The sequence below is a fragment of the Terribium retamae genome, assembly GCF_022347545.1.
Classification (GTDB): domain Bacteria; phylum Pseudomonadota; class Alphaproteobacteria; order Rhizobiales; family Rhizobiaceae; genus Mesorhizobium; species Mesorhizobium retamae.
The window spans coordinates 112,880-224,662 of sequence record NZ_JAKREW010000002.1 but is presented as its reverse complement, the minus strand read 5'-3'; the positions used below and the strand labels follow the sequence as shown (position 1 = coordinate 224,662).

110 protein-coding genes and 1 tRNA gene (2 of these 111 only partly in view) are annotated in these 111,783 nt (G+C 61.5%); 60 read left to right on the top strand and 51 right to left on the bottom strand.

What is annotated here, in order from left to right; translation table 11 throughout:
* On the top strand, positions 1-435 hold the 3' portion of the coding sequence (locus L4923_RS04540) for a glutamine amidotransferase (protein ID WP_239362368.1). The gene continues 279 nt to the left of window position 1, outside the view; 435 of the gene's 714 nt are visible here — the last part of the coding sequence; the start codon falls outside the window, past its left edge; the stop codon is at positions 433-435.
* 12 nt (positions 436-447) lie between these two features.
* Here the strand turns inward: L4923_RS04540 and L4923_RS04535 are convergent, their stop codons facing one another.
* Positions 448-1,689, bottom strand: coding sequence for an MFS transporter (locus L4923_RS04535; protein WP_239362367.1), 1,242 nt, complete (start codon positions 1,687-1,689; stop codon positions 448-450).
* Between the two features lie 194 nt (positions 1,690-1,883).
* Positions 1,884-2,522: a TetR/AcrR family transcriptional regulator gene (locus L4923_RS04530; protein ID WP_239362366.1), complete on the bottom strand. Its 639-nt coding sequence runs from the start codon at positions 2,520-2,522 to the stop codon at positions 1,884-1,886.
* Positions 2,523-2,599: 77 nt separating this feature from the next.
* On the opposite strand from L4923_RS04530, the gene L4923_RS04525 reads away from it, so the two are divergent.
* Complete coding sequence (locus tag L4923_RS04525) at positions 2,600-4,669, top strand: 3-hydroxyacyl-CoA dehydrogenase NAD-binding domain-containing protein (RefSeq protein WP_239362364.1); 2,070 nt, start codon at positions 2,600-2,602, stop codon at positions 4,667-4,669.
* A 12-nt stretch (positions 4,670-4,681) separates the two neighbouring features.
* On the opposite strand, the gene L4923_RS04520 is transcribed toward L4923_RS04525, so the two are convergent.
* A tRNA-Ala gene (locus tag L4923_RS04520) sits at positions 4,682-4,757 on the bottom strand.
* A 243-nt stretch (positions 4,758-5,000) separates the two neighbouring features.
* On the opposite strand from L4923_RS04520, the gene L4923_RS04515 reads away from it, so the two are divergent.
* The 3 genes from L4923_RS04515 to L4923_RS04505 are packed head-to-tail and all read left to right on the top strand — an operon-like array spanning position 5,001 to position 6,251.
* Complete coding sequence (locus L4923_RS04515) at positions 5,001-5,291, top strand: YggT family protein (protein WP_239362362.1); 291 nt, start codon at positions 5,001-5,003, stop codon at positions 5,289-5,291.
* A gap of 8 nt (positions 5,292-5,299) precedes the next feature.
* Complete coding sequence (locus L4923_RS04510) at positions 5,300-5,611, top strand: DUF167 family protein (RefSeq protein WP_239362361.1); 312 nt, start codon at positions 5,300-5,302, stop codon at positions 5,609-5,611.
* Between the two features lie 52 nt (positions 5,612-5,663).
* Entirely contained in the window at positions 5,664-6,251 is a 588-nt protein-coding gene (locus L4923_RS04505) for a hypothetical protein (protein ID WP_239362360.1), read from the top strand.
* Positions 6,252-6,302: 51 nt separating this feature from the next.
* Here the strand turns inward: L4923_RS04505 and ppa are convergent, their stop codons facing one another.
* The 5 genes from ppa to L4923_RS04480 form a co-directional block, all read right to left on the bottom strand.
* Positions 6,303-6,839, bottom strand: coding sequence for an inorganic diphosphatase (gene ppa / locus L4923_RS04500; protein WP_054310325.1), 537 nt, complete (start codon positions 6,837-6,839; stop codon positions 6,303-6,305).
* Between the two features lie 194 nt (positions 6,840-7,033).
* Positions 7,034-7,540 (bottom strand): GNAT family N-acetyltransferase, encoded by a 507-nt coding sequence (locus L4923_RS04495; RefSeq protein WP_239362359.1) that lies wholly within the window; start codon positions 7,538-7,540, stop codon positions 7,034-7,036.
* A gap of 295 nt (positions 7,541-7,835) precedes the next feature.
* Entirely contained in the window at positions 7,836-8,474 is a 639-nt protein-coding gene (locus L4923_RS04490) for a TPM domain-containing protein (protein WP_239362358.1), read from the bottom strand.
* Positions 8,475-8,476: 2 nt separating this feature from the next.
* Positions 8,477-9,289, bottom strand: coding sequence for a TPM domain-containing protein (locus tag L4923_RS04485; protein WP_239362481.1), 813 nt, complete (start codon positions 9,287-9,289; stop codon positions 8,477-8,479).
* 111 nt (positions 9,290-9,400) lie between these two features.
* Positions 9,401-10,048 carry a LemA family protein gene (locus tag L4923_RS04480; RefSeq protein ID WP_239362357.1) on the bottom strand — a complete coding sequence of 216 codons (648 nt, stop codon included), beginning with the start codon at positions 10,046-10,048 and terminating at the stop codon, positions 9,401-9,403.
* Positions 10,049-10,216: 168 nt separating this feature from the next.
* Here L4923_RS04480 and L4923_RS04475 point away from each other — a divergent pair, with 168 nt between their 5' ends.
* From L4923_RS04475 to L4923_RS04445, 7 genes are all read left to right on the top strand, one after another.
* Positions 10,217-10,444: a hypothetical protein gene (locus tag L4923_RS04475; RefSeq protein WP_239362356.1), complete on the top strand. Its 228-nt coding sequence runs from the start codon at positions 10,217-10,219 to the stop codon at positions 10,442-10,444.
* A gap of 7 nt (positions 10,445-10,451) precedes the next feature.
* Complete coding sequence (gene pdxY / locus L4923_RS04470; protein WP_239362355.1) at positions 10,452-11,336, top strand: pyridoxal kinase PdxY; 885 nt, start codon at positions 10,452-10,454, stop codon at positions 11,334-11,336.
* A complete protein-coding gene (locus L4923_RS04465; protein ID WP_239362353.1) occupies positions 11,333-12,112 on the top strand; it encodes a DUF429 domain-containing protein in 780 nt (259 codons plus the stop codon). The genes pdxY and L4923_RS04465 overlap by 4 nt, the downstream gene beginning before the upstream one ends.
* 142 nt (positions 12,113-12,254) lie before the next feature.
* On the top strand, positions 12,255-13,016 hold the full coding sequence (locus L4923_RS04460) for a Stf0 family sulfotransferase (protein ID WP_275448247.1): 762 nt from the start codon (positions 12,255-12,257) through the stop codon (positions 13,014-13,016).
* Between the two features lie 133 nt (positions 13,017-13,149).
* Entirely contained in the window at positions 13,150-13,794 is a 645-nt protein-coding gene (locus L4923_RS04455) for a carbonic anhydrase (protein ID WP_239362348.1), read from the top strand.
* A gap of 61 nt (positions 13,795-13,855) precedes the next feature.
* The gene (locus tag L4923_RS04450) at positions 13,856-14,272 is read left to right on the top strand and encodes a nuclear transport factor 2 family protein (RefSeq protein ID WP_239362346.1); all 417 of its coding nucleotides are present in this window, start codon (positions 13,856-13,858) and stop codon (positions 14,270-14,272) included.
* Between the two features lie 131 nt (positions 14,273-14,403).
* Complete coding sequence (locus L4923_RS04445) at positions 14,404-16,449, top strand: M3 family metallopeptidase (protein WP_239362344.1); 2,046 nt, start codon at positions 14,404-14,406, stop codon at positions 16,447-16,449.
* A 39-nt stretch (positions 16,450-16,488) separates the two neighbouring features.
* Here the strand turns inward: L4923_RS04445 and L4923_RS04440 are convergent, their stop codons facing one another.
* On the bottom strand, positions 16,489-17,100 hold the full coding sequence (locus L4923_RS04440) for a TetR/AcrR family transcriptional regulator (RefSeq protein WP_239362341.1): 612 nt from the start codon (positions 17,098-17,100) through the stop codon (positions 16,489-16,491).
* A gap of 71 nt (positions 17,101-17,171) precedes the next feature.
* Here L4923_RS04440 and L4923_RS04435 point away from each other — a divergent pair, with 71 nt between their 5' ends.
* Positions 17,172-18,455, top strand: a complete 1,284-nt coding sequence (locus L4923_RS04435) for an MFS transporter (protein ID WP_239362340.1) — start codon at positions 17,172-17,174, stop codon at positions 18,453-18,455.
* A 162-nt stretch (positions 18,456-18,617) separates the two neighbouring features.
* On the top strand, positions 18,618-20,195 hold the full coding sequence (locus L4923_RS04430; protein WP_239362339.1) for an alkaline phosphatase D family protein: 1,578 nt from the start codon (positions 18,618-18,620) through the stop codon (positions 20,193-20,195).
* A gap of 9 nt (positions 20,196-20,204) precedes the next feature.
* Here L4923_RS04430 and L4923_RS04425 read toward each other — a convergent pair whose 3' ends face one another.
* Positions 20,205-20,480, bottom strand: a complete 276-nt coding sequence (locus L4923_RS04425) for a hypothetical protein (protein ID WP_239362338.1) — start codon at positions 20,478-20,480, stop codon at positions 20,205-20,207.
* 212 nt (positions 20,481-20,692) lie between these two features.
* On the opposite strand from L4923_RS04425, the gene typA reads away from it, so the two are divergent.
* A complete protein-coding gene (gene typA / locus L4923_RS04420) occupies positions 20,693-22,516 on the top strand; it encodes a translational GTPase TypA (protein WP_239362337.1) in 1,824 nt (607 codons plus the stop codon).
* A gap of 48 nt (positions 22,517-22,564) precedes the next feature.
* On the opposite strand, the gene L4923_RS04415 is transcribed toward typA, so the two are convergent.
* The gene (locus L4923_RS04415; protein WP_239362336.1) at positions 22,565-23,176 is read right to left on the bottom strand and encodes a DUF1062 domain-containing protein; all 612 of its coding nucleotides are present in this window, start codon (positions 23,174-23,176) and stop codon (positions 22,565-22,567) included.
* A 472-nt stretch (positions 23,177-23,648) separates the two neighbouring features.
* Between L4923_RS04415 and L4923_RS04410 the strand changes: the two genes are divergently transcribed.
* Complete coding sequence (locus L4923_RS04410) at positions 23,649-24,263, top strand: LysE family translocator (protein WP_239362335.1); 615 nt, start codon at positions 23,649-23,651, stop codon at positions 24,261-24,263.
* 26 nt (positions 24,264-24,289) lie between these two features.
* Here the strand turns inward: L4923_RS04410 and L4923_RS04405 are convergent, their stop codons facing one another.
* Entirely contained in the window at positions 24,290-24,853 is a 564-nt protein-coding gene (locus tag L4923_RS04405) for a peroxidase-related enzyme (RefSeq protein WP_239362334.1), read from the bottom strand.
* A gap of 140 nt (positions 24,854-24,993) precedes the next feature.
* On the opposite strand from L4923_RS04405, the gene L4923_RS04400 reads away from it, so the two are divergent.
* Complete coding sequence (locus L4923_RS04400) at positions 24,994-29,790, top strand: NAD-glutamate dehydrogenase (RefSeq protein ID WP_239362333.1); 4,797 nt, start codon at positions 24,994-24,996, stop codon at positions 29,788-29,790.
* A gap of 120 nt (positions 29,791-29,910) precedes the next feature.
* Here the strand turns inward: L4923_RS04400 and L4923_RS04395 are convergent, their stop codons facing one another.
* Positions 29,911-30,780, bottom strand: a complete 870-nt coding sequence (locus L4923_RS04395) for a LysR family transcriptional regulator (protein WP_239362480.1) — start codon at positions 30,778-30,780, stop codon at positions 29,911-29,913.
* Between the two features lie 106 nt (positions 30,781-30,886).
* Between L4923_RS04395 and L4923_RS04390 the strand changes: the two genes are divergently transcribed.
* Both L4923_RS04390 and L4923_RS04385 read left to right on the top strand, forming a co-directional pair.
* The gene (locus L4923_RS04390; protein WP_239362332.1) at positions 30,887-31,483 is read left to right on the top strand and encodes a LysE family translocator; all 597 of its coding nucleotides are present in this window, start codon (positions 30,887-30,889) and stop codon (positions 31,481-31,483) included.
* Positions 31,483-32,394, top strand: coding sequence for an NAD(P)-dependent oxidoreductase (locus L4923_RS04385; protein WP_239362330.1), 912 nt, complete (start codon positions 31,483-31,485; stop codon positions 32,392-32,394). The genes L4923_RS04390 and L4923_RS04385 overlap by 1 nt, the downstream gene beginning before the upstream one ends.
* On the opposite strand, the gene L4923_RS04380 is transcribed toward L4923_RS04385, so the two are convergent.
* Both L4923_RS04380 and L4923_RS04375 read right to left on the bottom strand, forming a co-directional pair.
* Positions 32,387-33,223, bottom strand: a complete 837-nt coding sequence (locus tag L4923_RS04380) for an AraC family transcriptional regulator (RefSeq protein WP_239362329.1) — start codon at positions 33,221-33,223, stop codon at positions 32,387-32,389. The genes L4923_RS04385 and L4923_RS04380 overlap by 8 nt on opposite strands.
* A 10-nt stretch (positions 33,224-33,233) precedes the next feature.
* A complete protein-coding gene (locus L4923_RS04375) occupies positions 33,234-34,166 on the bottom strand; it encodes a transglutaminase-like domain-containing protein (protein ID WP_239362328.1) in 933 nt (310 codons plus the stop codon).
* Positions 34,167-34,362: 196 nt separating this feature from the next.
* On the opposite strand from L4923_RS04375, the gene L4923_RS04370 reads away from it, so the two are divergent.
* The gene (locus L4923_RS04370; protein WP_239362327.1) at positions 34,363-35,766 is read left to right on the top strand and encodes an MFS transporter; all 1,404 of its coding nucleotides are present in this window, start codon (positions 34,363-34,365) and stop codon (positions 35,764-35,766) included.
* 36 nt (positions 35,767-35,802) lie between these two features.
* Here L4923_RS04370 and purH read toward each other — a convergent pair whose 3' ends face one another.
* Together purH and L4923_RS04360 are read right to left on the bottom strand one after the other, a co-directional pair.
* Positions 35,803-37,419 carry a bifunctional phosphoribosylaminoimidazolecarboxamide formyltransferase/IMP cyclohydrolase gene (purH, locus tag L4923_RS04365; protein ID WP_239362326.1) on the bottom strand — a complete coding sequence of 539 codons (1,617 nt, stop codon included), beginning with the start codon at positions 37,417-37,419 and terminating at the stop codon, positions 35,803-35,805.
* A gap of 103 nt (positions 37,420-37,522) precedes the next feature.
* Positions 37,523-37,852, bottom strand: coding sequence for a GIY-YIG nuclease family protein (locus tag L4923_RS04360; RefSeq protein WP_239362325.1), 330 nt, complete (start codon positions 37,850-37,852; stop codon positions 37,523-37,525).
* Positions 37,853-37,967: 115 nt separating this feature from the next.
* Between L4923_RS04360 and L4923_RS04355 the strand changes: the two genes are divergently transcribed.
* On the top strand, positions 37,968-38,579 hold the full coding sequence (locus tag L4923_RS04355) for a DUF2239 family protein (protein ID WP_239362324.1): 612 nt from the start codon (positions 37,968-37,970) through the stop codon (positions 38,577-38,579).
* A gap of 93 nt (positions 38,580-38,672) precedes the next feature.
* On the opposite strand, the gene L4923_RS04350 is transcribed toward L4923_RS04355, so the two are convergent.
* From L4923_RS04350 to htpX, 3 genes are all read right to left on the bottom strand, one after another.
* Complete coding sequence (locus L4923_RS04350; protein ID WP_239362323.1) at positions 38,673-40,397, bottom strand: heparinase II/III family protein; 1,725 nt, start codon at positions 40,395-40,397, stop codon at positions 38,673-38,675.
* Positions 40,398-40,555: 158 nt separating this feature from the next.
* On the bottom strand, positions 40,556-41,941 hold the full coding sequence (locus tag L4923_RS04345) for an RsmB/NOP family class I SAM-dependent RNA methyltransferase (RefSeq protein WP_275448260.1): 1,386 nt from the start codon (positions 41,939-41,941) through the stop codon (positions 40,556-40,558).
* The gene (gene htpX / locus L4923_RS04340) at positions 41,932-42,963 is read right to left on the bottom strand and encodes a zinc metalloprotease HtpX (RefSeq protein ID WP_239362321.1); all 1,032 of its coding nucleotides are present in this window, start codon (positions 42,961-42,963) and stop codon (positions 41,932-41,934) included. The genes L4923_RS04345 and htpX overlap by 10 nt, the downstream gene beginning before the upstream one ends.
* A gap of 97 nt (positions 42,964-43,060) precedes the next feature.
* Here htpX and L4923_RS04335 point away from each other — a divergent pair, with 97 nt between their 5' ends.
* The 3 genes from L4923_RS04335 to L4923_RS04325 all read left to right on the top strand — a co-directional run bounded on the left by L4923_RS04335 (position 43,061) and on the right by L4923_RS04325 (position 45,703).
* Complete coding sequence (locus L4923_RS04335) at positions 43,061-43,282, top strand: DUF1674 domain-containing protein (RefSeq protein WP_239362319.1); 222 nt, start codon at positions 43,061-43,063, stop codon at positions 43,280-43,282.
* Positions 43,283-43,390: 108 nt separating this feature from the next.
* Positions 43,391-44,017 carry a hypothetical protein gene (locus tag L4923_RS04330; protein WP_239362317.1) on the top strand — a complete coding sequence of 209 codons (627 nt, stop codon included), beginning with the start codon at positions 43,391-43,393 and terminating at the stop codon, positions 44,015-44,017.
* A 306-nt stretch (positions 44,018-44,323) separates the two neighbouring features.
* Positions 44,324-45,703, top strand: coding sequence for a pilus assembly protein (locus L4923_RS04325; protein ID WP_239362314.1), 1,380 nt, complete (start codon positions 44,324-44,326; stop codon positions 45,701-45,703).
* Positions 45,704-45,995: 292 nt separating this feature from the next.
* Here the strand turns inward: L4923_RS04325 and L4923_RS04320 are convergent, their stop codons facing one another.
* A complete protein-coding gene (locus tag L4923_RS04320; protein ID WP_239362311.1) occupies positions 45,996-46,571 on the bottom strand; it encodes a DUF4865 family protein in 576 nt (191 codons plus the stop codon).
* 88 nt (positions 46,572-46,659) lie between these two features.
* On the opposite strand from L4923_RS04320, the gene L4923_RS04315 reads away from it, so the two are divergent.
* A complete protein-coding gene (locus L4923_RS04315) occupies positions 46,660-47,526 on the top strand; it encodes a LysR family transcriptional regulator (protein ID WP_343302650.1) in 867 nt (288 codons plus the stop codon).
* An 88-nt stretch (positions 47,527-47,614) separates the two neighbouring features.
* A complete protein-coding gene (locus tag L4923_RS04310) occupies positions 47,615-47,869 on the top strand; it encodes an amphi-Trp domain-containing protein (RefSeq protein WP_239362309.1) in 255 nt (84 codons plus the stop codon).
* A gap of 24 nt (positions 47,870-47,893) precedes the next feature.
* Here the strand turns inward: L4923_RS04310 and acs are convergent, their stop codons facing one another.
* Positions 47,894-49,849: an acetate--CoA ligase gene (gene acs, locus L4923_RS04305; RefSeq protein ID WP_239362307.1), complete on the bottom strand. Its 1,956-nt coding sequence runs from the start codon at positions 49,847-49,849 to the stop codon at positions 47,894-47,896.
* Positions 49,850-50,138: 289 nt separating this feature from the next.
* Between acs and L4923_RS04300 the strand changes: the two genes are divergently transcribed.
* The 7 genes from L4923_RS04300 to L4923_RS04270 all read left to right on the top strand — a co-directional run bounded on the left by L4923_RS04300 (position 50,139) and on the right by L4923_RS04270 (position 56,823).
* Positions 50,139-50,411 (top strand): usg protein, encoded by a 273-nt coding sequence (locus L4923_RS04300; RefSeq protein WP_239362306.1) that lies wholly within the window; start codon positions 50,139-50,141, stop codon positions 50,409-50,411.
* 221 nt (positions 50,412-50,632) lie between these two features.
* The gene (locus L4923_RS04295) at positions 50,633-51,370 is read left to right on the top strand and encodes a FadR/GntR family transcriptional regulator (RefSeq protein ID WP_239362305.1); all 738 of its coding nucleotides are present in this window, start codon (positions 50,633-50,635) and stop codon (positions 51,368-51,370) included.
* Between the two features lie 41 nt (positions 51,371-51,411).
* The gene (locus L4923_RS04290; protein WP_239362304.1) at positions 51,412-52,386 is read left to right on the top strand and encodes a sialic acid TRAP transporter substrate-binding protein SiaP; all 975 of its coding nucleotides are present in this window, start codon (positions 51,412-51,414) and stop codon (positions 52,384-52,386) included.
* 170 nt (positions 52,387-52,556) lie between these two features.
* Complete coding sequence (locus L4923_RS04285; protein WP_239362303.1) at positions 52,557-53,129, top strand: TRAP transporter small permease; 573 nt, start codon at positions 52,557-52,559, stop codon at positions 53,127-53,129.
* 3 nt (positions 53,130-53,132) lie between these two features.
* Entirely contained in the window at positions 53,133-54,539 is a 1,407-nt protein-coding gene (locus L4923_RS04280) for a TRAP transporter large permease (RefSeq protein WP_239362302.1), read from the top strand.
* Positions 54,536-55,582, top strand: a complete 1,047-nt coding sequence (locus L4923_RS04275) for an L-idonate 5-dehydrogenase (RefSeq protein ID WP_239362301.1) — start codon at positions 54,536-54,538, stop codon at positions 55,580-55,582. Before L4923_RS04280 ends, L4923_RS04275 begins: the two co-directional genes overlap by 4 nt.
* 137 nt (positions 55,583-55,719) lie before the next feature.
* Positions 55,720-56,823 (top strand): branched-chain amino acid ABC transporter substrate-binding protein, encoded by a 1,104-nt coding sequence (locus L4923_RS04270; RefSeq protein WP_239362300.1) that lies wholly within the window; start codon positions 55,720-55,722, stop codon positions 56,821-56,823.
* 75 nt (positions 56,824-56,898) lie between these two features.
* On the opposite strand, the gene L4923_RS04265 is transcribed toward L4923_RS04270, so the two are convergent.
* Positions 56,899-57,561 (bottom strand): YggS family pyridoxal phosphate-dependent enzyme, encoded by a 663-nt coding sequence (locus L4923_RS04265; protein ID WP_239362299.1) that lies wholly within the window; start codon positions 57,559-57,561, stop codon positions 56,899-56,901.
* A 152-nt stretch (positions 57,562-57,713) separates the two neighbouring features.
* Between L4923_RS04265 and leuS the strand changes: the two genes are divergently transcribed.
* Genes leuS through L4923_RS04250 form a run of 3 tightly spaced genes read left to right on the top strand, consistent with a single transcriptional unit; the run spans position 57,714 to position 62,067 of the window.
* Positions 57,714-60,353 (top strand): leucine--tRNA ligase, encoded by a 2,640-nt coding sequence (leuS, locus tag L4923_RS04260; protein ID WP_239362296.1) that lies wholly within the window; start codon positions 57,714-57,716, stop codon positions 60,351-60,353.
* Positions 60,340-60,915, top strand: coding sequence for an LPS assembly lipoprotein LptE (locus L4923_RS04255; protein ID WP_239362294.1), 576 nt, complete (start codon positions 60,340-60,342; stop codon positions 60,913-60,915). The genes leuS and L4923_RS04255 overlap by 14 nt, the downstream gene beginning before the upstream one ends.
* Before the next feature lie 27 nt (positions 60,916-60,942).
* Positions 60,943-62,067, top strand: a complete 1,125-nt coding sequence (locus L4923_RS04250) for an AAA family ATPase (protein WP_239362292.1) — start codon at positions 60,943-60,945, stop codon at positions 62,065-62,067.
* Here the strand turns inward: L4923_RS04250 and L4923_RS04245 are convergent.
* A complete protein-coding gene (locus tag L4923_RS04245) occupies positions 62,036-62,956 on the bottom strand; it encodes a DMT family transporter (RefSeq protein ID WP_239362289.1) in 921 nt (306 codons plus the stop codon). The two genes, L4923_RS04250 and L4923_RS04245, sit on opposite strands and share 32 nt — an antisense overlap.
* Before the next feature lie 131 nt (positions 62,957-63,087).
* On the opposite strand from L4923_RS04245, the gene L4923_RS04240 reads away from it, so the two are divergent.
* Positions 63,088-63,525, top strand: coding sequence for an Lrp/AsnC family transcriptional regulator (locus L4923_RS04240; protein WP_239362478.1), 438 nt, complete (start codon positions 63,088-63,090; stop codon positions 63,523-63,525).
* Between the two features lie 64 nt (positions 63,526-63,589).
* Here L4923_RS04240 and fsa read toward each other — a convergent pair whose 3' ends face one another.
* Entirely contained in the window at positions 63,590-64,243 is a 654-nt protein-coding gene (gene fsa, locus L4923_RS04235; protein ID WP_239362286.1) for a fructose-6-phosphate aldolase, read from the bottom strand.
* A 90-nt stretch (positions 64,244-64,333) separates the two neighbouring features.
* Here fsa and L4923_RS04230 point away from each other — a divergent pair, with 90 nt between their 5' ends.
* The 3 genes from L4923_RS04230 (at position 64,334) to L4923_RS04220 (ending at position 67,708) form a co-directional block, all read left to right on the top strand.
* Positions 64,334-66,517: a primosomal protein N' gene (locus L4923_RS04230; RefSeq protein WP_239362284.1), complete on the top strand. Its 2,184-nt coding sequence runs from the start codon at positions 64,334-64,336 to the stop codon at positions 66,515-66,517.
* 167 nt (positions 66,518-66,684) lie between these two features.
* Positions 66,685-67,065: a GNAT family N-acetyltransferase gene (locus tag L4923_RS04225; protein WP_343302649.1), complete on the top strand. Its 381-nt coding sequence runs from the start codon at positions 66,685-66,687 to the stop codon at positions 67,063-67,065.
* A gap of 19 nt (positions 67,066-67,084) precedes the next feature.
* The gene (locus L4923_RS04220) at positions 67,085-67,708 is read left to right on the top strand and encodes a hypothetical protein (protein WP_239362280.1); all 624 of its coding nucleotides are present in this window, start codon (positions 67,085-67,087) and stop codon (positions 67,706-67,708) included.
* On the opposite strand, the gene L4923_RS04215 is transcribed toward L4923_RS04220, so the two are convergent.
* On the bottom strand, positions 67,681-68,229 hold the full coding sequence (locus L4923_RS04215; protein ID WP_239362278.1) for a class I SAM-dependent methyltransferase: 549 nt from the start codon (positions 68,227-68,229) through the stop codon (positions 67,681-67,683). The two genes, L4923_RS04220 and L4923_RS04215, sit on opposite strands and share 28 nt — an antisense overlap.
* Before the next feature lie 166 nt (positions 68,230-68,395).
* Here L4923_RS04215 and L4923_RS04210 point away from each other — a divergent pair, with 166 nt between their 5' ends.
* Genes L4923_RS04210 through L4923_RS04200 form a run of 3 tightly spaced genes read left to right on the top strand, consistent with a single transcriptional unit; the run spans position 68,396 to position 69,899 of the window.
* Positions 68,396-69,088 carry a glutathione S-transferase family protein gene (locus tag L4923_RS04210; protein ID WP_239362276.1) on the top strand — a complete coding sequence of 231 codons (693 nt, stop codon included), beginning with the start codon at positions 68,396-68,398 and terminating at the stop codon, positions 69,086-69,088.
* An 8-nt stretch (positions 69,089-69,096) separates the two neighbouring features.
* Entirely contained in the window at positions 69,097-69,435 is a 339-nt protein-coding gene (locus L4923_RS04205; protein ID WP_239362274.1) for an ArsR/SmtB family transcription factor, read from the top strand.
* Positions 69,432-69,899, top strand: a complete 468-nt coding sequence (locus tag L4923_RS04200; protein WP_239362272.1) for an SRPBCC family protein — start codon at positions 69,432-69,434, stop codon at positions 69,897-69,899. The genes L4923_RS04205 and L4923_RS04200 overlap by 4 nt, the downstream gene beginning before the upstream one ends.
* A 90-nt stretch (positions 69,900-69,989) precedes the next feature.
* Here the strand turns inward: L4923_RS04200 and L4923_RS04195 are convergent, their stop codons facing one another.
* The 4 genes from L4923_RS04195 to L4923_RS04180 form a co-directional block, all read right to left on the bottom strand.
* Positions 69,990-70,349 carry a DoxX family protein gene (locus L4923_RS04195; RefSeq protein ID WP_239362270.1) on the bottom strand — a complete coding sequence of 120 codons (360 nt, stop codon included), beginning with the start codon at positions 70,347-70,349 and terminating at the stop codon, positions 69,990-69,992.
* Positions 70,350-70,433: 84 nt separating this feature from the next.
* Positions 70,434-70,943, bottom strand: a complete 510-nt coding sequence (locus tag L4923_RS04190; protein WP_239362268.1) for a MarR family winged helix-turn-helix transcriptional regulator — start codon at positions 70,941-70,943, stop codon at positions 70,434-70,436.
* Positions 70,927-71,469, bottom strand: coding sequence for a cupin domain-containing protein (locus tag L4923_RS04185; protein WP_239362267.1), 543 nt, complete (start codon positions 71,467-71,469; stop codon positions 70,927-70,929). Before L4923_RS04185 ends, L4923_RS04190 begins: the two co-directional genes overlap by 17 nt.
* Positions 71,466-72,194, bottom strand: coding sequence for an NAD-dependent epimerase/dehydratase family protein (locus L4923_RS04180; protein WP_239362266.1), 729 nt, complete (start codon positions 72,192-72,194; stop codon positions 71,466-71,468). The genes L4923_RS04185 and L4923_RS04180 overlap by 4 nt, the downstream gene beginning before the upstream one ends.
* Before the next feature lie 149 nt (positions 72,195-72,343).
* On the opposite strand from L4923_RS04180, the gene L4923_RS04175 reads away from it, so the two are divergent.
* The 6 genes from L4923_RS04175 (at position 72,344) to L4923_RS04150 (ending at position 78,189) form a co-directional block, all read left to right on the top strand.
* Positions 72,344-72,739, top strand: a complete 396-nt coding sequence (locus L4923_RS04175) for an AGROH133_08824 family phage infection protein (protein WP_239362265.1) — start codon at positions 72,344-72,346, stop codon at positions 72,737-72,739.
* Between the two features lie 246 nt (positions 72,740-72,985).
* A complete protein-coding gene (locus L4923_RS04170; protein WP_239362264.1) occupies positions 72,986-73,546 on the top strand; it encodes a F0F1 ATP synthase subunit delta in 561 nt (186 codons plus the stop codon).
* On the top strand, positions 73,546-75,075 hold the full coding sequence (gene atpA / locus L4923_RS04165) for a F0F1 ATP synthase subunit alpha (protein WP_239362263.1): 1,530 nt from the start codon (positions 73,546-73,548) through the stop codon (positions 75,073-75,075). The genes L4923_RS04170 and atpA overlap by 1 nt, the downstream gene beginning before the upstream one ends.
* Positions 75,076-75,106: 31 nt before the next feature.
* Complete coding sequence (locus L4923_RS04160; RefSeq protein ID WP_239362262.1) at positions 75,107-75,988, top strand: F0F1 ATP synthase subunit gamma; 882 nt, start codon at positions 75,107-75,109, stop codon at positions 75,986-75,988.
* A gap of 72 nt (positions 75,989-76,060) precedes the next feature.
* On the top strand, positions 76,061-77,677 hold the full coding sequence (gene atpD, locus L4923_RS04155) for a F0F1 ATP synthase subunit beta (RefSeq protein ID WP_239362261.1): 1,617 nt from the start codon (positions 76,061-76,063) through the stop codon (positions 77,675-77,677).
* A gap of 104 nt (positions 77,678-77,781) precedes the next feature.
* The gene (locus L4923_RS04150; RefSeq protein WP_239362260.1) at positions 77,782-78,189 is read left to right on the top strand and encodes a F0F1 ATP synthase subunit epsilon; all 408 of its coding nucleotides are present in this window, start codon (positions 77,782-77,784) and stop codon (positions 78,187-78,189) included.
* 81 nt (positions 78,190-78,270) lie between these two features.
* On the opposite strand, the gene L4923_RS04145 is transcribed toward L4923_RS04150, so the two are convergent.
* Together L4923_RS04145 and L4923_RS04140 are read right to left on the bottom strand one after the other, a co-directional pair.
* Positions 78,271-79,068: an MBL fold metallo-hydrolase gene (locus L4923_RS04145; protein ID WP_239362259.1), complete on the bottom strand. Its 798-nt coding sequence runs from the start codon at positions 79,066-79,068 to the stop codon at positions 78,271-78,273.
* 123 nt (positions 79,069-79,191) lie between these two features.
* Positions 79,192-80,025, bottom strand: a complete 834-nt coding sequence (locus L4923_RS04140) for an amidohydrolase family protein (RefSeq protein ID WP_239362257.1) — start codon at positions 80,023-80,025, stop codon at positions 79,192-79,194.
* 338 nt (positions 80,026-80,363) lie between these two features.
* Between L4923_RS04140 and L4923_RS04135 the strand changes: the two genes are divergently transcribed.
* Together L4923_RS04135 and L4923_RS04130 are read left to right on the top strand one after the other, a co-directional pair.
* Positions 80,364-81,095 carry an SDR family oxidoreductase gene (locus tag L4923_RS04135; RefSeq protein WP_239362256.1) on the top strand — a complete coding sequence of 244 codons (732 nt, stop codon included), beginning with the start codon at positions 80,364-80,366 and terminating at the stop codon, positions 81,093-81,095.
* An 87-nt stretch (positions 81,096-81,182) separates the two neighbouring features.
* On the top strand, positions 81,183-82,028 hold the full coding sequence (locus tag L4923_RS04130; RefSeq protein WP_239362255.1) for a fumarylacetoacetate hydrolase family protein: 846 nt from the start codon (positions 81,183-81,185) through the stop codon (positions 82,026-82,028).
* A gap of 101 nt (positions 82,029-82,129) precedes the next feature.
* Here L4923_RS04130 and L4923_RS04125 read toward each other — a convergent pair whose 3' ends face one another.
* Positions 82,130-83,242 carry an acyltransferase family protein gene (locus L4923_RS04125; RefSeq protein ID WP_275448255.1) on the bottom strand — a complete coding sequence of 371 codons (1,113 nt, stop codon included), beginning with the start codon at positions 83,240-83,242 and terminating at the stop codon, positions 82,130-82,132.
* Positions 83,243-83,532: 290 nt separating this feature from the next.
* Between L4923_RS04125 and L4923_RS04120 the strand changes: the two genes are divergently transcribed.
* Positions 83,533-84,327: a metallophosphoesterase family protein gene (locus tag L4923_RS04120; RefSeq protein WP_239362253.1), complete on the top strand. Its 795-nt coding sequence runs from the start codon at positions 83,533-83,535 to the stop codon at positions 84,325-84,327.
* A gap of 43 nt (positions 84,328-84,370) precedes the next feature.
* Here the strand turns inward: L4923_RS04120 and L4923_RS04115 are convergent, their stop codons facing one another.
* From L4923_RS04115 to L4923_RS04070, 10 genes are all read right to left on the bottom strand, one after another.
* Complete coding sequence (locus L4923_RS04115) at positions 84,371-86,725, bottom strand: polysaccharide biosynthesis tyrosine autokinase (protein WP_239362252.1); 2,355 nt, start codon at positions 86,723-86,725, stop codon at positions 84,371-84,373.
* Positions 86,726-86,813: 88 nt separating this feature from the next.
* The gene (locus L4923_RS04110) at positions 86,814-87,710 is read right to left on the bottom strand and encodes a UTP--glucose-1-phosphate uridylyltransferase (RefSeq protein WP_054309831.1); all 897 of its coding nucleotides are present in this window, start codon (positions 87,708-87,710) and stop codon (positions 86,814-86,816) included.
* A 54-nt stretch (positions 87,711-87,764) separates the two neighbouring features.
* Complete coding sequence (locus L4923_RS04105) at positions 87,765-88,727, bottom strand: glycosyltransferase family 2 protein (protein ID WP_239362251.1); 963 nt, start codon at positions 88,725-88,727, stop codon at positions 87,765-87,767.
* Positions 88,717-89,673 carry a glycosyltransferase family 2 protein gene (locus L4923_RS04100; protein WP_239362250.1) on the bottom strand — a complete coding sequence of 319 codons (957 nt, stop codon included), beginning with the start codon at positions 89,671-89,673 and terminating at the stop codon, positions 88,717-88,719. Before L4923_RS04100 ends, L4923_RS04105 begins: the two co-directional genes overlap by 11 nt.
* Positions 89,670-90,638, bottom strand: a complete 969-nt coding sequence (locus tag L4923_RS04095; protein WP_239362477.1) for a glycosyltransferase family 2 protein — start codon at positions 90,636-90,638, stop codon at positions 89,670-89,672. Before L4923_RS04095 ends, L4923_RS04100 begins: the two co-directional genes overlap by 4 nt.
* Positions 90,639-90,715: 77 nt before the next feature.
* Positions 90,716-91,891 (bottom strand): glycosyltransferase family protein, encoded by a 1,176-nt coding sequence (locus tag L4923_RS04090; RefSeq protein WP_239362247.1) that lies wholly within the window; start codon positions 91,889-91,891, stop codon positions 90,716-90,718.
* A gap of 57 nt (positions 91,892-91,948) precedes the next feature.
* Entirely contained in the window at positions 91,949-92,791 is an 843-nt protein-coding gene (gene exoK / locus L4923_RS04085; protein WP_239362246.1) for an endo-1,3-1,4-beta-glycanase ExoK, read from the bottom strand.
* A gap of 156 nt (positions 92,792-92,947) precedes the next feature.
* Positions 92,948-93,346: a hypothetical protein gene (locus L4923_RS04080; RefSeq protein ID WP_239362245.1), complete on the bottom strand. Its 399-nt coding sequence runs from the start codon at positions 93,344-93,346 to the stop codon at positions 92,948-92,950.
* A gap of 49 nt (positions 93,347-93,395) precedes the next feature.
* A complete protein-coding gene (gene galE, locus L4923_RS04075) occupies positions 93,396-94,382 on the bottom strand; it encodes a UDP-glucose 4-epimerase GalE (protein ID WP_239362244.1) in 987 nt (328 codons plus the stop codon).
* Between the two features lie 4 nt (positions 94,383-94,386).
* Positions 94,387-94,611: a hypothetical protein gene (locus L4923_RS04070; protein WP_239362243.1), complete on the bottom strand. Its 225-nt coding sequence runs from the start codon at positions 94,609-94,611 to the stop codon at positions 94,387-94,389.
* 36 nt (positions 94,612-94,647) lie between these two features.
* On the opposite strand from L4923_RS04070, the gene L4923_RS04065 reads away from it, so the two are divergent.
* Both L4923_RS04065 and L4923_RS04060 read left to right on the top strand, forming a co-directional pair.
* Positions 94,648-95,607 carry a glycosyltransferase family 2 protein gene (locus L4923_RS04065; RefSeq protein ID WP_239362242.1) on the top strand — a complete coding sequence of 320 codons (960 nt, stop codon included), beginning with the start codon at positions 94,648-94,650 and terminating at the stop codon, positions 95,605-95,607.
* Between the two features lie 9 nt (positions 95,608-95,616).
* A complete protein-coding gene (locus L4923_RS04060) occupies positions 95,617-96,561 on the top strand; it encodes a polysaccharide pyruvyl transferase family protein (RefSeq protein ID WP_239362241.1) in 945 nt (314 codons plus the stop codon).
* Here L4923_RS04060 and L4923_RS04055 read toward each other — a convergent pair.
* Positions 96,552-97,556, bottom strand: a complete 1,005-nt coding sequence (locus L4923_RS04055; RefSeq protein ID WP_239362240.1) for a glycosyltransferase family 2 protein — start codon at positions 97,554-97,556, stop codon at positions 96,552-96,554. The genes L4923_RS04060 and L4923_RS04055 overlap by 10 nt on opposite strands.
* A gap of 134 nt (positions 97,557-97,690) precedes the next feature.
* Complete coding sequence (locus L4923_RS04050; RefSeq protein WP_239362237.1) at positions 97,691-97,987, bottom strand: exopolysaccharide production repressor protein; 297 nt, start codon at positions 97,985-97,987, stop codon at positions 97,691-97,693.
* Between the two features lie 618 nt (positions 97,988-98,605).
* Here L4923_RS04050 and L4923_RS04045 point away from each other — a divergent pair.
* The 4 genes from L4923_RS04045 (at position 98,606) to L4923_RS04030 (ending at position 102,968) form a co-directional block, all read left to right on the top strand.
* Complete coding sequence (locus L4923_RS04045; RefSeq protein ID WP_239362235.1) at positions 98,606-99,283, top strand: sugar transferase; 678 nt, start codon at positions 98,606-98,608, stop codon at positions 99,281-99,283.
* A gap of 55 nt (positions 99,284-99,338) precedes the next feature.
* Complete coding sequence (locus L4923_RS04040; protein WP_239362233.1) at positions 99,339-100,610, top strand: polysaccharide biosynthesis/export family protein; 1,272 nt, start codon at positions 99,339-99,341, stop codon at positions 100,608-100,610.
* A 103-nt stretch (positions 100,611-100,713) separates the two neighbouring features.
* Complete coding sequence (locus tag L4923_RS04035; RefSeq protein ID WP_239362231.1) at positions 100,714-101,970, top strand: O-antigen ligase family protein; 1,257 nt, start codon at positions 100,714-100,716, stop codon at positions 101,968-101,970.
* Positions 101,967-102,968, top strand: coding sequence for an acyltransferase family protein (locus tag L4923_RS04030; protein ID WP_239362229.1), 1,002 nt, complete (start codon positions 101,967-101,969; stop codon positions 102,966-102,968). The genes L4923_RS04035 and L4923_RS04030 overlap by 4 nt, the downstream gene beginning before the upstream one ends.
* Before the next feature lie 143 nt (positions 102,969-103,111).
* Here L4923_RS04030 and L4923_RS04025 read toward each other — a convergent pair whose 3' ends face one another.
* The 6 genes from L4923_RS04025 to L4923_RS04000 are packed head-to-tail and all read right to left on the bottom strand — an operon-like array spanning position 103,112 to position 108,974.
* Positions 103,112-104,428, bottom strand: coding sequence for a M20 family metallopeptidase (locus L4923_RS04025; RefSeq protein ID WP_239362227.1), 1,317 nt, complete (start codon positions 104,426-104,428; stop codon positions 103,112-103,114).
* A 3-nt stretch (positions 104,429-104,431) separates the two neighbouring features.
* Positions 104,432-105,388 carry an ABC transporter permease gene (locus L4923_RS04020; protein ID WP_239362225.1) on the bottom strand — a complete coding sequence of 319 codons (957 nt, stop codon included), beginning with the start codon at positions 105,386-105,388 and terminating at the stop codon, positions 104,432-104,434.
* A complete protein-coding gene (locus tag L4923_RS04015; protein ID WP_239362222.1) occupies positions 105,385-106,362 on the bottom strand; it encodes an ABC transporter permease in 978 nt (325 codons plus the stop codon). Before L4923_RS04015 ends, L4923_RS04020 begins: the two co-directional genes overlap by 4 nt.
* Before the next feature lie 13 nt (positions 106,363-106,375).
* Positions 106,376-107,359 (bottom strand): autoinducer 2 ABC transporter substrate-binding protein, encoded by a 984-nt coding sequence (locus L4923_RS04010; protein WP_239362220.1) that lies wholly within the window; start codon positions 107,357-107,359, stop codon positions 106,376-106,378.
* 28 nt (positions 107,360-107,387) lie between these two features.
* Positions 107,388-108,158 carry an ATP-binding cassette domain-containing protein gene (locus L4923_RS04005; protein ID WP_239362218.1) on the bottom strand — a complete coding sequence of 257 codons (771 nt, stop codon included), beginning with the start codon at positions 108,156-108,158 and terminating at the stop codon, positions 107,388-107,390.
* A gap of 36 nt (positions 108,159-108,194) precedes the next feature.
* Entirely contained in the window at positions 108,195-108,974 is a 780-nt protein-coding gene (locus tag L4923_RS04000) for a glutamine amidotransferase (RefSeq protein WP_239362217.1), read from the bottom strand.
* A 326-nt stretch (positions 108,975-109,300) separates the two neighbouring features.
* On the opposite strand from L4923_RS04000, the gene L4923_RS03995 reads away from it, so the two are divergent.
* Positions 109,301-110,338, top strand: coding sequence for a LacI family DNA-binding transcriptional regulator (locus L4923_RS03995; RefSeq protein ID WP_239362216.1), 1,038 nt, complete (start codon positions 109,301-109,303; stop codon positions 110,336-110,338).
* A gap of 468 nt (positions 110,339-110,806) precedes the next feature.
* Positions 110,807-111,783, top strand: partial view of a trimethylamine methyltransferase family protein gene (locus L4923_RS03990; protein ID WP_239362215.1) — the 5' portion only. The gene runs 571 nt beyond the window's last position; only the first 977 of its 1,548 coding nucleotides appear in the window; its start codon is at positions 110,807-110,809; its stop codon lies beyond the right edge, outside the window.

The window sequence follows — 111,783 nt, the reverse complement described above, 5'->3', positions numbered from 1 at the left end:
CTGGGTGCGCAGATGCTGGTCAATCATCTCGGCGGCAAGGTCAATGGGCATCATGAAGGGCTGGTTGAAATCGGCTGGTATCCGCTGCACGCCACTGAGGAAGGCAAGAAGCTGATGCACTGGCCGGAGATGGTCTATCATTTCCACCGCGAGGGTTTTTCACTGCCGAGGGACGCAACGCTGCTTGCGACCTCCGACACTTATCCCAACCAGGCCTTTCGCTATGGCGACAAGGCTTGGGGCATCCAGTTCCACGGCGAACTCACCCGCATGATGATGCATCGCTGGGTGGTGCATGGCGCGCACCGCTTCGAACTGCCCGGTGCCCAACCCGGCCGCGATCATCTTGGCGGCCGGCTGATCTGGGACATGCATCTCAAGCGTTGGCTTGGCGAGTTCCTAGAGACGATCTTCGGCCGTCCCATCGTCCGGTAAGTACCGCACAGACTATTCGCGCTTGTCGAGGCGCCGCACCTTGCGCAGATCCGGGAAAAGCCCAGCCCAGATGCCTGCGACCAAAATCGCACCCACGCCACCGATAACCACCGCCGGCACCGTGCCGATCAATGCCGCCATCGTGCCGGCGCGGAATTCACCGACTTCGTTCGACGCCCCGACGAAAACCTGGTTGACGGCGTTGACGCGACCGCGAACCTCATCCGGCGTCCACAGCTGGATCAGCGTCTCGCGAATGTAGACGCTAACCATGTCGGTTGCGCCGAGCAGCGCAAGCGCGAGAATGGAAAGCCAGGTGATGGTGGATGCGCCGAACAGGATCGTCGAAGCCCCGAACGCCGCAACGAAGAAAAGCATTACGGCACCGGCATGGTCACGGAGTGGATGGCCGGCCAGCCAGACCGCCACGCAAAGTGCACCGATGCCCGGCGCCGAACGCAGCAGTCCGAGCCCCCATGGGCCGAGGTCGAGGATGTCGCGCGCGTAGACGGGCAGCAGTGCCGTCGCGCCGGAAAGCAGCACCGCAACCAGATCGAGCGAAATCGCCCCCAGCACGACTTTCTCCCGCCAGATATAGTGGAAGCCAGCGAACAGGCTTTCCAGGCTGGGTTTGTCGGTCTCGCTGCGCTGGGCGGGTTTCGGAATGCCGAGAATCAGCAGAAGTGCGAAGAGCATCAACAGACCAGCTGTGCCATAGGCAGCTTCGGACGAAAGGCCGTAGAGCAGGCCACCAGCCACCGGACCGACGATGGTGGCAGTCTGCCAGGCCGACGAGTTCCAGGCGATGGCGTTGGCGAAATCCTGCTGCGGCACGAGGTTGGCAACCAAAGAGGCCGAAGCAGGACCGAAGAAGGCGCGAGCAATGCCGAACAGAACAAGCACGGCAAAGACCGGCAGCGGCGAATAAAGCCCGTGCCAGGTCAAAAGCAGCAGAACCACTGCGCAAATAGCTTCCATCAGCGTTGCCAGTGCCATGATCCTGCGGCGACCAAAGCGGTCGGCGACGACGCCGGTGACCAGGACCAAGAGCAGCGAGGGCAGGAACTGCACGATACCGACCAGGCCAAGGTCGAATGGGTCGCGGGTGAGGTCGTAGATCTGCCAGCCGACCGCCACGGAAACAACCTGCGTGGCGAAGGTCATGAGGAAACGTGCGGCCCAATAGTTACGGAAGGCCGCATGGCGGAAGGCAGCATAACGCTGATCCGGAGACGGTCGAGATTCGGTGGACATGGAATTCAGCCCTTGGCGATTGATACAGGCCGGCGGGGCTCTTCCACCATGGGCGCTGTTCCGGTGGGCGAGCTATAGCCCAATTTGCCGCCCTGCGCGCGCATAAATTTCGCGACGCATCCTGCAGCGATGAGCCTTCCGTAACCGCTCAGCGCCAGCGAGACGCCAACCGAGCCCGACCATATGTTATCGAGCTAGCTTCTCGGCCTCAGGCCCGAAACGATCAGCTTGTAATATTGCAGGGCGAAGTCGGCCGCACGGGTTTTGCCATCCGGCCGGAACCAGCGCACCATCCAGTTCATCAATGAAAGCACTGCGCGGGCAGCGGTTGCGACATCGTCCACGGCAAAGGCACCGCTGGCCTTGCCGTCGGCAAGCAGTGTGCGCAGCAGCTGCTCGTAGCGATCGCGCAGCGCCAGCTGCTGTTCCGTCCAGTGGTTCTTTTCGATGCCGCCGAAGCCGTGCAGCATGACGACGAAAGCGGCGTGATTGGCTTCCAGGAATTCGGCCTGAGCCCGCATGAATGCCTTCAGCTTTTCCGGCGGGCTCTCCGCCAGATTTACCTCCGTACCGACAGCGACATATTGTCGTTCCAGAAGGTCCACCATCATCTCGTCGAAGATGTCCTTCTTCGTTGGGAAGTAGTGATAGACCGCCGCTTTCGTGACACCCACGGCCTGCGCGACATCGTTCAGCGAGGCGCCTTCGAAACCGTGCGCGGCAAACAGCTTTGCCGCAGCATCCAGGATGGTTGCACGCGGCGCCGGCATCCTCGGCGGGCGACCGACCGGAGCTTTCGCTGTCTTGACCTGATCGGACCGTTGACGAGGCATGGCCCAAGTTTTATTACCGGCCAGCCGGTTTGTAAATATCAACTGTACCGCCTGCGCAATTGGGAAGAGGTGCGATCATGGCTGAAGCAGCGTCATCCGAGAACAAGGTGAGTGTTGAACATCGCGGCGGCGTCGCGATCGTCGCGATCGACAACCCGCCGGTGAACGCCCTGTCGTTCTCAGTGCGAAAGCCGCTGCATGACGCGCTTGTCCGCCTGCGCGACGACGCAGCAACGGCTGCCATCGTTGTCACCTGCGCCGGCCGCACCTTCATCGCCGGCGCTGACATCACCGAATTCGGCAAGCCGATGCAGGATCCGGATCTGCGCGCCTTGATCGCGCTTTTGGAGACGATCGAAAAGCCAACGGTCGCTGCAATTCACGGCACGGCTTTGGGCGGCGGACTGGAGCTGGCGCTCGGATGTCATTTCCGGGTCGCCGACAAGGCGGCAAAGCTCGGCTTGCCTGAAGTGAAGCTCGGCCTGCTGCCCGGCGCCGGTGGCACAGTGCGTCTGCCGGCTTTAATCGGCCCGCTGATGGCCTTGGATATGATCTCATCCGGCACGCCGATTGCGGCCTCCGAGGCACTGGAAGCAGGCCTCGTCGATGCGCTCGCTACCGATGGCCTGGTTGCCGATGCTGCGGCTTTCGCTGCGGTCAAAGCCGCGGAAGGCGGACCGTTCAGCTCCGTGCGTCTCCGGCGTGACAAGATTGAAGCTGTCGATGGCGAACAGCTGGAGGCAAGGATAAAGGCTATCGTCGGCAAAGCCAAAGGTTTGCGGGCGCCCGTCGCCTGCACGGAAGCGGTACGCAACGCAGTGCTGCTGCCGTTCGATGAAGCCCTGGCTGCGGAACGCACGCTGTTCGTCGAGCTGGTCGCCTCGGATCAATCGAAGGCGCAGCGGCACCTGTTCTTTGCCGAACGCGAAGCCGCCAAGGTGGAAGGCGTCGACAAGTCGGTGAAGCCGCGGCCGATCCACCGGGTCGGCATCATCGGTGCCGGCACCATGGGCGGCGGCATCGCCATGGCCTTCGCCAATGGCGGCATTCCAGTCACACTGGTCGAGGCGGCAGAAGATGCGTTGCAGCGCGGGCTTGAGCGCATCGAGAAGAACTATGCAATCTCGGTTTCACGCGGCTCGCTGAGCGAGGCTGCCAAGGCAGAGCGCATGGCGCGCCTCTCCGGCACCACCGACTACGCGTCGCTGGCAGAATGTGACCTCATCATCGAAGCGGTGTTCGAGGACATGGTGGTCAAGAAAGGGGTGCTAGCAGCCATCGACAAGGTGGCGAAGCCGGGCGCGATCATCGCCACCAACACGTCCTACCTCGATGTCAATGCGCTGGCTGCCTCGGTCAGCCGGCCGCAGGATTTCGCCGGCATGCATTTCTTTTCGCCGGCCAATATCATGAAGCTGCTGGAGATCGTGCGCGGCAGGGAAACGGCGCCGGATGTGCTGGTGACGCTGCTGTCCCTCGCCCGCACCGTCGGCAAAGTGCCGGTGGTGGTCGGCGTCTGCCATGGCTTCGTCGGCAACCGCATGCTGACGGCGCGTGGTGCCGATGTCGAAGCCCTGCTCCTGGAGGGCGCCAGCCCTGCGGATGTCGACAAGGCATTCACCGATTTCGGCTGGCCGATGGGTCCTTTCCAGATGTGGGACCTCGCCGGGCTGGACATCAGCTGGCGCAACCGCAAGGCGCTGGGCAAGACCGCGCTTATCGCCGACTGGCTGTGCGAGCAGGGGCGCTTCGGCCAGAAGACCGGCCGTGGTTTCTACCTCTATGCCGATGGACGAACGGCGCAGTCTGATCCGGAGCTGGCCAGCCATATTGCCGATGAAGCGAAGCGACTGGGCATTGCGCCGCGTGCGATTTCAGCCGAAGAGATCATCGATCGCACGCTCTACCCATTGATCAACGAAGGATCGCGCATCCTTGAAGAAGGCATTGCCGCGCGCGAATCCGACGTCGATCTTGTCTGGGTCAATGGCTATGGTTTCCCGATTGGCAAAGGCGGGCCGATGTTCTGGGCGCGTCAGAAAGGGCTCGCGACGATCGTCGAGCGTCTGGCATACTGGCACCAGAAGACCGGCAAAGACGTGTTCCACCCGTCGGAATGGCTGAAGGCAAAGGCTTCGGAAGGGTAATCGGAATTCCGTTGGTGGAGCTGAGGGGGATCGAACCCCTGACCTCGTCATTGCGAACGACGCGCTCTCCCAGCTGAGCTACAGCCCCGTCCAGCGGATGGGGCATTTATGGGGCGAGGCGCTGCACTGTCAAGCGAGGTTTTGGGGCGCTAACCCGCCGTTGCCGCGGCGATATGGCCCTCGATCTTCGAAGCCGTTGCCAAGGTTTGGCTAGATAAGGTTTTCGAGACGTGAGCCGGAGCTGGAAATTCCGGAAATCGGCCATAAGCTCGCCCGGCTCTTGCCGCATCAATGCGCAATGGCTAAATGTCGGCAACACTTGGAGACCTGCATGATCGCCCTCATTCAAACCGTCGTTCTGGCGCTTGACCTCTATTGGTGGATCATCATCGCATCGGCCGTCTTTTCCTGGCTCTACGCCTTCAATGTCGTCAACCCACGCAATCAGGTCGTTGGCACGATCGGCAATGCGCTCTTCCGGCTGACCGAACCGGCACTCCGGCCCATTCGTCGTATCCTGCCAGACCTCGGCGGTATCGACATCTCGCCGATCATCCTTTTGCTGATCCTGTTCTTCCTGCGCCAGTTCATCCTCACGACCGTTGCTCCAGCACTCGTGTGAGTGCAGCCATGGGCGCAATCTTTCGCCTGCGCCCGGGCGGCATCGATCTTTTCGTACGATTGACGCCGAAAGCGGCGTCGGATGCGCTGTATGGTGTCGAGACGGCTGCCGACGGCCGTTGTTATCTCAAAGCCCGTGTCCGTGCCGTTCCGGAAAAGGGCGCTGCCAACGCTGCCCTGGAAAAGCTTGTTGGCAAGGCGCTCGCCGTGCCGGCCTCATCCGTGGCGGTCGTGACCGGCGGCACGGCCCGGCTGAAGACGTTGCGTGTGACCGGCGATCCGGCCGAGCTTGCGCAGAAGGCGTCGAGCTTGGCGGCATAGGCGCTGCCGGTGTTTGACGATAAGGTGCGGCATCCGTCAGCCGGAGGTCGTCATGCGCAGCATTCTCATACCCCTTCTTCTCGCCTCTTTCTGCGGCGATGCATCGGCAGGCGAAATCTCCAGCGCTTACACCGACCTCGTCACAGACAAGGATTGCCTGACCTATGCGAAGGCCGGTGAAAACGATGGAGACTGGGCCGACCTCTCCTGCTCGGGCTATCGCGGTTATCCGGTACTGCTGACCTATGACGACGCGCGCGAGTCGGTATTCTATGGTTTTCCGCCTGTAGACATGACGACCAGCTGGGAGAGCTTCGTCGGCTTCAACAGCGCCGGGCCGAAGGTGGAATGGCGGGTGGAGACAAGCGGGGATGTCTCGGTTCCGTTTGCAGCCATCCATCGGCGCTCCGTCAGCAGCGGCGACGACGGCACGAAAAAGACCGATGTGCTGGTGGTGGCGAAGGTCGCCCAGATGGAGGGCCGCCAAGGTTGTACGGTAGCCCTCGTGGCCGCCGGCAGTCCCAACGCCAATGAGGAAGCCCGCAAGATAGCCGATGAAAAAGTGCGCGCCTTCACCTGCGGCAAGGACAAGCGCATCACTGTCGGAGACGTCCCGGCCTTTGGCCGAGTCGACAATTGAAAGTGCCGGCTGGCCCGCTGGCCGCCGGCACCTCAAACTCAAAAGCGCTGCTTACTTCTTGGCTGCCTTGGCGCGTTCGATCGCTTCGACGATCATCTTCTTGGCATAGGCGGCATCGTGCCAGCCGCCGATCTTCACCCATTTGCCGGGTTCGAGATCCTTGTAGTGCTCGAAGAAATGTTCGATCTGCTTGAGGGTGATCTCCGGCATGTCTGTGTAGTCGAACACCTTCTCGTAGCGCTTGGTGATGTGCGACGACGGCACCGCGATCACTTTTTCGTCCTGTCCGGCATTGTCTTCCATGATCAGAACGCCGATCGGGCGCACATTGATGACGCAGCCCGGCACCAGTTCGCGCGTGTTGCAAACCAGCACGTCGATCGGGTCGCCGTCGCCCGAAAGCGTGTGCGGCACGAAGCCGTAATTGCCGGGATAGCGCATCGGCGTGTAGAGGAAGCGGTCGACGAACAGCGTGCCGGCTTCCTTATCCATCTCGTATTTGATCGGCTCGCCGCCGACGGCGACTTCGATGATGACGTTGACGTCTTCCGGCGGATTCTTGCCGATGGATATCGCCTCGATACGCATGGATTACCCTCTCTTTGGCGCTGTCCTGAGCAGGTATTTATCGTCAAGACACGCTGGATGGACTGGCTTGCCGAAAACCACACGCGTTTCGGGCGCATGGTTTCTTCAATCGCGCCCCGAATAACCGGCGAAACGGCTTTGTGCAATGCGGCAATGCGTGCCTAGGGGGACGACCGAAGGCTGTGCCGACAGGATCAATCCCAGACGAAAGCGACTTTCTTCAGCGCTTTCTGCTCGAAGATCTCGACACCTTCGGCGACATCCCGGCCGCCCTCGCCAGCATAGAATGCGAGTGCGTTCTGGTTCTCTTCCAATGCCCATACCACGAGCCCGCTGAGGCCATGGTCGGCGAGTTTGCGGCGTGCGGCCGAAAACAGCCTGCGGCCGAGGCCGATGCCCTGGTATTCGGGACGCAGGTAAAGCTCGTAGATTTCGCCCTGCTGGCGCAACTCGCGGGCCCGGTTGCGGCCGACCGTCGCGTAGCCCGCGATTGTCCCGCCGATCTCCACCACCAGCACCGTGGCCGAGCGGCGAATGGCATTGGCCCACCAGTCGGAACCGCGACGGTTGATCATCGCGGTCAACGTTTTGTGCGGGATGATGCCGCTATAGGCGCCGCGCCAGGCCTCGAGATGGACATCAGCAATCGCAGCCCCGTCGCGCGGCTCTGCCCCTCGGATGTCGATGGTCAACGTGTTCATGGTTTGTTAACCATAGACCCGGTTGCAGGGCTTGCAAAGAGTCTGACTCGATTTCGCACAAGCGAAAAATGCCGAGCCATGGCAAAGGGCGAGAACGACCCAGAGCAGATCCAGTGGATGCGTAGCGGCTTCCGCCCGGATTTGTGTCATCACAAAGGGTTAGAGCGTTTCCGCGTTTCCGTGGAAAACAGAAATGTTCGAATGGGCATTGCGGGTTTTCAGCTTCGGTGCGCTCCGCACCAGGTTTTGATTTTGCGCCGGTCGTCACACAAAAACCGTTGCGCAGCACGACATGTCAGATCTCGACGAGATGGTCGTCTAGTTCGTTGACATCGCTTTCCTCGACCGGGAAATGTTCTGCCAGCACAGCACCGACGGTGCCGATGGCATTGACGAAACCGTCGGCCAGGCGATCGTCGCCGGCATGACGGGTAAGGTCGCGTACCACGCCGTCCCAGACATGCTGGCCAACCTTGGCATCGATACCGCTGTCGGCAACCACCTCGGCATAACGTTCGGCGATCGAGACGAAGATCAGCACGCCGGTCCGCGCAGCGGTGCGATGCACGTTACGGGCAAGGAATTGCTTCATCGCATTGGCGTGCGCGGCCTTGTAGCGCTGGCGGCGTGGCACGAAATGGATGCGCAGCCGCGGCGCCAGCCACAAAAGGATGAACAGGCTGATCGCAGCCACTGCCTGTACGATGAGGAAATGCGGCAGGCGCACGGTCAGCCACAGTGCCTCCAGCACATAGGCGAAGGCGATGCTGACGGCCAAAGAGGCAAGCGTTGCCGTAAAGGCGGCCTGGAAGAAGTAGCCGTCGCTCGAGCGTGCCACCACGCAGTAGATCTCGCCGCCGGTGCTTTGTTCCGCGTCGCGGATCGCCTCCGTAACGCGCTCATGGTCGGCCTGGGTGAGCGTGCGTGTCGTCATCGTCACCAACTCCCCGAGGAACCGCCGCCGCCTGACGAACCGCCGCCACCTGAAAAACCGCCACCGCCCGACGACCATCCGCCCCCACCGCCGGACCAGCCCCCGCCGCCTGACGACCATCCGCCGCCGTCGCCGGATGAGCGCCTGTTGGTGTCGAAGGTCATGCCCAGCCAGCGGTAGCGGCCCGGGCCGATCTTGGTGCCGAAGATCGGCGGCAGGATCGCCATGGCAAAGCCGCCGAAGAACAGGACTGCCCAGATGGTGATGAACAGCGCGAACATCAGCTGTTCGGCGTCGTATTCGCTGAAACTGTTCTGCTGGTGGCGCTTGCCGCGCGCTTCAAGTTCTTCCGGATTGCCTTCCAGCACCATGATCATGTCATCGACAGCCTTGGTGATGCCACCGGCGAAGTCGCCGCCGCGAAAGGCCGGCACCATGTCGTTCTCAATGATCAGCTTGGTGTGCAGATCGGTCAGCGTGCCCTCGAGCCCGTAGCCGACCTCGATGCGCATCTTGCGGTCGTTCTTGGCGACGAGCAGCAGCACGCCGTTGTTGTCGCTGGCCTGGCCAAGCCTCCAGGCCCGGAAAAGCCGGTTGGCATAGGGTTCGATCTCCTCGCCGCCAAGACTGTCGATGGTCGCAACGACGATCTGGTCCGATCCCTTCTTCTCGAAATCGGCGAGTTTCTGCTCGAGAGCCGCCTTCGTTGCCGGGTCGATCATGCCGGCATTGTCGACGACGCGACCGGTCAAGGCCGGCAGGTCTTGGGCCAATGCCATGCCGGCAAGCAGCACGGCGAAGAGGGCGGCCAGCAGCGACTTTGCCGCAACAACCCACGGCGCAGCCTGGATATCAAGCGCGGGCAAACGGCGAGATAGCGGGAGAAGACGCAAGGTTCGGCCCGTCCAGCTCAGGAAGGGTGGCGCTTAGCCACCCTGTCCCGTGGTGGTCTTGTTGGTGCCGAAATCGACCTTCGGCGTTTGCATCTTGTCCTCGGCGATGGTGAAGTTCTGGAACGGCTCGTTGGAACGGAACCAGAAGGTCGCCCAAAGCACTGATGGGAAGGTCCTGAGGGTCAGATTGTAGTCCTTGACCGCCTGGATGTAGTCACGGCGCGCCACGGCAATACGGTTTTCGGTACCTTCGAGTTGAGCCTGCAAGGCGATGAAGTTCTGATTGGCCTTGAGGTCGGGATAGTTTTCGGTGATGGCAAGAAGCCGTGACAATGCGCTGGTCAGGCCTGATTGGCTGTCCTGGAACTTCTTGAATGCTTCCGGGTCCTGGAGCGTCTCGGGCGTTACCGTCACCTGTGTGGCCTTAGCACGCGCTTCGACCACGGCATCCAGCGTGTCCTTCTCATGAGCGGCGTAACCCTTCACCGTCTCGACGAGGTTCGGAATGAGATCCGCGCGACGCTGATATTGGTTCAGCACCTCACTCCAGGCTGCCTTGGCGTTTTCTTCCGCCGTCGGAATGGTGTTGTAGCCGCAAGCAGACAACAGCGGCAGCAGAAGTGCCATCACAAGGAAAGCTGGCAGGTTGCGGGGAAGCGAAGACAGGCGCTGGGCGTACATGAGCGGTCCCTCGTTTGCTCGATAGCGAAGCAATACCATAAAGATCGCTGGAGAAAACGCCTTTGCGCGAACCCTCGCCGAAGGGCGGCGTGGTGCAGCTTCGTCATCAACGAGGCCCTGTAACCGCAATGAGGATCAGTTTAGGATCGGCGAAAAGAGGAAGAATTCATGGCAGGCCATGCCGACAGGGACAGCGAGCACGAATCGCGCCGCATCCTAGACCGGATCGCGCGCGAGACCGAGCCCGGTGGCTTGCCGTCCGATCGGCACGGGGATGACCAGGGTGACTTCGATCCGATTGAATATTGGGGTACGCGCATCGGCCGCGTGCTCGGCCTCGTCCTGGCGATCGCGATGATGATCGCCGTCGGTTATTACATCGCCCGCCATCTATAGGACCATCATGAGCACCAGCCAGTCCGAGGCGCCGCGCGCCGTCATCGTCGTGTCCAGCCATGTCGCCCGCGGTTCGGTGGGCAACCGCGCGGCCGTTTTCGCCTTGGAAACGCTCGGCTTCCCGGTCTGGGCGGTGCCGACCGTGATCCTGCCCTGGCATCCCGGGCACGGCCGCGCGACAAGGATCGTTCCGCCTGCGGAACAGTTTGCGGCGCTGATGGCCGATCTGGCACGCGCGCCCTGGCTCGGCGAGGTCGGTGCTGTCCTTTCCGGATATCTCGGAGAGGCGAGCCAGGCGGATGCGATTGCCGACCTGGTTGGCGCGGTGAAAGCCAGGAATCCCGGTGCGCTCTATGTTTGCGATCCGGTGATGGGCGATTCCGGCGGGCTCTATGTGCCGGAGGCGACCGCCAAGGCTTTACGCGACCGGCTGATGCCCTTGGCCGACATCGCAACGCCGAACCGCTATGAACTCGCCTGGATGGCAGGCGCCGACCTGCCGGATTTGAAATCGACCACCGCGGCCGCGCTGGACGCCGGTCCGGCAACCATGCTTGTGACGTCCGCGCCTGCGATGATGTCAGGCAGCACCGGCAATCTCCTGCTCGATTCCAGCCAGGTGCTGCTGGCTGAACACCGCCTGATCGATAGGCCGCCCAATGGTCTCGGCGACCTCACCGGGGCGGTCTTCCTGGCGCGCACGCTTTCCGGCCAGCCACCGGCCAAGGCGCTGCAGTCGACCACGGCGGCAGTCTATGAAATCCTTGCCCGCACGGCAAAACGCGGTGGTGACGAGCTGCAGCTTGAAACCGACGCGCAAAGCCTGTCGCAGCCGATGGCCATGGTGCAGATGCGCCATCTCACCCATCCAAGCCGAGGTCGCACGGCGTGACGGGCAACAACGCAGCCAGCGTTACCCTGGCTGGGGTCGATGGCTGCAAGGCTGGCTGGATCGCGGTGCGGCAGGACCCAGGCGGATATCCGAGCGTCGCTGTTTACGCCGCTTTCCAGGATATCGTCGCGGCCTTGCCATCGGATGCCATCGTGGCGGTCGACATGCCGATCGGCCTGCCGGCGGTTTCGGCCAGAGGCGGGCGCGGACCCGAGGCCTTGGTGCGCCCGCTGCTTGGAGAGCGACAATCCAGTGTTTTCGCGATCCCGTCCCGCGCGGCTGTCTATGCCGACACGGCGGCGTTCAGCACCGTGGAGGCCTGGTATGAAGCGCATCGGCATGCGAGCGCCGTCGCTGCAACCACATCCAACCCGCCGCGTGGCGTTTCCATCCAGGCCTTCGGCATCTTTGCCAAGATCCGCGAGATCGATGAATTGCTGACCGCACGGCCGGATCTGCGCGACCGCATCTTCGAATCGCATCCGGAAGTGGCATTCTGGCGCCTCAACGGCGGCCATGCGATGACCTTCCCAAAGAAGATCAAGGGTGTGGTCAACCCGGCCGGCATGGAAGAGCGGCGTGCTCTGCTCGCGCGCCAGGGTTACGAACGCGCCTTTCTCGACCAGACGCCGTCGAAGGGTGCGGCTGCGGATGATTTCCTCGATGCAGCCGCCATGCTCCTCATCGCCGGCCGGATCGCGCGGGGCGAAGCGGTTCCTTATCCAAATCCGCCGCTGATCGATGGACTGGGCATTCCGGTTGCGATCCACGTTTGATCCGGTGCGATCGGAAGGTGATGGCAAGCGGCGGTTCAAACCATTGCAGAGCGATCATCGGGACCTTTATCGCAGACCATGCGAAGAAGCTGGTTCCCTTCATGCTTGAGCGTCGCGGTGTTTCCGAGGACAGGTGTCTGCAATGTCGTATTCCTCCTACATAATTTGCGCAACACCCCGCTCCGGCAGCACGCTTTTGTGCAGCATGCTGACCGAGACGGGCGTGGCCGGCTGCCCCCATTCCTATTTCCGGCAGCAAGATATCGCGGAGTGGGCACAGGATTGGGGTGTGGCACCGCAACAAGCTTCCGATGATGTGCAATTCGACAGGGCTTATGTCGCCGCGATGCGGCGAGCCGGTGCGAATGAGACCGGCATCTTCGGCCTTCGCCTTATGTGGGTCAGCGTTTCTGAAGCTTCGCGGCGACTGGATAACATTGCCGGCGGCAAGGCAGATGTCGCCGCAAGACTGGAAGAGACCTTCGGAAAGACACTCTACATCTATCTCTCTCGCGTCGATAAGGTTGCCCAGGCCGTTTCGTTGATCCGTGCCCAGCAAAGTGGCCTCTGGCACATGGGCAGCGATGGCTCGGTTCTCGAAGGTGGCGAAGTCCTGCAGCCGATCGCCTATGATGCCGATCGTATCCGGCAGGTCTTGAAGGAGTTGGAAGAAGACGACGCTTCTTGGACTGACTTCTTCCAATCACGCGCCATCGAGCCGCTGCGCCTTACCTATGAGACAATGTCTGCCAACCCTCGGCTTGACCTGGCGAATGTTTTGTCAGCGCTTGGCAGAGACCCGCAGATCGCCAATGCCACCACGATCAGGACGGCAAAACTGGCCGACGGGACAAGCGGTGATTGGGTGGCACGCTACAGGGAAGAGTCGCTGCAATCCCTTTGAGCGGGGATCGACGGATAGCTTGTGCCATCCGGCCATGACGATTTCCAATTGATCGCAGCCCGGTTTTGCCGTTAGTGCATGCGCGGCTCAAGTGAGCCGCTGCCGTCCAGCCTGGAAAGGTCACTGCCGCCAGATGCCGCATCTCCCAGAACATCTCCTCACCGGCTATCGCAACTTCATCACCGGCCGCTATGTGGCCGAGGCTGACCACTATAGGTCACTGGCGCGAGAGGGCCAGGCTCCGGAGACGATGATCGTAGCCTGTTGCGATTCGAGAGCGGCGCCCGAAGTGATCTTCAATGCCGGCCCCGGCGAACTGTTCGTGCTGCGCAACGTCGCCAATCTGGTACCGCCCTACGCCCCGGATGGCGAGTATCATTCGACCTCGGCAGCTCTCGAATTCGCGGTGCAGAGCCTGAAGGTCAAGAATATCGTCGTCATGGGCCATGGGCGCTGCGGCGGCATTCGCGCCGCGCTCGACACAAACTCGGCTCCGCTTTCTCCGGGCGATTTCATCGGCAAGTGGATGAGCCTGATCGCGCCCGCTGCCGAAGCGGTCTCGGCTTCGACCATGATGACGACTGGCGAACGGCAGACGGCGCTGGAGCGCATCTCCATCCGGTACTCCATTGCCAATCTGCGCACTTTCCCCTGCGTCAAGATTCTCGAGGGGAAGGGAAAGCTCACCTTGCACGGCGCCTGGTTCGACATCTCCACCGGTGAATTGTGGGCGATGAACAACGAAACCGGCGACTTCGAGCGGCCGGACGTCAGCTGAAGATAACAACCTTCACTTCTTCTCCATACAGGCTTAGGTTGTATGGGGGAGGTATCGCGTTGTGCCTGTTGTCGGCTCGTCGAAACTCTATGCGGTGATCATTTTCGCCCTGACGCTGGATTCTGCGCGGGCTGAGGACCATGCTGTCATTGGTCGCTGGTATTCCGCACTGCTGGTGGCTGACCGCGGCAGTCTTTCCGACATGCTGGCCGATGATGCCCGCATCCGGCTGCAGGATGTCGATACCGAACAGAACAAGCAGCAGTTCCTTGCTTCGATGGACGAATGGAAGGGCGCGGTGGCTGGCGCCAACATCCGGCATCGCATCGAGAGTGCCGACAATGGCCTAGTCACCGTGGTGGTCTGTTACGACTTTCCCGGCAACGATCTTATGACAAGAGAGGTTTTCGCACTGACCGACGAACGCATCACTGCATCCTCGCAAGCGACCATCGCGGAAAATTGCGACGGCTTCTAGCAAATCTGCGCAGGGCTCTTCATCGCTGGCTATCCAGTGCCGGTCGGCAGGACTTATCGTTGCACCGACGGTCCCGTCGGCATACATCGGGAAGATATTGCCGTTCTGCCTTCCTCACTGAAAGTCCCGCCATGTCCGTATCCGATCTCGCCACCCATCCCTTGACCGACTGGCAGGGGCCGCTCGGTCTCCCCGATTTCACCAAGATCGGAGACGGCGACTTCGGGCCGGTGTTCGACGCGGCGCTGAAGGCGCATGAAGCGGAGATCGAGGTCATTACGGCGAACGCGGAACAGGCCACCGTCGAAAACACCCTGCAGGCGTTGGAGCTTGCCGGGGAAGCGCTGGACCGCGTCTCGTCGATTTTCTGGTGCCGGGCGGGTGCGCATACCAATGACACGATCCAGGCCATGGAACGCGAAGTCGCGCCGAAGATGTCGCGGCATTTCTCCGCGATCTCGATGAACGAGAAGCTCTTCGCCCGCATCGACGATCTCTACCGGCGGCGCGATAGCCTGAAGCTCGATGCCGAGACGTTGCGCGTGCTGGAGCGGACCTGGAAAGGTTTTGTCCGGTCCGGTGCCAAGCTAGACGCCGACGGCAAGAAGCGGCTTGCCGCGATCAACGAACAATTGTCCTCGCTCGGCACCAGCTTCGGCCAGAACGTCCTGGCCGATGAGCGCGAATGGGCGTTGTTTCTCGACGAGGGCGACCTCGCCGGCCTTCCCGATTTCCTGAAAAGCGCGATGGCGGAAGCCGCCGAGGCGCGCGGCCAGAAAGGCCGTTACGCTGTGACGCTGTCGCGCTCAATCTACGAGCCCTTCACCACCTTCTCCGAGCGACGCGACCTGCGCGAAGCCGCATGGCGCGCCTTCACCCAGCGCGGCCAGAACGGCGGAGCGAGTGACAACACTGCCGTGGTGCGCGACATGCTCCAGCTGCGCGCCGAGAAGGCAAAGCTCCTGGGCTATGACTCGTTTGCCGCGCTGAAGCTCGACGACACCATGGCCAAGACGCCGAAGGCCGTGCACGATCTGCTCGATCCGGTGTGGGAAAAGGCGCTGGAGAAGGCAGCAAGCGACCAGAAGGAGCTCGAGCGGCTGGCGACTGCAGCCGGCAGCAACGAAAAATTCGCCGCCTGGGACTGGCGCTTCTACCAGGAGAAGCTGCGCGCCGAGAAGTTCGCCTTCGATGAGGCGGAGCTGAAACCCTATCTGCAGCTCGACCACGTCATTGCGGCCTGTTTCGACGTGGCGACGAAGCTGTTCGGCCTCACCTTCGAAGAAAAGAAGGGCATCGCTGGCTGGCACCCGGATGCACGCGTTTTCCTGGTGAAGAATGCCGACGGGTCGGAGCGTGCCCTGTTCCTGGCCGACTATTTCGCGAGGTCGTCGAAGCGTTCCGGCGCCTGGATGAGCGCGCTGCAATCCGGCTATAAGCTGGGCAAGGGCGCGAAGCCGATCATCTACAACATCATGAATTTCGCCAAGCCGCCGGCCGGCGAAGCAGCCTTGCTGTCGGTGGACGAGGCCAAGACGCTGTTCCACGAATTCGGTCACGCGTTGCACGGCATGCTGACCGATGTCACATGGCCGTCGGTGTCGGGCACCTCGGTCAGCCGCGACTTCGTCGAGCTGCCCTCCCAGCTTTACGAGCATTGGCTGACGGTGCCGGCCGTGCTGGAGAAGCATGCGCTGCATGTGAAGACCGGCAAGCCGATGCCGAAAGAGCTGCTCGACAAGATGCTGGCGGCGCGCACCTTCGGCGCCGGCTTCGCGACCGTCGAATTCACCGCCTCGGCACTGGTCGACATGGCTTATCACGCGCGTCCGGACGCGCCTGCGGAGCCACTGACCTTCGAGGCGGAGACACTCGAGAAGCTTTCGATGCCGGACACGATCGCCATGCGCCATCGCACCCCACATTTCAGCCACGTCTTCGCAGGCGATGGCTATTCGGCCGGCTATTATTCCTACATGTGGTCGGAGGTGCTAGACGCCGATGCCTTCTCGGCTTTCGAGGAAACCGGCGATCCGTTCAATCCGGCGCTGGCAAAAAAGCTGCGTGAGAACATCTATGCCGCCGGCGGCTCGAAGGATCCGGAAGAGCTCTATACGGCTTTCCGCGGCAAGATGCCGACGGCGGACGCCATGATGGTGAAGCGCGGGCTGGTTTAAGCCTGGTCTTATCCTCTCCGCCGGCGAGAGGACAAACCGCTAACTTTTCAGACTTGCGCCGATCAACAGATCGGCTTGTTTGGCAACCGACTGCGACGGGCCGCCCGGGCCGAAGATCTGGCTCGAGATATAGGCGCCTTCGATAAGAAGCAGCAGGCCGTCGCCCAGCGTGCTGGGGTCGGCCGCGCCCATCGCCTTGGCCATGGCGCGCAGGCGGCGGCGCAGCTCGCGTTTGTTTTCCTCGCTCACCGCGCGTGCGGGATGGCCGGGCTCGGGATATTCGACCGCTGCGTTGGTCATGCCGCAGCCACGGTAGCCCGGCTTTTGCGAGCGCTTGCCGACGCGGGTCAGGAAAGCAATGATCTGCGCGCGCGCATCGCCAGGATGCGTCGCGACCGCTTCGTCGAAACGCGCCCAGAAGTCGATATCGTATTTGCGCAGGTAGGAAGCGGCCAGTTCGTCCTTTGACGAGAAGGAGCGGTAGAGGCTCGGCTTGGTAACGCCAGCCTTCTTCACGATCTCGTCGACGCCGATCGCCCGGATGCCTTCGCGGTAGAAAAGCTCATGTGCGACGCCAAGGATCTTCTCGGCAGCAGGAGGCAGAGCCGTGTCTCGCGAAACGCTGGGTTCAATATTTTTGTCAGCAGGCATGAGGTGTTCCAATTGACATGTTACTAACCGGTACGTACACATTCGGCAGCTGCAACGTACCGGTCAGTAACATGATAGTCCAGTCCCGTCCTTTTGGCCAGCGCTACGCCTTTGTCGTCGTTGCCGTCATCTTCCTCTCCTTGCTCATCGCCGCAGGCCTGCGTTCCGCGCCTTCGGTGATGATGCTGCCGTTGGAAAATGACTTCGGCTGGCGCCGCGACGTGGTGTCGCTGGCTGCTGCCATCGGTATTTTCCTCTATGGCATGACCGGTCCGTTCGCCGCCGCGCTCATGGAACGGATCGGCCTGCGCAAGACGGTGATCGGCTCATTGGTGGTGATGTCAGCTTCCACCGGCCTGTCTTTGTTCATGACGCAGTCCTGGCAGCTCATCGCCACCTGGGGCGTGTTTTCAGGTGTCGGTTCGGGCGCTGTGGCCACTGTGCTCGGCGCCACGATTGTCAACCGCTGGTTCAAGACCAATCGCGGTCTGATCATGGGCCTGATGTCGGCGTCGAGTGCCACCGGTCTCCTGATCTTCCTGCCATTCCTGGCATGGCTGGCGCAGTCGGGCGGCTGGAAGCCGGTGGCGCTGATCATTGCCGTCGCGACGGCAGCGTTGATACCGCTGGTCTGGTTGCTGGTGCCTGAGCGGCCAGCGTCGATCGGTCAGGTGCGTTTCGGTGCCGAACCGGGGGATGTGCCGCCGACGCCGCCCGCCGCGGCCGGCAATTTCATCTCGCATACGCTGAGCACGCTGCGCGATGCCGCCAAAACGCGGGTGTTCTGGTACCTTTTCGCTACCTTCTTCATCTGCGGCTTCACGACGAACGGCCTGGTCGGCACGCATCTGATTGCCTTCTGCGCTGATATGGGAATCAACGAGATCCAGGCAGCGGGCCTGCTTTCGCTGATGGGCATCTTCGACCTCATCGGCACGACCCTGTCGGGCTGGCTGACCGACCGCTTCGATCCGCGCAAGCTGCTCGGCGTCTACTACGCCATTCGTGGCCTGTCGCTGATCTACCTGCCTTATTCCGGTTTCTCTGCGACCGCATTGATCGTCTTCGCGATATTCTACGGCCTGGACTGGATTGCCACCGTGCCGCCGACATTGCGTCTGTCCAACGAGGCTTTTGGAGATGCCAAAGGGCCGCTGGTGTTTGGGTGGATCGTGGCCGGCCATCAGGTCGGTGCGGCTGCCGCTGCTTTCTTCGGTGGGGCGATGCGCGAATTCCAGGGCAGCTATGAGCTCGCCTTTGTCATCGCGGGCATGACCGGCATCATTGCCGCCTGCCTGTCGCTGCTGATCAACACCAACCGGCCGATGCTGGAGCCTAAGAGCCAGCCGGCCTGATCCCAGAGCGTTTCCGTTTTTCACGGAAACGCCCCTATCTTTCTAGGAATTACTCCCCGGCGGCGATCTGTGGACCGTCAAGAAAGTTTCACGTCTCCGAAACGTGGCTGAAACAATGGCCAAAGATCCTAGCGGCTCCTATTCGCCGCCAAGGAGCCAGCCATGAGCAAGCCGTCCAGCATGAGCCGCCGTGTCTTTCTTGCCTCGACAGGGGCGGCCAGTCTGATCGGCTTGTCCGGTCTGGCCATGCCTTTTTATTCGCGTGCGAACACGCGTCCGGCTTTCACGCATGGTGTCCAGTCAGGCGACATCGACGCGGTTTCCGGCATGATCTGGACGCGTGCCGACAGGCCGTCCCGCGTGCAGTTCGAGGTGGCGACCACGGAAAGCTTCGCCAATGCCGAACGCCTGGCACCACTTGATGCGCTGCCTGACAGCGACCATGCGGTGAAGCGCCTGCTCACCGAGCTGGCCTCCGACCAGGACATCTTTTACCGCATGACCCTCGCCGACCTGAATGATGTCAACGCTGTATCCGAGCCGATCGTCGGTCGCTTCCGCACGGCGCCGACCTCGCGTCGCTCGGTGCGCTTCGCCTGGTCGGGCGACACCGCCGGCCAGGGCTGGGGCATCGACGAGGTCGGCATGAAGACCTATGCGACGATCGCCAAGCACACGCCCGACTTCTTTCTGCATTCGGGCGATACGATCTATGCCGACGGCGCGATGAAGGACGAGGTCGACCTCAAGGACGGGAAGAAGTGGAAAAACGTCGTACTCATCGACGAGAAGCGCAAGGTTGCCGAGACGCTGGACGAATATCGCGGTCAGTGGAAATACAATCTGCTCGACAAGAACCTGCTCGCCATGAACGCGGCACTGCCCACCTTCTTCCAGTGGGACGACCACGAGGTGGTCAACAACTGGTCGAGCGCCAAGGATCTGACCGCGGATGACCGCTACAAGGAAAAATCGATCGCCGTGCTGGCGGCGCGTGCTGGTCGCGCCTTCCACGAGATGACGCCGATCCGTTTCACACCGGCCGAACCCGGCCGCGTCTACCGCAAGATCGCCTACGGGCCGCTGGTCGATGTCTTCTTCCTCGACATGCGCTCCTATCGCGGCGCCAACGGTCCGAACCTGCAGACAGAGCTCAATACAGACTCGCGCATGCTGGGCGAACAGCAGACCCGCTGGCTCAAGCGCGAACTCGCCAACTCCAAGGCGACCTGGAAGGTGATCGCTGCCGATATGCCGATCGGGCTCGTGGTGTGGGATGATGGCGCCAACAAGAAGGGTTCGGAAGCGGTCGCCAATGGCGACAACGGCCCGGCCAAGGGGCGCGAACTGGAGTTCGCCGACCTGCTACACTTCATCAAGAATGCCGGCATCACCAACACGGTCTGGCTGACGGCGGACGTGCATTACACCGCCGCCCACCACTACAGCCCGGATCGCGCCCGGTTCCAGGATTTCGAGCCGTTCTGGGAGTTCGTCTCCGGCCCGATCCATTCCGGTACCTTCGGCCCCAACGACCTCGATATGACCTTCGGACCTGAAGTGAGGTACATCAAGGCGCCAAGCGCCGAGCAGGGCCAGAACCTGCCGCCTTCGGCAGGCTTCCAGTTCTTCGGTCTCGTCGACATCGACGGCAATACCGAGCAGCTGACGGTCAGGCTGATGGACCGTGACGACAACGAACTCTACAAAACGACGCTCGACCCGGTGCGGGCGGCGTAGCCGGGGAGGTTAGTGCTCGAAGCAGGCGGCGGGCACGTTCGGCCAGGTTGCCTTCTCGCAACCGACATCGGCCTGGCGCTGCTTGAAGGCGGCACTTACCGGGCCGGTGACGATCGGGTCGACGCCGTCAGGAGCATCCGGAAACAGCTTCTCCGCCTGCGTCGTTACAACGGCCATGGGCTGGTCGGCAGGCGTTGCGGCCGACCAGGCGCCGCCCAGCGCAAGCAAGGCGGCGAGCGTGGCCGACAGCAAGATCATCACGAACCGGTTCAGACTGCGCATCATGGACGCCCGAATGCTCCACAGCGGAAAAGGTTCCGCGTTTGGTTAATGAAATTCTACGCTCCTGCCACTTAACAAAAGGTGACCAACCAACTGCCGCTACGCCGCCCCCTTTCGCAAATGCGAAAAACCCTGTATGAGCCGCGCAACTGAAAAAGGCGGCGTCTCGATTTGACTATCCGGGCGTGCTGCCCGAACAACCTCCGAGACCCAGCATGAACATCCGCAATATCGCGATCATCGCGCACGTCGACCATGGCAAGACCACGCTCGTCGACGCGCTCCTCAAACAATCCGGCTCGGTCCGCGAGAACCAGCGCGTCGCCGAACGCGTCATGGATTCCAACGATCTCGAAAAAGAGCGCGGCATCACCATCCTGGCCAAGGCCACCTCGGTGGAGTGGAAGGGCACGCGCATCAACATCGTCGACACGCCCGGCCACGCCGACTTCGGCGGCGAGGTCGAGCGCATCCTCAACATGGTCGATGGCGCCATCGTCCTGGTCGACGCCGCCGAGGGCCCGATGCCGCAGACTAAGTTCGTGGTCGGCAAAGCGCTGAAGGTCGGCCTGAAGCCGATCGTGGCGATCAACAAGATCGACCGTCCCGATGCCCGCCACCAGGAAGTCATCAACGAAGTGTTCGACTTGTTCGCGGCGCTCGACGCCACCGACGAACAGCTCGATTTCCCGATCCTCTATGGCTCGGGTCGCGACGGCTGGATGGCGGCCAATCCGGAAGGTCCGAAGGATCAGGAACTGGCGCCGCTGTTCGATCTCGTCCTGAAGCATGTCGAGGCGCCGAAGGTTGCCGAGGGTCCGTTCCGGATGATCGGCACGATCCTGGAAGCCAACCCGTTCCTCGGCCGTATCATCACCGGCCGTATCGAGGCCGGCTCGCTGAAGCCGAACCAGGCGGTCAAGGTGCTGCACCATGACGGGTCGCTGCTGGAAAACGGCCGCGTCACCAAGATCCTGGCATTCCGTGGCATCGAGCGCCAGCCGATCGAAGAGGCTCATGCCGGCGACATCGTCGCCATTGCCGGTCTTTCGAAAGGCACCGTCGCCGATACGTTCTGCGACCCGTCGATCAGCGCGCCGATGGCGGCGCAGCCGATCGATCCGCCGACCGTCACCATGTCCTTCATCGTCAACGATTCGCCGCTCGCCGGCACCGAGGGCGACAAGGTCACCAGCCGTGTCATCCGCGACCGCCTGCTGAAGGAAGCAGAGGGCAATGTCGCGCTGAAAATCGAGGAATCGGCCGACAAGGATTCGTTCTTCGTGTCGGGCCGTGGCGAATTGCAGCTCGCAGTGCTCATCGAGACGATGCGCCGCGAGGGCTTCGAGCTTGCCGTTTCGCGTCCGCGCGTCGTCATGCAGAAGGACGAAAACGGCCAGCTGCTCGAGCCGATCGAAGAAGTCGTCATCGACGTGGACGAGGAGCATGCCGGTGTCGTCGTTCAGAAGATGAGCGAGCGCAAGGCCGACATGGTCGAACTGAAGCCGTCGGGCGGCAACCGCCAGCGCCTGGTGTTCCATGCGCCGACGCGCGGCCTGATCGGCTATCAGTCCGAACTTTTGACCGATACGCGCGGTACGGCGGTGATGAACCGGCTGTTCCATTCCTACCAGCCCTACAAGGGCGAACTGCCCGGCCGCACCAACGGCGTGCTCATCTCCAACGAGCAGGGCGAAGCGGTCGCCTATGCGCTGTGGAATCTCGAGGACCGGGGCCCGATGGTCATCGATGCCGGCGTCAAGGTCTATCAGGGCATGATCATCGGCATCCACTCAAGGGACAACGACCTCGAAGTGAACGTGCTGAAGGGCAAGAAACTCACCAACATCCGCGCTGCCGGCAAGGACGAAGCGGTCAAGCTCACGCCGCCCATCCGCATGACGCTGGAGCGCGCGCTGGCCTGGATCCAGGACGACGAACTGGTCGAAGTGACGCCGAAGTCGATCCGCCTGCGCAAGCTCTACCTCGATCCGAACGAGCGCAAGCGCTTCGAAAAGGCGAAGGTCAGCGCGGCCTGATTTGTTTGAAAGGGCGGGATTTCCCGCCCTTTTTGCTTGATCGGCCCTTTATCGGCACGCGTTGCGCAGGATCATGTTTGCTTCGCCCACGGCAAGGTCGAATTCCACCCGGCAACCGTCCCGGACCGGTCGATTGAGGGCGGCGGCCGTGACGATGTGACCTGCATCCCTCATCGCGCCGATCCGGGCGCGAGGCAGGCCTAGTTCCGATGAGAGCAGGCGGTCGAGTCGGATCGCGATTGGAACCGGCGTGGCAATGAGGATTTCCAGCCGTTCAGGGGCGTCCGGCCTGTCGGCAAGCGCTTCCTTGTGTGCAACGTTTCCGGCGAACTCCTCGACTCTATGTGCGGCTCGGCGCAAGGCTGCGACATCGAATGCGAAGCGGCCGACGAGCGCTGGATCATTGGCCTCGAGAGCCGATAACAGGTTCGGATCGAGATCGCGCCCATGACGCCGCTCGAACAGCGTGTGGTTCCAGGTGTCGTCGCACGTGGTGCACTTGTAGACGAGCCAGGCATCGAGCCGCCTGCCATTGGCGTTGAGGCGAAACTTGTCGCTGCATTCGAAGGCGCGCTGCGTCCCACAGCGCGGACAGGTTCGCCAAGGGCGGGGAAAACGATTTGCAGTAAGAGTCCATCGGACGCTGAGCGTGCACGACATGCCGGTTGGTCCTTCCCGTCGGGAAGTCCGTCAAGCGGCGATAAACGAGGTGCCTCTTATGGAGGCGCGGAATGGCGTTCGTGTGGGGATCAGGCAACCTGCCTCAGCGCATGACCCGAAATCGGTTCCGATTTTTGGAGATCATACGCCAAATCAAGGCGTAGTCCGGCGCAAGGGCGCTGGCCAAACCGGTCTCGAACCACCACAAGAACGAACGCAATTATAGAAAGCGGCAACGCTTTCACGCTGCCATGCGAGTTCTGGGAGAGCTGACGAGACCGGCGGTTACGATGGCAAAGTCGGGAGCCTAGGGCTGATGAAGATGTGGCGTTCTAGCGAGCGGCATCGATGAGATCAAGCTGTGCCTCCCAATCCTTCCGGCGTGCCGAAGCGAAACAATGGAATCTGACGCTCATGATTGCATCGAACCTCATTCGGCCTATGCTTCGACGTCTGCCCGATGGAGTGCGCCATGACGTTTACGTCTCTTCTCATTTTCGCCGGTGCGCTGTTCGTTGCCGCCGGCTCCCCCGGTCCTTCGATCGCAGCGCTGGTGGCGCGAGTGATTTCAAAGGGATTCCGCGACGTGATGCCGTTTCTGCTCGCCATGTGGATTGGAGAAGCGATCTGGCTGTCCTTTGCCGTGTTCGGACTGGCGGTGGTGGCGCAGACCTTCCATCTCGCCTTCGTCGTTATCAAATGGCTGGGCGTTGCCTATCTCGCTTACCTCGCCTGGAAGATGTGGACGGCGCCGGTCGAGACAGCCGAGGGCTCGCTGCCGAAAGACGATTCGCCGGTGAAGCTTTTCCTTGCCGGCATGGCGGTGACGCTCGGCAACCCCAAGATCATGATGTTCTATCTGGCGCTGCTGCCGACCATCATCGATCTCGCCTCGGTCTCCGTGCTTGGCTGGGTGGAATTGACGGCGACAATGGCAATTGTGCTGATCACCATCGACTTCGCCTGGATCCTGGCGGCTGCACAGGCACGCAAGCTTCTGAGAAGCCCGCGGGCCATGCGTATCGCCAATCGCATCTCTGCCGGTACCATGGCGGGTGCGGCTGCTGCGATTGCGACGCGAAGCTGAGCTCCCGCTCGAGGGGAGGAGGCACGCTACCTTGCCATTGCGTGGTATTCGGCGTTGGGCCGCATGTCGACGGCGGCGGCGACGCGGTTCGACATGTTGAAGAAAGCGGCGGTCGAGGCGATATCCCAGATGTCGCGATCGGTGAAACCAACCTTGCGCAGTGCCTCCCGATCGCCGTCGACCATCTTTGCGGGCTGCTCGGTCAGCTTCACCGCGAATTCCAGCATGGCGCGCTGCTTTTCCGTAAGGTCGGCGGCACGGAAGTTCATCACCATCATCTCGCCGAATGCCGGATCGCCGGAAAGCTGGCGCACCGCTGCGCCATGCGCGGTCAGGCAGTAATAACAATGGTTGATGGAGGAGACGACGACGGCGATCATCTCGCGTTCGAGCTTGGAAAGCCCGGAATCGCCCAGCATCAGGTCGTTATACGTGTCGGTGAAGGCACGCAGCTTCTTCTCGTCGAAAGCGTAAGCCTGGAGCACATTGGGCACGAGGCCGAGTTTCTCCTCGCATTTGGCGAAGTAGACCTTGGTGGCGTCGCTCAATTCCGCCTGGGGCAAGTCCAGTGCGGTGATTTTCTCGCTCATCGCGGTCTCCTTTCGCCGGCGCCTGCAAATTTCTTATGCAGGCAGCATTTTTCTTAGGCAGCCGTCAAACCTTTGTCGCCAAAAGGCGATCATCTGCTACGATAGTCGTAATACAGCCTATGGCGGAGGAAAATCGCATCATGGCCAGCCTGAAGTCCGCAACCAAGCCAAAGAAACCAATGGTGAAGGGAGGCGGGGGAAAGGAAGGTCAAAAGCCCACACGGCTTGCGGATTACCTGCTTGCAAGGGCTCCGTCCGAAGATGTTGCGGCCTACGACGTGGCCGATCTCGCCCGCGCTGCCGAACTGGCGGAGAATGCGGTTACCCGACACAAAAAAGGCGAAAGCATCGTTTCCATAGAGACGGCATCGGGCGTGTCGCGCCAAGGGCGGCCGGTGACGGTAATCACCGTCGTCAACGACAACATGCCTTTCCTGTTCGATTCGATCCTTGGCGAGATCACGGAGGCGGCCGGAGAGCCGAGCCTGGTAACCCACCCCGTCATCGCCGTCAGGCATTCGAAGACCGGTGTGGCCGAAATCGTCGGCGATGGCGGCCTGGTCAAGGAAGATGCCGGGCTCGACAAGGTCAGCGTGGTGCATGTCCATATCGGCCGGCTTTCGGAGGAGGCCGCAGCAACGCTGACTGCGCGGCTGACCAAGACGCTGACGCAGGTGCGCGCTGCCGTCACAGACTGGAAGCCGATGCTGGCGCGGCTCGATCAGGCGATTTCAGAGTTCCGCTACGCGCCAGTGCCATTGGACAAGAAACATGTAGCGGAAGGCATCGCCTTCCTCGAGTGGTTGCGCGACGACAATTTTACCTTCCTCGGCATGCGCGAGTTCAAATATTCTGGCGGCGAGAAAAGCGGCAGCCTGGAGCGTGCCGACAAGCCGGGACTTGGCATCCTTGCCGATCCGGATGTGCTGGTGCTTCGGCGTGGCACGGAAGCGGTTACGACGACGCCTGAGATTCGCGCTTTCCTGCATGGGCCGGAGCCGTTGATCGTCACCAAGGCCAACGCCAAGTCGGTTGTGCACCGGCGCATCTATCTCGACTATATCGGCGTCAAGACCTACGACAAGAACGGCAAGCTGGCAGGCGAGCTGCGCATCGTCGGTCTGTTCACCTCGACTGCCTACACGCGGTCGGTGATGAAGATCCCCTATCTGCGGTCCAAGGCCGAAACGGTGATCGCCAAGTCCGGCTTCAATCCGGACGACCATTCCGGCAAGGCGCTGATCAACGTGCTGGAAAGCTATCCGCGCGATGAGCTTTTCCAGGTGCCGATACCCACCTTGCGCAAACATGCCGAGGCCATTCTAGGCCTGATCGAGCGTCCGCGTGTGCGTGCATTGGTGCGCGCCGACCAGTTCGACCGGTTTGTCTCGATCCTCGTCTTCGTGCCGCGCGATCGTTACGACAGCGTCGTGCGCGAGAAGATGGGCATCTATCTGAAAACTGTTTTCGACGGTCGTTTGTCGGCTTACTATCCGGCGTTTCCCGAGGGCGGCCTGGCCCGCGTACACTTCATCATTGGCCGGTCCGGCGGCAAGACGCCCAAGGTCGAGCAGGAGACGATCGAAGCCGCGATCCGCGATATCGTGCGCACCTGGGAAGATGCGCTAGCAGAGGCAGCCGAGGCCGGCGGCAACGATCCGGCACTGAAGGCGATTGCCGCGCGTTTCCCCGAAAGCTATCGCGACTCCTTCTCGTCGGCGGTCGCGCTGGTCGATGCAGAGCGTATCGCAAAGCTATCGGCGGAGAATCCGATCGATATCGACTACTATCGCGATGCCGGCCAGACGCCGGAGCAGGCTTCGTTGAAGATCTATCATCACGGCAGCCCGGTGGCATTGTCGCGGCGTGTGCCGCTTTTGGAGAACACCGGGTTCCGGGTGATCAGCGAACGCACCTTCGAGATCGACAAGGACGATGGCAGCAGCGTCTTCATCCATGACATGGAGCTGGAGAATGCCTACGGCCAGCCGATCGATCTCGCCGATGAGGGTACACTGTTCGAGGAGGTGTTCCTGGCGGTGTGGCGTGGCGATGTCGACAATGACGGCTATAACAGCCTTGCCCAGACCGCCGGCTTGAACGCCACCGAGATCCTGGTGCTGCGCGCTTATGGCCGCTACCTGCAGCAGGCCGGCATTCCGCAGAGCCAGGATTTCATAGCGGCGACGCTGAACCGTTATCCCGATATAGCGCGGGGCCTCTATGCGCTCTTCGTTGCCCGGAATGGGCCGGATCCGGCAGGCGAAGGTGTGACAACCGCCAAGCATCTCAAGGCGAAGATCAAGGATGCGCTGGAAGACGTCCCCAGTATCGACGACGACACCATTATCCGCCGTTATCTCAATCTGATCGAAGCGACGCTTCGAACCAACCATTTCGTCGATGGCAAGAAGGAGCGCGGTCAGTCGCTGGCGATCAAACTCGATTCACGTGCCGTCGACGGGCTGCCGGAACCGCGGCCATGGCGCGAGATCTTCGTGTATGGCTCAGAGGTGGAGGGCGTTCACCTGCGTTTCGGCGCGGTCGCACGCGGCGGTCTGCGCTGGTCGGATCGTGCCCAGGACTACCGCACCGAAGTGCTGGGATTGGTGAAGGCGCAGCAGGTGAAGAACGCTGTCATCGTTCCGGTGGGCGCCAAGGGCGGTTTCTATCCGAAGCGGCTGCCGCCGGCTAATCAGCGCGACCTGTGGTTCGAGGCGGGTCGCCAAGCCTACATCAATTTCGTTTCCAGCCTGCTGTCGATCACCGACAACATCGGTATCGATCATGTCGTGCCGCCGGCCGGTGTGGTGCGCCATGACGCCGACGATCCTTATTTCGTGGTCGCGGCCGACAAGGGCACGGCGACCTTTTCCGACACCGCCAATACGATTTCGGAGAAACACGGCTTCTGGCTGGACGACGCCTTCGCCTCGGGTGGTTCGGCAGGTTACGACCACAAGAAGATGGGCATTACCGCCAAGGGTGCCTGGGAAGCGGTGAAGCGGCATTTCCGCGAAATGAACCGCGACATCCAGACCTCATCCTTCACCGTAGTCGGTGTCGGCGACATGTCGGGCGACGTGTTCGGCAACGGAATGCTGTTGTCGGAACATACGAAGCTGATCGCCGCCTTCGACCATCGCGACATCTTCATCGATCCCGAACCGGACGTGGCGGCCTCCTTCGCCGAACGCAAGCGCATGTTCGACCTGCCGCGTTCGAGCTGGCAGGACTACGACAAGTCGAAGCTGTCGAAAGGTGGCGTCATCGTCTCGCGCAGCCAGAAGTCGATCACTTTGCCCGTGGAAGCTGCGGCCGCGATCGGTCTTGCAAAGACGACCGCGACACCGGCCGAGATCATGACCGCCATCCTCAGGGCTCCGGTCGATCTTCTGTGGTTCGGCGGCATCGGCACCTATGTGAAGGCGGTCTCGGAGACGAATCAGGACGTCGGTGACCGTGCCAATGATCCGATCCGCGTCAACGCGATGGATGTACGCGCCAAGGTGATCGGCGAGGGCGCCAATCTCGGCGTCACCCAGCGCGGCCGCATCGAGTTTGGCCTTGCCGGCGGGCGCAACAATTCTGATGCCATCGACAATTCCGGCGGCGTCAACTGCTCCGACGTCGAGGTCAACATCAAGATCGCGCTGGCATCGGCCATGCGGAAGGGCTCGCTGGCACGGCCGGCACGCAACAAGCTGTTGGCCGAGATGACCGATGAGGTCGGCAATCTCGTGCTCTCCAACAATTACGAGCAGACGCTGGCGCTGTCGCTCGCCCGCAAACGCGGGCTGGCCGACATCGCGCATCAGGGCCGCTTCATGGCTGCGCTCGAAGCGCGTGGCCTGCTCGACCGCGCTGTCGAGACGCTGCCTTCTCCGGCGGCTCTGGCGGACCGGGAGGCGCGCGGCGAGCCGTTAACCCGGGCGGAGCTCGGCGTGCTGCTCGCTTATGCGAAGATCGTGCTGTTCTCCGACATCGTTGCTTCGGATGTACCTGACGACGCGCATTTCAACACCGACCTGATCGGCTATTTCCCCGAACGGATGGTCAAGAAGTTCAATGAGGAGATCCACGGTCACCGGCTGCGGCGCGAGATCATCGCGCGTGTCGTTGCCAACGATATGGTCAATCGGGGCGGACCTTCCTTCACCAACCGGCTGATGGAAGCGACCGGTCGCAGTGCCGCCGACGTGGTGCGTACCTTTGCGGTGATCCGTGACGGTTTCGGCCTGCCGGCGCTTTACAAGGAAATCAACGCGCTGGATAACAAGATCGACGGTCAGGTGCAGATCGACCTCTACCAGATCGTAAGCCGGCTTATATTCGTGACGGCGGGCTGGTATCTGAAGAACGATACGGGCACAGCGCCGCTCGGCCAGCGTATTGCCGACCTGCAGGAGGCCCGTAAGGCCCTTGAGCCAAAACTGGTGTCGCTGCTGTCGGATTTCTCCCGCGAGCGGCTGGAGCAAAAGCGGCATAGCCTGTTCAAGGACGGTACGCCGGAAAAGTTGGCGGAACGTCTGGCACTGGCGGATGTTGCGGAACTGGTCCCGGATATCGCGCTGGCATCCCGCCTTGCCGGTGCGGACATCGTCGTGGCGGCCAAAGCCTTCTTCGCGGTGAGCGAGGCCTTCCGCATTCCACGCATCGAAGAAGCCGCGCGGTCGGTGACGCCGCCTGACTATTATGACCAGTTGGCCCTGTCCCGCGCCGCCGACACGATCGGCGCAGCGCGGCGCGGCATTGCGGTTGCGGCACTCACGCAGCACGGCAAGGCGGCCGATCCGGTTGCGGCCTGGCTGGAGGCCGGCGGCGAACGCATAGCCCGTGTGCGCGAACGACTGCAGGCCCTGACGGAAGGTGGCGACATCACCGTGTCGCGGTTGTCCGTCGCATCGGGGCTGATGAGCGATCTGATCGGGGCATAAGGCCTCCGATCCTTTCCTCTGGAGCGTTTCTCCATTTCATGGAAACTGGAGAAACGCTCTATCTCCTTGCTTTACGTAATTCCGGGCGGAAAACCGCAGCACACTTTTCCTGGAATTGCTCTAAGCTGCCAGTCGTGTCCGCGAGAGCCCGTCGCGGATGTGGCGGGCCAGTTCGATGGTCGCGGGCGCCGCATCGCGCTTCGGCAGGTGTAGGTTGATCGCGAAGGACGGCAAAGGCGGCAGGCCGGCTTCCGCGGGCAGAATGTCGAGATGTGGCGGCACGGTGAATGCAAGCCAGGCCGTCACGGCAAGATCCGTCGTTACGGTGGCTGTCGTGGCATCGATGCTACCGCTCTCGAATACGGTGCGCCATTCTCGGCCGTGATCGTTCAGGGCTGCGAGGACAGCGGGTCTGAACGCACAGGTTTCGGCCACCATCGAAACCGGCAAAGGCGTTTTCAGATGTGCGACACCACCCTTGGCGCCGACCCAGACAAGGCGGTCGACGGCGAGGCATTCACCTTCGGAGGCGCCGAGCTGCGTCTCGACCAAAGCCAGATCGATCTCGCCTCTTGCCAGCGCATGCATGAGATCAGGTGAGGCGGCACAAAGCAGGGAAATCTCAACCTGCGGAAAGGCGTCCGCGAAGCCCTTCAGGACCGGCGCGATGAGGGGACCTGCAAGGTCGAAGGGCACACCGAGCCGAACGGGCCCTTCGACACGATGTGTGGTCATGTCAGCCCAGATCTCGTCGTTGAGGCCGAGCAGTTGCCTCGCCTTCCCTTGCAGCCGCTCGCCAGCGCTCGTGAGCTTGAGGCCTCGTCGGTCGCGCAAGAAGAGATCATGACCGAAAGCCTGTTCAAGGCGTGCGATCTGCTGGCTGACGGCGCTTTGCGTGAGGTGCAGCGCATTGCCGGCAGCCGTCATATTGCCGCGCTCGGCGACAGCGAGAAAGGTTCGGATCAAAGCGAGGTCGAGATTGCGGGCCATGTTGGCATTATGAGTACTAATGCAGCTCATAATCAACATGCGTTTCTCTAATGGCCGGAGAGCGGATAGGTAAGGAGACCATCGCTTCCGTCCGGAGAAGAAACGCATGTCGCCCGAAACCGTCCTGCCGCTGGTCGTCTTTGCGCTGGCCTCGTCCGTCACGCCCGGCGGAGCGACCACGATGGCCACGGCTTCGGGTGCCCATTTCGGCTTTCGTCGCTCGATTCCGTTGATGGCCGGCATTGCCGCCGGGCTGGCCAGCATGGCCGCGGCCGCAGCAGCCGGATTGGCCGGAGTGCTGGAAGCGATGCCTTCGCTGCAGCTTGTCCTGAAAACGGTCGGCTCAGCCTATTTGTTGTGGCTTGCCTGGAAGGTCGGTCGTTCAGGACAGCCCCGTCTCGATGCCGATCTGGTGCGGCCGACCAGTTTCACAGCCGGAGTCTGGCTGCTGTGGCTCAATCCCAAAGCCTGGGCAATGACGCTGGGAGCGTCTGCCTCCTTCGCCACCTTGGCCAGCGGCCCGGCGCGGCTCAGCATCTTGCTGGCGCTCGCCTTCGGTTTTGCCGCGACGGCCTCGGTGTCGATCTGGTGCACAGCCGGCACGCTCATGGCGCGACTGATACGGACCGAAGCACAATGGCGCTGGGTCAATATGGGACTGGGCATTTTGCTCGCGCTCTCGATCCTCCCGGTGTGGTTGTGATGCGGGCATCAAACAAACAGAGCAGCCGGGAAATCGGCTTTATCGGCCTCGGCGTGATGGGGCAGCCGATGGCGTTAAACATGGCTCGAGCGGGAACACCGCTCCTGGTGTGGAACCGCTCAGCTGAACGAAGTGAGCCTCTGCGCGCCGTTGGCGCGAGCGTGGCGACAAGCCCCGGCGAGGTCTTTGCCAAGACAACGATCGTCATCCTGATGCTGGCCACCGAGCAGGCGATCGATGCGGTGCTTGCCCGCGCTAAAATGGATTTCGCCGATCACGTGGCCGGCCACATCATCGTGCATATGGGCACGACTTCGGCAGATTATTCGCGTGGTCTGGAGGCGGATATCCGGGCCGCCGGTGGCCATTATGTCGAGGCACCGGTTTCCGGCTCCCGCAAGCCAGCGGAAGCGGGGCAATTGGTGGCAATGCTGGCCGGGGAGGCACAGCTCATGCAAGTGGTCCAGCCGCTGCTCCTGCCGATGTGCCGCGATACGGTTGCGTGCGGCGCGGTGCCCAACGCCCTTCTGATGAAACTCGCGGTCAACATATTCCTGATCACCATGGTGACGGGCCTGGCCGAGTCCGTCCATTTCGCGGAGCGGCATGGGCTGGACCTTGCCCGGCTCACGGCGGTGCTGGACGCAGGCCCGATGGCGAGCGATGTCTCGCGCATCAAGGCGGCAAAACTCGTTGCCGGTGATTTTTCCGTCCAGGCCGCAATCACCGATGTCTTCAAGAACAACCGGCTTATCGCGGAGGCCGCGCGAGCAGCGCAGGTCGCGTCGCCGCTGCTCGACGTCTGTCATGCGCTCTACGGCGAGACCGAGGCGCTTGGGCTCGGTCAATCCGACATGGCTGCCGTCATCCGCGCGATCGAGGAGCGTACCGCGGCGGTGCGGGCTACTTGACGGGCACCCAGATCTCGAAGCCGCCCGCACCCGTCACAGGATCGAAATCCTCGCTATAGCGCTCGATCAGATCGGGCATATCGCCCGGTGTCAGTCCGGCTTCTGGCAAGGCGCGGGAGAAGATGGCGTGGATGGTGGCTGAAATGGTGGTGATGTGATCGTCCTGGCGGAAGGCGGCCCAGCGCTGGACCGGCAGCCGGATGCCAGTCAAGCCACCATCCAGATCGGTCAAGTCCCGCACCTCGACGCCAGCGAGATAAAAATAGGTGTCGGCTGCGCCGACTCCCGTCACGAGACCGTAGGCTGCGGAGTTCTTCCGGCCAGGCATCGCACCGAGATATGGCGTGAATTGCTGCCAGAGAGCCGGAATGCCGGCGAAATCCTCGCAGGAAAAACGGCGGCCAAGGCCTGCGATCAGCAGTGGCCCTGGTGTTTCGATGCGAGGGGGCGGCAGTCGCACATCGACTTTCGGGTCCTCGCGCAGCGGCTCGACCAGCGCGATGTCGTCAAGACTGCCGCGGCTGCGCAATTCAGTCGGTGTGAGCCCAAACTGGTCGCGGAAGGCACGCGAGAACGCCTCATGGGACCCGTAGCCGGCCTCGATGGCGACGGCGAGGATGTCGGGAGAACCCGCGGCCAGCGCGCGAGCGGCCTCGGTCAGCCGTCGCCCGCGCATATAGCCGGTCACGGAATTTCCGGTGGCATAGGAAAACAACCGCGACATCTGGAACCGTGAGAGGTCGCAGACTTTCGCGACATCGTCGAGCGTGATGTTGCCGGCGAAGTGGCTTTCGATGAACCAGATGGCCTTTTCGACCGGTGTCTGCATGATCCGCCTTTCAGGCCTGGAAGACGTCCTCCTGACGCTGGCGCAAGGCGTTGAAGACCGAATGCGGCAGGGTCAGTTTGGTATCATTGGCGAAACGCCGGCGCATGGCATCAAAATTCGAATCCGGATCGGCTGTCAGGACCGCAATGGTATCGAAGAGGGCAATTTCATCCGCTGAAAGCTCGGCATCGACGGCCGGCTGGGCGCCCCATACATCCCAGGGCAGGATTTCGCACCCGTTCAGGGTGGCGAGATCGCGGGCGAGACTGCCGGCGACAAACCACAAGCCGCGCATCTGTGAGAACTCGATGCCGAAAAGTTGCGGATCCAGATCTCCGTCGCGGCACTTGCGCCAAGCGTCAGGGGACGGGATGAACTGATCTTGAGGCACATCGAGAGGATCGAGGCGGATCGACAGGTTGCGCGCAAAGACGGCATCAATCTGGCTGTCGAGAAGGGCCCAGCGGCCTTCACCCGCTTTCCAATACTCGCAGACCCAGTGGTCTTCATACTTCCCAGGGTTGAAATAGGCGCCGAAACCGCCCCTGCCGCGCGCGGGAATGCCGTGGTGGCGGAAGATGGCGACAGCGAGCAGCATGAAATGCCGGCAGATGCCGACAAGGCGGTGTTCCGGCGATCGGGCGATCGAGAGCGGGCGGTTGTCGAGCTGCAGCAAGGTGTCGATGATTTTTTCGACCGGACGGATATGGCTTTCAGTGCGACGTTCATCGTCGACCGGGCAGCCATAGAAGGGTTCAGCAACGTGTTCATAGATGAGCAGGCCCTGAACCGCCCTGGCAATACCTGCCGGATCGGAAGGCAAAGCATCGAACAAGGCTGCATGGCGGCCAGGTGAGCTGAACGCGGATTGCCGGGTATAATAGTCGAGAACGGCTTCGGACGTCGGATTGGTCGAGCGTGAGGCCATGAAAGCGGCGATCATGATCGTCTCCTGGGGTTGAGTGACTACCCCAGTGTTCTGCCGCAGGATTTTCGGCTTCGCTTGATCGTGTTTGCAGATCCATCACCGCCGCGCTCGTGCAAGGTCATGAGGCTGAGCGGGTATCGGGTCTTTGCAGTGCCTCTAAAAACGTGCAGACATGGGCCACCGCGAACGGGACGAAAGCGGTGGAGGACAGATGAGCGACGTGACCATGCAGCGCGCTTCCGGGCGCGGCATCTGGGGCTGGATGTTCTTCGACTGGGCGGCACAGCCTTTCTTTACAGTCGTCACGACCTTCATCTTCGGTCCCTATTTCGTCTCGCGACTTTCGGCGGATCCCGCCATGGGCCAGGCGGTGTGGGGCTATGGGCTGGCAGCGGCGGGCCTGGTGATCGCGGTGCTTTCGCCGATCCTCGGCTCGATCGCCGACCAGACGGGCCCACGGAAGCCGTGGATCGCCTTCTTCGCGACAATCAAGATCGTCAGCCTGTCGCTGCTATGGTTCGCGGCACCGGGCTCGAACCTGTTCCTAGTCGTGCTCTTCTTCTCGCTGGCGTCGGTGGCAGCGGAATTTTCGACCGTCTTCAACGACTCGATGATGCCGCGCTTGGTGCCGAAGGCCGAGATCGGCAAGATCTCCAACATCGCCTGGGGGCTCGGTTATCTCGGCGGCATGGTGGCGCTGGTATTCGTCGTGACGATGCTGGCGGGCTCGCCGGAAACGGGCAAGACCATCGCCGGGCTTGATCCTCTGTTCGGTCTTGATCCCAAACTCGGTGAGGATGCGCGCGCCACCGGGCCGCTGTCGGCATTGTGGTATCTTGTCTTCATCCTGCCGATGTTCCTCTTCACGCCGGATGCGGTGAAAGGAATGCCGGTCGGGCCGGCGGTGCGGCAAGGCCTGAGCGAATTGAAGTCGACGCTGGCGGAAGTGCGCAAGCGCGTCGGCATTTTCCGCTTTCTGGTGGCTCGCATGATCTACCAGGATGGCGTCAACGCGCTGCTCTCTCTTGGTGGCGCCTTCGCTGCGGCGATGTTCGGCTGGTCGATCACCGAGATCGGCATGTTTGGCATCATCCTCAATGTCGTCGCCATCCTTGGCTGCCTGGTTGCCGCGCGGCTCGACACGGCGCTCGGCTCCAAGGTGGTCGTGATGATCGCGCTGGTGCTGCTTTTCATCGCCACCGTCGGCATCATCTCGACGGGACCGGGGTATACGCTGTTCGGCTGGCTGCAAATGCCGGGAGTTGATACGGGCGGCTTGTTCGGTACGCCGGCCGAGAAGGCTTACATCCTCTACGGTCTGCTGATCGGTCTGGCGTTCGGGCCGGTGCAGGCTTCATCCCGCTCCTATATGGCGCGCAGCGTGACGGCAGAGGAAGCCGGTCGTTATTTCGGCATCTACGCGTTGGCCGGTCGTGCGACCAGCTTCCTGGCACCATTCCTCATCGCCACGGTGACCGCGCTCAGTGCTTCGCCCCGTCTCGGCATGGCGGTGATCATCCTGTTCCTGCTTGGCGGCATGGCGATCCTGGCCGGAACGCCCTATCCGGCCGACAAGACAAAGCAGCGAACCGGCCTTCCATCCGCCGCTTCGTGACGCCTTCTCCCAGTCTCATGGAGAGAAGGAAGAGGGTCAGTGCCTGAAATGCCGAACCCCGGTGAAGACCATCGCAATGCCATGGTCGTCGGCAGCCTTGATGACATCGTCGTCACGCATCGAACCGCCGGGCTGGATGACTGCCGTGGCGCCAGCCTCGACAGCAGCAAGCAAGCCATCAGCAAAGGGGAAGAATGCGTCGGAGGCGACGACTGAGCCCTTGGTCAGCGGTTCGGCATGACCAGCGGCCTCGGCAGCATCGAGCGCCTTGCGTGCTGCAATGCGCGAAGAATCGACACGGCTCATCTGGCCAGCGCCGATGCCGACGGTGGCACGGTTCCTGGCGTAGACGATCGCGTTGGACTTGACGTGCTTGGCGATGCGGAACGCGAATTTCAGGTCTTCCATTTCGGCATCGCTCGGCGCACGCTTGGTGACGACCTTGAGGTCGAGATCGTCGATGACGGCGTTGTCGCGGTTCTGCACGAGAAGTCCGCCCGCCACGGATTTCACGATTGTGCCGGCCTGTCGTGGATCCGGTAGGCCGCCGGTGACCAGCAGGCGCAGGTTCTTCTTTGCCGCGACAATCGCGGCCGCCTCTTCGGAGGCTTCGGGTGCGATGATTACCTCGGTGAAGGTCTTGACGATCTCCTCCGCAGCGTCCGCGTCGAGCAGGCGGTTCAGTGCGACGATGCCGCCGAAGGCCGAGACCGGATCGCAGGCCAGCGCCTTGAGATAGGCCTCCTTCAAGGAGGCACCTTCGGCGACGCCACACGGATTGGCGTGCTTGATGATGGCAACCGCCGCGGTGCGAGCCGGATCGAACTCGCCGGTCAGTTCGAAGGCTGCGTCGGTGTCGTTGATGTTGTTGTAAGATAGCTGCTTGCCCTGGAGCTGGCGTGCCGTGGCAACACCCGGCCGTCTGTCGCCATTGACATAGAATCCGGCTGACTGATGCGGGTTCTCGCCATAGCGCATGACGCTTTCCAGACGTCCGCCGAAGGCGCGCCAGGTCGGCTGCTCGATCTTCAATTCGTCGGCGAACCAGCCGGAAATGGCGGCGTCGTAGGCTGCTGTCCGGGCGAAGGCTTTTGCTGCGAGCTTCTTGCGGAAATCCAGCGGCAGCGCACCGCCGTTGGCGGCGAGCGTTTCCAATACGGCGGCATAGTCTTCCGGCTCGGTGACGATGGCGACATAGGCATGGTTTTTGGCCGAGGCGCGCACCATGGCCGGGCCGCCTATGTCGATGTTCTCCACGATCGCGGCATAGGCGGCGCCGGAGGCGCGGACCTGTTCGAAGGGGTAAAGATTGACCACGACGAGATCGATCGGCTGGATGGCATGGTCGCGCATGGCGGCGACATGTTCGGGATCGTCGCGTACGCCGAGCAATGCACCATGGACCGAGGGGTGCAATGTCTTGACGCGGCCGTCCATGATTTCGGGAAAGCCGGTGAGCTCGGAGACGTCACGCACCGTGATGCCGGCAGCAGCAATCGACTTGGCCGTGCCGCCCGTCGAAATCAAGTCGACGCCGGCCTTTGCAAGCGCCGCTGCGAAGTCGACCAGACCGGTCTTGTCGGAAACGGAAAGCAGGGCGCGGCGAACCGGAACGAGATCCGGTGCGGGAATGTTCTTGGCGGCGACGGCCATGGCGGGCGGCCTTTCTGCGGGCTGAGGAAGATGGCCCGGGCCGTAGCACAAGGAGGCTCAAAATCAAGCGCGGCGGAGGCTGGAAAGTGAGTCCGCGACAAACTCAGGCGGGGAACGCGTCCATCTTGTCACGCCAGAGGGCCAAGCGCTCTTTCAGCGCCGCGCCTTCAGGTTGCGCATCCTCGTCGAAACGTTCGAGCACTGTGACGTCAATGGCATCCTGACCGTACCGATTATATACGGCCTGCAGCTCGGCGGCACGATGGCTACCCAGCCGCAGCGTAAACCACAGTCGGTTCGGCATCGCCTCGAGATCCGGTGAATGGCCGATCCAGCGCTGCCCTGTTTCAGCACAGGTCAGTGCGTAGATGCCCGCCGGTGCCTCTCGTTTCTTGTAGGCTGCGATGGCAGCTTTCTTGTCGATGTTGCCCATGATCAAAACCTTTCGAAGCCGCATGTAAGAGTATGGCCCGCTCCTGTCAATTATACCCGGGTAATATTTGACAGCGTGGCGCAAACGGTGCATGAAACAGGCAAAGGAGAGTTCGATGCCTCTATCGTTGACTGCCGCCTGTGCCGCGTTTCAGGGCGGGCGCCTCGTTGCCAGCGGACCGCTTGTCGACGTGGCGCTGGCCGTTAATGCGCTTCATGGTGGAGATGTACTGGTCTTTGATGACGCAACCGGTGCCGTCATCGACCTCGATCTGCGTGGTTCAGACGCCGAGATCGTTGCACGGCTGGCGGAGCGGTTTCGACCGGTGGAGCCCGCTACATCCTTTGCCGAGGATCGGTCCAACGCGGACGCGCCGGATGCTGGAGCCCGCGGCCGCGGACGACCCAAACTCGGCGTGGTGGCACGCGAAGTCACGTTATTGCCGCGGCAATGGGAGTGGCTTGCGACGCAGCCGGGCGGTGCTTCGCAAGCGCTACGTCGACTCGTCGATTCTGCTCGCCGCACCGAGGGCAATGAGAGTGTCCAGCGCGCGCGGCGCGAAGCGGCCTACCGATTTCTTTCGGCCATGGCCGGAAATCTGCCCGGATTCGAAGAGGCGTCAAGGGCACTGTTTGCCGGCGATGCTGACAGTTTTACCGGCAAGATGGCGGATTGGCCGGCCGACATTCGAAATCATGCCCTGAAGCTCGCGAGACATGCGCAATAGAAGTCCCTTGTCGCGTTTCGCCGGATTTGCCTGAAAAAGAGTGGGGGACACTTCCGGAGAAAACGGAAACGCTGAGGCAAGTCGCCTGAAGCTTCAATTTCTGGTTGTAAAACCGGTAGGGCCTGTGCGTACGAATTGCCAATGCACTTCCGCCAAGCTCGTGGCCTGGAAATGCAACACGATCTGTCGGCTGCGACGCGGACCGGCAATGCCCGCGAAGAAGATCGATTCCTCGACTTCGGGCTGCACCTGCGGCGAGATGAATACCCAGATGTCGCCGCCTTCAGCAGCCAGCACCAGTCGGTCGTGTTCGTCGCGGAAGAGGTTGGCATCGGGATGGATATGGAAACGGACCGCGACGGCGTCGCGGCCATCGCCACGTGTTGCGCTGCTGCCGGCTTGCAGGAAACGGTCGCGGCCGGTCAGGACATTGCCATTTGCCGAAAGCACCAGTTCGCGTTCGTGCAGGATGCCGAAACGTTGCGCATAACCATCGTGGCGGGCAACGAAGCCTTGGCGGCTGCCATCGTCGAGACGCTCGCTGGATACTTTGCGCGGCCCGCCTAGCAAGGGTGAACCCGGCAGGCCACCGACGCGCATCGACAGGGCGAAACGCGCCGATGACGTGTCGTTGAGGGTTGCCGTGGAATGCGCGGCTGTGGCGCGCGCCAAGGGGCGGAACTCAGCGGCGCCGTAGGTGTCGACGCCGGCGTTGACGATGTAGTGCTGGCGTCCCGACGACAGCTCGAACGACAGGCAGCCGGCATGGGCCGAGTTGGACACATCGATCGGCGGCGGAACGCCCGTGTCGGCAATCACCGTCACGTCGCCCATGGATAGCCGCTCATAGCCGGAATAGGGCGCATGCAAGAGAGGCGCTCCGACGGTGTCGTCATGGCGCAGGATCGCGGCGATGCGGTCCTGGATAGTCGCGCCCATGCCGTTGAACCGGGCGAGGCTGCCGTCATGGTGTCGGAAGAAACGCAGCGCGGGAAGCATGCGGTCAATGGCGCCGATCAATCCTGCCGGCGGCGTCTCGGCCTGATTGGCATAGGTCTGGCGCAGCGGCAACAGGTCCGCCAGGATTTCGAGCACCGTCAGCGGATTGCGCGAGATATGACCGCCGTCGGGAAGGATCTGGCGGTCGAGTTCCTCGCCGAGATTGCGGGTTGCCGAACGTAGCGCAGAGGCCGGTGCAGGCAGGGATAATGCAGCGAAGGCCAGCGCGACCCGAGCACGCAGCCTGTCCTTGCCGTCCGGCATTTCGCGCGCCATGGAGCGCAGATAACGGATCTGGACCGCCAGCGATTTCAGGAAGGCGCGATAGAATGGAAACTCCGCCCCCTGCAACACGACGGAGGAGTGCTGCTGCCAGGCAATGATGCGTTTTGCCGTCGTGCCTGGATCCCAGGCTGCGCCGGTTATGCGATTGCCATGCTGGACAATCCAGTCGGAGACCAGCGCGCGGGCATTGGCGGCGGCGAGATCGGTACCAGCTGCGCGCATGTGACGTAGCCAGCGGAAGCCATGCAAAGAGCGCACCCAGCCGATATGAGCGACATCGAGCTGGAACGGCGACAAGCCGCCGGTTTCGATCAGGTGGCCGGAGAGAGGGAAACGACCGTAGTAGATCTCATGGGCGATCTGGGGATCGGCCAGCCTGAGATCCGGTGGCGCGATCAGGACACGTTCGGGTGTACGGCCCGAATAACGCCAACGATAGATCGGCCCTGCGCGCAGGCGCCGGCGCGCCTTGCGCCAAAACTCCTTCGCGACGAGCGTCCACAGACGCGTCGTGTCGTCGGCAACCAGTGCCAAAAAACCTCCTCGATTATCCCATCCGCGCGTGTGAATTACAGGATTCAGCACTATCCTTGAAAGCAAATTCCGCCGAAAGCCCACAGATCAGGGTAGCGCCATACCATTTTTGGAGGTTTCGCGGATATTTTGCCGCGACATCAAGCGCAAGAGCGCGATCAAGGCTTTTTACGGAAGCGCGCGGCAAAGAACCCGTCGAGGCCGGAAATTGCCGGATTGCCGAGATCAAACCCATTTGGAGTGGTGCGTAGCGAGCCTTGTACCGTCACGAAAGGTCCAATGCCAGGCACTTCGCCCGGCCGGATCGGGTCATCTGCAACGTCCGCCCCTTCGGCCAGGAAATCGCGATGCAATTCCTCCCCTTCCAGCGGATCCAGCGAGCAGTTGGAAAAGACAATGCAACCGCCGGGTTTGACCAGCATGGCAGCTTTCTCCAGCAGCCGGCGTTGCAGGCCGGCAAGCTTTTCGATGTCGGCCGGGGTCTTGGTCCACGGCACGTCGGGGTGGCGCCTGATTGTGCCGGTGGACGAGCAGGGTGCGTCCAGCAGCACCGCGTCGAAAAGTTCGCCCGGAGTGTAGTCGAACAGGTCGGATTGGACAACTTCCGCGCTCATGCCGAGCCGGTCGAGATTTTGCCTGAGCCGCGTCAGCCGGCTTTTCGACGTGTCGACTGCGGTGACTTTTGCACCGGCCAGCACCAGCTGTGCCGTCTTGCCGCCGGGAGCGGCGCAAAGGTCGGCCACGCGCTTACCGGCAATGTCGCCAAGCAGCCTGGCCGGCAGGGCGGCCGCAGCATCCTGCACCCACCAGGAGCCTTCGGCAAATCCCGGCAGTTCGGGGACCGGCGCATGCAGTTTTTCAACCCGCACCGTGCCCGTAGGCAAGACGATGCCGCCGAACCGTTCGGCCCAGAGTGCCGGATCGGCCTTGACGGTGAAGTCGACCGGTGCTTCGAGCCGATGCATGGCAAGGATGGCGCGCGCGACCTCATCGCCATAGGCATTGCGCAATCGATCGCTGAACCATGCCGGTGCATCGGCTGTCGCGGCGAGTGCCTGTGGCAACTCGGTATCCTTGGCGCGCACCAGCGCACGCAAGACACCGTTGACGAGGCCGGAAAAACGCGCGGTGCGCGGATCGGCCTTGGCGTGGGTGACGGCGAGATCGACGGCGGCGCTGTCAGGCACGTCCAGGAACAATATCTGTGCGGCTGCGACGTGGAGGATGTGCGAGAGCGTGGTCGCATTGGCCGGCAGCGGCTTTTCCAGGCGCCGCGCCAGCAGGCCGGCAATGGTCATGCGATAGCGCAGTGCCGTGACCAAAATAGCGCGCACCAGGGCACGGTCACGCCCATCGAGAGCACGGTATTGCGGATGCCCGTGTTCATTGTCGGTCAGTCCGTCGAGCGGCGTGCGGGCATCGACGACGGCGGCCAACAGCCTTGCCGCAGCTTGGCGGGCTGCCAGGCCGGGTGCTTGTGGTGCCGTGTCGAAACGATGAGAGCTCGGCTCGCGGGCAGCCCTGCCGCCTTGCTTCACGACCAGGGGCCTTTCGGCCCGGACGGATTGCGGCCCCAGGGATTGGATTTCGACGTGTCGGGCTGTCCCTCCGCATCCGGACGAGATGCGGAGCCACCCCACGGGCCAGCTGCGTCGGTCTGACCATGACGCGGTGATGAGGAAGCTTTCGGATAAGCCGTATCGCCGGTGTCGCGAGCCTGGCCCATCTGTACGGCGAGCGCCTGAAGCGCGGCGATACGGTTTTCCGTATTCGGGTGGGTGGAGAAGAGATTGTCCATGCGTTCGCCTGAAAGCGGATTGATGATAAAAAGATGGGCGGTCGCTGGATTGCGCTCGGCATCGTCGTTGCGGATGCGTTCGGCGCCGCGCGCGATCTTGTCAAGGGCGGATGCAAGCCAGAGTGGGTGGCCACAGATCTCGGCACCGCGCCGGTCGGCTTCATATTCGCGGGTGCGGCTCACCGCCATCTGCACGATCATGGCCGCGAAAGGCGCGACGATCATCGCCACCAGCACGCCGATGAAGCCGAGCGGGTTGTTGTTCTCGCGGTTGCCGCCAAAGAAGAAGGCGAAGTTGCCGAGCATGGAAATGGCGCCGGCAAAGGTCGCCACGATCGTCATGATGAGGGTGTCGCGATGCTGCACATGCGCCAGTTCATGCGCCATCACGGCGGCGACTTCCTCATGTGACAGGCGCTGCAGCAGCCCCGTCGAAGCCGCAACGGCAGCATTCTCGGGATTGCGGCCGGTCGCGAAGGCGTTGGGCTGATCGGTATCGATCAGATAGACGCGCGGCATGGGCAGGCCGGCATTGGCGGCAAGGCTCCTCACGATGGCGTAGAATTCCGGTGCGCTGCGTTCATCGACCTCGACGGCATGGTTCATCGACAGCACCATCTTGTCGGCATTCCAGTAGCTGAACAGGTTGGTGCCGGCTGCAATGATCAACGCGATCATCATGCCGCCGGAGCCGCCGATCAGGTAGCCGACACCCATGAACAGCGCCGTCATGGCGGCCAGAAGCATGGCTGTGCGCATCGTGTTCAAATGTTTCTCCATCGCCGGGCAAGGGTCGATCCCTGGCCTTGGTTTCGCTATATGATGGTAAGAAGCTCGAGCCGTTTCAATCCACGGGAAGAAAAGCATGTCGGACGAAAACCGCAAGACGCAGCAAATGCCGGCCGAAGCTGGCCGGGATAAGGCGCTGTCGCCGGCTGCCGAGCGCGCACTTGCGGAGGCGGAAAAGCGGCGTGAAGCCTACAAGCGCGCCGAAGCTGCGCTGCCCAAGGAGATCGGCGGCCGCGGCGGCAATGACCCCAACCGTTATGGCGATTGGGAAGTGAAGGGCCTGACCAGCGATTTTTGAGGCGGTCTCCCACAGGCGAAGTCGTTGAAGATCCGCCACATTGCAACCATGAATTGGTGAAAAATCCCGGAGGAAGTGGGCGGGTCGAAACTTGTACAGGAGAGCTCGATGCCATCCCTTCGTCCTACGGGAAAGATATTGCGGGTCGCCGCTGCGGTGTTCTTAAGCACAGCGATTGCATCGTCGCCTGCCTTTGCGGGCAACGGTAATGGCAATGGCGGAGGCAATGGTGGAGGAAACGGCGGCGGTCATGGCGGCGGCAAAGGAAATTCCGGCCATAGCGCCTCGGCATCCGGCGGCCAGAAGACGACAAAAGCGCATGGCCACAAGACAACCAAGGCGTCGACAGGCCAAAAGGTCACGAAGGCCTCGGTTTCTCCCAGCCAGAAGTTGACCAAGACCGTGCCTGCCAATGAACTCGGTTCACTGAACGGCTTCCTGCATGCCTCGCCGAAGGCCTATGCCAATGCCGCACCGAATTCGGCGATCGGTAAGGTGCGCACTTATGCCGGGCTGCTGCAGGACTATCTTTCGCCGCAGCCGGGCGTTACCCCGCCGACATTGGCTGAGGTGGCGGCCTCCCTCGATCTCGCTGCGAACAAGCCGCTTTCAACCAGCAGCATCGCGGCCGTGAACGCCAAGCTGCAGGCAAATGACCCCGCGCTCGCACAGTCGATCGAAAATTATTCCGGCGGCGCTCCTACATTGGCCGAAGCGATCGACGGCGCACTCTAGTTTCGGAACAGTTTGACTGTAAGGGCTCGCTTGAGCGGAAGCGGTGCTTGGACCGATCCGACACAGCGAGTGGCTGAATGAGATGCTTCTCCCCGGGTGCTTGGACCGCGCCAAGCCGGGGAGGTGCCGTTGGTTGCCGTGAGGACTTGGGGCACCAACCTTTACCCTGCATTTACTCTCGTTGCGGTTTGAGATCCCGGAAAGCCGGGCTTTTACCGGGTAATCACCAATCCTGGCACAGATGCCACGCTATCCGGCGGGAATCCTGCATTGCGGACATCAGGTTCGGCAGGACGGAGAAGGGCGATGGCATTGGGTAAATTCTTGTGGTTGTCCGGTCGCTTCGCACGGGACCGCGGCGGCAATTTCATTGTCATGGCAGGCGTCGTGTTGGCGGTGCTGGCAATGGCGGTCGGTTTTGCCGTCGATATCGGCCAGATGATGAATGCTCGCTCGGCACTGAGCAATGCCATCGATGCGGCGGTGACATCCACGGCGCGGGATCTCACCTCGGGAACTGCGACAGAGGAAGAGGCGGCTAAAGCCATCAAAGCCTATCTGAGTGCCAATAGCACCGGTGGCATCCTCTCCTATGACAAGATCGTGCTTAGCAAAGTAACGCTCGATCGCACCTCGCATACGCTCGAAGTGTCTGCTTACGTCGATGTACCGCTCTTCTTTCCTCTGTTCAGCTCAGAAAAGACGAGGCGCGTGTCCCAAACCGGCGCTGCCGTTTACTCCTTTCGACAGATCGAAGTGGCTATGATGCTCGACCTGACTGGATCGATGAACGAAGGTAACAAAATAGGCTCACTACAGACAGCAGCGACGAACGCGATCACAACAATCTTCCGCAATCAGGATCCATCGCGGCCACGGGTGCGTGTAGCGCTCGTGCCGTATGCGAATTCCGTTAAGGTTGGGAGCAGTCTCGCGACCAACTCCGTGTATGTCGAAACCTCTGTAGCCGAGCGTAGCAAACCGGCACCGAGCAACACTACACAACGCCCCCCTTCTTCCTCGATAAATCCCGGCTCCTGCGCGACCGAACGAAAGGGTGACTATCAATATTCCGATGTTGGGCCGGATGTCGCGATGGTCAAACGTGACTATTTGCTAAGCCAGTTTATTAAAAAAGGGAATCGTGGCGAGGGAACATTAGCTTGTCCAGACGCCGAATTGATGCCGCTTACTTCTGACGCGGCTGCACTCAAGGCAAGGATCGGATCCTTCGTTGCGTCCGGGGGTACGGCCGGACACATAGGCGTTCAATGGACATGGTACATACTATCCCCGAGTTGGGCTGGTGTGCTCGGAGAATCCCAGCGCCCAATGGCATTTGATCCGGCAAAGGTAGCAAAATATGCCATCCTTATGACCGACGGCGAATTCAATTTGTCTTATTTTGATGCCAGCGATGTCAGCCAAGTCTACAACGACCGAGGAAAAGTCGCCACGCGCGACTCCGCGAAGAGGCTGTGTTTGGAAATGAGGAAACAAGGCATCGAGATATTTACTATCGGCTTTGATCTCGATGAAGATAATGCCAGAGAAACGCTGCAGAATTGCGCAAGTCCAGATGCTGGTGGCATCAAGCATTTCTATGATGTCGCGACTGGTACTGAACTGGACAAGGCATTTCAGGCGATCGCCAACAACCTGCAGAAATTGGCGCTGACAAAGTAGTCAGTTCTCTGAATTGCGTTAGGGATGGAAATGGAAAAGGCCGCCACATCTTGCGATGGGCGGCCTTCCGTGGCTTTCGTCCAGGCGCGGCCCGTGGCCACGATCCCTTCGGACCGTGCGCCGCGCGTCTCGCGCTTCAACGGAGAGGCTGCTCTCCGTGAAGGCGATCCGCCGGGATCACGCTCTGGAAAACGAAATCACTCGACATCGGATCACCTCCTTTCAGTTCGTTGAACACGCACACAAGGTGGGGTGCTTTGGCGTAAAGCGCAAGTGCAATGCCGCAACAGTTTCACGCGGCCGCGACAAGGGCTGGAATTCCGGGCTTTGCCAGATGCAGAATATCAAAGACGGAGCCACATTCGGGTGTCCTTGCCGCCTCGGCGGATAGCCGGAAGCGTGACAGGCGCCAATTCGCCAGATCGATTGCCGTAACCGCTGCATAGGTGTCGGGCTGCTTGACGGCTGCGGTGTTGCGTTCGGCTTCGCTGCGTTTCAGCGCCGAAAAATCGGTGGCCGCATCGATCAGCACATCCTCACGATAGACGGAACGCGCGGTGGTGGCCGATCCGAGATGGATGTCGAGCGGCAGCCAGGTCTCGATGGCCGGCCGGCCGAAGCCGTCTATCACTTTCTGGAAGCGCTCCCCGGTGATGAAGTCGCCGGCAGCCTCGTCGTCCAGCCAGAGATAAAGCGAGGAATAGGCGCTGTTGACGGCGCCATTGACACCGCGCCGCTGCGCGATGAAAGCCTTGAAGCCAAGGCCCGGCGTATCATCCCAGTCCGGACCGAGACTTGCCGCCCGTTTGGCAATCCTGTCCGTCTCATAGTCGGCAGGGAGACGGTGAATGTACTGCATCATCAACATGGCTTTGCTCCTTCATTTGCAAGGAGCTTGTCATGGGTTGACGATTGTGAAAACATATCACGCAATATATCTATCATAAGATATGAAAATGATGGATCAGCCGCGGATACTCGATATCGATACGGTCCAAGCCTTCATGCTGGTTGCGGACCTCGGGAGTTTCACCCGCGCCGCCGAGGTGCTGGACACGTCGCAGGCGACCATCAGCCTGAAACTCAAGCGGCTGGAGACCCGGCTCGGCCATCGCCTGCTTGAGCGGACGCCGCGCCATGTCAGCCTGACTGCCCAGGGCGAGCGTTTCCTGCCGGCAGCGCGCAACCTTCTCGATGCGCACGAGCGCGCGCTATCGGGCCTCCAGCCGGCGCCACCCAGCCGGTTGACGCTCGGCATCAGCGACCATGTTGCGGGACCTGAACTGCCGCTCCTGCTGGCCAGACTGAATGCCTATGACCCATCGCTTGTGGTTGAGGTGCGCATCGCGTCGTCGCGCGAGGTGGTGGCCCGCTATGGCCATGGCGAACTGGATGCGGCGATCGCACGCCGCGGCGACGACAATGCCGATGGCGAGATCCTCTTCCGCGAGCCGTTTCGCTGGTTCGCATCGCCGTCTTTCCAGTACCGACCGGAAGAGCCGCTTAAACTGGCCGCATTGGCCGCGCCGTGCGGCTTTCGTGCGCTCGCCATCGATGCACTCGACGAAGCCGGTTTGCCATGGAGGGAGGCGTTTGTCGGCGGCGGCGTCCTGGCCCTCGGTGCGGCGGTCAGTGCCGGTCTGGCGGTGGCAGCTCTCGCTCAGAGGGTGGCGCCTGCCGGCGCGGTCGACGTCGGGGAGCGTTTCGGCCTGCCCTTGCTGGCGCCGCAGGATATCGTCCTGATGGCACGGCCGGGGCGCCGCGAAGCACGCGAAGTGGTGAAGGTTCTCGCCGCCGCTTTCAGGAGTGCTGCAGGGCGCTGACGGACCTTGGCGAAGCTCGCCAGCCGGCAAAGTTCATCTGACAGCCATGCTGGTCGGCTATGACGCGGTGCTGACGGAGAATTGAAGAATGAACCGCCCCGCTGACCGTGACGTCGACAAGATCTATCCGAGGCAGGAATTCGTTGCCAAGCTGCGCCGGCTGGCAGACTCGCTCGAAAGCGGGAAGAGATTCGAGATCAGCATCGGTGGCGAAAAGATCCGTGTTCCCGCGGGTGCGGTGGCCAGCATCGAACACGAGCGCGGTGAGGGCGAGGAAGAGATCGAGTTCCAGCTCAGATGGAGCCGTGAGAGCGCCGGAGACGAAAACGCCTCCGGCAAGTAGTTCGCTGCGACAGGATCGGAATGCTCAAGCTTTCTTGTTCTGTCGATTGTTCACCAGGTCGTCGACGACGGCTGGGTCGGCCAGTGTCGAAGTGTCACCCAGTGCACCGAAGTCGTCCTCGGCGATCTTGCGCAGGATTCGGCGCATGATCTTGCCGGACCGCGTCTTGGGCAGACCGGGCGCGAACTGGATCTTGTCGGGCGAGGCGATCGCGCCGATCTCCTTGCGCACATGCGCGATCAGTTCCTTGCGCAGGTCCTCGGTCGGTTCCACGCCCGCCATCAGCGTGACGTACGAATAGATACCCTGACCCTTGATGTCATGCGGATAGCCGACGACGGCCGCTTCCGAGACCTTGTCATGGGCGACCAGCGCCGACTCGACCTCAGCCGTGCCCATGCGATGGCCCGACACGTTGATGACGTCGTCGACGCGGCCGGTGATCCAGTAATATCCGTCCTCGTCGCGGCGGCAGCCGTCGCCGGTGAAATACTTGCCCTTGTAAGTCGAGAAGTAGGTCTGCACGAAGCGCTCATGGTCGCCATAGACCGTGCGCATCTGGCCCGGCCAGGAATCGGTGATGCACAGATTGCCGTCAGCTGCACCTTCCAGCACGTTGCCGTCATTATCGACAAGCTGCGGCTTGACGCCGAAGAACGGCCGCGTCGCCGAGCCGGCTTTGAGGTCGGTGGCACCAGGCAGCGGCGTGATCAGGATGCCGCCGGTCTCCGTTTGCCACCATGTGTCGACGATCGGGACTTTCTTGTCGCCGACGACGTTGAAATACCATTCCCAGGCTTCCGGGTTGATCGGTTCGCCCACGGAACCCAGCACGCGCAGGCTCTTGCGCGAAGTCTTCTTCACCGGCTCTTCGCCGGCACCCATAAGCGCGCGGATGGCGGTTGGAGCGGTGTAGAAGATGTTGACCTTGTGCTTGTCGACCACTTCCCAGAAGCGCGACACCGAAGGGTAGTTGGGCACGCCTTCGAACATCAGCGTGGTGGCGCCATTGGCGAGGGGGCCGTAGAGGATGTAGCTGTGCCCCGTCACCCAGCCGACATCGGCGGTACACCAGTAGATATCGCCATCGTGATAGTCGAAGACATATTGGTGCGTCATCGAGGCATAGACGAGATAGCCGCCGGTGGTGTGCAGGACGCCTTTGGGCTTGCCGGTCGACCCTGAGGTGTAGAGGATGAACAGCGGATCCTCCGCCTTCATCTTCTCCGGCTTGCATTCGGCTTTAACCGTCCTGACCTCGTCGTGATACCAGAGGTCGCGTCCTTCCACCCAGCCTATCTTGCCGCCGGTGCGGCGCACCACGACAACCGACTTGACAGCCGTCTTCTGCTTGGCGGCGATCTCGATCGCCTTGTCGGTGTTTTCCTTCAGCGGAATGCTCTTGCCGCCGCGCAGGCCCTCATCGGCCGTGATGACGAAGGTGGAGGCGGCGTCGACGATGCGGCCGGCCAGCGCGTCCGGCGAGAAACCGCCGAACACCACCGAATGGACGGCGCCGATGCGGGTGCAGGCCAGCATCGCATAGGCGGCTTCCGGGATCATCGGCATATAGATGGTGACACGGTCGCCCTTCTTGACGCCGTGCTTCTTCATCACATTGGCGAGCCGGCAGACATGCTCGTACAACTCGTTATAGGTGATCTTCTTATCGTCGTAGGGGTTGTCGCCCTCCCAGATGATCGCGACCTGATCGCCGCGTTTCTTCAGGTGCCGGTCGATGCAGTTATGCGAGACGTTCAGCTGTCCGTCCTCAAACCACTTGATCGACACCTTGCCGTCGAAGGAGGTGTTCTTGACCTTGGTGTAGGGCTTGAACCAGTCGAGGCGCTTGCCGTGCTTGCCCCAGAATTTGTCCGGATTTTTCACGCTCTCCGCGTACCATTTCACATACGTCTCGTTGTCGATCAGCGCATGCTTCTTCCAAGCTGGTTGAACGCGGTGGACCTTCGCCTCGGTCATGTTTTGGTCTTCCTCCTGAAATCGGCCGCCGGGTGGCAGTACCTGCGGCCCGCGGGCCGCGAAAATCGCGGGCATTATTATCAGTTCGGACGTTACGGCAATATTAGACATTGGGTTTGCCTGCCCGTAACAGAAAATTGCGTGCGACCACACACGGTTAGGTCGAACCGAAGCGCGGTTCGCACGTTTAAAGGCATGGTTAACGTTCGAGGCGCACAGTTTTTTCCGGGAGGACCGGCAGAGGTGTGTTGAGGCTCAGCACACCTGAGATCAACTTGCGAGGGCTGCGATGCGCGACCACTCCGAACTGGAACTTCTGCTCAAGGGATATGGACTGACCACGGCCCGCATCCTCTACCATTATCCCGACCACCCGCATCTGCTGCAGACCTATGTCTGGCAGGACTACGACATCGCTCCGAAATTCCCGGTGCTGGGTGCTTTCATCATGTTCTGGCGCGAGAAACTCGAAGGGCCGCTGCATTCGGTATGTTTCACGCATCAGAAGCTGGTCGCGACAAACGAATGGCGCAAGGTGGACGGCGAGATTCTCCTGCACTGATCGGTTCTAAAGGCGACTAGTCCTACAAGCGGGTTAGGATCGCAGCGCGGTCGCAGATCGGCGCCAGGATTCGACCGCCGCATCTGTGCGTTTCCATCCATGAATCTGCCCTTGCGGAAATCTCCTTGACAAAAGAGAGGAGAATGAATGTCATGCGGTCAATTGGTCAGGCCAATTGACCGCATTGCCTGTACTTGACCACAAGGGAGGAGGTGGGCGCTGTGCCCATCGAGACGATCGTGCCGCGTCGGCTCTACCGCCAGGTAGCCGACCAACTCAGGCAGCTCTTCGACAGCGGCGAATTCGTCGTCGGCGACCGTTTGCCGCCGGAGCGCGAATTGGCGGAGCGGATGGGCATCTCACGTCCCACCATTCGTGAGGCCCTGATCGCGCTGGAGGTCGAAGGCAGAGTGCGCATTCGGGTCGGATCGGGGATTTATGTCGTCGAGCCGCCGCCCGTTCCGCCGGCCCCGACCTCCGGCGAAGGTCCTTTCGAGTTGCTGCGGGCACGGGAATTTCTCGAAAGCGCGATCGCCGAAGAGGCGGCTCGGCTGGCGAAGCCCGCTGATGTGGCCGCCCTCGATGAAATCCTGGAGAAGATGGCAAGCAAGGCCAATCCCGATCATGTGACGATCGCCCTCGATCGCGCGTTTCACATAGCCATCGCAACAATTCCGGGCAATGCGGTGCTGGTACGCGTCGTTGGGGAACTGTTCGACCAACGCCTGACGCCGTTTTTCGAACGGCTATCGAGCTACTTCGAGGATCCAACGACCTGGCAGGCGGCGGTGGAGGAGCACCGCCATATCCGTGATGCGATCGCCGCGGGTGATACGGTTCGTGCCAAGGCTGCGATGCAAAACCACCTGGGCAGATCCCAGGAGCGTTTCTCGAAGAGTTTCAGCAAATCCAAACCGAGAACGACGCCGGAAGGCGCGCTCTCCAGACAGACCGTATGAGGATCAGCCAGCAGACCAGCAACTTCCGGGGAGGAGGAGAAATGACCTATCGTCTGACGACAATATTCGCCGCCGCGATCGCGCTTGCCCTTTCGGCACCGGCCGCGCTCGCGCAGACAGTGCTCAAATGGGCGCATGTCTACGAGACATCCGAACCGTTCCACACCGAGTCCGTATGGGCCGCTGAGGAAATCGCCAAACGCACCGAAGGCCGCTACAAGATAGACGTCTTTCCTGCCTCACAACTCGGCAAGGAAGCCGATATCAACCAAGGCCTGACGCTGGGCACGGTCGACATCATCATATCCGGCTCCAGCTTTGCTGCGCGGGAATACGCTCCGATCGGCGTTACCTATTTTCCCTTCATCTTCCGCGATGCCGACCACCTGCTCAAATATACCAAGAGCGATACCTATAAGGCGCTGACCAAGGGCTATGAGGAGAAGTCCGGTCACCATATCGCTGCGACAACCTATTACGGGACGCGGCACACGACTTCGAACCGGCCGATCGCCAAATGTGCCGACATGCAAGGACTGAAGATACGCGTGCCCGATGTGCCGGCCTATCTCGCCATGCCGCGTGCTTGTGGGGCCAACACTGCCCCGATCGCCTTCGCGGAAGTCTACCTGGCCCTGCAGAACGGCACGGTCGAGGCGCAGGAGAACCCGCTCACCACGATCGAGGCGAAAAAATTCTACGAGGTGCAGAAGAACATCGTCCTGACGGGGCACATCGTCGATCATCTGAACACGATTGTCTCGCAGTCCCGCTGGGCATCGTTGTCTGATGAGGACAAGGCGATCTTCACCGAGGTGCTGCAGGAAGCCGCTGCGCGCGCCACCGCCAAGATCGTGGCCCGCGAAAAAGAGCTTGTGCAGGTGTTCAAGGATCGCGGCCTGTCGGTGACCGAGGTCGACCGTGCCGACTTCGAGAAGAACGTGATGGAAAAAGTCACTTTCGAGGAGTTCGGCTACAACAAGGCCGACTGGGAGGCCATCCGCGCAATCCAATAGATGTCACCTTCTGCCGCCCGGCGCGAGCCGGGCGGTTTTGACCCCTTGCCACCAGAGCGATTCGTTTTTCATGGAAACGCGGAAATGCTCTACCCCTTTGTTCTACGCAGTTCCGGACGGAAAACCGACACGTTCGCGCTGGGATTGCTCTAAGCTTCGGAGCGGCGCCGATGGCCCAGGAACATCATACGCAGATCACGACCGAGGAGATCGCCCAGGCCTTCGAGGAGGAGTCGGCTCCGGTCGACCTGTCAGGCCGCGGCCTCGAAGACTGGATCACTCTTGCAGTGTTCTGGGGCATGGTGGCTTGCGTCTTTCTCCAGTTTTTCACCCGCTATGCCTTAAACAACAGCCTGGCTTGGACCGAGGAGATCGCAATCAATGCGCTGGTGGTCGTCGTCTTCATGGGAGCGGCCATGTGCGTTCGAACGTCGCGTCACATCCATGTGGACGTGCTCTACCATTACCTGCCACAGCGCGTCGGACGAGGGCTCGCGATCTCCGTCGACATCATCCGTGTGGCATTCTTTACCTACGCTGCCTGGCTGATGTGGCGCTACGTGGCGATCGTGGCCCGCGAACGCATGGTCACAGTCGACCTGCCGCGCCGCTGGTTCTTCTACCTGGTATTGGCCGGTTTCGTTCTGATGCTGGTGCGCTCGATCCAGGTCCTCATCGGCAACTATCGCCGTGGCTATTCGGTGCTCGAACGGCCGGAAGCGTTCGAAACCACAGGGGTGTGAGCCATGCTGCTGTTGGTTGGAGGTTTCCTGCTTCTGATGCTAATCGGCGTGCCCGTTGCTGTCTCCATGGCGGTAGCGTCGGTGCTCTATCTCATCATCTATGGCGTCGCGCCGGACATCATCGCGGCGCAGCGCATGATCGCAGGTGTGGAAAGCTTTCCCCTGCTCGCCGTGCCGTTCTTCATCCTCGCCGGCAATCTGATGAACATCGCCGGTGTTACGGGCCGGATCTATTCCTTCGCATTGGCCCTTGTCGGCTGGATGAAAGGCGGGCTGGCACAGGTCAACATCATCGGCTCCGTGATCTTCTCGGGCATGTCAGGCACGGCTCTGGCCGATGCGGCCGGCATCGGCACGATCGAGATCAAGGCGATGAAGGACCATGGCTATCCGGTTGAGGCCGCAGTCGGCGTCACGGCTGCGTCCGCAACGCTTGGACCGATCTTTCCGCCATCGCTGCCTTTCGTGATCTACGGCATGATGGCGAATGTTTCGATCGGCGCGCTGTTCATGGCAGGCGTATTGCCGGGCATCGTCATGACCCTGCTGATGATGATCACCGTAGCGATCTTCGCTTACAAACGCGGCTGGGGCTCCGATACGCCATTTTCCATTCGCAGGCTCGTGGAGGCGAGCGTCGAGGTCCTGGTCGTCCTGGCCTTCCCGGTGATGGTCTATCTCCTGGTGCTGGCCGGCCTGTCGGTCAATCTGGCGGTGGGCATCGCCTTGATCCTGCTCGTGGCCGCCGACTGGTACTTCGACTTTTCGGCGGTGATGGCGTTGATGACGCCGATCATCCTGATCGGGGGCATGACGATGGGCTGGTTCACGCCGACCGAAGCAGCAATGGCGGCGGTCATCTGGTCATTGTTTCTCGGGCTGGTCCGCTACCGTACCATGACATTGCCCTTGCTCGCCAAAGCCAGCCTCGACACGATCGAGACCACCGCGTCGGTGCTGTTCATCGTGACGGCGGCTTCGATCTTCGCGTGGCTGCTGACCGTCAGCCAGGCCGCGCAGCTGTTTTCCGGCTTCATCTTCGGACTGACCGAGAACAAGTGGGTGTTCCTGATCCTGGTCAACGTGCTGATGCTGGTGGTCGGCTGCTTCCTCGACACGATCGCCGCGATCACCATCCTGGTACCGATCCTTTTGCCTGTGGCGGTGGTTTACGGCATCGATCCGGTGCATTTCGGGCTGATCATGACGCTTAACCTGATGATAGGCCTGTTGCACCCGCCGCTCGGCATGGTGCTGTTCGTGCTGTCGCGAGTCGCCAAATTGTCGGTGGAACGCACCACCATGGCGATCCTGCCCTGGCTGGTCCCCTTGGTCATCGCGCTGCTCCTGATCACCTTCATTCCTCAAATCACGCTGTGGTTGCCAACGCAGATGGAGCTTATCCGGTGAATTCCACACAAGCCGCTACATTGTTCGGTCCCGAGGATCTTCGCGTCGTCGAGCGCGACCTCGGAGCGCTGCCGCCGGGGATGGTGCGTGTCCGTTTCCGCGCCGGCGGCATCTGCGGCTCGGACATGCACTATTTCCGCCACGCCCGTACCGGCGATTTCATCGTGACATCGCCGCTCGTCCTGGGCCACGAGGTGGCGGGGGAAGTGGTCGAGATCGACGGCAACGCCGACGGCCTCGCCATCGGCGATCATGTAGCCGTAAACCCGTCCCGCTGGTGCGGGACATGTGTGCGCTGTCGTGAAGGCCGGCCCAACCTTTGCGAGAATATCTATTTCATGGGCTCGGCTTCCAAGACCCCGCATATGCAGGGTGGGTTCTCCGGTCTGTTCGACGCGACGCCCGCTCAATGCGTGAAGGTGCCGAAGGATCTGCCTTTTGCCGCAGCTGCATTGGCCGAGCCGCTGGCGGTTGCGTTGCATGCCGTGGCGCGCGCCGGAGATGTCCGGGGCCGACATGTCGCGCTGTTCGGGGCCGGGCCGATCGGGCTGCTCACGATGCTGGCTGCCCGGCTTGCAGGCGCCGGTCAGATTACCATGGTCGACATCGCGGCTCAGCCACTGGCCTTTGCCAAGACACTGGGAGCCGATCGCGTGGTGGACACCGGCGCCGGGGAAGCCAGCCTGGGCGAAGTCGCGGCTGGAAATCCCATCGATGTCGCGCTGGAGGTTTCGGGTACCGCCGCCGGGCTTGCATCGGCGATACGGACGGTGCGGCGAGGCGGGACGGTCGTTCCGATCGGAAACCTTCCGGGAGGCGAAATCCCGGTCCCGGCAAATGCCATCATGGCCAAGGAACTCGACGTGAGAGGCACTTTCCGCTTTGGCGAAGAGTTCCAACAGGCGGTCGGACTGATCGTATCCGGCGCAGTCGACGTGCAGCGTCTGGTCACGGCGACCCGACCGCTCGCCGAAGCGCCGGACGCTTTCAGGCTCGCACTGGACCGAACCCGCAGCATCAAGGTCATCCTCTCCGGCGATTGACAACGGCTTCGGCGGCTCTATCACAAGCCTAGCAGGAAGCGTGCGACGACCAATCGAATCCCGCTGCTGGCCGATTGGCCTTCTGCCGGGGGCAGCCTTTGTTGCACCTTCCGAATCAATATTTTTAAGAGGGTGCTATGAAAACCAAGATGCTCGCAGGCGTGGCCTTGGCCACTTTGATGGCTTTTGCATCGACTGCCCGGGCCGACATCGTCATCGGCCTTGTCGCGCCGTTGACCGGTCCGGTTGCCGCCTATGGCGATCAGGTCAAGAACGGCGCCGAAGCTGCCGTGGAAGTCATCAACAAGGACGGCGGTATCAAGGGTGAGAAGGTCGTGCTGAAGCTCGCCGACGATGCCGGCGATCCGAAGCAAGGCGTTTCAGCCGCCAACCAGCTGGTTGGCGAAGGCGTCAAGTTCGTCGTTGGCCCGGTCACCTCGGGTGTCGCCATGGCGGCCTCCGACGTGTTCGCCGAAAACGGCGTGCTGATGGTGACGCCGACCGCAACGTCGCCGGACCTGACCAATCGTGGGCTGACCAATGTCCTGCGCACCTGCGGTCGTGACGACCAGCAGGCGGAAGTGGCGGCCGCCTACGTCGTGAAGAATCTGAAGGACAAGAAGGTCGCGATCGTCGACGACAAGGGCACCTACGGCAAGGGTCTCGCAGACTCCTTCAAGAAGGCGATCAATGCCGGCGGTATCAAGGAAGTCAGCCACAATTCGCTGACCCCCGGTGAAAAGGATCTGTCGGCCCTGGTTACGCGCCTGAAGTCGGACGGCGCTGAAGTGATCTACTTCGGCGGCTATCACCCTGAGGGTGGCCTGCTTGCCCGCCAGCTCGCCGATGCCGGTGTGAAGGCGCTGATCATCGGCGGCGAAGGCCTGTCCAACACCGAATATTGGGCAATCGGCAACCAGGCGGCTGCCGGCACGCTGTTCACCAACGCAACCGACGCACTGAAGAACCCAGACTCGGCCCAGGCAGTCGAAGCGCTCAAGGCCAAGGGTATTCCGGCCGAAGCTTTCACGCTCAATGCCTATGCAGCCGTTCAGGTGCTGAAGGCAGGAATCGAGAAGGCCGGCAAGGACGATCCAGCAGCCGTCGGCACCGCGCTCAAGGGTGGCGAGGCCATTGCGACCGCTATCGGCAAGCTGACCTATGGCGAGACCGGCGACCTGACCAGCCCGAGCTTCTCACTGTTCAAATGGGAAGACGGCAAGATCGTCGCGGCGGAGTAAGCCAGTCGACTTCTTGAAATGGAAAGGCCGGGAAATTCCCGGCCTTTCTTTTGTGATCTTGCCGCCAGGGGTGTGCTACCTGTGGCCGAAGATGGCCGAGCCAACTCGTACCGAACTCGCCCCGAAGGCCACGGCCAGTTCATAGTCGCCGGACATGCCCATCGACAGTTTTTCGAGGCCCGCCTCGCGGGCGAGTTTTTCCAGAAGCGCAAAATGCGGGCCGGGGTTCTCGTCGGCCGGTGGGATGCACATCAACCCCTCGATGACGAGACCATGCACGTCGCGGCAGCGCTTGACGAAAGCCACGGCCTCCTTCGGCTCGATACCGGCCTTCTGCGGTTCCGAGCCGGTGTTGACCTGCACATAGAGCCTTGGCGCCTTGCCCTGCCGGGTGATTTCCTTCGCCAGTTCCGACGCGATCTTTTCGCGGTCGACCGTCTCGATGACATCGAACAGCGCGACCGCTTCCTTGGCCTTGTTGGATTGCAGCGGGCCGATCAGGTGGAGTTCGATACCGGGGAATTCCAGGCGTAACGCTGGCCATTTGCCTTGCGCTTCCTGCACACGGTTCTCGCCGAAGACACGCTGGCCGGCGGCGAGTACCGGGCGGATGGCGTCGGCGTCGAAGGTCTTGGAAACGGCGACGAGGGTCACGGCGTCGGCCTGCCGGCTCGCTTCGCGCTCCGCCGCAGCGATTCTCGCCTTCACCGTTTCGAGTTGCTGAACCGCGTCACTCATGTGCCAACCTGTCCTGATCCTGCTGTTTTTGCCGGGCCTTGAGACCCATATGGTTGACGGGTTACCGAAAGCATGGTGAAGACCCGGACCATGTCCTTGAACTGCCGGACCACCGGCGGTTTCCCGCATGCTTTGTAAGTGAAAAACCGGCCATGGCAACCGAACGATACAATCCCCGCGCAGCAGAGCCCAAGTGGCAGAAGGCATGGGACGAGGCCAAGCTCTTCGAAACGAAGAACGACGACCCGCGGCCGAAATACTACGTGCTCGAGATGTTCCCCTACCCATCGGGGCGCATCCATATGGGCCATGTGCGCAACTATACGATGGGCGATGTCGTGGCGCGCTGGCGCCGGGCCATGGGCTACAACGTGCTGCATCCGATGGGCTGGGACGCGTTCGGCCTGCCGGCGGAAAACGCAGCGCGCGACAACAAGGTCAATCCGCGCGACTGGACCTACAAGAACATCGAGACGATGAAGGGCCAGCTGAAGACTATGGGGCTCTCGCTCGACTGGGCGCGCGAGATCGCGACCTGCGACCCGAGTTATTACAGGCATCAGCAGAAGATCTTCCTGGATTTCTGGAAGTCCGGCCTGGTCGAGCGCAAGTCGGCCAAGGTCAACTGGGATCCGGTCGACATGACGGTGCTGGCCAATGAACAGGTGATCGACGGGCGCGGCTGGCGCTCCGGCGCGCCCGTGGAACAGCGCGACCTGACGCAGTGGTTCTTCAAGATCACCTCGATGAGCCAGGACTTGCTCGACGGGCTGGACACGTTGGACAAGTGGCCTGAAAAGGTCCGCGTCATGCAGGCCAACTGGATCGGCCGCTCCGAGGGCTTGCTGGTCCGCTGGGCACTGGCCAATCCGCCAGCCGGCGAAACCGAACTCGAAGTCTACACGACACGCCCGGATACGATCTTCGGTGCCTCCTTCATGGCGATTGCCGCGGACCATCCGCTGGCCAAGAAGGTCGCCGCGGGCAATCCGGAACTTGCCGCCTTCATCGAGGATGTGCGCCATATGGGCACGTCGGCGGCGGCGCTCGAAACGGCTGAGAAGAAGGGCTTCGATACGGGGCTGCGCGTCGTCCATCCGTTCGACGAGAACTGGACGCTGCCGGTCTATGTCGCGAATTTCGTGCTGATGGACTACGGCACGGGTGCGATCTTCGGCTGCCCGGGCCACGATCAGCGCGACCTCGACTTCGCCAACAAATATGGCCTGCCGGTCACCCCGGTGGTGCTGCCTGACGGCGCCGACGCCGCCAGCTTCCACATCACGGAAGAAGCCTTCGTCGACGACGGCGCGATGATCAATTCGCGTTTCCTCGACGGCATGCGTTTCAAGGAAGCTTTCGACGAAGTGGCGACCAGGTTGTCCGGCGTGACGATCGGCAATCGGCCACAGGCCGAACGCAAGGTGCAGTTCCGCCTGCGCGACTGGCTGATCTCGCGCCAGCGCTATTGGGGCTGCCCGATCCCGGTCATCCATTGCGAGGCCTGCGGCGCTGTGCCGGTACCGGCAAAGGATCTTCCGGTCGAGCTGCCGACCGACGTCACCTTCGACAAGCCTGGCAATCCACTCGACCACCATCCGACCTGGAAGCATGTCGGGTGCCCGCAATGCGGCAAGCCGGCGCGGCGTGACACCGATACCATGGACACCTTCGTCGATTCGTCCTGGTATTTCGCGCGCTTCACCGATCCTTGGAATGAAAAGGCGCCGACCACGCTCGACTATGTCGATGGCAAGAACGGCTGGCTGCCGGTCAGGCAGTATATCGGCGGCATCGAGCATGCGATCCTGCACCTGCTTTATTCGCGCTTCTTCACGCGGGCCATGCAGGTGACTGGCCACGTCAATGAGGTGAAGGAGCCGTTCGAAGGCATGTTCACCCAAGGCATGGTGGTGCACGAGACCTATCGTGCAGGTACCGGGCCGAATGCGTATTGGGTCCAGCCCGTTGACGTGAACATCGTTGATGTCGACGGCAAGCGCAGCGCCACGCTGATTGCGGATGGCAGCCCGGTCGAGATCGGTGCGATCGAGAAGATGTCGAAGTCGAAGAAGAACGTCGTCGATCCCGACGACATTCTTGCGAGCTATGGCGCCGATACGGCTCGCTGGTTCATGTTGTCGGATTCGCCGCCGGAGCGCGACGTGATCTGGACCGAGGCCGGTGTGGAAGGGGCGCACCGTTTCGTGCAGCGCATCTGGCGGCTGGTATCGGAGACGGCACCAGCGTTGGCCGGCATTGAAGGAGCTGCCGCAACAGAAGGAGAGGCGTCGGCGCTTTCGAAGTCTGTCCACAAAACCGTGAAGGCGGTCGGTGAGGATATCGAGCGCCTGGGCTTCAACAAGGCCGTGGCACGTCTCTACGAACTGGTCAACACGATCCAGCCCGCGGCGACCGCACAGGTCGAAGGCAGGGGTGACAAGGCGAGCGCAGCGGCGCTGCGCGAGGCCGTCGAGGCGCTTGTCGTGATGATTGCTCCGATGATGCCGCATCTGGCGGAAGAATGCTGGTCGACACTGGGTGGCGAGGGCTTTGTCGCGAATCAGCCCTGGCCACGCTTTGATCCGGCACTGGTGGTCGACAACGATGTCGTCTATCCGATACAGATCAATGGCAAGAAGCGCGGCGATTTGACAATCGCCCGCGACGCAGACCAAGCTCAGGTCGAACAGGCCGTCATGGCACTGGACTTCGTACAGAAGGCGCTCGAGGGCAAGGCGCCGCGCAAGGTGATCGTCGTGCCCCAGAGGATCGTCAATGTCGTTGCCTGACACTCGCAAGACAGCGGCTGCGTTTGCGCGTCGCGCCGCGCTTTTAGGCCTGTTTGGCGGCATGGCGCTGGTTTCTGCCTGCCAGGTCAGGCCGCTCTACTCGAACCAGCCGCTCTCGACTGGTTCGACCGTGAGCGCGCGCGAGGAACTCGCATCGATCGCCGTGAAGCCGGTTTCTTCGCGGTATGCTCAGCAGGTTCGCAACAATCTGATCTTTGCTCTGACCGGCGGTGCCGAACGGACGACGACGCCCGCTTATTCGCTGACGCTCGGTGTCACGGAACAGGTGATCTCGACGGCGAGCATCCAGGTTGCGAAAGACCAGGACCAACCGACTGCCGGCAGTGTCATCATGACGGCCGCCTACACGCTGACAGACGCCAAGACGGGCAAGACAGTGGCCAATGGCCAGCGCTCAATCACTTCGTCTTTCGACCGGCCTGGGCAGGAATTCGCCACCTATCGTGCGCAGATCGATGCCGAAAATCGCGCGGCCCGCGAACTCGCCGAACTGCTGCATATGGCACTGGCGCAGGATCTGGCCAAGCCCGGCGCCAAGTAGCCGGCGCCGCCGGAAGGCGTTGAAGCCATGCGCCTGACGGGGCTTGTCGCCGAAGGCTACCGATCGCTCAAGTCGATCCGGCTTGAACTCGGCCAAGTCGGACTGTTCGTCGGTGAAAATGGCGTCGGAAAATCCAATCTTTACCGCGCGCTGCAACTGATCAAGGCAGCAGGCGAAGGCACGCTCGCTCGTGCGATCGCCGGCGAAGGCGGCATGCAGTCGGCGCTGTGGTCCGGCGCGCGCCGCCTAGGCAGACCGGTCCGCGTCATCCTGCAGGCGGATGTCGAGGATGACGAGACAGCGGCCCGGTTCTCCTATCGGGTGGAGATCGGCCTGCCGCCGCCCGTTTCGGCGGGATTTGCCTTCGAACCTCACGTCAAGGAAGAGAGCCTTACGGTCGAGACTGGACGCCGTCCGGTGGAGATGATGAGCCGCAAAGGGCCAACGGCCTACGGGCGCGATGGCGACGGCAGGCGTGTCGAGCACCCTACAAAACTGCTCAATTCGGAGACTGCGCTGGCAGTCCTTGGGGCTTCGGGCCGCTATCCTGAGGCGGGCGACCTGCGTGCCGCCGTTTCGGGTTGGCGCTTCTATCATGGTTTTCGCACCGATGCCGATTCGCCGGTCAGGAAGGCTTCTCTGGCGATCACCTCAACGCTGCTGGATGAAGATGGCGGCAACCTTGCGGCGGTGTTCGCAACGCTCGCACACATCCGGCAGGACACGGTCGATCTCGACCGCGCGCTGGCCGATGCCCTGGGGGCAAAACTGGAAGTTCCGGAGCCGGGCGAGACCGCCACTTTCGGATTGCGGCTTCCGGATTTTCCGCAACGCTTGTTCCGGCCGCAGGAACTCTCGGATGGGCAGATACGCTTCCTCGCGCTCGCCGGAGCCCTGATGTCCTATCGTTTGCCGGGGCTGATGGCCCTCAACGAGCCGGAGGCCAGCCTGCATCCACGCATGCTGCCTGCGCTGGCCGACATGATCGCCAAGGCGGCTGAACGGACGCAGCTTTGGGTGGTCACTCATTCGCGAGAGCTGGCAGATCTGATTGCCGACCGCACCGGCGCGCGAGCGCTTACCGTGGTGCGGCCGGATGGGGCAACAACCATCGAAGGCCTCAAGCTGACCGGCCGGATATCGGACGATTAGTGGATTGGCTGGCGCGTGGCTTGATCAGGTTCCAGCCCAGCGTCATTCCGGCAGCGGCGACAAGAATGGCGATGGCGCCGACCAGTTGCAACGGATGCAAGCGCTGTCCGAAGACCACGAAGTCGGCAATGATGGCGACGACCGGGTAGATGAAGGACAGTGCGCCGACAAGATTGGTGGGCAGTTTCTGAATCGCGCCGTAGAGCAGGATGTACATCAGTCCGGTGTGGATGACGCCGACCGCGGCAAGCAGAACCCAGGTGCGGGCGTCTGTCGGCGGGTTCGTGAGATTCGTGAACGGGATGAGCATCAGGATACCGACGGTAACCTGGATGAGAGCAATGAGGTGCGGCGGCACCCCCTTCAACTTCTTCGCGACAATCGCGGCGATCGCATAGAAAAATGCAGCCCCGAGTGCCAGCAAGATCCCGACGAGATAGTTCGAGCCGGTATGGGCTGCGTCCGGTTTGGTCTGCACGATCAGCAGCATGCCCGCGAAAGCAATTGCCAGCCATGTCAGTTTAGTCAGCGTCAGGCGCTCCCTGAACAACAGTGCGCCCAATGCCACAAGCATGAAAGGCTGAGTGTTGTAGACGGCTGTAGCGATCGAGATCGACGCGCGCGGGAAGGCGGCGAAGAGCAGCAGCCAGTTGGAAACGATGGCGATGCCGCCGATGATCGCATAGGCGATCTGCAGGCGCGAGATCACCTCGCGCCTGAACAGGCCGAGAGCGCCGCAGACGAGCAGCAGCGTGGCTGCACCGAAGGCGCATCGCCAAAAGACCACGTCCATGACCGGCTGTCCGGAGAGGACGACAAATACGCCGATCGTTCCCGAAATCATCATTGCAGCGGTCATTTCAACCGTGCCGCGTGTGTTGTCCGACATGACGCCACCTTTCTTCGTACCGGCCGTTTTGTACGCCTTCGAAAGGCGGGGATATATGTTTACTGAAAGGTATTTGTGCGGTTCTTCCTAATCTTGTAAGGTTTTGTACCTAATGAACCTAAGGAGAGCCGATTTTGGACGAACTTGACCGGCGCATCGTCGAAATCCTGGTCGATGATGCGCGCATTTCATTGAAAGAGCTGGCGGCTCGCGTGAACCTGTCGTCACCGAGCACGTCGGAGCGGCTGCGCCGGTTGGAGGAGCGCGGCGTTATCCGTGCTTTCACGGTGGATGTCGACCCTGCCGCGCTCGGCTACACGCTGCAAGCAATCGTGCGTATCAAGCCATTGCCCGGCCGGCTGCATCAGGTGCAGAAGCTGGTCGAAGAAATCCCGGAGTTCACCGAATGCGACAAGGTGACCGGCGACGACTGCTTCATCGCGCGGCTGCATATCCGTTCGATCAGCGACCTCGATCACATCCTCGACAAGATCACCGACAAGGCCGAGACCAGCAGTGCCATCGTCAAAGCACAGCCGGTGAAGCGCCGGCTGCCTCCGTTCGCTTGAACTGTGGTGTACAAAAAGAAACGGCGCCGTGAAGGCGCCGGTTCTATTCAACTCGAAGCTGATATCAGCCGATCTTCTGACCGGTCTTGGCCCAGTCGGCGAGGAATTGTTCCAGGCCTTTGTCGGTCAGCGGGTGCTTGACGAGCGCCTTGAGCGTGGCCGGCGGGACGGTGGCGACGTCGGCGCCGATCAGGGCGGCGCGCTTGACGTGATCCGGCGTGCGGATCGAAGCGGCCAGGATCTCGGTATCGAAGCCGTAATTGTCATAGACCTGGCGGATCTCCGCGATCAGCTCCATGCCGTCGAAGCCCATGTCGTCGAGACGGCCGATAAAGGGCGAGATGAAAGTGGCGCCAGCCTTGGCGGCGAGCAGCGCCTGGTTGGCCGAGAAGCACAGCGTGACATTGACCATGCGGCCTTCCGCGCGGATGGCGCGGCAAGCCTTGAGGCCGTCGAGGGTCAGCGGCACCTTGATGCAGACATTGTCGGCGATCTTGGCCAGCCAAGTGGCTTCCTTCATCATGCCATCGTAATCGGTGGCGGTGACTTCGGCCGAGACCGGGCCTTCGACGATGTCGCAGATCTGCTTGGTGACTTCATCGATCTTGCCGCCGGACTTCAGGATCAGCGACGGATTGGTGGTGACGCCGTCAAGCAGACCCAGCGCGTTGAGTTCCTGGATTTCCTTCACATCAGCGGTGTCGACGAAGAATTTCATGATGGTCTCCTTGGGAGGGAATGAGGCACTGCGCCAGGGGCTTGGCGTTGCTCTTTGCTCTAGACCAAAGTCGGGGCAAGGTCACGCGTCATGAAAGAAGATTCGCCCCTCACGACGGCCGCACCCGTCCTGGTGCCGATGCCGGCCGAACGAGCCTATACCTACGCAGTGCCGGAACGCATGCGCGTGGTGCCGGGTTCCATCGTTCGCGTGCCTCTCGGACCCAGACTGGTGGCAGGGGTGGTTTGGGACGGCGCGGTCGAGCAGGTCGATCCCAGGAAGCTCAGGCCCATTGATCATGTCTTCGATTGTCCGCCGATCGATCACGACATGCGCCGCTTCGTCGATTGGATCGCGCAATACACGCTTACCCCGCCCGGTCTTGTCGCGCGCATGCTGCTGCGCGCGCCGGAAGCCTTCGACCCGGAACCATGGATCGAAGGCCTGCAGCGTACTGCCCTCGCCCCAGGCAGGATGACCGGCGCGAGGTCTCGCGTTCTGGAAACGGCCGAGAGCGGGCTGGCCTGGACACGCTCGGGTCTGGCGCATGCGGCGGGTGTCTCTTCGACGGTCATCGATGGTTTGAAGGCGCAAGGCGTATTCGAGACGGTGATGATCCCGCCGCGTCCCGTGGTGGCCCCGCCCGATCCGACCTATGCGCGGCCAGAATTGACGCCGGACCAGGCGGCCGCGGCCGAGACCCTGCGTGCAGGGACGGCTGCGGGGACCTTCGGTGTCACGCTGCTGGACGGTGTTACCGGGTCTGGCAAGACGGAAGTCTATTTCGAAGCGGTGGCGACCGCGCTGGACAAGGGCAAGCAGGTGCTGATCCTGCTACCGGAAATCGCGCTCACCCATGCCTTCCTCGAGCGTTTCCAGTCGCGCTTCGGCGCAAAACCCGCGGAATGGCACTCCGACCTTGCACCGAAAATGCGCGAGCGTGTGTGGCGGCAGGTCGCGGAAGGCACTGTGCGGGTCGTGGCCGGCGCCCGTTCGGCGCTGTTCCTTCCTTTCAAGGAGCTTGGCCTTATCGTCGTCGATGAGGAGCACGATCCTGCCTACAAGCAGGAGGATCGCGTCTTCTACAATGCTCGCGACATGGCGGTGGTGCGCGGCCACATCGGCTCCTTCCCGATCGTGCTCGCTTCCGCCACGCCTTCGGTCGAAAGCCAGGTCAATGCCAATCAGGGCCGCTATGCCCGTGTCGACCTGCCCGCACGCTTCGCCGAAGCTGCATTGCCTACCTTGCGCTCGATCGACATGCGCCGGGCGCCGCCGGCGCGTGGAAGTTTCCTATCGCCGCTGCTTGTCGAGGCGATGAGCAAGACCCTAGCAAGGCAAGAGCAGTCGCTTCTGTTCCTCAATCGGCGCGGCTACGCGCCGCTGACGCTGTGCCGGTCTTGCGGCCATCGTTTCGGCTGTCCGGTCTGTTCGGCATGGCTGGTCGAGCATCGCTTTCGCGGGCAACTGGTCTGTCATCATTGCGGTCACAATGAGAGACGTCCCGATGCCTGCCCGGAATGCGGTACGATCGATCATCTGGTGGCATGCGGGCCGGGCGTCGAACGCATCGCCGAGGAAGTGGTCGCCACGTTCCCGGACGCGCGCACCATCGTGCTGTCGTCCGACCTCGTCGGCGGCGTGCGGCGGCTCAGGCTGGAGCTGGAGGCCATCGCGAAAGGCGAGGCCGACATCGTCATAGGCACGCAGCTCGTCGCCAAGGGTCACAATTTCCCAAATATGACGCTGGTCGGCATCGTCGATGCGGATCTCGGCCTCGCCAATGGCGACCCACGCGCGGCCGAGCGCACCTTCCAGCTCCTGTCGCAGGTAACGGGCCGTGCCGGCCGCACAGGCAAGAAGAGCCTTGGGCTGCTGCAGACCTACCAGCCGGATCACCCGGTGATGCGGGCAATCGTTTCGGGAGACGTGGGTGCTTTCTATGAACGCGAGATCGCCGAGAGGGAGCGTGCAGCACTGCCGCCGTTCGGAAGGCTCGCCGGTATCATTATCAGCGCGGAGACGCGCCACGACGCGGAAGCCCATGCGCGCGGCTTGCGCCGGGCGGCGCCGGAAGTGTCGGACATCTTCGTGCTGGGTCCCGCGGAAGCGCCATTGGCCATGGTCGGCGGCCGTCACCGCTTCCGCCTGCTGGTGCATGGCGAGCGGCGCTCCGACATGCAGGGTTTCGTGCGCCAGATGCTGGCGGAGGGGCCGAAAGTGAGGGGATCGGTGCGGGTGAGTGTCGATATCGACCCACAGAGCTTTTTGTGAGGCAGACGGTTTGATCGAGGCCGAAGAATACCACCCGCAATTCCATTCTCTCGACAGGGAGCGGCACGGCGAGGCGGTGTTGGAATTTTTTAACGTGCGGCCGACTATGCGCTGATGGAGCGCGGGCAGCTTCCCGATGCCACAACCGTCCAGGATTTTTTCGAAGATTGCCCTCCCGGTTGCGATCCGGACGCTTCCCTCAAGCTTGCCTGTCTGGACGGTCAGGGCCGCATCCTCGGCATAGCGGATATGGCATTCGGTTTCCCCGAAAGGTCGGACGCGCCTATATCGGACTGTTGCTGATGGATCCCGGCATCAGGGCGCAAGGCCTTGGCCGGCGTTTTTTGGATCATCTTGTCGACGAGGCGAGCCGGCGACGGATGCTGGGTTGCCGTGCTCGACGTCAACAGGCGTGGTCGCAGTTCTGGGAGCGCGAAGGTTTTGTGCTGGAGAAGACGTTCGAGCCGCAAGACATTGGCCTGAAAAAGCATATTCTGCGCCGGCTGGTCAGGCCGTTGTGGCCGGCATCCGTGGGAACTGGCTGGTAAGTCACTTGGGGAGAATTCGATGTTTGGAAGGCTGGTTTTGTCGAGTGTGGTGTTTCTCTCACTGGCGGGATTTGCCCAAAGTCAGTCCTTGTCTGGAATCCGCGTTGGCGAGGTCTTTGCAAGCAGCGCCAAGCCGGCTCAGGCACCTGTCGCCACCGATGAAATCGATGGCTACGCTTTGACGAAATGGAAATTGCCGAATGGCAACTACCTGTCGGTCACCAGGCGTATCGATGGCGACAAGATCGTCTATGCCGAAGTGGACTGGGACGGAAGCGCATCCGGGGCGGTCAGCGATTTTGCCGGTTTCCGTTTCGGCGAAACCACTCTCGCCGATATCCGGGCGAAGTTAGGCAGCAATGGCTTCGCCTTCAGCAATCATGTCATCAAGCCGATGCCGGATGGATCTTTGATGTCATTCAACTCCTATGAGGTCGAAGGCTCCGATACGATCGTGGTGTTTATGACCAAGACCACTGCCGAAGGTTTGAAAGATTTGTATGAGGGCAATGATGTTTCGCGTGCCGGAACGCTTGCACGGTTGGACGCGCTCATTCTGGCTCAACCGGAGTATCTGGCAACAAACTGGGGCCCGGATCGCATTTTTGATCCCAATTACGTCAAGATCGCATCGCCAAACTGAATTGGAACCTGTCTGTCCGGAATGGCGATCACCGATAGCAGCGACGCGCGATCCGCTTCCTCGATTCGCTGCACCTGCCATCCTCCCATTTCGAGATTCGTGCGGAACTTGGCGCCGATCGATTCGACCTGGCTCGGGGATGGCGGTTCACAAGTAAGGACAAGCCTGCCGCCGGGCCTGAGCATGCCACGGATATTTTTCAGTGCCGCGCTCGCGTCGATCCAGAACAGGTTCACATTGATGGCGAAGACGATGTCGAAGCGCTCTGCGCCGGCGTCGAAGTCTTCGATCGCGCCGTGAATCAACCGCAACCTGCCGGCGCGCTCATCGACCGCGTTGAGCGTGCGCGCCGCTGCGATCGCCGTCTCGGAGCGGTCGATGCCGACCAACCTTCCGCTGGTCAGCTTCGACAGCGCGAGTGCCGCGGCGATGCCGCGGCCACCACCGATTTCAAGCACCGTTTCATGGCCGGCGATGCCGAGCCGGTCGATTGTCCAGGCAAGCCGTTCAGGAACTTTCATCGCTGATCCGCACCGTCAGGGGCGGGGCGTATTTGAGGGACTGGTTGGATTGCTGGCAAGGGATGGCAGGAAGAAACGCTAAAGGTTTCCACCAACGGAAACTTTTTGTTGCCTTGAGGGTCTGTTGCAAATAGTTTCCGCACATGGAAACTATAGAGGCCCATCGATGTCGCTGACCCTGTATCTCCACCCACTTGCAGCCTTCTGCCACAAGGTGCTGATCGCCTTTTACGAGAACGACCTCGATTTCCGCTCCGAGACCGTGGACCTCCTGGATTCCGATTCGGCGGCGAGCCATCTCGCACGATGGCCGGTGGGCAAGATCCCGGTTCTGCATGACGCAGCGCGCAATCGTGTGGTGCCGGAAACCAGCATCATCATCGAATATGTGCAGCGGCACTATCCTGGCCCATTGTCGATGTTGCCGGAAGCTGCGGATGCGCAACTCGAAGCTCGCTTGTGGGACCGCTTTTTCGATCTCTATGTCAGCGAGCCGATGCAGAAGGTGGTTACCGACCAACTGCGGCCGGAGGGCGGCAAGGATCCGGTCGGCGTCGCTTCCGCCAGGAAAACACTGGATACGGCCTATGCCATGATCGATGGGCAATTGGCCGGAAAAAAGTGGGCAACCGGCGACGACTTCACCATCGCCGACTGCGCTGCCGCGCCCTGCCTGTTTTTTTCCTCGATCGTGCATCCATTTGCTGCCGATCAGGATAGTCTCTCCGCCTATCTTGAACGCTTGCTGGCGCGGCCGTCGATCAAGAGAACATTGGAAGAAGCGCGGCCGTTCTTCTCGATGTTTCCCTACCGCGCTGCCATGCCGGAGCGTTTTGCAAGCGGTGCCGCCTTTGTCTGAGGTTATACATGCAGCAAGTCCAGCCCCTCGACCGCATCTTCCTGGCGCTCGCCGATCCGGGCCGACGCGGTATGGTCGAGCAGCTGGCACGCGGTCCGGCGACGGTGAAAGAACTGGCGCAGCCGGCCAATATGCGGCTGCCGTCAGCAGTCAAACATCTCAAGGTTCTGGAAGAGGGCGGCATCGTGGTTTCGCGCAAGGCCGGCCGCACCCGCACCTATGCCATGCGGCGCGACGCATTCGCGCTGGTGAACGATTGGGTGAACGCGCGCGAAACCGCTCTCAACGCGGCATTCGATCGCCTCGCCCAAGTGATCGCCGACATGCCTGAAGAGGAACAACGATGACGATCGAACACAAAACCTTTGTCGTCGAGCGCGAGCTGGCAGCCAGTCCGAAACATGCCTTCCGCTTTTTTTCAGAGCCGGCGCTGAAGGAGCGTTGGACCTCCTGCCACCCCGACTGGACTGTACTTGAGGAGGCGTTCGATTTCCGCGTCGGCGGTGTCGAGGCCAAGCGCTGGCGCACCGACAAGGGGGATGAGCAGACCTTCCTTGCCCGCTATCTCGATATCGTGCCGGCGCAGCGCATTGTCTATGCCTTCGACATGAGCTTTGCTGGCGAGCGGCTTTCAGCTTCGCTGGCAACGGTCGAGTTGTTTGCCGAGGCAGCCCGAACGCGAATGGTCTTCACGGAACAGATCGCCTGGCTTGGCGACGCCAGCATGTTGCCATTGCGCATTGCGGGTACCGGCGACGGGTTGGACCTGCTCGCGGACATCATCGCGATGGAAGCCGCCGGCGTGCATTAAGTTTCTGTTTTATTTTGATATATCAATTGATATATCACCTTTGATGCGCTTAGCAGTGGGTTTCATCTCGCTGAAAGCATGCTCGGCAATTCATAAGGTTATCGCCAGGAGCAGGCCGCCGACAACGGCAATGTTGATGATGAAGGTGGAGCGCAAGCCCTGCCTTTGTGGTCCGGAATAGCGCCAGAAATTGAGCGCCAGTGCGCTTGCGGCGATCGTGAAGATGATCAGGGCGACCGCGGCATAAGGTCTGTAAAAACCAAGAACCAGACACAGGCCGGCCGTGACCTCAAGCGCTGAGCCGGCAGCAAGCAGCGGCACAGGCGCCGGGAAGCCGTGCTCGCCAAGCTGCCCGGTGATGGCACGGAAGCGCAGGAAATGCTCCAGCCCCGCCCAGACAAAGACGCCGCCGAGCAGGATGAAGCCGAGATGCTGAATGAAGAAGGGCATGGCAGACCTCGCATGATGTGAACGTGTCACATCATGCCCTGAGGTCTCACCACAATCTTGAACGAAACGGTCAGACTGCCGGTTTCAGCCTTCCGGCGTGCCGGCCGTGACGGCTGCCAGCCAATGGCGAATGATCTTCTGTTCAGCCTCGGAATAGCCGCTGGCGAGGTCGGCTTCGAGCAGTCGGACGCGGCCGCGTGCCACGGCATACAGCGCCTCGCCTTTTTCGCTCAGTTCCAGTTGGCGGATGCGCTCGTTGCTGGCATGGCGTCGTTTTACGATCGTGCCGGCCTTTTCGAGATTGGCGACGATCACGCTGAGCGTCTGCGGTGTCAGCAACGCCGCGCGCGCCAGGTCGGCATTGGACAGGCCGGGATAGGCACTCAGCATCGCCATCACCGCAAATTGCGGCTGGGTAATGCCCAGGTCGGCGAGCGTCGCTTCCATGCGATAGCGATAGGCGCCTGCCGCCTGGCGAAGCAGATAGCCGAAGTAACCGTCCTCGCCGCGCTTGCCTTCGCCGGCACGCGGTACGACCTGTTTGGAAACCGGTGGGGTTATGGCTCCTCTCCCATCTTCAATCGGCGTGACCATCGTGATCGTCAGGCAGAAGCACCGTCAAGGGTCCGCAGTTCTCATCCGCAACGAACATCGCAAGCAGGGACGCCGGCTCGGTCTTGCTCGCGTTCTCTGCAAACAGATGAATCGCGCCTGTCGGTTCGAACCAGCTTTGTCCCTCTGTGTAGGTCATGGGCGGCTCGCCCGCGAGTTGGGACTTCAGCGTGCCCTTCAGCACGAAGGCCGTGACGTTGCCAGGATGGCGATGGCGCGGCGTATAGGCATCGGGCGGGAAGTCTACGATGGCCACGGTTACGGCCTTGCCTGGAATATCGGGCAGAGGTGTGCAGGAAATCGGTTTGATTTCGGTCGCGGGTCGGCTCGAAGCCGCAGCGGGTGCGCTGCCTTCTGCCATGTGCATGGCGGTTGGCTGCGGGTCCTGGATTGCCACATACAGTCCTGCCAGAATTGCGCCCGCCGTTACGACTGCGACCAATGCAATGAGATAGCGCCGCTTCGAGAGGCTGTGTGGAGGCGGGTTGTTGAAGACTTGGCTGCTCATGCGATGGTTCTCCTGAAATCGGCGTCCCAACCGAGTTCCTCGATGGCTTTTTCGATGGAAACCTGGCCATTCGGTTCCGCGATATTGTAGGTTCCGCCGCCGCGCTCGACGGCAAGCAGAGCCGCATAGGCGGCCGCTTCGACATGCACGGAGGCGCCGGGTTTCGGCGCGCCAAACCCGGTCCCCGGACCGTAGAACTGGCCGTAGCGCAGGATGACGGCCTCCATTGGTGCCCCGACAACCTGACGTTCGAGTGCAATGACGCCGTTGACACTGATGGAGCGAGGTTCTGCCGCGCCGGTATCCAACGGATCGTGTTCGCCATACGGCAGCGGGCCGGGTGCATAGGCCCAGGCGATGCTCTGCGCGATCAACCGCTTGGCACCGGCCCGCTTCGCCGCCTCCACCAAGTTGCGGGTGCCTTCGTCGCGGATGCGGGCGTTGCGCCCCACCGCCTCGCCCATCCAGGTCGGATCGAGATCTTTCGGCAGATCGGTCAACTGGTGGATGACGATCTCCGGCCTCGCTTCAATCATGGCTGCCGCCAGCGCCTCGGCATCAAACACATCGACAACCACGGCCCGCGCACCTGCCGCTTCCAAATCCACAGCCTTCGAGGCCGAGCGAGTGGTGCCCCATACCGAATGACCTTTCTCGACAAGCATCGGTACGAGAAGCCGCCCAACCGCTCCGGTGGCTCCGGCAAGAAAAATCTTATGACGCATGCGAACACCTTTCAGATATCAAAGCTCTGATATCAGTGCTTTGATATGAGGTCAAATGGTGGGAAGTGTGAGAACGTCCGCGCGCTGCCTGCGTGCTTGACTTCCCGAAATGATGATCTTCAATGCGGTCTCGTTTCGAGGGGACCAAAATGGAATTCGCATTTCCTTGGCCGACCACCCAGGGTGAGTGGCTCGCCTGGTCGAGCGCAGCGGTTACGCTGCTGCTCGGGCTGGCTTTGTTCTTCGCGCCGGGGCTTTGCTTCAAGCTGCTGCGCCTGCAGCCCAAGCCGGAAAAACCGGAGGCAATCGCCGAGGCGCGGGCCCGGATGGCTGGCTTCTATCTCGGGATCGGTCTCTGCGCGATCCTGCTGGCCCAGCCATTGCTTTATATGGCGCTCGGCTTCTCCTGGCTGTTTACTGCCTTCGGACGAATCCTTGCCATGATGTCCGATGGTGCCAACACGCCGTACAATTGGGTTGCCGTCGTGGTGGAATTCGTGCTTGCAGCACTGCCGCTCGCCTTTGCCTTCGGCTTTTTGGCCTGAATCGCACTGAATCGGCAGCCAAGCATTGAACTCGACCGCCGGATGCGACAAAAGTGCCTTGAATGCATGTCCGTGGACGCATTGCGGTCCTGAAAAGCCTGTGCTAGACGGCAACCGACTTTCGACCGGGGGACAGCGGAAGCCGCGTCCCTTGGCTTGAAAAAATGCAGTAAGGTCAAAGATTTAGCCAGAGTTTTCGCTCGCGCCAAGGATCTGCGGCCTCTCAGACAAGAGAAAAGACGGTCCGTGGCCCAAACGTCCTCGCCAATCTCCGCTGTCGCAGAACGCTATGCGTCGTCGCTTTTCGAGCTGGCGCTCGAGGCGAAATCCGTCGCCAAGGTCGAAGCTGATCTCAGCAGCTTCGAAGCTCTGCTCGCCAACAGCGCCGATCTGAAGCGCCTGATCGAGAGCCCGGTGTTTTCCACCGAGGAGCAGGTCCGCGCCATTTCCGCCATCGTCGACAAGGCCAAGATCAGCGGCCTCGCCGGGAACTTCCTGCGCGTAGTGGCCGGCAATCGCCGCTTGTTCGCGGTGCCTGGCATGATCAAGGCATTCCGCCGTATCGCCGCCGAGCATCGCGGCGAGACCGCTGCCGAGGTCACGTCGGCGCACGCGCTGACTTCGGCTCAGGAAGCGGAACTGAAGACCGCACTGAAAGCCGTCGCCGGCAAGGACGTTGCGATCACCGTCACGGTTGATCCTTCGCTGCTCGGCGGCATGATCGTGAAGATGGGTTCGCGCCAGATCGACACGTCGCTTAAAACCAAACTCAATTCGCTCAAGCTTGCACTGAAAGAGGTCGGCTGATGGACATCCGCGCCGCGGAAATCTCCGCAATTTTGAAAGACCAGATCAAGAATTTCGGCAAGGAAGCCGAAGTCTCCGAAGTTGGTCAGGTCTTGTCGGTGGGTGACGGTATCGCCCGCGTCTACGGTCTCGACAATGTCCAGGCCGGTGAGATGGTGGAGTTCCCCGGCGGCATCCGCGGCATGGCGCTGAACCTCGAAGCCGACAATGTCGGCGTCGTTATCTTCGGTGCCGACCGCGACATCAAGGAAGGCGACACCGTTAAGCGTACCGGCGCCATCGTGGACGTTCCCGTCGGTCCGGGCCTGCTCGGCCGCGTCGTCGACGCGCTCGGCAACCCGATCGACGGCAAGGGCCCGATCAAGGCCACCGAGCGTCGCCGCGTCGACGTGAAGGCCCCTGGTATCATTCCCCGCAAGTCGGTGCACGAGCCGATGTCGACCGGCCTCAAGGCCATCGATGCCCTGATCCCGGTTGGCCGCGGCCAGCGCGAGCTGGTCATCGGTGACCGTCAGACCGGCAAGACCGCCATCATTCTGGACACCATGCTGAACCAGAAGTCGGTCCACGAAACCGGTCCGGATTCGGAAAAGCTGTTCTGCGTCTACGTCGCTGTCGGCCAGAAGCGTTCGACCGTCGCGCAGTTCGTGAAGGTCCTGGAAGAGCGCGGCGCGCTCGACTACTCCATTATCATCGCCGCCACCGCTTCGGATCCGGCGCCGATGCAGTTCCTCGCGCCGTTCACCGGCTGCACCATGGGCGAATACTTCCGCGACAACGGCAAGCACGCCCTCATCTCCTACGATGATCTGTCCAAGCAGGCCGTCGCCTATCGTCAGATGTCGCTGTTGCTGCGCCGCCCGCCGGGCCGTGAAGCTTATCCGGGCGACGTCTTCTACCTGCACTCCCGTCTGCTCGAGCGCGCTGCGAAGCTCAACGACGACAACGGCAACGGCTCGCTGACGGCGCTGCCGGTCATCGAAACGCAGGCTAACGACGTTTCGGCCTATATCCCGACCAACGTGATCTCGATCACCGACGGCCAGATCTTCCTGGAAACCAATCTGTTCTTCCAAGGTATCCGTCCGGCCGTGAACGTCGGTCTGTCGGTGTCGCGTGTCGGCTCCTCGGCTCAGATCAAGGCGATGAAGCAGGTCGCAGGCTCGATCAAGGGCGAACTCGCGCAGTACCGTGAAATGGCGGCCTTCGCACAGTTCGGTTCTGACCTCGACGCCGCCACGCAGCGCCTGCTGAATCGTGGTTCGCGCCTGACCGAACTCCTGAAGCAGCCGCAGTTCTCGCCGCTGAAGACGGAAGAGCAGGTTGCTGTGATCTTCGCCGGCGTGAACGGCTATCTCGACAAGCTGGCGCTGAACCAGGTCGGCAAGTTCGAGCAGGGTCTGCTCTCGCATATGCGCAACGCCGGCAAGGCGGTTCTCGATGCGATCCGCAAGGAGAAGGCGCTGTCGGACGATCTGCGCGGCAAGCTCAAGGCCGAGATCGACAACTTCGCCAAGACCTTCGCTTAAAGAGCGCGGAAGACGGGACCGGGTTTGAAGCATGCCTTCACTAAAAGACCTTCGTAACCGCATCGCCTCGGTCAAGGCGACGCAGAAGATCACCAAGGCGATGCAGATGGTCGCCGCGGCGAAGCTGCGTCGTGCCCAGGAGGCTGCGGAAGCGGCACGTCCCTATTCCGAGCGGATGGGCGCGGTGCTGGCCAACATCACCCAGGCCGTCGGTGGCGGCGGTGACGCCCCGGCGCTGATGACAGGCACCGGCAAGGACGACGTGCATTTGCTCGTCGTCTGCACCGCCGAACGCGGCTTGTGCGGCGGCTTCAACTCGCAGATCGCGCGCCTGGCCCGTGACCATATCCGCAAGCTCCTCTCCGCCGGCAAGCAGGTGAAGATCATCTGCGTTGGCAAGAAAGGCTACGACATCCTGCGTCGTGACTACGCTTCGCTGATCATCGACCGTGTCGATCTGCGCGAAGTACGCACGCTGAGCTTCGTCAACGCGGACGCCATCGCCAAGAAGGTGATCGGCCTCTTCAACGATGGTCAGTTCGATGTCTGCACGCTGTTCTATTCGAACTTCAAATCCGTGATCAGCCAGATCCCCACAGCACAACAGATCATTCCTGCCGCTGCGGTGGAAGGGGCGGGCGAAGCCAGCAACGGCGCCGCCGTCTATGAATACGAACCGGAGCCGGGCGAAATCCTCTCCGACCTCATCCCGCGCAACATCGCAGTGCAGATCTTCCGCGCGTTGCTGGAAAACGCAGCCGGCGAGATGGGCGCCAAGATGAGTGCGATGGACAATGCGACGCGCAATGCGGGCGACATGATCAACAGATTGTCGATCACCTACAACCGCCAGCGCCAGGCGCAGATCACCAAGGAACTGATCGAGATCATTTCGGGCGCCGAGGCGCTCTAAGCGTGAACCGCGAAGGCAGGCGGCCTTCGCACGGAGCACGCGGTAACCAAACGGACGAAAAGGGTAAACACGATGGCGAAAGCAGCGACCCCGAAGAAGGAGGCACCGGCCAAGGCCGCGGCTGCTTCCAAGGCGCCGGCGGCGGCAAAGGCCGCTCCGGAAAAGAAGGCGGCTGCTCCCGCCAAGGCAGCAGCCCCGGCTAAAGCGGCGGCTCCCGCCAAGGCAGCGGTTGCCGCAAAGGCTCCGGCCAAGACCGTTGCGGTCAAGGCCTCGGGTGCTACCGGCAGGGTTCGCCAGGTCATCGGCGCCGTTGTCGACGTCCAGTTCGACAACCATCTGCCGGCGATCCTGAACGCGCTGGAGACCGAGAACGTCGGCAACCGGTTGGTTCTCGAAGTCGCCCAGCACCTCGGTGAAAACACCGTGCGCTGCATCGCCATGGACTCCACCGAAGGTCTGGTGCGCGGCCAGTCGGTCGTCGACACCGGCGCCCCGATCTCGGTGCCGGTCGGCCCAGGCATGCTTGGCCGCATCATCAACGTCATCGGCGAGCCGGTTGACGAAGCCGGCCCGGTCGACGGCGTCGAAGTCCGCGCCATCCACCAGCCGGCCCCGGCCTATGTCGACCAGTCGACGGAAGCGCAGATCCTTGTCACCGGCATCAAGGTTCTCGACCTGCTCGCCCCTTACGCCCGCGGCGGTAAGATCGGCCTGTTCGGTGGCGCCGGCGTCGGCAAGACCGTTCTCATTCAGGAACTGATCAACAACGTCGCCAAGGCGCACGGCGGTTACTCGGTGTTCGCCGGTGTCGGCGAGCGTACCCGCGAGGGCAATGACCTCTATCACGAGTTCATCGAATCGGGCGTCAACAAGAAGGGCGGCGGTGAAGGTTCGAAGGCGGCGCTGGTGTACGGCCAGATGAACGAGCCGCCGGGAGCCCGCGCCCGCGTTGCTCTGACCGGTCTGACCGTCGCCGAGTACTTCCGCGACCAGGGCCAGGACGTGCTGTTCTTCGTCGACAACATCTTCCGCTTCACCCAGGCGGGTTCGGAAGTGTCGGCTCTTCTCGGCCGTATTCCTTCGGCGGTGGGTTATCAGCCGACGCTGGCCACCGACATGGGCGCGCTGCAGGAACGCATCACCACCACGACCAAGGGTTCGATCACCTCGGTGCAGGCCATCTACGTGCCTGCCGACGACTTGACCGATCCAGCGCCGGCAACCTCCTTCGCGCACCTTGATGCGACGACCGTGTTGAACCGCGCCATCTCGGAAAAGGGCATCTATCCTGCGGTGGACCCGCTGGACTCGACTTCGCGTATGCTCGATCCGCTGATCGTCGGTGAAGAGCACTACCAGGTTGCCCGCCAGGTGCAGTCGATCCTTCAGCGCTACAAGTCGCTGCAGGACATCATCGCCATCCTGGGCATGGACGAACTGTCGGAAGAAGATAAGCAGACGGTTGCCCGCGCCCGCAAGATCGAGCGTTTCCTGTCGCAGCCGTTCTTCGTCGCCGAAGTGTTCACGGGTTCCCCGGGCAAGCTGGTCGACCTCGCAGACACCATCAAGGGCTTTAAGGGCCTTTGCAACGGCGACTACGACCACCTGCCGGAAGCCGCCTTCTACATGGTCGGCAACATCGACGAAGCAGTCGAGAAGGCCCAGCGTCTGGCCGCGGAAGCAGCTTAAAGTAAAGCGACTAGCGAATAGGGAGTAGCGAATAGGGGATCGAATGTGCGGCAGATCGCGAGTTTCTATTCGCTATTTCGCTATTCGCTATTCGCTGATTGAACATGGCTAAAGCTTTCAAATTCGAACTGGTCTCGCCCGAGCGCCTGCTTGTCTCGGAAGAGGTTGAGTCTGTCGTCATTCCGGGCGCGGAAGGCGAGATGACGGTCATGGCCGAGCATGCTCCGGTGATGACCACCATCAAGCCGGGTGTCGTTACGGTGAAGCCGGCTTCGGGCAACATCCAGCGCTTCGTGGTGTTCGGTGGTTTCGCCGACATCCTGCCGTCGGGCTGCACACTGCTGGCGGAATCTGCAGTTGCTGTCGAAGACATCGATCGCGCCGAGATTGCCCGCCGCATTCAGGAAGCGCGCGAGGACATCGCCGATGCCAAGGACGATGCGTCCCGTACCAAGGCCGAGCAGTTCCTGCACCAGCTCACCACGCTGGAAGGCGCGATCCTGCCGGCATAGGTTCGCAGTCAACTGAGTTTGGAAAAGCGGGGCATTTGCTCCGCTTTTTATTTGCGCACGCTGGAGTTCGCTGCTTTGCGATCAAACTCCATCCAGAATGATGATGGTCGGCTGGCGGGGCAAGGTCTTCTGGGACAGGGTCAACGAACGGCCGTTCCTCGCCTCGATCGCGAATCTGTCTCGCATCATGTTGGTAAATTCGTCGATCGGTGTGGACTGCCGATGCATCGGCAGGACAATGGAAGAGCGCAGCCTCGTGATGATCTCGCTGAGGACCGGCAAAGACAGTGTCAGGCCGCCGTCGATCGGCACCATCACCACGTCCAGACGGCCTACGGCACCGTACTGAGCATCGTTCAGGCGTGTGTGAAGATGGCCAAGATGGCCGATGCAGAGCCCCGCCGTCTCGAAGATGAAGATCGAGTTGCCGTCGCGTTCGAGTTCACCGCCCCAACTTCTGATGTCGGTCGGTACGTTGCGGATATAGACGTCATCGACCGCCAAGGCATACTTCGCCGGGCCCCCTGAAGGGTTCCAGCCACGCAGGACATGAGCGATGCCGCTGTCCGGCGTATCGGTGAAGTGCGTGCGATGGGCCTTGTTCATGGTCACCACGTCGGGCTGTGGGTCATGGCCATAGACGCCGCTGTAGTCGGTGGCGATACGCACGCCGGCGGGGCTTTCGATGAGATAGGTCGAATGGCCGGCATAGGTGATGGTCACATCGCCGTGCGCTGCTGCGGCCTGCGCGGGCACGGCACTGATGTAGACGACATTCGGCAGGCCTTCGGCGATCGCCAGGCAGCGACTGGGACCCTGGGCAAAAGCCGCAGGCAGAAGGCAAAGGAACGAGAGAACAAAGATCACTGCGCGGCCCACATTACCCTCCTGCGGCGCGAGGAACACTTTTTGCCTATTTCTTCAGTATGCTGGTCAACCGCCTTGGACGGGGGTCACGTTTTCGCGAGCGGTAGGTGACACCGTGGTGGAGGGGCGCGAAACCTAAATTCTCCAAATCCGTCGTGCATTGGCCGACAGCAGTTTCGTACGCTCTTCATCGCTGGTTCCAGCGAGCATAGCCTGGGTCGCGGCAACCCAGGTCGAGAGCCCGCCGCCCAGCGTACAGACCGGCCAGTCGCTGCCCCACACCACGCGATCCCAGCCGAAGCATTGGATGACGTGTTCTGCATAAGGCCGCAACGTCTCCACGGTCCAGTCCGCAGGGTCAGCATAAGCGACGATGCCGGAAATCTTGGCGGCCATGTTGGGGCGGCGCGCGATTTCAACGATATGGTCGCGCCAGGGATGTTCGGCCTTGCTCTTGATGTCGGGCACGCCGCAGTGGTCGAGAACGAATGTCGTGTCAGGCGCCAGGTCGACAAGCGCGATCGCCTTGGGGATCTGGTGCGGCAACACGCAGAGATCGAAGGTGAGGATGCTGCCGATTCGCTTGATGTTCTCGCGAAACAGCACGCCTTCGGAAACGTCGTCCGGCACGACATGCAGCACCCGGCGAAAGCCTTTGACAAATGGATCGCCACGGACGCGGTCCAGATAGGCGGGAAAACCGCTGTCCTCCGGACGACAGGAGGCGATGGCGCCTTTCAGCAAACTGCCCCCGTCAGCCGCCAGTTTCTTCGTGTGCGAGGTTTCAGCTTCGATATCATCCGGATGGACATCCACCTCCATGTGGAAGGCGGCGTCGATACCGGCTCTGCGCGCTTCGGTGGCATAATCCTGATGTGAGAAGTCACGATTGAGTGCCGGTACGCTTTGAAGCCACGGATAGCGCAATGCCTGCCTGTCGATCAGGTGCAGATGCGTATCGAAGATCACTGCGGGCCTCCCCGTGACGATGGAAGGCTTTCCTTCCTCTCCGCCATGAGAGCATCATTCCGCCGGGAAGGAAATGCTTCACCAGGGAGGCTTTTTTGCCGCATCGACGGCAAGACGCAGTGGCCAAGGCAACCGGCTTTCCCTAAGGTGCGCTCGACCGGAGACGGTATCCATCGGCGGCACGGTCTGTGCACGCGATCCCATGACGAAGGATGCGAACGGAGCGGCGCGAAGTCGCCGCGGAATCGCTCCTGCGGGTCATGGGCGTGCTGCCGGGACACCATCCAGCGCAAAGACAGCAGGCGTTGAAAGCGCCGGCATGGAGGAGGAAAACGACAATGGGTGCACTCGATGGCAAGACCGTAGTGGTCACTGCGGCAGCGCAGGGTATCGGACGGGCAAGCGCATTGGCATTCGCAGAGGCTGGCGCGAGCGTCGTGGCCACCGATATCAATGAACCGCTGCTTGCCGAACTGGCCAAGACCAAGGGCATCAAGACCCGCAAATTGGATGTTCTCGACGATGGAGAGGTCAAGCAGGCCTTCGCCGAGATCGGCCGCGTCGACGTTCTCTTCAACTGCGCCGGCTTCGTTCATTCCGGCTCGGTGCTGGAGATGAAGGACGGCGATCTCGATTTCGCCTTCGACCTCAACGTCAAGGCCATGGTGCGCACCATACAGGCCGTCCTGCCCGGCATGCTCGAGCGTGGTGACGGCGCGATCATCAACATGTCGTCGGTGGCTTCCAGCATCAAAGGCGTGCCCAACCGCTTCGTCTACGGCCTGACCAAGGCGGCAGTGATCGGGTTGACCAAGTCGGTTGCGGCGGACTTCATCGCCAAAGGCATCCGCTGCAACGCGATCTGCCCGGGCACGGTCGAGAGCCCTTCACTGGAAGGGCGTATGCGCGCCCAGGGCAATTATGAAGCTGCGCGCGCCGCGTTTCTTGCGCGCCAACCCACCGGGCGGCTCGGAACGCCAGAAGAAATCGCAGCGCTAGCCGTGCATCTGGCCGGTGCCACCTATACCACCGGCCAGGCCTATGCCATCGATGGTGGCTGGACGCTCTAGGATGTTGTTTTTGCCGCGTGATATCACACCGAAGCGAACGCGCTTCGGCTGGAAATGCTCCGTGCCTGAATTGAACTGGAGGACTGTATGAAACTTGTTCGGTATGGCGCCGTCGGCGCCGAAAAGCCCGGCCTCGTCGAGGCGGACGGCACGATCCGCGACCTCTCGGGCCATGTTGCCGACATCGGCGGCAAGACGCTGGATCCGGCGTCTCTCGCAACTCTTGCCAAGCTCGACCCGAAATCGCTTCCGGCGGTTTCCGGCAAGCCGCGTTTGGGGGCCTGTGTGACCGGGACCGGCAAGTTCATCTGCATCGGCCTCAATTATGCCGACCATGCCGCGGAATCCGGCCTGCAGGTGCCACCCGAGCCGGTGGTCTTCATGAAGGCAACTTCGGCCATCGTCGGACCGGATGACGATGTTTTGATCCCCCGCGGCTCGCAGAAGACCGATTGGGAAGTCGAACTCGGCGTCGTCATCGGAAAGACGGCCAAATATGTCTCGGAAGCCGAGGCTTTGGACTATGTTGCCGGCTACTGCGTCGCCCACGATGTTTCGGAGCGTGCGTTCCAGACCGAGCGGTCGGGACAATGGACCAAGGGCAAGAGCTGCGACACCTTCGGTCCGACCGGACCTTGGCTGGTGACCAAGGACGAGATCAAGGATCCGCAGGATCTCAAGATGTGGCTCACCGTGAACGGTGAGACCATGCAGAATGGCTCGACCAGGACGATGGTCTACGGTGTCGCCTTCCTGGTTTCCTACCTGTCCCAGTTCATGAGCCTGCAGCCGGGCGACATCATCTCCACCGGTACGCCTCCCGGTGTCGGCATGGGTATGAAACCGCCTCGCTATCTCAAGGACGGCGACGTTGTCGAACTCGGTATCGAGGGGCTCGGCAGCCAACGCCAGACGTTCAAGGCGGACGTCTAAGACGGACGATCATCCCGACCTTTCTGAAGCTAGAGCGTTTCCGCGTTTCCATAAAAACGGAAACGCTCTGGGAAAGGTCGGGAGCCGTTGCTCTTCCCCCGTCAGGCGCGAGCGCGCCGGCGGTCATCCTCTTGTCCGTCCTGCTCCTTTGCCTCCGTCTTCTGCCATGGCGGTACGCTGTGGCCGGCGTTGAGCAGGAAGAGCAGCGTCGGCGAGCGGCGAATCGTCTGCAGACCGATCACCGCGCATAGAACTGCCAGGAGCGGCAATGTGAAGAAAGTGATCGGAAACAAATCCGATCCATAGTTGCCGAAGAATCGTCGGAAGATGATGCCGGCAAAATTGAACAGGATGGCGTGGCTGCAGAACAGGGCGAAGGCGTACGGCTCCAGCCTTATGAAGATCGACGCAAATCCCGAATGCCGGATCAATCCGGTCAGCACCCAGAGACCGCCAGCCATGGTGATGCGCAGCAACGTATCGAGCGTCACCCGCAACTGATCGTCCAACTCGCCAAGCAAGACACGCTGGAAACGGATGGTGATGAAAATAGCGCCCATCGCGACCAGACCCACTGTCAATGCCAGCGACAAGCGATCGACGGTAATCATGCTGGTGCCAGCAATGCGTAGCCACATGCCGAGAGAGAAAAACAAAAGAAGCTGCGGGCGCTGAAGCAGATAAAGGTCGTCACCGAACAGCGTATAGACGACCAGCAGCGCCATGGTGGGTAGCGCGAAACGTTTCAGTGCCTGGTAGAGCAGCGGGGACAGCAGACAGCAGACGAAAAGGTCACGCAGGAACCACAAGGGCACGTCGAGTGGCCAATCGGTGACGGCGAAGAAGGCGTTCGCCCAGCCGAGCAACGTCGGATCCGGCATGTCCCGCCACTTGCCCGTCATCAGTCCGTACACAACAAGCAGCACCAGCATGACCAGGTTCCAGGACACGAGCGGTACGACAAGCGTCTTGAACTTGGATCGCGCCAGCGATAACGGGTCGGCCTTGAGCAGACTGGCGACAATGAAATAGCCTGAAACCACACTGAGCAGGGAAACGGAGCTCAAGCCCAGGATCCGTGTGAAAACGAAATAGATGAAATCGAAAGCGGACGTGTCCCGATCATAGACATTCTCGGCGATGCCTGGCTGCACGTGAACGAACATCATGAGAAAGATGCACAGAACGCGCGCAATTCTGACACGGTCGGACATTACCGGCGAAACGGGCGGGACAGGCGAGGTCCGGGGTGCGGGGTTTTTCAAAATTCGTCTCCTCGACGTGATCGGCTCCGCGTGATGGAGCGGCGAGCGGTGCGGTCTCTCAGGAGGCGAAGCACAGAGACGCATCGATAAGCGGGCGTTGTATAAAGCCCGGGCGTGGTATTAAGGGGTTCAGACCGTTTGACGACTTCACGAATTACGGCCCCGGTTGACACAGCAGCATGGAGGCAGGGTGCTGGCCGGGCCATTGCCAAGGTCCGGGCAATCATGAAAAACGCGAGATGATCAAGCGTGTCGGACGCATTCTCGGCCTGAAGGCGGGTGGCGCCCGGCCGCGTCTGCCGCGCCTGCGCCTCGATATGGCCGGTACCGCCGTTTATGCGGTGGGGGACGTTCACGGCTGCCTGAGCGAGCTTCTGGCTTTGGAAGACGCTATCGTCCGCGACGCTTCGGCGTTGCCTGGGCGCGCGCTTATCATCATGCTGGGCGACTATGTCGACCGTGGGCCAGCATCCGCCCAGGTGCTCGACCATCTCGCGGCGCCTCCGCCAATCGGCGTGGAGCGCATCTGCCTGGCCGGCAATCACGAGCTTGCCATGCTGGACTATCTGGAAGGCCGCTCCAGTCTCACTGCCTGGTTGCGCATGGGGGCGGAGAGTACCCTGCACTCTTACGGGATTGATCATCGGCGGCTGATCGAGATCTTCCGCGACGCAGAGCAGGTCGACGATGCAATCCGCAGATCGATACCGCCGGCCCATTTTGCGCTGCTGCGCTCGATGCCGGTGCTGGTCGAAACGCCGCGATATATTTTTGTCCATGCCGGTGTGCGGCCAGACATCCCACTGGACAAGCAGACGGACGAGGATCTCGTCTTCATCCGCTCGGCCTTTTTCGAGCGCGCGCATCTGCTTTCGCGCTATGTGGTTCACGGCCATACGCCGGTCGAGGAAGCCGGCCGCGAAGGCATGCGCGTCAACCTCGACACCGGAGCCTTCTTCAGCGGCAGGCTGACGGCGCTGCGCATCTGGCAGGACAAGGGGCGCTACTTCAGCAACTTGCCTCAGGAAGGTTGAGGGCAACCGACGGGCCGGATATGCAGCGCTTCCTGTCACCGGATCAGGCGGGCTCCGTGCGGTTCGGCTCCTGCTCCGTCACTGTCTGTTCGACATAGTAGGACGCGTAGCGGTCGAGATACTGTTCGGCGGCACCGAACATGCCGTAGCTCGCCAGCTTTTTCATGTCGGTGCGGTTCAGCACCACGCCAAGCGTCTTTGCCGCAATCTGGCGGTCGGCCTGCAGGGCAGAGCGCACAAGAAGGCGTGGCGTGGCACCCCATTCGGCAACCAGAACGAAACCGTCTGCCAGCGGGGCGAAAGCCTTGGCATCGACCACCGGCCCGAGTGGCGGCAGGTCGACCACGACATAGTCAAAGGACTTGCGTGCCTCTTCCAGCAGGGCGGCCATCGCCGGCCCCGAAATGAGTTCGCTGGTGTGTGACAGACGCCGACGTACCACGGCGGGCAGGATGACCAGCTTGGTCTTGCGGTCGACAAGACATGCGCTCTGCCAGCGATGCTCGCCGACAAGGGCCTCGACCAGACCCTTGTCGGGCGTCAGCGACAGGCCTCGGCTGAGGCCGGGATTGCGCAAGTCGGCATCGATCAGCAGGGTTCGTGCGCCATTGGCAGCGAGCAGTCCGGCGAAATTGGCGGCGGTGGTCGTCTTGCCTTCGCGCGGCAGCACGGAGACGAAGCCGATGACCTTGCCGTTGGCTCGGTGCAGGACGACGTCGCTGGCCAGTTTGACGTTGCGCAGCGTCTCGGCAAAGGAAGAAGCGGGCTGGTTGATCGCCACCCTGAGAATTCGGGGGGTGACGGTCTCTGGGCCGGAAGAATTCGCAGCCAGCGCGTCGGCGGAGGGCTGAGCCCGCGGTTTTGCATCGGCGAAGCGCCCGCCGATCAGAGGCAGGTAGCCGAGGAAGTTCAGGTCGAGGGCGTCGCGTACGTCGTCGCCCGTGCGGAAGAAGCGCTCGCGGAATTCCTGCAGCGCGCCGGCGGCCGCGCCGGCGAACAGGCCGAGCACCAGCGAAAGGCCAAGCACCATCGTCTTGCGCGGGCTGGAGGCCGAGGTCGGATTGCCGGCGGTGGAAATGACACGGGCTTCGGCGATCGGGAACGAGCGCTGCTGTGCGGCTTGCTCATAGCGTGCCAGGAAGGCCTGATAGAGCGTGTTGAGCGCCTGGGATTTCTGCTCCAGATCGCGCAGCTTTACCTGCGCGCTGCCTGTCTGGGAGTTCTGCCCGGCCAGGTCGCCGACATTGCTGCGCAACGAATCCTCGCGCGATTTCGCAACCTGGTATTCGTTACGGTAGCTCTCCGTGAGCCGCTGAAGCTCGGCGTAAATCTGGTTGGTCAGGTTGACTTGTTCGGCACGCAGCGCCACCGCTTGTGGATGGTCCTCGCCAAAGCGGCTGGAAATGTCCTGCTCGCGCTTGCTGACGCTGAGGTAGCGCGTCTTCATGTCGTTGATGGCGGCGCTGTTCTGGCCGCTGGCGCCCTTTTCCTGCGGGATGGTGGCGTTCTTGACTGCGTTCTCGGGTCCGCTGTCGACGATCGCCTTGAACTGGTTGTAGCGGGCCAGCGCATTGGCGGTGTCGGCCTGTGCCAGGATGAGCTGCTTGTTGAGATCGGACAGCTGCTGTTCCGACATCAGTTCACCGCGCGCGGCGGTCAGCCCGTTGGCAGCGCGGAATTGTTCGACCTCGAGAGCTGCTTTCTGCGAGTTCTCCCGCAATTCGTCGAGCCTGCTCTGCAGCCATACCGTGGCTCGCTGGGTGGCGTCGAAGTTGGCATCGAGGTGGTCGGAAAGATAGGCATTGGCATAGGCGCGTGCGATCGAGCCGGCCAGCTTGGGATCCGGTGCGGTGTAGGACAGGTCGATGACGAAGCTGCGGCCCACGCGCTCGGCATGGACTCCATCCTGGAGAATGCCAATGGCGCGGCCGATCTTGGCGTCCTGCACCGAGCCGGGCTCACCCTCGGACGAGGACGAGAAGAAGCCGGCTATGCTCTTGATCGTGGCTTTCAGCGCGCTGAGCGGCGAGCGCGGCGGGTTGAGGAACGCTTCGTTGTCCTGGAGTTTTTCCGCCAGCACGACGGCGCGGGCGAGGCGGCTGGATTTGAGGATTTCGACCTCCGACGACACCATGGCGTCAGCCTGAGGACCCGCCGGCGGCGTCGGCTTGTCCTCGGCGAAGCGGGTCAGGCTGTCATCCAGGAGAATTCGCGTTCCCGACGTGTATTGCGGCGGCGTCGCCACGAGGTAGACCACACCCAGGACCAGACCGATCAAGCCGAACAGGCCGACCAGCCGGGCTTGCCGGCGTGCCGCCGCCAGGAGGGCGTCGAGATCGATGAAGTCCGATGAATCTTCCGAGGACATGGGTTTCAACGGATAACTTCCCTGGTTCATGGCTGCTCCGGCGCTCCGTCGCGAAATGAAAAAGCCGGCCACGGCCAAAATGGCCGTGGCGCGTCGTTACGTTCGTCTTAGTCTTCCGTCAGGCAGCGCGGCTGCGGCGTGCCTGCGAAGCGATCATTTCCTCGATCGGTTCGAACACCAGGTCGCAGATATCCTTGCGCGCGAGCGCGAAGGCGACATTGGCCTGGATGAAGCCGTCCTTCGAGCCACAATCGAACATGCGGCCCTCAAATGGAGAGGCATAGAATTTCTGGCTCTCCGACAGGCGGACCATGGCGTCGGTGAGCTGGATCTCGTTGCCGGCGCCACGTTCCTGTGTGCTGAGGATGTCGAAGATCTCCGGCTGCAGCACATAGCGGCCGTTGATGTAGTGGTTGGAAGGTGCTGCTTCCGGTGCCGGTTTTTCCACCATTTCGGTGATGGTAAAGCCTGTACCGACGCTGGCGCCCTTGCCGACGATGCCGTAGCTGCCGGTCTCCAGCGGATCGCATTGCTCGACCGCGACGACGTTGCCGCCGGTTTCACGATAGAGATCCATGGCGCCGGCCAGGCAGCCGCGATCGCCGAACGAGACCATGTCGGGCAGCAACAGGGCGAAGGGCTCGTCGCCGACGATGTCGCGGGCACACCAAACTGCGTGACCAAGGCCATGCGGCGCCTGCTGGCGAGTGAAGGAAATCGTGCCCGGCTGCGGCTGCAGGCGGGAGAGCGATGCAAGCTGCTCGTTCTTGCCGGAGCGCGTCAGTGTCTCGACGAGTTCGGGCTGGATGTCGAAATAATCCTCGATCACATGCTTGTTGCGGCCAGTGACGAAGACGATGTGTTCGATGCCGGCTTCCAGCGCCTCGTCGACCGCATATTGCACGACGGGACGGTCCACCACCGTCAGCATTTCCTTCGGCATCGCCTTTGTGGCCGGCAGGAACCGCGTGCCCAAACCGGCAACCGGTATCACCGCTTTTCTTACCTTTTTCATCACGTTATCCCTGTTTGCAATTGAGCCCCTCCGCCCAATTTCAAAAGTGGTTCGTCAGCCGGCTTCCGATGGCGCCCGGCCAGGTTGGAAGGTGGTGGCCAGACGGCGCAACCTTGCGGCGATCGGCATGCCCAGATGCCGAAGTGCTGCCGGATCACGCAGCGCCGTGACCACAGCATGGACAGGTGCGCGTGCCTTCAAATGATGGACCAGCTTGAGGAAGGAAGCTGCCTGTCTGAGGCTACGGGTGCGGCGTGTCTGTGCAGCAGCCGAACGCGGATCGAGGATATGCTGTTCAAGAAAGACGGCATCGGCCTTCAGCATCGCCTCGACATGATGCAGTTCCAGCACCCGCGAAATCGAACCTTCACGGATGTGATAAGCGTAACCGACACTCGGCTCGATGACGCAGCGGCCGCCCTTAGCCAGGGTCGAAGCCAGGAAGATGTAATCCTCGCCTATGCGCAGGCCTTCGTCGTAACGTAGCCCGTGCTGCTCCAGAAAGCGCCGCTCGAAGATCGGTTTCATGTAACCGAAGGAGAAAGTGGCTTCGAACATGATGTTGGCAGCAATGAAATCGGCCAGCGTGAGTTCCGGATGGGCCTCGAGCTGCTTTGTTTCGAACATCGCTTCGCGAATGCCTGCGGCGTCGCGGACCACTTCGAGATTGTCGACAGCGACCTGTGCCTGCCGACCTTCGGCTCTTGCGATCATGCGCTGCAGGCGCTCCGGATGCACAGTGTCGTCGGAATCGAGCACCGCGACCCACCGGCCCCGTGCAGCTTCCAGCCCGGCATTGCGCGCGCCGCCGGGGCCGCGGTTCTGATCCAGTGCAATGACCTTGACCTGTTCGGGCGGAAAGGCGCGTGCGATCTCAACCGTGCGGTCGCCGGATCTGTCATCCACGACGATGATTTCGATGGAGACATCGCGCTGCGCAAGCGCGCTCTCGATGGCGCGCCCGATCGAGGCCTCGGCGTTGTAGGCGGCGATGATGAAGCTGACATCACGCTGCATGGGTATGCCCTCCCGCCGGCTCGTCGCCGTAGAGGCGGATTTCGCGGACACCGAGCAGGCCGCTGACGGCGCCGACATGCATGATGCCGCGCAGCATCTGGCGATTGCGCTTATGCGGGATCGCGACAAGTGCCGCCGCGCCGGCAAAGCAATAGGCGGCCTTGGCTGCTGCCAGCCCGATCTGCGCCGGCCGTCGGCCCGGCAGTTGGCTGGCGAGCAGCCTGCCGTGGGTCTGGCCGGAACGGAAGCGGCGCTTGGCCAGCCATTGGAACTGGGCGCGGCTCTCGGTCACCGGTTCGAGCACGGTGGCGTCCGAGGCGAAGGCGATCTGTCCACCATCCGCGTGAAGTTGCGAAAAGTATTCGGTATCCTCCCCGCCGGTTTTGCCGAGCGCAAGGTTGAAGCGCCGGCCATCGACATGTGGCGAGGTCCGGCGCAGAAGCACGTTGCCGCTATAGCCGGTGCGAATCTGCCCATCGACCCAGACCGGATTGGTCGAATGGAAATCGCCGCGACGCATCCAGCTGGGAGCCGTCGGCGCGTAGACGGACTGCACGGGGCCGAGCACGGCATCCGCACCGGTGGTCTCGGCGGTCCCGATCAGCGCCGCCAACCATTGCGGCGTCACGACCGAATCATCATCGACGAAAGCGAGGAAATCGCCGCTGGCGGCTTCCAGGCAGGCGTTGCGCGCCAGCGAGATGTTGGATGCCGGACAATGGATGTATGTCACCTCGAAAGGCAACGACGCAGCGAGGGACGAGGTTAGCTCCTGGGCGGTGGGCGTTGCGTCGTTATCGCTGACGATGATGCGCGCCGCGGCGTTGGCCGGGAGTTTGAGAGCGGCGAGCGAGCGCAGGGTTTCCGCGAGATATGGCCTGCGGTAGGTGCATACGCACACATCGACCCGAATAGCTGGTGAAGAAGGGTGATCGCGGGGGGTCATGGTGTCGCCGCTCCGCGTTTCCAGGAACCCAGCACCTGCAGCCAGAAGCCCATCGACCAGGCGAAGTGCATGATCATGGCCGAGAGGCTCGCGAGCAGGCCATAGGGATTGCGCTGCCCGATCGCCATCCAGGCTCCATAGGCAAGACAGGCGGCAATCCAAAGGCCGGCGGGCACAAGTGCCGACAGGCTGAGGAATGCCAGCGAGGCGCCGACGACAACCGGGAAAACCAGCAGCGGAAGAGCTTGTCTCAGCTTCAGCTTTGTGCGGTGTTTGAGAATGTTGCGCGCCCGGCCTCGGCCGTAACCGAGATATTGACGGAACAATGCGGTTGCCGACTCACGCGGGTAGTAGGTCATGAACGTCTTGTCGGTCATCCAGATGCGGTAACCTCCGGCGCGCAGCCGATAGTCCAATTCGGCATCCTCGTTGTGGCTGAAGCTTTCGTCATAACCACCGACGGCCCGGAAGGCCTCGACACGCATCAGCGCGTGGTGGCCGTGGTCTGTCCAGTGCCCGGGAGCGCCCTCGCGGTGCGGTGAGCCACCATTGCCCAGTTTTGAATTCTGGGCGACCGCGGTCGCCTTCTGGAACAGCCCGAACCCCTTGGTCGCCATGGAGACGACCACCGAATCAGCGCCGGTGGTGGAGGCCTCTTCGATCAGGCGGTCGCAATAATCTGCCGGATAGCCGCCATGTGCATCGATTCGGATGAAAAGATCGACTTCGTCGCCATAGGTTGCGACAGCCAAATTGACCGCCGCACTCTGTAGACGTCGCGGGTTGTCGAGCAGCAGGACGCGCGGGTTCTTGCTGGCAATCTCGCGCACGATGTCGCGCGTACCATCCGTGCTACCGCCATCGGCGACGACAATACGCAGGTCGTTGCGTTCCGCCGGTTCTGCCAGCTCGCCGAGCAGGGCCGCGATATGCCTTGTTTCGTTCAGACAGGGGATCACAACCATGCAACGGCCGGCCTTGCCGACGCTGGTTTGCGGCTCCGCATTCGCCTGGTTTGCGGGAATATCGGTGTCGACGGCATTCATGCCGCAACCTCCAGCAAGACGTTCTGACGTTCCGAACCGACGAGGCGGCCAAGCCGGTCGACGAGGCCCTGGCAATCAGCCGGGTTGCAAATCCACATGCCGAGATCCTGGGCGGTGATCCTGCCGCGTTGAGCGAGATAGGTCTCGGTATCGATGCCCGCCAACACTTCAGAAAGGTTCTCGACCGACGGCTCGTCGAGCGTGAGGCCGATATGGCGATCAGCGAGGAAACGCGCAGTCTCCGTGCCCTTCATGGCTATCGGCACGGCGCCAAAACGACAGCCTTCATAAAGCCGGTTGGGCAGCAGCCAGCTCGAGTTCAGGCCTTCTTCGAAAAAATCGATCGCCCAGCAGAAATGCACTTCTCCATAGATTGCGGCGAGGTCTTCAGGATTGCGGTAGGCCCCCTCGAAGAAGAGGTAGGGTTCCGCACGGACGAAGCCGTCGAAGTCGTCGAATTCGGTGCGAGCCGGGCGGCCGCGCAAGATCACTTCGAAACGGCCCTGCATCCGACGTGTGAAATCAGCCAGCAATTGAAGCGACTTGGCGCAACGAAGTGCGCCAAACCAGGCGATTCTCCATGGTTCGCCTTCTGTCGGCAGGACCGGGGGCTTCGCTTGCTGAGGTGGTTTTCCGCTCAGATCGAGAATCTTGTTCTGCAGCAATACGGCCGGTACCCTGATCTGGCCGTAGGCTTCGAAATAGTCGCGCAGGAAAGCCGGTGAACTGGTCAGCAACAATTGCGTGTTGCGGCTGAAGAAACGTTCGGCACCTCGCAGTGTTCGGCCGATGGCGCCCTGGTCCAGAAGAAGCCGATGAATGTCGAGGCATTCATAGACGATCGGGGCCGAGCCACCGAAAAGGCTGCGCGCCCTGTTGGCCAAGGCCAACATTTCGAGATTGCGGCCGATGATGACATCCGGTTTGCGGATGCCGGCGAGGCTGGATCCCAGAGACAATGCCGCCTTCGCTACCGCAGCGAGGCGCTGCGCAAACGCGCGGTCGGCGGTGGTTCCAAGATCGATTGGCGTCAGGCCACCGAAATCCGGAACGGTCTCGGCGCGCCGGAAGCCGGCTAGGGTCACCGTGGCACCGCCGGTCTGGAGCATCGTTACGCGCCGACGCACCGCCGGGTCGCAAAGATCATGGACCAGGTAGAGAATATTCAACATGACCGTGCCGTCAGCTTGGTTGCCGCTGCGCGATGAGGCGTGGATGGATAGTCGCGCTCATTGCGTGCTCTTGTTCAACTTGCAGACGATCGATTCGGGAAACTGGCAGGCCTCGCCGGAAGCGGTAAAGGCAACGCGATCCACTTCGGCGGTGATCTGCTTTTCAGGGCTGGCAAATGCACCCATCCAGGATTTCAGCGTGTCGCTGCCCCAAAGGCTGAGATAGATCTTGGACGGATGGCTAGGCAGCTTGGCAGGGTCGGTGGCTTCTTCAACAAGCTTGCCGTCGACATACCAGGCGATGCGGTCCTTTTCCCAAACGAAAGCATAGTCGTGGAAGTCTTTATCCGCGCCGCCAGGAACATCGACCAGCTTGGCTGAACCCACGCTCTTGCCATTGACGTACTGGTTGACCTGCACCTTCGAAGGGTCCTTGCCGAGGACTTCGAAATCGATCTCGTCATGCGGCTGTTTGTGGACCGGGCCGATGAAGGAGAAGAAGCCGGTGTTGAGACCCGAGCCGGCGACGGCCTTCATGCGCACTTCGAAGGTGCCGTAGGCGAATCGTTTGAACGTCTGCACTTCGCCGCAGACATAGGAACGGCCCTTGCTCTCTTCAGGCTGGAAGCCGAGCTTCAGCGTGCCGTCGGAAACGCTGACCTGCTTGGCCGACCAGGTACAATTCTGGTGATCGCCATTCGACCAGCCATCAGAAACGTACCAGCGCTTCCGGTCCAGCTTGTCGAAGGTTTCGACGAAGGATTTCCCCGTCGCCTTTGCTTCTTTTTGTTCTTCGGCACGCACTATGGTAGTGACGGCCGTAGAAACGGTAAGCGCCGAAACACCCATCACACACCATGTCAGGGCGGCTCGCGCCGGTATTCTCAGACTTACAGCCATACCGCTTGCTACTTTCGTTTCGGGTCGTTCGCCTGCGCTGCGACCCGCGTCAATTTCGGGCGAATGTTGCAATGCACATAAGATCAATTAGCGGATCACAATGTGACGTCAGCCCACATTCCTGCAGGCCGCGTGGTAACTTTTTATGATCGTCGGTTAAGCCAGGCGTCGGCCCTTGCCCGCAGCGGAAGCTCCGACCTCTTCGTTTTCCAAGGGAAATAGCTTGGCCTGAGCGCGTAATCCGGTAACAAAATCGATCTGCTTCTCCAGTGCAGAGATGCGTTCCGCATAGCGGATCATCATGTCGGTGAGGTCGCTGATCGCTGGCGACATGGAGGTCGCCTCGTCATCTTCGAGAGCTTGTTGCGAAAAAGCAGCTTGGAACGCGACACTCTCGTGGCGATTGCGCAAGCCGTCCCGCTCGCGCTCGATTTCCTTGCGCAACCCATCGACGAGGGCGAGCAGACGGGCGGCACGTGCCGCGTCGGTTTCGCGATCCCGCCGAGGACTTCTGACTCGAAACTGTTTTTGCCCCTGGAATTTGAATAAGGCCATGGCCGGTCCTTCCTTGCCGTTCGCAACCTTACCCACCCGTGATGCTATCTTACTCTGCCGCAGCCAGTCCCGTCGAGGCGTGCCATCGCCAGGCCGAACGCACGATCGATTCGAGGTCATGTTTCGGATTCCAGCCCAGGACGGCTCTTGCCTTGGCATTGTCGGCGACCAGGACAGGAGCATCGCCTTCGCGACGCCCTTCACGTTGAATCGGGAATGGCTTGCCGGCCTCCCGCGCGATCGCTGTGAGCAATTCCTGAACCGTCGTTCCGGTGCCGGTACCAAGATTGAGCGCGACGCTTTCTCCGCCGCCGAGAAGATATTCGACGGCGCGCCCATGGGCATCGGCAAGATCGGCGACATGGATAAAGTCACGCACGCAGGTGCCGTCGCGCGTGTCGTAGTCGGTGCCAAAGATGTTGAAACCGGCACGGCGACCGAGGGCGGCGTCGATAGCGAGCGGTACCGCGTGTGTTTCGGGTGAATGCCGCTCGCCGATGCGGCCTTCAGGGTCGGCGCCGGCTGCATTGAAATAGCGCAGGATGACGGAGCGGAAGCCCTGGTAGCGGTCGAGATCGGCCAGCATCTGCTCCACGATCAGCTTGGAACGGCCATAAGGATTGATAGGATTCTGCGGATGCGTTTCCTTCATGGGCACATCGACAGGCAGACCGTAGGTGGCGCAGGTCGAGGAGAAGACTAGCTTGTCGATACGGGCCTGTTGGGCCGCAAGGAGCAGGCTGAGCGTGCCTGCGACGTTGTTTTCGTAAAAGGCGGCTGGCGCCTTCACTGATTCGCCGACTTCAATAAGGGCCGCGAAATGCACGATGGCAGCGGGACGGTAAGCCTCGATGACTGCGGTAAGCCTTTCCCGGTCGCGGATGTCGCCTCGCTCCAATGGCCCCCATTTGACGAATTCGGCATGGCCGTTGCTCAGATTGTCGTAGACGACCGGCGTGAAACCGCGCTCGGCCAGATTCAGGCAAGTGTGGGATCCGATATATCCGGCGCCGCCGACGACGAGAATGTTGGTCACGGGATCAATCCTTTTCGATGGGTGCGAAGGGTTCGGAAAACGTTGCCTGGACGGCGACAAATTTCAGCCCGAATGTGCTGATTTTGGAGGGCGCGCTGCGGCCGACATCTTTTGTCACGCTTTTCAGGTTAAAAGCAGCCGGCATGGGACGAACACCGTTTGTTTGAACGAGCGGCCGTGCGTCAGCGAGCTCTGGACGGGGGGCACCGACCGGAATCATCGGAACCACTTGCGCGGGTTCCTAAACTCCCGAAGGCGCGAAAAAATGACGAAATGCACTGTCATCATACCTTACTACCAGCGAGAGCCCGGAATCCTGGCCCGCGCGCTGAGATCTGTGTTAGCGCAAACGCATCCGGATTTCGATGTGATCGTCGTCGACGATGCCTCCCCGCTGCCGGCTGAAAGCGATCTTTCAGATCTCGCTCTTGCCGAACGAAAACGAATAACTGTTGTAAAACAACCGAATGCGGGACCGGGTGGGGCACGCAACACCGGGCTCGATCACATCGGCGCCGACAGCGCCTATGCCGCCTTCCTCGATTCCGACGACGAGTGGACTCCCGACCATCTGAAGAATGCCATGGCTGGGCTGTCACTTTTTGATGCGGATTGTTACTGGGCCTCGATCAAAGGTGGCGATGCCTTTTATTACCACTTCGGCGTGGCCGACCTCGCCGAGGTGACCGAAGTCATACGGCTTGCCCACGAGCCGCCGCTCGTCGAGATCCCGGCGCTCGGCGCGACCATGCTGAAGAACTGGAGCTTCATGCATCTGTCCTGCATGGTCATAGGCGAACCGCTATTCCGGAAGGTTCGTTTCGATGCTTCGCTGCGCCTGGCCGCCGAGGACGTGCTTTTCTTTTATGATTGCGTTCGGGGAGCCCGTCGTGCGATCCTTTCCGAAGCCGTCGGTGCTGTGCGTGGTGAAGGCATCAACATCTTCCACGGACTGGATAGCGATTCGCCGCAATTCCTGAAGCAGCAATTCAACACCTGGGTGGCACTTGACCAGTTGGAGAACCGCTTTCAGCATGTTGCCGAAGACCGCGCGTCCATCGAGGCCTACAAGCAGACGGCCCGCAATCAGGCTCTGTGGGGGCAGGCGCGACTGGTGAAGGCGCGGAAGGCGCCGCAATTCAAACAGTTGGCCGCTTGGGCATGGCGAGATCCGAAACTTTTGAGCAGCGCTGTCAATCTCGCTGTTTCCAAGATCGCGAAATAGGACGCTTCCATGCAGCCTTTCTATTGGGAATCCGCTCACGGCAATTTTGGCGACGATCTGAACCTGTGGCTATGGGATTTCCTTTTGCCCGGCTTCCGCAACGTGCATCCGGAAGTGCTTCTGGTCGGTGTCGGAACAGTGCTGAACCAGGCGCTGCTGCCGAGCGATGTGAAGAAACTCGTCATCGGAAGCGGTTTCGGTTACGGCTCACTGCCCGATTTTTCAAATGCGGCGGAATGGGATATCCGCGCCGTCCGTGGGCCATTGACCGCCGAAAAACTGGGGCTGCCACGGGAACTCGGCATCATTGATCCAGCTGTCATGGTGGCCGAGATGCCGGAATTCCGGAACTTGCCGAAGACCGGCGGCGCAATCTTCGTTCCGCATTGGGAATCGACTGTCGGTGGCATCTGGCCCCTCGTCTGCCAGGCAGCGGGGCTGGGCTACGTGGACCCGTGCGGCGAAGCCAAGTCGGTAATCCGTGCCATCGCCCAGGCAGAAATGGTGGTAGCCGAATCGATGCATGCCGCCATCCTTGCCGATGCCTTCAGGGTGCCGTGGGTTGCCGTCACGACCTCGCGCTCTATCAATTCCTTCAAATGGAGCGATTGGGCGACATCGCTTGAGGTCGAATATAAACCGCGCCAGATACCGATCTCGTCGAGAGCCGAGGCGATCACGAAAGGTGCGCGCTTCTGGGGCTTCGGATTCGAGCAGCCGACGGTCAAGGCTGAGGATGTCGGTGCCCAGGGCGAGGCATTGGTGATGGCTCGCAACGATCCACCACCGTCCAGGCTGCGCTCCGTAGCCAAGCAAGCACTGGCGGCACCGTCGATCCTGGCATTGTGGCAGGCCCGCAAGGCCAAGCCGCAACTCAGCAGCGAGGCAAGACTGATGGACCGGAAGGATCGTTTCCGCGAAGTTCTCGCGGAGGTGCGGCGCGATTATTTCTGAATGCCGATGTGAGCCGGCAGCAGGTAACGCAGAGGTGCCGGCTGATCGGTGGTCGGCCCTTGCCGCCGTCCCAGCGCTTCCAGTTTGTCGCCGAGAACGCCGCCGGCAATCGCCGGTAGCGCGGTTGGATGCATCAGGGCGTGGACGCCTGCCCGGATCAAGCCGCGAGACGCTTTGATATCGAGGAAATGGCGCAACTCGTAGCGGCCACGGACGTGACGCTCGTGGCGGCTCAACACATTCCTTGCCGCTTCCGGCAAGGGGCCGGCCAACATGGCCAAATCGGCTTCGTAAAGCCGCTTCAGATCTTCGGTCCTGTGTTTTCCGCTCAACGAATCCGCGCGCACGACGGCACCATAGCCGCAACCATGGACGATTTTGTATCGGGCAGCCTTCAGCAATGCGCGGGCATAAAGATCATAATCTTCGCCCAGCCGCAGCTGTTCGTCATAGCGCAGGTCGTGTGCATCCAGGAAAGAACGGCGCATGACGGGCTTCAGGAAGCCTATCTCACCGCGCGAAGCGCCTCGCTTCGAAATGTTGCCTTCCACAAATCCCTGCAGGTCGAGGAAGCGCGGTGCGGGTTCAAAATTCGGCACCTGCGGCTCGGTGTTGTGCGCGCTGCGACTGTCGATGAAGACGATGTTGTCGGCGACGAAATCCCAGTCGTCGCCGTCGAGCAGCGTTTCAAACCTGCCTTCAAGGAAAAAGTCGTCGGCATCCAATATGGAAATCAGCGGCGCCTTGGAATGTTCGATAGCCCGGTTGCGGGCATGGGCCGGTCCTTGATTGCGGTCGAGACGAAGGAGATGCAGCCGGCCGGTGGAATCATTGACCTCCAGGGCGGCTTGGCCTGTCGCATCCTGGGAGCCGTCATCGACGACGACGACTTCGGAAACCCGCTTCTCGCGCAGTGCCGAAGCAACTGCGCGTGCAATGGTTGATTCGGCGTTCCTGGCCGCGATGATCACGCAGACCGTGGCGGATGAGGCCATCTCCACACTCCAATTGAGGCCGTTCGTTTGCGGCCCGTCCATTCCCCAATGCCCATTTGACAGCATGCCACACGCTGCGGCTGCCTGTTGGCAGAAACGCAAGGCGATTTGATGACAGTTTATTCGGAGGAACCTTAAGGCAGCGGCGAACGCCCCACGCCCGGTAGCTGGGCTGTTTCACCCTTGGGCTGGATTTCCTTGGAGGATGCGACGATGTTTTCACCGCGAGCCAAGCCTTTGCCTCTGTTGTTGGTCGCGCTGGAGCGCCAAACCATGAACAAGATGGCGATAAAATAGCCAACCTGAATAATAATTGCGCAAATCAAAGTCTGGACGAAAGTTGTCCAAGCCGATTGCGTAATGGCATAGCTTGCTATGGCGAATGCAACCAACACGCCGATCAAGCCACGAAGGAATAACAGGAAAGACATCTTATCCTTCCCTGTCGTTCTGATTTCGTGTCGTGTTGAAACGCTTGGGCAAAACCTCTCTCCCGCCGTGACGGGCGCTGGTCTTACACCTCAGCCGATGAAATCAAGACACGCTTTCTTTGAAGCATGAAGCCCTGATTTCCCATTTGCCCGCACACCAACAAATATAGGAATTTGGGCAACACTAGGCAACACACCACTGCATCACTTCCCGTCTCGCAATTTACCTTGGGCTGGTTGGAGATATTATTGCAACACATGCGCGCTTGCGGTTGTACGTGCAAACCTTGAAGTGATGGTGCTCGCGTTATTTTAGCGCTATTGGTAATATCTGTAGCCTTTTCATTGAAAAATAAAATACATTTGGATAAATACCGGCGTATCTGCGATATTTTATAGTTTAATATTGAAAAAATAAAGGAAATCAAACACAAAAGTGAGTTTTCATGGAGGGTTCGAGCATCGCAGAACCCGCAATGTTTCGATTCGTTACAAAATATGACTGCCGTCTCGTTATTGCGACCGATTTTCATCATAGAGGTGACATATCCAGCGCTCTATTGTTCGTATGCTGCAATGCAGCATCGTTGACCTGACCATTTTTTGCGGAGCAACAAAATGAGAGAAGCCGCCAGATTGGCCAACAGGTTGTCGTGCCCGCCGGACGCCGAGACTCCTCCGGCGATCGGCGGCGCCATAAAGCGTGGTTTTGACATTATAGGTGCATTGGCTGGCATTGTACTGCTCAGCCCGTTGCTGCTGATGCTGGCAGCCCTGGTGAAGGCTACCGATGGTGGTTCGGTCCTTTATGGCCACCCGCGAATCGGCCGGAACGGCACGGTCTTCCGATGCTGGAAGTTCCGCAGCATGGTCGAGAACGGCGATGAAGTGCTGGCCGCTCATTTCGCCAACAATCCGCAAGACCGCGAAGAATGGAATGCCACCCGCAAGCTGCAGAACGACCCGCGCGTCACCAATGTCGGCATGGTCCTGCGCAAGCTCTCCCTCGATGAGCTGCCCCAGATCTTCAATATCCTGCGCGGTGAAATGAGCTTTGTCGGCCCGCGTCCCGTGGTGAAGGACGAGCTCGAACTCTACGGTACTGCGGCGGAATACTATTTGCAGTCGCGCCCGGGCCTTACCGGCTTGTGGCAAGTCAGCGGACGCAACGACGTTTCCTATGGCGCTCGCGTCGCCTTCGACCAGCACTATGTCGAGAACTGGTCCTTCGTCTTCGACCTCAAGATCCTGGTCAGGACCGTTCCGGCCGTTTTCTCGTCGCGCGGCAGCTATTGATGGGGTGTGTTCAATTGAATGGGGAAAGCCGCCAGTTGAGAAAGGACGACCGCCCTTGAGGAACTATCGCGCAATTGCGGCCTTTGGGCCGTTCATCCGCGTTTTTGTATGCTTTGGTCTTCTTCTGACGGCGACCTTCGCGGCGGCCGCGGCCGATGGCTATCGGCTCGACGCGATGGATAAGCTGCGCATCCGGGTTGCCGAATGGCAGAGCGCCGAGGGCGCGGTTCGCGACTGGGCTACGATCAGCGGGGACTACAGCGTGAATCCCACGGGCGAGATTTCGCTGCCCTTCGTTGGCGAACTCGAAGTCAAAGGCAAGACGACCACCGAAGTGGCGACAGCGATCGCAGCGGGATTGCAGCAGAAACTCGGCCTGCCCGATCGTCCGGAAGCGTCGGTAGAGATCGCCGAATTCCGGCCGGTATTCCTTGCCGGTGATGTTCAGACCCCAGGCAAATATCCTTATGCGCCCGGCCTCACGGTGCTGAAAGCCATGAGCCTGGCCGGAGGGCTGCGTCGCGCAGACAATGGCGGAACGGGTGGCGTACGGGATTTCATCCAGGCGCAGGGCAACTATGACGTGCTGGTTGCGCAGCGGAATGGCCTTTTGGCTCGGCGCGCGCGATTGGTCGCCGAGGCCGACAACAAGGATCAGATCGACTTTCCGCAAGAGCTGAACAAAAGCGAGGTCGGCCGCAAACTGATGGCAGACGAGACCGCGCTGAAGGAAGCTCGTGAGAAGCGCCTGCGCCTGCAACTGACAGCGCTGGACGACCTCAAGAAGCTGCTGCAGTCCGAGATCGAATCGCTGACAAAGAAGATTGCCACGCAGAATCGACAGGTTGAGCTTTCGAAGGCGGAGCTGAAAAGCATCAGCGGGCTCGCCGAGAAGGGGTTGGTGGTGAACCAGCGCATCCTGAACCTCGAGCGGACCAGCGCAGAGCTTGAAGGCCAGGTGCTCGACCTGGAGACTGCCAGCCTGCGTGCAAAGCAGGACATCGCCAAGGCGACACAGGACGCGACCAAACTGCAAAACGACCGCGACACCGAAGTCGCTCAAAGCCGCCAGGAGACGGAAGCCGATCTCGAGCAGTTGAACTACAAGATGGGCATGTATTCTGGCCTCATGACTGAAGCGATGTCGCGGGCGCCGGACGCCGCGCGAACCGCGGGCAACGGCGCGGAGCCGATCATCAGCTATTCGATCGTGCGCATGGGTGAGGACGGCAAGGACAGCCAAACCGTAGCTGACGAAAACACGCCCGTGCTGCCTGGCGACGTGATCAAGATCGAGGTTGCCGGTCCGCGCGTGACGTCCAACTGAGACCGTTGCCCGGACCATATGTGATGAAAGCCGCAGGATCGGCGCCGCCAATGGGCGGCGCTGCCATTTATGGGCGCAAAACCGCCTGTTGCGGAGCGATGCCATGAGAATCGCAAAAGCACTGCTTGTGAATCCCGACCGCAATTTCTGGTACGGCGCCGGTGCGGTCGCGCTGTCGATCTTTGTATTCGCTTATTCGACCCGGTTCGGACAGGTTTCCATTCTCGCCTATTACGCCTGCTGGCTGCCGCTCATTCTGGTGGACTACAAGCGGGTGCTTGGCGACTATCGTCGTTTCTCCTGGATCATCGCCTTCGCAGTGTTGGCATGCCTGTCGATGTTCTGGTCGAATGCTCCCGGTGTGACGGCGCGCGCGGGTGTGCAATTGCTCACCCATGTCGTTTGCGCCCTGATTGCGGCGCGTACGGTTTCGGTCCGCACGCTCAACATCGGTGCGCTGGTCGGCATCCTCATGGTGGTGCTGTTTTCCATCGCCTTCGGCCAATACAATTTGGATCCGATTGATGGCACCTACAGTTTTGTCGGCGCGTTTTCGTCGAAGAACCAACTCGGCCTTTTCTCGTCGCTCGGCATCTACTTCGCCTTCACGGCAGTTGCCGTGCAGCATGAGCGTGGTCTTTGGCGGTTGCTGGCCATCTTTTGCGGCATGTTGTGTGCCTACACCTTGCTTGCCGCGCAGTCTGCGACCTCGGTGCTCGCCATAGGGGCGACGCTCGCTCTGCTGATATGTCTTAAGCTCGCGATGCGGTTCTCGCCCTCAGCGCGCAAGGGCGGCCTGGTCGCCGGCATGGCGATCGGCCTGCTCGTCGTCTTTGTCGCGCTCAACATGGGTGCTGCCGATGCCGTGCTCGGTGCCTTCGGCAAGGATTCCACCCTGACAGGCCGAACCTATCTCTGGCAGCAGGGCTGGGAGGCCGCCATGGAGTCCTTCTGGTTCGGGGTCGGCTATCAGGGCTATTGGGTGCAGGGATTTTCCGAGGCCGAACGACTTTGGCAGGAGTTCTACATCGGCTCCCGAAGCGGCTTCCATTTCCATAACACCTATATCGAAGTGCTGGTGGAACTCGGTCTCGCGGGTATCCTTGCCATCGCTGTGCTGATGGTGCGCGTTCCCTTCGGTCTGCTGCTTCGCCTGATCGATGCGCGGCGGGATCCGGCCTCGTTCACCTTGCTTGGGATTGCCGTGATGTTCCTGATCCGGTCCTTCGTCGAGGTGGACGTGATTAACCCTTACGTCATCGGCTCGTTCCTGGTCTACTACGCAGCCGGACAACTCGCTTTGCCCAGAAGGGGCACCGCTACGACGGCACCTCACTTGCTTTGGCAGAGCGTGGCATGAACAAGCTCTATGGTATCCAATATCTGCGCGCCGTCGCGGCACTCGCAGTGGTGATCTTCCACGCCGCCGAACGCACCGACGGTCATTTTGTCATCGGAGCTGCCGGCGTCGACGTTTTCTTTGTCGTTTCGGGGTTCATTATGTGGGTGCTGGCCGAAACGCGGCAGCCTTCACCGAGAGTGTTCCTCCGCGAGCGGGCGGAGCGGATCGTGCCGCTCTACTGGATCGCGACCGCAGTAATGGTGGCAGGCGGCCTTGCAGGACTCTTCCCCAATATGAAGCTCACGACCTTTCATATCTTTGCATCGTTCGCTTTCATTCCGCATGTTTCGCCGAGCGACGGGGGCACCTGGCCGGTTCTGGTCCAAGGCTGGACCCTCAATTACGAGATGTTTTTCTACGTGCTGTTCTCGGCGGTCCTGTTCCTGCCGGCCGCGAAACGATTTCTGGTGCTCGCGCTGGTTTTCGGTGCGCTGGTCTGCTTGGGCCTGGCTTTGCAGCCGGATGGCGCAGTGCTTCGCACCTATACAAACCCTTTGATGGCGGAGTTCCTGATCGGGGCCGCGATCGGAAAATTGTGGCTTGCAAATCGCTTGCCCCCATCCGCACTGGGATTTCCTCTGATCGTTGCGTCGATAGCAGGCTTTGCCCTGGTCGGGTTTGGCCATCTGCCTTTCGGGCCGGCTGCGCTCGGCCCTTTGTCCGGCATGCTTCTTGTCGGCGTTCTGGTCCTCGAAAGGGCTAGCCGCGTGCCGCACATCCGGCCGCTGACTTATCTCGGCGATGCCTCCTACTCGATCTACCTCTGGCACACGCTGGCGATCTCCGTCGTCGTCAAGACGAGCGAGGCCCTGGGTTTGCCGGGGCTGTCCGTGTTCCTCCTGTCGATCGTCGCCGGAACCATAGCGGGATTGGTCTGCCACGAATTGCTTGAAAAACCGGTCGCTGCCTGGCTCAAGGCGCGCCGCCATCGCGGAAATGTTCGCTACGCCGCTTAGAGCGTTCCATTTTACGGAAAACGCGGAAGCTCTCCGAGTTTTACGCGATTCCGGATGGAAAACCGTCGCGCACTTTTGCGCGGGTTGCTCCAGCGTGAAGCATCGCGAACACTTCCATACACACCGCCGCGCGCCTGTTCTTCCTATCGGCACCAGCGATGTACTGTCAGCGCGATGGCCTTGGTGCAGTCGATGAGGTCGCGCACCGATACGCGCTCGTTCGGCTGATGCGACTGGGCCGGATCGCCCGGTCCGAAATTGACGGTCGGCGTGTTGCCGAGTCCGGTCGGCAGGCCGATATCGCTGTGTGCGCCGAAGCCGGAAAGCTTCGGCGACAATCCTGCGATTCCGACTGCGCTCTGGAATGTCTCGACGAAGGGATGATCGGCGGGCACCTCGGCACAGTCAGCGTCAAGGATCCATTCCACGCGCGCAGGGTGCGCGCGCAGGTAGGGATCGGCCTGACAGACATTGGCGACATGCTCTTCGATTTCGCGCTTTACCGCGCCGCCCAGACCGAATTCATCCTTCTCATGAGGCAGGTACTGAGCATCGATGATGATTTCGGCGCGGCCGGCAGTCGAAGATGGATGTTCGCCGGCGTTGATCTGCGTCACCATGATCTGGTTCGGCATATCCATGAGCGGATGCGTCTTTTTGGGATCGAACATCCAGCGGCGGTTGAGGATGTCGATGCCATCGAGCATCTGCCGGCATAGCTGCACCGCATCGACGGGCCCGCTCGAATACCATGCATTGGGTGTGAGTTCGGCGTGACCGCCGATGCCGTCCAGGATGATGCGTCCCCACAGGATGCCATGGCAGAGCGGCGCGATGCGGTTGGCGGTCGGCTCGGTCATGATGCCCGCGTCGGCACGAAAACCGCGATCGACCATGGCGAGCGAGCCCATGCCGCCGATCTCCTCGTCGACCACCGTGGTGAAGACGATGTCGCCGGAAAGCGGGACATCCAGCTCCTTCAGGATCTCGACGGCCATGAGCATGCAGGCGACGCCGCCTTTCATGTCGACCGTACCGCGGCCATGCAGGAAGCCATCCTTGAGCACAGGCTCGAAGGGATCGGTCTGCCAGTGCTCGCGCGCACCCGGCGGGACGACGTCGATATGACCGGTGAGCATGATGGACTTGCCGCCGCCGGTGCCTTTCAGCGTTCCGCCGAGATTGGGCCGGCCTTCGAATGTACGACCCTTGTTGGCGCCTGGTCGGCCTTTATATTGCTCGTACAGCGCGGGTCCGTCCGGATCCCACAGATCGGTGGTGAAGCCGAGCTTCTCCAGCCGTGTCTGCAGATAGAGCTGACAGTCGCGTTCACCGGGGCCAGCCTTGGTCGGATCCGACATGACGATCGACGGAAAGGAAATCAGCGCGCTCAGCGTCTCGACGATCTGATCGCCGCGGGCCTCGACCCGTTCGGCAATTCTCTCTTCGATGGACACCATCAATCATCTCCAGCGTTGTGAAAGGCGGTCGGCGAGAAGCACGAAGATCAGCAATGCGCCGACAATGCCGACCTGCCAGACCGTGTTGACGTTGAGCTGCAGCAGCCCGGTTTTGAGGGTGACCAGCAGAACCACGGCGGCGAGCACGCCGCCGACGCCGCCACGGCCTCCGAAGATCGCAATGCCGCCAAGCATGGCTGCAGTCAGCGATTCCAGCTCGAGGTTCTGGCCGATGTTGGGCCGTCCGCTGCCGAACCACGCCAGCGACACCAGCCCGGCTATGCCGGCCAGCATGCCACTAATCCCGTAAAGGATGAGGCGCGTGCGATCGACCGGAATACCCACCAGGCGCGCCGACCTTTCGTTGAAGCCCATGGCATAGATCCAGCGACCCCAGGCAGTGAAGACGAGCACGATGCCGGCCAGCACGAAGGCCGGCAAGGCGGCCGAGATGAAGGGCAGCGGAATGCCACCCAACGTGCCGCGTCCCCATGGCAGCAGCCAGTGCGGCACGCCCGGTTGGGGAGAACCGCCGGTCAGAGCCAGTGCCAGACCGGAATAGGCAAAGAAGGTTCCAAGCGTGGCAATCAGTGGCAAAATGGCAAGGCGCGTGACCAGCAGGCCGTTGAAAAGGCCAAGAAGCAGCCCTGCGACGATGCAGGCCACCGGCAGCAGCAAGGGCGGCATTCCCGCCTTGAGGGCCAGCATGGCGGCGATCGCCGAAAGTGAGACGGTGCCGCCGACCGAAAGATCGATGCCGGCGCCGCCGGCTAGGATGACCAGCGCCTGACCAAGCGCTGCGAGCGCCAGGATCGTTGAGAACTGAAGGACCGTGGTGACGGTGGCGGAGCCTAGCGCCGTCGGCTTGAGCACGAACAATCCGGCAAGGACGACCACCCACAGGGTGGCCAGTATCGCCAGCACCAGCACAGGCCCGTGAAGACTGCGCAACCGGTTCATCTGCTGGCCCACCCCAGTTTCGCGAAAGACAAACGGCCAGCGAGCGCCTCGAAGCTGAGCACTGCGATGAGCAGGCCGCCGGTAACGACGGTTTGCCAGAGCGACGGCACCCCGATCAGCAGCAGGCCGTTCTGCAGGATGCGCAGGAGCATGACCCCGAGCACGGTTCCGATGAGCGAGCAGCGTCCGCCGAGAATGCTGGTTCCGCCCAGCACCACCGCCGCGATTGCATCAAGAGCCAGCGTGCTGCCGGTCGTCATCTCCACGTTCCGATAGGTCGCGACATAGAAGGTTGCTGCCAGACCGGCCAGCATGCCGCTGATGAGAAAGGCAGCGAAACGGACCTTGGTCACGGAGATGCCAGCGAGCCTCGCCTTTTCCTCCGAATTGCCGATGGCAAGCAGATGCAGGCCGAAGGGCGTGCGCCTTAAGGCCAGCCAGACGGCAAGATAGGCCAGGGCAATCACCCAGAATGAAAGCGGCACACCGACAAGGCTGGTGCCGAGCATTTCGGTAAGACCTGTCGGCAGGCCGGAAAGCCATTGTCCGCCCAGCACCACGAATATCGCTGTGCGGTAGACGCCAAGCAGACCGAGCGTGCCGACAATGGCCGGGATACGGCCGAGCACCACAACCGCTGCCGTCACAAGGCCGAGCAGCGCCCCGGTCAAAGGTCCTATCGCAGCGGCAAGAGCCGGGTCGAGATTGGCACCCAGGGCGCGACCGACGGCGATGGCAGACAGTCCCATCACGACACCGATCGAAACGTCGATGCCGCCCATGGCAAGCAGCAGCGTCATGCCAAGCCCGATAAGCAGCAGCTCGACGCTGTTGCGCATGATGGTCGCGGCATTCTCCGGCGTGGCGAACACTGGTGAGACAGAAGCAAAGGCGATCGTTATGACCACGCATGCCGCGAGCAGGATAAGCTCGCGGCCGGTCAGCAGGGATGTGGCCTGGGTCAGGCGGTGCATAAGTTCTCCCGCGTCAGAAGTCGAACTTGTCGACATTCTCGGCCGTGAAGATCGCCGGCGGGCCGAGCAGCAGGATGCCCTTTTCGGCATCATAGGTGACAGGTTCGGCAAAGCCAGGCACGGTGTTCGATGCCTCGAGCTTCTTGCCATCGATCAACTGCTTGCCGGCCCAGACGGTGAGATAGCCGAGTTGCGAGGGATCCCACAGCACGCTGAAGCCGAAGGCCCCGCTCTTGATGTAGGATCGCGCCGTGTTGGGGCTGCAATAGCCGGTGCCAATCACCTTGCCGATCTTGCCGGCGGTTTCAATGGCTTGTGCCACGCCCGGGCAAGTGCTGGATGCAACCGCGATCAGGGCCTTCAGGTCAGGATTGGCGGCGATCAGATCGCTCGATATCTGCGCTGCGCGCTGGGCGGTGCCGCCAGCGAATTGTGGTTCAAGCAGAACGAGCTTGGGATATTTTTCCGCGGCCCGCTTCTTCATGAAGCCGATCCAGGCATTGAGGTTTGTTGCAGTTGCTTCGCCCGAGACGATGCCCACCTTGGCGTCTTCCCCGACCTTTTTGACCAGTTCGTCGACGATGGCATAGCCAAGTCCTTCGTCAGTCGCCTGCGCCACATAGACGGCGCGGCCGCTGTCGGGCGCATCGCTGTCGCTGGTGAAGAGCTTGATGCCCTTTGCCTCTGCCGCCTGGACAACCGGTGCGATGCTCGATGCGTCGAGCACGCTGACCGAGATCGCGTTGACGCCCTGATCGATCAGGTTCTGGACGATCTGCAGCTGGTCGATCGGATTGGCATCGACCGGACCGGTGTAAACGAAGTCGACGCCGAGGTCTGCTCCGGCTTTTTTGCCGCCGGCCTCCATTGCGTTGAAGTAAGGGATGCCGATGAGCTGCGGAACGAAAGCGACCTTCGGCTTGTCCTGCGCCATCGCTGCCGTTGCGACGGCAAGGATCGCCGAAGCAGCCAAGGCTCGTGCGAGATGTTTCAGCATGATGTTCCTCTCTGGGTTGGACGTGCTGCTATTGTGCTTTTTCCAGCGCCCGCACGTCGGGGTGAGCGCCTGTTATGAGAGCGACGATTTCCTCGAGCTCGGTCTCGGCTCGCAGCCGTTCGGCGACCTTGCGGCCGCGGCGGAATACGACCATGCGGTCGGCCACCTCGAAGACATCGGAAATGTTGTGGCTGATCAGCACCACTGCGCAGCCTCGCTCGGCGAGCTTGCGGATCAGGGCAAGCACCTTGCGGGTCTCGGCGACGGCGAGCGCGGCCGTCGGCTCATCCATGATGACCAGCTTGGCATTTAGGTTCAGGGCGCGGCAGATGGCGACGGACTGGCGCTGGCCTCCGGAAAGGCTACCCACCGGCGCTTCCGGGTCGGAAATGTGAGCGTCCAGCTCCTTTAGAAGTTCGGCGACCCGCTGCTTCATTTCCTTGCGCCGTAGGAAGGGGACCCCAAGCACGGAATGCTTCAGCTCGCGGCCGAGATAGACGTTCTCCGAGATCGACAGGTTTTCCGAGAGTGCTAGCTCCTGGAAAATCGTGGCGATGCCGGAGGCAGCCGCGTCCTTCGGGGAGGCGAAGGACACCGGCTGCCCCGCGACGAGGATCTGACCTTCGCTTGGAGGGTGCGCTCCGGCCAGAACCTTTATGAAGGTAGATTTGCCGGCACCGTTGTCGCCCAGCAGGGCAAGAACCTCTCCGGCTCGGATTTCGAGATCGACATCCGAGAGCGCCGTCAGGCCGCCGAATCGTTTGGCGATGCCTTTGGCAACCAGGAATGCTTCGGACATGTCTTTCTCCTCGCTAGCCACGTCCCGATTGACTTGTCAGACCCGGGTCAGCCACCCAAGCGCATTGCGCCACAGGGCGGTATAGCCCGGCCAGTCCGAAAAGGACGCCGGAAGCCAGTGCGGGCTGACGTCGGACATCCAGGCAAGTGTGCGACCTTTTCCGAAGGTTCCGGTGACCAAAAGCGGGTGGCCGCCCTGGTCTTCCGGCAGGCTGGCCAGTACCTCGATGCCGGCCTCCGGCTTCAGGCGCACTTCGTTGGCGCCGAGCAGAAGCGGCCATTTGCCGTCCAGTCCTTCCAGGATGGGATGGTTGCTGCCGGCATCGATAACAGCGCTGAAACCTTCGGGCACTTCAATGCGATCGTCATGGGGCAGGCACTCTACAGGCAGGACGTCTTCGATCGGGGTGCGGCGCCAGCGCGCGCGACCATCGATGCCCTGGAAAGAGAAATAGCCGCCGATCATCGCGAGGCCGCCGCCCTGAGCGGTCCATTCCTTAAGCAGCTTGAGCCTGTTGGGCACCGTCTTGCCATGCAACCAGACGTCTGGATGAAGAAGCAGTGATGAAGAACCGATGTCGGAGAGCAGGATCGCATCATAGGCGTTCAGCCCGTCGAGATCGAAAGGCAGTTTCTCGACAGCTTCATGCGCCGGCATGTGGGTGAGGTCGAAGGCGCTACCCTGCAGCGCCTTGATCAGCGGTTCGGCGCCTGAATGGAAGGTGACGCTGCCGAATTGATCAAAGCCCTTGAAATGCGTGGCCGAGCTCAACCAGGTTTCACCGACGAGCAGCACTTTCTTCTTGGTGTTGGACAAGGCTTCGATCTCCCATCAATTCCTTCGCTCCGACTGGCAGCGAAATCTGAACAGGTCGACATGAAGTGAAATCTACCTGAACCGTTTCAGGTCTACAGCCTGCCGCAACAATCTCCGCTTTGCAATGGTGCTATTTAGAATTTTTTCAAAGGTTGACAAACGAGACATGAACCGGTTCAATTTTGGTGGCAGCACGGGGGAGCGGAAGCGCATGATCGACGAAGCGGCCGGATACCCATTCGGCCTTGGAAATCTCGTTCAAAAGCGCGTAGTTGACTTAGCCGGCGCGTCCTTGCGCCACGACATGGTTTGAGGCCGCTGCAGGCATGAGTGGATCGAGATCTTCGGGTAACGGCCGGCCAACCATTCGCGATGTCGCGCGCGAAGCGGGCGTTTCGATCGGCACGGTGAGTGCCGTCATCAACGAGCGCGGTCAGGTCGCGGAAGAAACGCGGCGCCACGTGCAGCGTTTCATCACCGAACTCGGCTTCGAGCCGAACAACACTGCCCGCAGCCTCAAGCGCCGGCGCATCTCTTCGATCGGCTTCGTGGTGCCGGATCTCGATAATCCCTTCTTCGCGGCGGTGGCAGAGGGCGTGCAGCGCGGTATCGGCGACAACGACATTCTTCTGATGCTGTGCATCACCTGGTCACAGACCGAGCGTGAAGAATATTTCGCGCGCATCCTGCGCACGCAGCGGCTGGACGGTGTCATCTACCTGACCGGGACGGGTCTTCCCAGTTCCTCGCTTCTGGAGCTTGCCCGCGCCGGATCGGTAGTCTTTGTCGACGAGGTATTACCCGGCATCGATGTACCCTTCGTTTCGAGCAACAATCTGGCCGGCGCGCGCGCCATCGCCAGGCATGTCATCGAGCAGGGGCACCGGCGCATCGCAATTGCCGGCGGGCCACCGCGGCTCTGGACGAGCGAGCAGAGACTGGCTGGCTTTCGCGAGTCTCTTGCCGCTGCCGGCATCGACACCGATGCGGCTCCTTATGTCGCCGGCGACTACAGCGAACGCTCCGGCTACCTTGCCGCGGCCCGCTTCCTGCTTGGACCGCGCGAGGAGTGGCCCACTGCCGTCCTGTGCGCCAACGACCTGATGGCCATCGGCGTGATGCGTTATTGCCGCGAGAACGATATCGCCATTCCAGCCGAACTCAGCATCACCGGCTTCGATGACATCGCCGCCGCCGAATTGCTGCAGCCGGCCCTGACGACTGTGGCGCAGCCTGGACTGGAGATGGGGCGCGCGGCAGCTGAATTGTTGCTTCACCGGACCGGCGTCAGGCCGGAGCCGCCGGCAACGACGCATTTTCAAACGTCGGTGCGTATCCGCAATTCGGTGACCGGCGCGGCGTGAAGCTGGTTATGCGGCTACCGCGTGGCGCACCTGTCGACAGCTGGCGAACATGGCCTCGATATGGGCAGGACATTGCCCTTGCTGAAGTCGCGTCGCGGAACGCGACCGTGGTGGCCGGCAGCCTGCTGGTCACACTCGAGATCGACGCCAGCGACTTCGAGCCGTCTGGCAGGGAGGTCGGCTTCGCTACCTCTGCCGCTACGGTTACATCTTGGGCAAGAACTTCGCCACGGCGAGGCTTGATAAGGATTTCGCCAAGGAAGGCACATCGCTGTCCGCATCGTCGGTGTGGAAGGTCCGGCGATCGTGATTGCCTCCTCGCCCTACGATCCGGCCGGTCTGGCCATACGGACATAGGCAGAGACGACCAAGATGGTCGAGATTCTGCTCTAACCCTTCGTTTTACTGCACGATCTTTCTCCGAAAAGTCTGCGACTTTTGGGCATCGCGCTCGAGGAGGAAGCAAAAATGATCGACGAAGTCGCCAGAGAAAGCCGCCGGGAGCGACGCCGCGCCAGGGGTGGCGAGGCGGCAAGCCATCGCAAGTCCGACTACCGCAACCTGCGCAATCCTTTTCAGCCGCAACCGGTCTTTTCCGACGACGAGGTCGCGGCGATCCATGACACCGCGCTGCGCGTATTGGAAGAACTCGGCATCAAGGTACTGCTGGCGGAAGCGCGCGAACTCTACCGGAACGCCGGCGCCCTGGTCGATGAAGACACGCAGATGGTGCGCATCGGCCGCGAGATCGTCAGGGCAGCGCTTGCCTCCGCGCCACGATCGATCCATGCCCTGGCCGGTGACCGCTCCAGGGACCTTGTGCTGGAACTCGGCTTCCTCTCTTTCCTGGCCGGCTCCGGTGCGCCCAACGTGACGGATATCGAGCGCGGACGCCGCCCCGGCAACCTTGCCGATTTCGAAAACCTCGTGCGCATCGTGCAGAGCTTCGATGTGCTGCATATGATTGGTCCGTTCATCGAGGCCCAGGATGTCGAGAACCGGTTCCGCCATTATGCGGTCAACCGGGCGCAGTTGACGCTCTCGGACAAGCTGCCCTTCGTCTATGCGCGGGGGACGTCGCAGGTCGAGGACAGTTTCGAGATGCTTCGCCTGGCGCGTGGCCTTTCGGACGATGCCTTCCTGTCGAACGTGCACTGCTACACCGTCATCAACAGTAACTCGCCGCGCCAGCTCGATATCCCGATGGCACAGGGCATCATCGACTTCGCGCGCGCCGGCCAGGTATCGGTCATCACGCCCTTCTGCCTGGCCGGCGCAATGGCGCCGATCACGGTAGCCGGTGCGTTGACGCTGCAGCATGCGGAGGCACTGGCCGGCCTGGCGCTGGCACAGATCAGTCGCGCGGGCGCGCCGGTGATCTATGGCAGCTTCTCCTCCAATGTGGACATGAAGTCGGGCGCGCCGGCGTTCGGCACGCCGGAACA

Excerpts from the sequence above, each read along its gene's own strand:
- L4923_RS04010 (WP_239362220.1), bottom strand. The coding sequence starts at position 107,359 with ATGCTGAAACATCTCGCACGAGCCTTGGCTGCTTCGGCGATCCTTGCC.
- L4923_RS04315 (WP_343302650.1), top strand. The coding sequence starts at position 46,660 with ATGATGGATCAGCCGCGGATACTCGATATCGATACGGTCCAAGCCTTC.
- ppa (WP_054310325.1), bottom strand. The coding sequence starts at position 6,839 with ATGCGTATCGAGGCGATATCCATCGGCAAGAATCCGCCGGAAGACGTC.
- L4923_RS04205 (WP_239362274.1), top strand. The coding sequence starts at position 69,097 with ATGCAGCAAGTCCAGCCCCTCGACCGCATCTTCCTGGCGCTCGCCGAT.
- L4923_RS04195 (WP_239362270.1), bottom strand. The coding sequence starts at position 70,349 with ATGCCCTTCTTCATTCAGCATCTCGGCTTCATCCTGCTCGGCGGCGTC.
- atpA (WP_239362263.1), top strand. The coding sequence starts at position 73,546 with ATGGACATCCGCGCCGCGGAAATCTCCGCAATTTTGAAAGACCAGATC.
- L4923_RS04045 (WP_239362235.1), top strand. The coding sequence starts at position 98,606 with ATGAGAGAAGCCGCCAGATTGGCCAACAGGTTGTCGTGCCCGCCGGAC.
- L4923_RS04505 (WP_239362360.1), top strand. The coding sequence starts at position 5,664 with ATGCGCAGCATTCTCATACCCCTTCTTCTCGCCTCTTTCTGCGGCGAT.
- L4923_RS04325 (WP_239362314.1), top strand. The coding sequence starts at position 44,324 with ATGGCATTGGGTAAATTCTTGTGGTTGTCCGGTCGCTTCGCACGGGAC.
- L4923_RS04390 (WP_239362332.1), top strand. The coding sequence starts at position 30,887 with ATGTCGCCCGAAACCGTCCTGCCGCTGGTCGTCTTTGCGCTGGCCTCG.
- L4923_RS04440 (WP_239362341.1), bottom strand. The coding sequence starts at position 17,100 with ATGCCTGCTGACAAAAATATTGAACCCAGCGTTTCGCGAGACACGGCT.
- L4923_RS04460 (WP_275448247.1), top strand. The coding sequence starts at position 12,255 with ATGTCGTATTCCTCCTACATAATTTGCGCAACACCCCGCTCCGGCAGC.
- L4923_RS04320 (WP_239362311.1), bottom strand. The coding sequence starts at position 46,571 with ATGTTGATGATGCAGTACATTCACCGTCTCCCTGCCGACTATGAGACG.
- L4923_RS04495 (WP_239362359.1), bottom strand. The coding sequence starts at position 7,540 with ATGAACACGTTGACCATCGACATCCGAGGGGCAGAGCCGCGCGACGGG.
- L4923_RS04515 (WP_239362362.1), top strand. The coding sequence starts at position 5,001 with ATGATCGCCCTCATTCAAACCGTCGTTCTGGCGCTTGACCTCTATTGG.
- L4923_RS04535 (WP_239362367.1), bottom strand. The coding sequence starts at position 1,689 with ATGTCCACCGAATCTCGACCGTCTCCGGATCAGCGTTATGCTGCCTTC.
- L4923_RS04080 (WP_239362245.1), bottom strand. The coding sequence starts at position 93,346 with ATGGCCTTATTCAAATTCCAGGGGCAAAAACAGTTTCGAGTCAGAAGT.
- L4923_RS04510 (WP_239362361.1), top strand. The coding sequence starts at position 5,300 with ATGGGCGCAATCTTTCGCCTGCGCCCGGGCGGCATCGATCTTTTCGTA.
- exoK (WP_239362246.1), bottom strand. The coding sequence starts at position 92,791 with ATGGCTGTAAGTCTGAGAATACCGGCGCGAGCCGCCCTGACATGGTGT.
- L4923_RS04175 (WP_239362265.1), top strand. The coding sequence starts at position 72,344 with ATGGAATTCGCATTTCCTTGGCCGACCACCCAGGGTGAGTGGCTCGCC.
- L4923_RS04160 (WP_239362262.1), top strand. The coding sequence starts at position 75,107 with ATGCCTTCACTAAAAGACCTTCGTAACCGCATCGCCTCGGTCAAGGCG.
- L4923_RS04435 (WP_239362340.1), top strand. The coding sequence starts at position 17,172 with ATGATAGTCCAGTCCCGTCCTTTTGGCCAGCGCTACGCCTTTGTCGTC.
- L4923_RS04335 (WP_239362319.1), top strand. The coding sequence starts at position 43,061 with ATGTCGGACGAAAACCGCAAGACGCAGCAAATGCCGGCCGAAGCTGGC.
- L4923_RS04405 (WP_239362334.1), bottom strand. The coding sequence starts at position 24,853 with ATGAGCGAGAAAATCACCGCACTGGACTTGCCCCAGGCGGAATTGAGC.
- L4923_RS04190 (WP_239362268.1), bottom strand. The coding sequence starts at position 70,943 with ATGGTCACGCCGATTGAAGATGGGAGAGGAGCCATAACCCCACCGGTT.
- L4923_RS04065 (WP_239362242.1), top strand. The coding sequence starts at position 94,648 with ATGACGAAATGCACTGTCATCATACCTTACTACCAGCGAGAGCCCGGA.
- L4923_RS04360 (WP_239362325.1), bottom strand. The coding sequence starts at position 37,852 with ATGGGCAACATCGACAAGAAAGCTGCCATCGCAGCCTACAAGAAACGA.
- L4923_RS04150 (WP_239362260.1), top strand. The coding sequence starts at position 77,782 with ATGGCTAAAGCTTTCAAATTCGAACTGGTCTCGCCCGAGCGCCTGCTT.
- L4923_RS04425 (WP_239362338.1), bottom strand. The coding sequence starts at position 20,480 with ATGATGCGCAGTCTGAACCGGTTCGTGATGATCTTGCTGTCGGCCACG.
- L4923_RS04100 (WP_239362250.1), bottom strand. The coding sequence starts at position 89,673 with ATGACCCCCCGCGATCACCCTTCTTCACCAGCTATTCGGGTCGATGTG.
- L4923_RS04110 (WP_054309831.1), bottom strand. The coding sequence starts at position 87,710 with ATGAAAAAGGTAAGAAAAGCGGTGATACCGGTTGCCGGTTTGGGCACG.
- L4923_RS04135 (WP_239362256.1), top strand. The coding sequence starts at position 80,364 with ATGGGTGCACTCGATGGCAAGACCGTAGTGGTCACTGCGGCAGCGCAG.
- L4923_RS04215 (WP_239362278.1), bottom strand. The coding sequence starts at position 68,229 with ATGAAAGTTCCTGAACGGCTTGCCTGGACAATCGACCGGCTCGGCATC.
- L4923_RS04220 (WP_239362280.1), top strand. The coding sequence starts at position 67,085 with ATGTTTGGAAGGCTGGTTTTGTCGAGTGTGGTGTTTCTCTCACTGGCG.
- L4923_RS04030 (WP_239362229.1), top strand. The coding sequence starts at position 101,967 with ATGAACAAGCTCTATGGTATCCAATATCTGCGCGCCGTCGCGGCACTC.
- L4923_RS04200 (WP_239362272.1), top strand. The coding sequence starts at position 69,432 with ATGACGATCGAACACAAAACCTTTGTCGTCGAGCGCGAGCTGGCAGCC.
- L4923_RS04095 (WP_239362477.1), bottom strand. The coding sequence starts at position 90,638 with ATGGTTGTGATCCCCTGTCTGAACGAAACAAGGCATATCGCGGCCCTG.
- L4923_RS04005 (WP_239362218.1), bottom strand. The coding sequence starts at position 108,158 with ATGTCCGAAGCATTCCTGGTTGCCAAAGGCATCGCCAAACGATTCGGC.
- L4923_RS04480 (WP_239362357.1), bottom strand. The coding sequence starts at position 10,048 with ATGTACGCCCAGCGCCTGTCTTCGCTTCCCCGCAACCTGCCAGCTTTC.
- L4923_RS04245 (WP_239362289.1), bottom strand. The coding sequence starts at position 62,956 with ATGTCGGACAACACACGCGGCACGGTTGAAATGACCGCTGCAATGATG.
- L4923_RS04265 (WP_239362299.1), bottom strand. The coding sequence starts at position 57,561 with ATGAGTGACGCGGTTCAGCAACTCGAAACGGTGAAGGCGAGAATCGCT.
- L4923_RS04120 (WP_239362253.1), top strand. The coding sequence starts at position 83,533 with ATGATCAAGCGTGTCGGACGCATTCTCGGCCTGAAGGCGGGTGGCGCC.
- acs (WP_239362307.1), bottom strand. The coding sequence starts at position 49,849 with ATGACCGAGGCGAAGGTCCACCGCGTTCAACCAGCTTGGAAGAAGCAT.
- L4923_RS04400 (WP_239362333.1), top strand. The coding sequence starts at position 24,994 with ATGGCCAGCCTGAAGTCCGCAACCAAGCCAAAGAAACCAATGGTGAAG.
- L4923_RS04285 (WP_239362303.1), top strand. The coding sequence starts at position 52,557 with ATGGCCCAGGAACATCATACGCAGATCACGACCGAGGAGATCGCCCAG.
- L4923_RS04230 (WP_239362284.1), top strand. The coding sequence starts at position 64,334 with ATGAAAGAAGATTCGCCCCTCACGACGGCCGCACCCGTCCTGGTGCCG.
- leuS (WP_239362296.1), top strand. The coding sequence starts at position 57,714 with ATGGCAACCGAACGATACAATCCCCGCGCAGCAGAGCCCAAGTGGCAG.
- L4923_RS04025 (WP_239362227.1), bottom strand. The coding sequence starts at position 104,428 with ATGGTGTCCATCGAAGAGAGAATTGCCGAACGGGTCGAGGCCCGCGGC.
- L4923_RS04330 (WP_239362317.1), top strand. The coding sequence starts at position 43,391 with ATGCCATCCCTTCGTCCTACGGGAAAGATATTGCGGGTCGCCGCTGCG.
- L4923_RS04525 (WP_239362364.1), top strand. The coding sequence starts at position 2,600 with ATGGCTGAAGCAGCGTCATCCGAGAACAAGGTGAGTGTTGAACATCGC.
- L4923_RS04490 (WP_239362358.1), bottom strand. The coding sequence starts at position 8,474 with ATGACGACACGCACGCTCACCCAGGCCGACCATGAGCGCGTTACGGAG.
- L4923_RS04055 (WP_239362240.1), bottom strand. The coding sequence starts at position 97,556 with ATGGCCTCATCCGCCACGGTCTGCGTGATCATCGCGGCCAGGAACGCC.
- L4923_RS04430 (WP_239362339.1), top strand. The coding sequence starts at position 18,618 with ATGAGCAAGCCGTCCAGCATGAGCCGCCGTGTCTTTCTTGCCTCGACA.
- L4923_RS04270 (WP_239362300.1), top strand. The coding sequence starts at position 55,720 with ATGAAAACCAAGATGCTCGCAGGCGTGGCCTTGGCCACTTTGATGGCT.
- L4923_RS04060 (WP_239362241.1), top strand. The coding sequence starts at position 95,617 with ATGCAGCCTTTCTATTGGGAATCCGCTCACGGCAATTTTGGCGACGAT.
- L4923_RS04310 (WP_239362309.1), top strand. The coding sequence starts at position 47,615 with ATGAACCGCCCCGCTGACCGTGACGTCGACAAGATCTATCCGAGGCAG.
- L4923_RS04280 (WP_239362302.1), top strand. The coding sequence starts at position 53,133 with ATGCTGCTGTTGGTTGGAGGTTTCCTGCTTCTGATGCTAATCGGCGTG.
- L4923_RS04115 (WP_239362252.1), bottom strand. The coding sequence starts at position 86,725 with ATGAACCAGGGAAGTTATCCGTTGAAACCCATGTCCTCGGAAGATTCA.
- L4923_RS04035 (WP_239362231.1), top strand. The coding sequence starts at position 100,714 with ATGAGAATCGCAAAAGCACTGCTTGTGAATCCCGACCGCAATTTCTGG.
- L4923_RS04410 (WP_239362335.1), top strand. The coding sequence starts at position 23,649 with ATGACGTTTACGTCTCTTCTCATTTTCGCCGGTGCGCTGTTCGTTGCC.
- L4923_RS04290 (WP_239362304.1), top strand. The coding sequence starts at position 51,412 with ATGACCTATCGTCTGACGACAATATTCGCCGCCGCGATCGCGCTTGCC.
- L4923_RS04380 (WP_239362329.1), bottom strand. The coding sequence starts at position 33,223 with ATGCAGACACCGGTCGAAAAGGCCATCTGGTTCATCGAAAGCCACTTC.
- L4923_RS04050 (WP_239362237.1), bottom strand. The coding sequence starts at position 97,987 with ATGTCTTTCCTGTTATTCCTTCGTGGCTTGATCGGCGTGTTGGTTGCA.
- typA (WP_239362337.1), top strand. The coding sequence starts at position 20,693 with ATGAACATCCGCAATATCGCGATCATCGCGCACGTCGACCATGGCAAG.
- pdxY (WP_239362355.1), top strand. The coding sequence starts at position 10,452 with ATGAGCACCAGCCAGTCCGAGGCGCCGCGCGCCGTCATCGTCGTGTCC.
- L4923_RS04105 (WP_239362251.1), bottom strand. The coding sequence starts at position 88,727 with ATGCAGCGTGATGTCAGCTTCATCATCGCCGCCTACAACGCCGAGGCC.
- L4923_RS04185 (WP_239362267.1), bottom strand. The coding sequence starts at position 71,469 with ATGAGCAGCCAAGTCTTCAACAACCCGCCTCCACACAGCCTCTCGAAG.
- L4923_RS04370 (WP_239362327.1), top strand. The coding sequence starts at position 34,363 with ATGAGCGACGTGACCATGCAGCGCGCTTCCGGGCGCGGCATCTGGGGC.
- L4923_RS04125 (WP_275448255.1), bottom strand. The coding sequence starts at position 83,242 with ATGTCCGACCGTGTCAGAATTGCGCGCGTTCTGTGCATCTTTCTCATG.
- L4923_RS04445 (WP_239362344.1), top strand. The coding sequence starts at position 14,404 with ATGTCCGTATCCGATCTCGCCACCCATCCCTTGACCGACTGGCAGGGG.
- L4923_RS04375 (WP_239362328.1), bottom strand. The coding sequence starts at position 34,166 with ATGATCGCCGCTTTCATGGCCTCACGCTCGACCAATCCGACGTCCGAA.
- L4923_RS03995 (WP_239362216.1), top strand. The coding sequence starts at position 109,301 with ATGAGTGGATCGAGATCTTCGGGTAACGGCCGGCCAACCATTCGCGAT.
- L4923_RS04475 (WP_239362356.1), top strand. The coding sequence starts at position 10,217 with ATGGCAGGCCATGCCGACAGGGACAGCGAGCACGAATCGCGCCGCATC.
- purH (WP_239362326.1), bottom strand. The coding sequence starts at position 37,419 with ATGGCCGTCGCCGCCAAGAACATTCCCGCACCGGATCTCGTTCCGGTT.
- L4923_RS04090 (WP_239362247.1), bottom strand. The coding sequence starts at position 91,891 with ATGTTGAATATTCTCTACCTGGTCCATGATCTTTGCGACCCGGCGGTG.
- L4923_RS04015 (WP_239362222.1), bottom strand. The coding sequence starts at position 106,362 with ATGCACCGCCTGACCCAGGCCACATCCCTGCTGACCGGCCGCGAGCTT.
- L4923_RS04300 (WP_239362306.1), top strand. The coding sequence starts at position 50,139 with ATGCGCGACCACTCCGAACTGGAACTTCTGCTCAAGGGATATGGACTG.
- L4923_RS04130 (WP_239362255.1), top strand. The coding sequence starts at position 81,183 with ATGAAACTTGTTCGGTATGGCGCCGTCGGCGCCGAAAAGCCCGGCCTC.
- L4923_RS04415 (WP_239362336.1), bottom strand. The coding sequence starts at position 23,176 with ATGTCGTGCACGCTCAGCGTCCGATGGACTCTTACTGCAAATCGTTTT.
- L4923_RS04530 (WP_239362366.1), bottom strand. The coding sequence starts at position 2,522 with ATGCCTCGTCAACGGTCCGATCAGGTCAAGACAGCGAAAGCTCCGGTC.
- L4923_RS04385 (WP_239362330.1), top strand. The coding sequence starts at position 31,483 with ATGCGGGCATCAAACAAACAGAGCAGCCGGGAAATCGGCTTTATCGGC.
- L4923_RS04355 (WP_239362324.1), top strand. The coding sequence starts at position 37,968 with ATGCCTCTATCGTTGACTGCCGCCTGTGCCGCGTTTCAGGGCGGGCGC.
- L4923_RS04210 (WP_239362276.1), top strand. The coding sequence starts at position 68,396 with ATGTCGCTGACCCTGTATCTCCACCCACTTGCAGCCTTCTGCCACAAG.
- fsa (WP_239362286.1), bottom strand. The coding sequence starts at position 64,243 with ATGAAATTCTTCGTCGACACCGCTGATGTGAAGGAAATCCAGGAACTC.
- L4923_RS04180 (WP_239362266.1), bottom strand. The coding sequence starts at position 72,194 with ATGCGTCATAAGATTTTTCTTGCCGGAGCCACCGGAGCGGTTGGGCGG.
- L4923_RS04250 (WP_239362292.1), top strand. The coding sequence starts at position 60,943 with ATGCGCCTGACGGGGCTTGTCGCCGAAGGCTACCGATCGCTCAAGTCG.
- atpD (WP_239362261.1), top strand. The coding sequence starts at position 76,061 with ATGGCGAAAGCAGCGACCCCGAAGAAGGAGGCACCGGCCAAGGCCGCG.
- L4923_RS04255 (WP_239362294.1), top strand. The coding sequence starts at position 60,340 with ATGTCGTTGCCTGACACTCGCAAGACAGCGGCTGCGTTTGCGCGTCGC.
- L4923_RS04020 (WP_239362225.1), bottom strand. The coding sequence starts at position 105,388 with ATGAACCGGTTGCGCAGTCTTCACGGGCCTGTGCTGGTGCTGGCGATA.
- L4923_RS04455 (WP_239362348.1), top strand. The coding sequence starts at position 13,150 with ATGCCGCATCTCCCAGAACATCTCCTCACCGGCTATCGCAACTTCATC.
- L4923_RS04395 (WP_239362480.1), bottom strand. The coding sequence starts at position 30,780 with ATGGCCCGCAATCTCGACCTCGCTTTGATCCGAACCTTTCTCGCTGTC.